The organism is Candidatus Lernaella stagnicola, assembly GCA_030765525.1.
In the GTDB taxonomy this organism is placed as follows: domain Bacteria; phylum Lernaellota; class Lernaellaia; order Lernaellales; family Lernaellaceae; genus Lernaella; species Lernaella stagnicola.
The window spans coordinates 1-115,343 of the sequence record JAVCCK010000005.1; the positions used below are offsets into that span (position 1 = coordinate 1).

The 115,343-nt window shown below is 60.0% G+C and carries 93 protein-coding genes and 2 tRNA genes; 62 read left to right on the forward strand and 33 right to left on the reverse strand.

Annotated elements, in window-relative coordinates; genetic code table 11:
* The 3 genes from P9L99_01930 to P9L99_01940 form a co-directional block, all read right to left on the reverse strand.
* On the reverse strand, window positions 1-1,507 hold a 1,507-nt coding region (locus P9L99_01930; protein MDP8222095.1), incomplete at its 3' end, for a glycosyltransferase.
* Window positions 1,507-2,259 carry a hypothetical protein gene (locus P9L99_01935; GenBank protein ID MDP8222096.1) on the reverse strand — a complete coding sequence of 251 codons (753 nt, stop codon included), beginning with the start codon at window positions 2,257-2,259 and terminating at the stop codon, window positions 1,507-1,509. The genes P9L99_01930 and P9L99_01935, both read right to left, overlap by 1 nt.
* A 15-nt stretch (window positions 2,260-2,274) precedes the next feature.
* Window positions 2,275-3,399 (reverse strand): methyltransferase domain-containing protein, encoded by a 1,125-nt coding sequence (locus P9L99_01940; GenBank protein ID MDP8222097.1) that lies wholly within the window; start codon window positions 3,397-3,399, stop codon window positions 2,275-2,277.
* Between the two features lie 195 nt (window positions 3,400-3,594).
* Between P9L99_01940 and P9L99_01945 the strand changes: the two genes are divergently transcribed.
* The gene (locus tag P9L99_01945) at window positions 3,595-5,319 is read left to right on the forward strand and encodes a radical SAM protein (protein ID MDP8222098.1); all 1,725 of its coding nucleotides are present in this window, start codon (window positions 3,595-3,597) and stop codon (window positions 5,317-5,319) included.
* Window positions 5,320-5,323: 4 nt separating this feature from the next.
* Here the strand turns inward: P9L99_01945 and P9L99_01950 are convergent, their stop codons facing one another.
* Window positions 5,324-8,944, reverse strand: a complete 3,621-nt coding sequence (locus tag P9L99_01950) for a glycosyltransferase (GenBank protein ID MDP8222099.1) — start codon at window positions 8,942-8,944, stop codon at window positions 5,324-5,326.
* 68 nt (window positions 8,945-9,012) lie between these two features.
* Entirely contained in the window at window positions 9,013-9,702 is a 690-nt protein-coding gene (locus P9L99_01955) for a hypothetical protein (GenBank protein ID MDP8222100.1), read from the reverse strand.
* A gap of 192 nt (window positions 9,703-9,894) precedes the next feature.
* Here P9L99_01955 and P9L99_01960 point away from each other — a divergent pair, with 192 nt between their 5' ends.
* The 4 genes from P9L99_01960 (at window position 9,895) to P9L99_01975 (ending at window position 13,552) form a co-directional block, all read left to right on the forward strand.
* Window positions 9,895-11,154 carry an OFA family MFS transporter gene (locus tag P9L99_01960; GenBank protein ID MDP8222101.1) on the forward strand — a complete coding sequence of 420 codons (1,260 nt, stop codon included), beginning with the start codon at window positions 9,895-9,897 and terminating at the stop codon, window positions 11,152-11,154.
* 135 nt (window positions 11,155-11,289) lie between these two features.
* Window positions 11,290-12,483, forward strand: a complete 1,194-nt coding sequence (locus P9L99_01965; protein ID MDP8222102.1) for an MFS transporter — start codon at window positions 11,290-11,292, stop codon at window positions 12,481-12,483.
* Window positions 12,484-12,547: 64 nt separating this feature from the next.
* Window positions 12,548-12,982, forward strand: a complete 435-nt coding sequence (locus tag P9L99_01970; GenBank protein ID MDP8222103.1) for a hypothetical protein — start codon at window positions 12,548-12,550, stop codon at window positions 12,980-12,982.
* Window positions 12,983-13,174: 192 nt separating this feature from the next.
* Entirely contained in the window at window positions 13,175-13,552 is a 378-nt protein-coding gene (locus P9L99_01975; GenBank protein MDP8222104.1) for a cytidine deaminase, read from the forward strand.
* 132 nt (window positions 13,553-13,684) lie between these two features.
* On the opposite strand, the gene P9L99_01980 is transcribed toward P9L99_01975, so the two are convergent.
* On the reverse strand, window positions 13,685-14,218 hold the full coding sequence (locus tag P9L99_01980; protein ID MDP8222105.1) for a DUF5610 domain-containing protein: 534 nt from the start codon (window positions 14,216-14,218) through the stop codon (window positions 13,685-13,687).
* Between the two features lie 117 nt (window positions 14,219-14,335).
* Here P9L99_01980 and P9L99_01985 point away from each other — a divergent pair, with 117 nt between their 5' ends.
* Window positions 14,336-17,035, forward strand: coding sequence for a 1-acyl-sn-glycerol-3-phosphate acyltransferase (locus tag P9L99_01985; protein MDP8222106.1), 2,700 nt, complete (start codon window positions 14,336-14,338; stop codon window positions 17,033-17,035).
* A 45-nt stretch (window positions 17,036-17,080) separates the two neighbouring features.
* Here P9L99_01985 and P9L99_01990 read toward each other — a convergent pair whose 3' ends face one another.
* Window positions 17,081-18,031: an RNA polymerase factor sigma-32 gene (locus P9L99_01990; protein ID MDP8222107.1), complete on the reverse strand. Its 951-nt coding sequence runs from the start codon at window positions 18,029-18,031 to the stop codon at window positions 17,081-17,083.
* A 588-nt stretch (window positions 18,032-18,619) separates the two neighbouring features.
* On the opposite strand from P9L99_01990, the gene P9L99_01995 reads away from it, so the two are divergent.
* On the forward strand, window positions 18,620-19,564 hold the full coding sequence (locus P9L99_01995; protein ID MDP8222108.1) for an aldo/keto reductase: 945 nt from the start codon (window positions 18,620-18,622) through the stop codon (window positions 19,562-19,564).
* A 66-nt stretch (window positions 19,565-19,630) separates the two neighbouring features.
* Window positions 19,631-20,050: a nickel-responsive transcriptional regulator NikR gene (nikR, locus tag P9L99_02000; GenBank protein MDP8222109.1), complete on the forward strand. Its 420-nt coding sequence runs from the start codon at window positions 19,631-19,633 to the stop codon at window positions 20,048-20,050.
* On the opposite strand, the gene P9L99_02005 is transcribed toward nikR, so the two are convergent.
* Window positions 20,047-21,165 carry a GDSL-type esterase/lipase family protein gene (locus tag P9L99_02005; protein MDP8222110.1) on the reverse strand — a complete coding sequence of 373 codons (1,119 nt, stop codon included), beginning with the start codon at window positions 21,163-21,165 and terminating at the stop codon, window positions 20,047-20,049. The two genes, nikR and P9L99_02005, sit on opposite strands and share 4 nt — an antisense overlap.
* Window positions 21,166-21,335: 170 nt before the next feature.
* On the opposite strand from P9L99_02005, the gene P9L99_02010 reads away from it, so the two are divergent.
* From P9L99_02010 to P9L99_02025, 4 genes are all read left to right on the forward strand, one after another.
* Entirely contained in the window at window positions 21,336-21,965 is a 630-nt protein-coding gene (locus P9L99_02010) for a hypothetical protein (GenBank protein MDP8222111.1), read from the forward strand.
* 144 nt (window positions 21,966-22,109) lie between these two features.
* Window positions 22,110-22,616: a PH domain-containing protein gene (locus P9L99_02015; protein MDP8222112.1), complete on the forward strand. Its 507-nt coding sequence runs from the start codon at window positions 22,110-22,112 to the stop codon at window positions 22,614-22,616.
* A gap of 63 nt (window positions 22,617-22,679) precedes the next feature.
* On the forward strand, window positions 22,680-24,866 hold the full coding sequence (locus tag P9L99_02020) for a C1 family peptidase (protein ID MDP8222113.1): 2,187 nt from the start codon (window positions 22,680-22,682) through the stop codon (window positions 24,864-24,866).
* Window positions 24,867-24,878: 12 nt separating this feature from the next.
* Window positions 24,879-25,208 carry a zinc ribbon domain-containing protein gene (locus tag P9L99_02025; GenBank protein MDP8222114.1) on the forward strand — a complete coding sequence of 110 codons (330 nt, stop codon included), beginning with the start codon at window positions 24,879-24,881 and terminating at the stop codon, window positions 25,206-25,208.
* 58 nt (window positions 25,209-25,266) lie between these two features.
* On the opposite strand, the gene P9L99_02030 is transcribed toward P9L99_02025, so the two are convergent.
* Window positions 25,267-27,552, reverse strand: a complete 2,286-nt coding sequence (locus P9L99_02030) for a beta-propeller domain-containing protein (GenBank protein ID MDP8222115.1) — start codon at window positions 27,550-27,552, stop codon at window positions 25,267-25,269.
* Window positions 27,553-27,842: 290 nt separating this feature from the next.
* Between P9L99_02030 and speB the strand changes: the two genes are divergently transcribed.
* The 3 genes from speB (at window position 27,843) to P9L99_02045 (ending at window position 30,534) form a co-directional block, all read left to right on the forward strand.
* On the forward strand, window positions 27,843-28,712 hold the full coding sequence (gene speB, locus P9L99_02035; GenBank protein MDP8222116.1) for an agmatinase: 870 nt from the start codon (window positions 27,843-27,845) through the stop codon (window positions 28,710-28,712).
* A 66-nt stretch (window positions 28,713-28,778) separates the two neighbouring features.
* Window positions 28,779-29,756: a CoA-transferase gene (locus P9L99_02040; GenBank protein MDP8222117.1), complete on the forward strand. Its 978-nt coding sequence runs from the start codon at window positions 28,779-28,781 to the stop codon at window positions 29,754-29,756.
* 10 nt (window positions 29,757-29,766) lie between these two features.
* Window positions 29,767-30,534, forward strand: a complete 768-nt coding sequence (locus P9L99_02045) for a CoA-transferase (GenBank protein MDP8222118.1) — start codon at window positions 29,767-29,769, stop codon at window positions 30,532-30,534.
* Between the two features lie 106 nt (window positions 30,535-30,640).
* On the opposite strand, the gene P9L99_02050 is transcribed toward P9L99_02045, so the two are convergent.
* Entirely contained in the window at window positions 30,641-32,134 is a 1,494-nt protein-coding gene (locus tag P9L99_02050) for an SUMF1/EgtB/PvdO family nonheme iron enzyme (GenBank protein MDP8222119.1), read from the reverse strand.
* Between the two features lie 682 nt (window positions 32,135-32,816).
* Here P9L99_02050 and P9L99_02055 point away from each other — a divergent pair.
* Window positions 32,817-33,140, forward strand: coding sequence for a hypothetical protein (locus tag P9L99_02055; GenBank protein MDP8222120.1), 324 nt, complete (start codon window positions 32,817-32,819; stop codon window positions 33,138-33,140).
* A 7-nt stretch (window positions 33,141-33,147) separates the two neighbouring features.
* Here the strand turns inward: P9L99_02055 and P9L99_02060 are convergent, their stop codons facing one another.
* The 4 genes from P9L99_02060 to P9L99_02075 form a co-directional block, all read right to left on the reverse strand.
* Complete coding sequence (locus tag P9L99_02060; protein MDP8222121.1) at window positions 33,148-35,130, reverse strand: P-loop NTPase fold protein; 1,983 nt, start codon at window positions 35,128-35,130, stop codon at window positions 33,148-33,150.
* A 271-nt stretch (window positions 35,131-35,401) separates the two neighbouring features.
* Window positions 35,402-38,338 (reverse strand): POTRA domain-containing protein, encoded by a 2,937-nt coding sequence (locus P9L99_02065; protein MDP8222122.1) that lies wholly within the window; start codon window positions 38,336-38,338, stop codon window positions 35,402-35,404.
* A gap of 10 nt (window positions 38,339-38,348) precedes the next feature.
* Entirely contained in the window at window positions 38,349-42,842 is a 4,494-nt protein-coding gene (locus tag P9L99_02070) for a translocation/assembly module TamB domain-containing protein (protein ID MDP8222123.1), read from the reverse strand.
* 275 nt (window positions 42,843-43,117) lie between these two features.
* Window positions 43,118-43,190: transfer RNA gene (locus P9L99_02075), tRNA-Gly, on the reverse strand.
* Between the two features lie 230 nt (window positions 43,191-43,420).
* Between P9L99_02075 and P9L99_02080 the strand changes: the two genes are divergently transcribed.
* From P9L99_02080 to P9L99_02100, 5 genes are all read left to right on the forward strand, one after another.
* The gene (locus tag P9L99_02080) at window positions 43,421-44,266 is read left to right on the forward strand and encodes a glycosyltransferase (protein ID MDP8222124.1); all 846 of its coding nucleotides are present in this window, start codon (window positions 43,421-43,423) and stop codon (window positions 44,264-44,266) included.
* A gap of 90 nt (window positions 44,267-44,356) precedes the next feature.
* On the forward strand, window positions 44,357-45,526 hold the full coding sequence (locus P9L99_02085) for a protein phosphatase 2C domain-containing protein (GenBank protein ID MDP8222125.1): 1,170 nt from the start codon (window positions 44,357-44,359) through the stop codon (window positions 45,524-45,526).
* An 86-nt stretch (window positions 45,527-45,612) separates the two neighbouring features.
* Window positions 45,613-46,965, forward strand: coding sequence for a hypothetical protein (locus P9L99_02090; protein MDP8222126.1), 1,353 nt, complete (start codon window positions 45,613-45,615; stop codon window positions 46,963-46,965).
* Window positions 46,962-47,924 carry a carbohydrate kinase family protein gene (locus P9L99_02095; GenBank protein ID MDP8222127.1) on the forward strand — a complete coding sequence of 321 codons (963 nt, stop codon included), beginning with the start codon at window positions 46,962-46,964 and terminating at the stop codon, window positions 47,922-47,924. Before P9L99_02090 ends, P9L99_02095 begins: the two co-directional genes overlap by 4 nt.
* A gap of 206 nt (window positions 47,925-48,130) precedes the next feature.
* Window positions 48,131-48,655 (forward strand): HTH domain-containing protein, encoded by a 525-nt coding sequence (locus P9L99_02100; GenBank protein MDP8222128.1) that lies wholly within the window; start codon window positions 48,131-48,133, stop codon window positions 48,653-48,655.
* 36 nt (window positions 48,656-48,691) lie between these two features.
* Here P9L99_02100 and P9L99_02105 read toward each other — a convergent pair whose 3' ends face one another.
* Window positions 48,692-49,915, reverse strand: coding sequence for a response regulator (locus P9L99_02105; GenBank protein MDP8222129.1), 1,224 nt, complete (start codon window positions 49,913-49,915; stop codon window positions 48,692-48,694).
* Window positions 49,916-50,200: 285 nt separating this feature from the next.
* On the opposite strand from P9L99_02105, the gene P9L99_02110 reads away from it, so the two are divergent.
* From P9L99_02110 to P9L99_02200, 19 genes are all read left to right on the forward strand, one after another.
* Window positions 50,201-50,542 carry an FHA domain-containing protein gene (locus tag P9L99_02110; protein ID MDP8222130.1) on the forward strand — a complete coding sequence of 114 codons (342 nt, stop codon included), beginning with the start codon at window positions 50,201-50,203 and terminating at the stop codon, window positions 50,540-50,542.
* Between the two features lie 39 nt (window positions 50,543-50,581).
* The gene (locus P9L99_02115) at window positions 50,582-50,959 is read left to right on the forward strand and encodes an FHA domain-containing protein (protein ID MDP8222131.1); all 378 of its coding nucleotides are present in this window, start codon (window positions 50,582-50,584) and stop codon (window positions 50,957-50,959) included.
* Window positions 50,952-51,365: a hypothetical protein gene (locus tag P9L99_02120; GenBank protein ID MDP8222132.1), complete on the forward strand. Its 414-nt coding sequence runs from the start codon at window positions 50,952-50,954 to the stop codon at window positions 51,363-51,365. The genes P9L99_02115 and P9L99_02120 overlap by 8 nt, the downstream gene beginning before the upstream one ends.
* A 56-nt stretch (window positions 51,366-51,421) precedes the next feature.
* Window positions 51,422-52,258 carry a 4-(cytidine 5'-diphospho)-2-C-methyl-D-erythritol kinase gene (locus tag P9L99_02125; GenBank protein ID MDP8222133.1) on the forward strand — a complete coding sequence of 279 codons (837 nt, stop codon included), beginning with the start codon at window positions 51,422-51,424 and terminating at the stop codon, window positions 52,256-52,258.
* A gap of 20 nt (window positions 52,259-52,278) precedes the next feature.
* Complete coding sequence (spoVG, locus tag P9L99_02130) at window positions 52,279-52,563, forward strand: septation regulator SpoVG (protein MDP8222134.1); 285 nt, start codon at window positions 52,279-52,281, stop codon at window positions 52,561-52,563.
* 122 nt (window positions 52,564-52,685) lie between these two features.
* Window positions 52,686-52,757, forward strand: a tRNA-Gln gene (locus P9L99_02135).
* Between the two features lie 201 nt (window positions 52,758-52,958).
* Window positions 52,959-53,990: a ribose-phosphate pyrophosphokinase gene (locus P9L99_02140; GenBank protein MDP8222135.1), complete on the forward strand. Its 1,032-nt coding sequence runs from the start codon at window positions 52,959-52,961 to the stop codon at window positions 53,988-53,990.
* A gap of 95 nt (window positions 53,991-54,085) precedes the next feature.
* Window positions 54,086-54,769: a 50S ribosomal protein L25 gene (locus P9L99_02145; GenBank protein ID MDP8222136.1), complete on the forward strand. Its 684-nt coding sequence runs from the start codon at window positions 54,086-54,088 to the stop codon at window positions 54,767-54,769.
* A gap of 19 nt (window positions 54,770-54,788) precedes the next feature.
* Window positions 54,789-55,361, forward strand: coding sequence for an aminoacyl-tRNA hydrolase (gene pth, locus P9L99_02150; protein MDP8222137.1), 573 nt, complete (start codon window positions 54,789-54,791; stop codon window positions 55,359-55,361).
* A 53-nt stretch (window positions 55,362-55,414) separates the two neighbouring features.
* Window positions 55,415-57,481 (forward strand): sodium-translocating pyrophosphatase, encoded by a 2,067-nt coding sequence (locus P9L99_02155; GenBank protein MDP8222138.1) that lies wholly within the window; start codon window positions 55,415-55,417, stop codon window positions 57,479-57,481.
* Window positions 57,482-57,739: 258 nt separating this feature from the next.
* Window positions 57,740-58,525, forward strand: a complete 786-nt coding sequence (gene rpsF, locus P9L99_02160) for a 30S ribosomal protein S6 (protein ID MDP8222139.1) — start codon at window positions 57,740-57,742, stop codon at window positions 58,523-58,525.
* 15 nt (window positions 58,526-58,540) lie between these two features.
* Complete coding sequence (gene ssb, locus P9L99_02165; GenBank protein ID MDP8222140.1) at window positions 58,541-58,963, forward strand: single-stranded DNA-binding protein; 423 nt, start codon at window positions 58,541-58,543, stop codon at window positions 58,961-58,963.
* A gap of 43 nt (window positions 58,964-59,006) precedes the next feature.
* Window positions 59,007-59,246 carry a 30S ribosomal protein S18 gene (gene rpsR / locus P9L99_02170; protein MDP8222141.1) on the forward strand — a complete coding sequence of 80 codons (240 nt, stop codon included), beginning with the start codon at window positions 59,007-59,009 and terminating at the stop codon, window positions 59,244-59,246.
* A gap of 28 nt (window positions 59,247-59,274) precedes the next feature.
* Window positions 59,275-60,270 carry a DUF2232 domain-containing protein gene (locus tag P9L99_02175; protein MDP8222142.1) on the forward strand — a complete coding sequence of 332 codons (996 nt, stop codon included), beginning with the start codon at window positions 59,275-59,277 and terminating at the stop codon, window positions 60,268-60,270.
* A 22-nt stretch (window positions 60,271-60,292) separates the two neighbouring features.
* Window positions 60,293-60,742: a 50S ribosomal protein L9 gene (rplI, locus tag P9L99_02180; GenBank protein ID MDP8222143.1), complete on the forward strand. Its 450-nt coding sequence runs from the start codon at window positions 60,293-60,295 to the stop codon at window positions 60,740-60,742.
* 47 nt (window positions 60,743-60,789) lie between these two features.
* Complete coding sequence (gene dnaB / locus P9L99_02185) at window positions 60,790-62,208, forward strand: replicative DNA helicase (protein MDP8222144.1); 1,419 nt, start codon at window positions 60,790-60,792, stop codon at window positions 62,206-62,208.
* Window positions 62,209-62,254: 46 nt separating this feature from the next.
* Window positions 62,255-63,469, forward strand: a complete 1,215-nt coding sequence (gene lptF / locus P9L99_02190) for an LPS export ABC transporter permease LptF (protein ID MDP8222145.1) — start codon at window positions 62,255-62,257, stop codon at window positions 63,467-63,469.
* Complete coding sequence (gene lptG, locus P9L99_02195; protein MDP8222146.1) at window positions 63,466-64,545, forward strand: LPS export ABC transporter permease LptG; 1,080 nt, start codon at window positions 63,466-63,468, stop codon at window positions 64,543-64,545. Before lptF ends, lptG begins: the two co-directional genes overlap by 4 nt.
* Entirely contained in the window at window positions 64,542-64,856 is a 315-nt protein-coding gene (locus P9L99_02200) for a hypothetical protein (protein MDP8222147.1), read from the forward strand. The genes lptG and P9L99_02200 overlap by 4 nt, the downstream gene beginning before the upstream one ends.
* 9 nt (window positions 64,857-64,865) lie before the next feature.
* Here the strand turns inward: P9L99_02200 and P9L99_02205 are convergent, their stop codons facing one another.
* The 3 genes from P9L99_02205 to P9L99_02215 form a co-directional block, all read right to left on the reverse strand.
* Window positions 64,866-65,327, reverse strand: coding sequence for a DUF1285 domain-containing protein (locus P9L99_02205; GenBank protein MDP8222148.1), 462 nt, complete (start codon window positions 65,325-65,327; stop codon window positions 64,866-64,868).
* Window positions 65,327-66,529: a phosphoribosylaminoimidazolesuccinocarboxamide synthase gene (locus P9L99_02210; protein MDP8222149.1), complete on the reverse strand. Its 1,203-nt coding sequence runs from the start codon at window positions 66,527-66,529 to the stop codon at window positions 65,327-65,329. The genes P9L99_02205 and P9L99_02210 overlap by 1 nt, the downstream gene beginning before the upstream one ends.
* Before the next feature lie 85 nt (window positions 66,530-66,614).
* Window positions 66,615-68,108 carry a hypothetical protein gene (locus tag P9L99_02215; protein ID MDP8222150.1) on the reverse strand — a complete coding sequence of 498 codons (1,494 nt, stop codon included), beginning with the start codon at window positions 68,106-68,108 and terminating at the stop codon, window positions 66,615-66,617.
* A gap of 143 nt (window positions 68,109-68,251) precedes the next feature.
* Between P9L99_02215 and P9L99_02220 the strand changes: the two genes are divergently transcribed.
* Complete coding sequence (locus tag P9L99_02220) at window positions 68,252-69,160, forward strand: lysylphosphatidylglycerol synthase transmembrane domain-containing protein (protein MDP8222151.1); 909 nt, start codon at window positions 68,252-68,254, stop codon at window positions 69,158-69,160.
* Here the strand turns inward: P9L99_02220 and P9L99_02225 are convergent, their stop codons facing one another.
* Entirely contained in the window at window positions 69,161-70,648 is a 1,488-nt protein-coding gene (locus tag P9L99_02225; GenBank protein ID MDP8222152.1) for an AAA family ATPase, read from the reverse strand.
* Window positions 70,649-70,802: 154 nt separating this feature from the next.
* Here P9L99_02225 and P9L99_02230 point away from each other — a divergent pair, with 154 nt between their 5' ends.
* The gene (locus P9L99_02230; protein ID MDP8222153.1) at window positions 70,803-72,161 is read left to right on the forward strand and encodes a radical SAM protein; all 1,359 of its coding nucleotides are present in this window, start codon (window positions 70,803-70,805) and stop codon (window positions 72,159-72,161) included.
* Here the strand turns inward: P9L99_02230 and P9L99_02235 are convergent.
* The 4 genes from P9L99_02235 to P9L99_02250 form a co-directional block, all read right to left on the reverse strand.
* The gene (locus P9L99_02235) at window positions 72,150-73,310 is read right to left on the reverse strand and encodes a hypothetical protein (protein ID MDP8222154.1); all 1,161 of its coding nucleotides are present in this window, start codon (window positions 73,308-73,310) and stop codon (window positions 72,150-72,152) included. The two genes, P9L99_02230 and P9L99_02235, sit on opposite strands and share 12 nt — an antisense overlap.
* A 9-nt stretch (window positions 73,311-73,319) precedes the next feature.
* Window positions 73,320-74,726, reverse strand: a complete 1,407-nt coding sequence (locus tag P9L99_02240) for an MBOAT family O-acyltransferase (protein ID MDP8222155.1) — start codon at window positions 74,724-74,726, stop codon at window positions 73,320-73,322.
* A gap of 6 nt (window positions 74,727-74,732) precedes the next feature.
* Complete coding sequence (locus tag P9L99_02245) at window positions 74,733-76,652, reverse strand: sulfatase-like hydrolase/transferase (protein MDP8222156.1); 1,920 nt, start codon at window positions 76,650-76,652, stop codon at window positions 74,733-74,735.
* An 80-nt stretch (window positions 76,653-76,732) separates the two neighbouring features.
* Complete coding sequence (locus P9L99_02250; protein ID MDP8222157.1) at window positions 76,733-78,919, reverse strand: C25 family cysteine peptidase; 2,187 nt, start codon at window positions 78,917-78,919, stop codon at window positions 76,733-76,735.
* 232 nt (window positions 78,920-79,151) lie between these two features.
* Here P9L99_02250 and P9L99_02255 point away from each other — a divergent pair, with 232 nt between their 5' ends.
* The 6 genes from P9L99_02255 to P9L99_02280 all read left to right on the forward strand — a co-directional run bounded on the left by P9L99_02255 (window position 79,152) and on the right by P9L99_02280 (window position 87,331).
* Window positions 79,152-80,432: a membrane dipeptidase gene (locus P9L99_02255; protein ID MDP8222158.1), complete on the forward strand. Its 1,281-nt coding sequence runs from the start codon at window positions 79,152-79,154 to the stop codon at window positions 80,430-80,432.
* 26 nt (window positions 80,433-80,458) lie between these two features.
* Window positions 80,459-80,875, forward strand: coding sequence for a MarR family transcriptional regulator (locus P9L99_02260; protein ID MDP8222159.1), 417 nt, complete (start codon window positions 80,459-80,461; stop codon window positions 80,873-80,875).
* Window positions 80,876-80,886: 11 nt separating this feature from the next.
* Window positions 80,887-82,629 carry an amidohydrolase family protein gene (locus P9L99_02265; GenBank protein ID MDP8222160.1) on the forward strand — a complete coding sequence of 581 codons (1,743 nt, stop codon included), beginning with the start codon at window positions 80,887-80,889 and terminating at the stop codon, window positions 82,627-82,629.
* Between the two features lie 74 nt (window positions 82,630-82,703).
* Complete coding sequence (locus tag P9L99_02270; GenBank protein ID MDP8222161.1) at window positions 82,704-83,225, forward strand: hypothetical protein; 522 nt, start codon at window positions 82,704-82,706, stop codon at window positions 83,223-83,225.
* 121 nt (window positions 83,226-83,346) lie between these two features.
* Window positions 83,347-85,404 carry a TonB-dependent receptor gene (locus P9L99_02275; GenBank protein MDP8222162.1) on the forward strand — a complete coding sequence of 686 codons (2,058 nt, stop codon included), beginning with the start codon at window positions 83,347-83,349 and terminating at the stop codon, window positions 85,402-85,404.
* A 244-nt stretch (window positions 85,405-85,648) separates the two neighbouring features.
* Window positions 85,649-87,331 carry a hypothetical protein gene (locus tag P9L99_02280; GenBank protein ID MDP8222163.1) on the forward strand — a complete coding sequence of 561 codons (1,683 nt, stop codon included), beginning with the start codon at window positions 85,649-85,651 and terminating at the stop codon, window positions 87,329-87,331.
* 16 nt (window positions 87,332-87,347) lie between these two features.
* Here the strand turns inward: P9L99_02280 and P9L99_02285 are convergent, their stop codons facing one another.
* Window positions 87,348-88,265, reverse strand: coding sequence for a ribonuclease Z (locus P9L99_02285; GenBank protein MDP8222164.1), 918 nt, complete (start codon window positions 88,263-88,265; stop codon window positions 87,348-87,350).
* Between the two features lie 214 nt (window positions 88,266-88,479).
* Between P9L99_02285 and gspF the strand changes: the two genes are divergently transcribed.
* The 8 genes from gspF (at window position 88,480) to P9L99_02325 (ending at window position 96,499) form a co-directional block, all read left to right on the forward strand.
* Window positions 88,480-89,715: a type II secretion system inner membrane protein GspF gene (gspF, locus tag P9L99_02290; GenBank protein ID MDP8222165.1), complete on the forward strand. Its 1,236-nt coding sequence runs from the start codon at window positions 88,480-88,482 to the stop codon at window positions 89,713-89,715.
* A 21-nt stretch (window positions 89,716-89,736) separates the two neighbouring features.
* The gene (gene gspG, locus P9L99_02295; GenBank protein MDP8222166.1) at window positions 89,737-90,159 is read left to right on the forward strand and encodes a type II secretion system major pseudopilin GspG; all 423 of its coding nucleotides are present in this window, start codon (window positions 89,737-89,739) and stop codon (window positions 90,157-90,159) included.
* Between the two features lie 8 nt (window positions 90,160-90,167).
* A complete protein-coding gene (locus P9L99_02300; GenBank protein MDP8222167.1) occupies window positions 90,168-90,737 on the forward strand; it encodes a prepilin-type N-terminal cleavage/methylation domain-containing protein in 570 nt (189 codons plus the stop codon).
* Window positions 90,738-90,741: 4 nt separating this feature from the next.
* Entirely contained in the window at window positions 90,742-91,236 is a 495-nt protein-coding gene (locus P9L99_02305) for a type II secretion system protein (GenBank protein ID MDP8222168.1), read from the forward strand.
* On the forward strand, window positions 91,236-92,045 hold the full coding sequence (locus P9L99_02310; protein ID MDP8222169.1) for a type II secretion system protein GspJ: 810 nt from the start codon (window positions 91,236-91,238) through the stop codon (window positions 92,043-92,045). Before P9L99_02305 ends, P9L99_02310 begins: the two co-directional genes overlap by 1 nt.
* Window positions 92,046-92,049: 4 nt before the next feature.
* Entirely contained in the window at window positions 92,050-93,204 is a 1,155-nt protein-coding gene (gene gspK, locus P9L99_02315) for a type II secretion system minor pseudopilin GspK (GenBank protein ID MDP8222170.1), read from the forward strand.
* A gap of 82 nt (window positions 93,205-93,286) precedes the next feature.
* On the forward strand, window positions 93,287-95,608 hold the full coding sequence (locus P9L99_02320; GenBank protein MDP8222171.1) for a LysM peptidoglycan-binding domain-containing protein: 2,322 nt from the start codon (window positions 93,287-93,289) through the stop codon (window positions 95,606-95,608).
* Window positions 95,609-95,656: 48 nt separating this feature from the next.
* On the forward strand, window positions 95,657-96,499 hold the full coding sequence (locus P9L99_02325; GenBank protein ID MDP8222172.1) for a site-specific DNA-methyltransferase: 843 nt from the start codon (window positions 95,657-95,659) through the stop codon (window positions 96,497-96,499).
* 12 nt (window positions 96,500-96,511) lie between these two features.
* On the opposite strand, the gene P9L99_02330 is transcribed toward P9L99_02325, so the two are convergent.
* Window positions 96,512-97,675: a trypsin-like peptidase domain-containing protein gene (locus P9L99_02330; GenBank protein MDP8222173.1), complete on the reverse strand. Its 1,164-nt coding sequence runs from the start codon at window positions 97,673-97,675 to the stop codon at window positions 96,512-96,514.
* A gap of 189 nt (window positions 97,676-97,864) precedes the next feature.
* On the opposite strand from P9L99_02330, the gene P9L99_02335 reads away from it, so the two are divergent.
* The 3 genes from P9L99_02335 (at window position 97,865) to P9L99_02345 (ending at window position 102,824) form a co-directional block, all read left to right on the forward strand.
* Complete coding sequence (locus P9L99_02335) at window positions 97,865-98,596, forward strand: hypothetical protein (protein ID MDP8222174.1); 732 nt, start codon at window positions 97,865-97,867, stop codon at window positions 98,594-98,596.
* Between the two features lie 14 nt (window positions 98,597-98,610).
* Complete coding sequence (locus tag P9L99_02340) at window positions 98,611-100,503, forward strand: OPT family oligopeptide transporter (GenBank protein ID MDP8222175.1); 1,893 nt, start codon at window positions 98,611-98,613, stop codon at window positions 100,501-100,503.
* A gap of 80 nt (window positions 100,504-100,583) precedes the next feature.
* Entirely contained in the window at window positions 100,584-102,824 is a 2,241-nt protein-coding gene (locus P9L99_02345) for a hypothetical protein (protein ID MDP8222176.1), read from the forward strand.
* Here P9L99_02345 and P9L99_02350 read toward each other — a convergent pair.
* The 6 genes from P9L99_02350 to P9L99_02375 all read right to left on the reverse strand — a co-directional run bounded on the left by P9L99_02350 (window position 102,821) and on the right by P9L99_02375 (window position 107,622).
* The gene (locus tag P9L99_02350) at window positions 102,821-103,651 is read right to left on the reverse strand and encodes a hypothetical protein (GenBank protein MDP8222177.1); all 831 of its coding nucleotides are present in this window, start codon (window positions 103,649-103,651) and stop codon (window positions 102,821-102,823) included. The genes P9L99_02345 and P9L99_02350 overlap by 4 nt on opposite strands.
* Window positions 103,648-105,054 carry an SUMF1/EgtB/PvdO family nonheme iron enzyme gene (locus P9L99_02355; GenBank protein ID MDP8222178.1) on the reverse strand — a complete coding sequence of 469 codons (1,407 nt, stop codon included), beginning with the start codon at window positions 105,052-105,054 and terminating at the stop codon, window positions 103,648-103,650. Before P9L99_02355 ends, P9L99_02350 begins: the two co-directional genes overlap by 4 nt.
* Window positions 105,055-105,130: 76 nt before the next feature.
* Window positions 105,131-105,520, reverse strand: coding sequence for an exosortase system-associated protein, TIGR04073 family (locus P9L99_02360; GenBank protein ID MDP8222179.1), 390 nt, complete (start codon window positions 105,518-105,520; stop codon window positions 105,131-105,133).
* A gap of 11 nt (window positions 105,521-105,531) precedes the next feature.
* The gene (locus P9L99_02365; protein MDP8222180.1) at window positions 105,532-106,230 is read right to left on the reverse strand and encodes an outer membrane beta-barrel protein; all 699 of its coding nucleotides are present in this window, start codon (window positions 106,228-106,230) and stop codon (window positions 105,532-105,534) included.
* 131 nt (window positions 106,231-106,361) lie between these two features.
* Complete coding sequence (gene pgsA / locus P9L99_02370; GenBank protein ID MDP8222181.1) at window positions 106,362-107,027, reverse strand: CDP-diacylglycerol--glycerol-3-phosphate 3-phosphatidyltransferase; 666 nt, start codon at window positions 107,025-107,027, stop codon at window positions 106,362-106,364.
* A 1-nt stretch (window position 107,028) separates the two neighbouring features.
* Window positions 107,029-107,622 (reverse strand): lytic transglycosylase domain-containing protein, encoded by a 594-nt coding sequence (locus P9L99_02375; protein MDP8222182.1) that lies wholly within the window; start codon window positions 107,620-107,622, stop codon window positions 107,029-107,031.
* Window positions 107,623-107,788: 166 nt separating this feature from the next.
* On the opposite strand from P9L99_02375, the gene nadB reads away from it, so the two are divergent.
* Window positions 107,789-109,390, forward strand: coding sequence for an L-aspartate oxidase (nadB, locus tag P9L99_02380; GenBank protein MDP8222183.1), 1,602 nt, complete (start codon window positions 107,789-107,791; stop codon window positions 109,388-109,390).
* A 6-nt stretch (window positions 109,391-109,396) separates the two neighbouring features.
* Here nadB and P9L99_02385 read toward each other — a convergent pair whose 3' ends face one another.
* Both P9L99_02385 and P9L99_02390 read right to left on the reverse strand, forming a co-directional pair.
* Window positions 109,397-110,422, reverse strand: coding sequence for a hypothetical protein (locus P9L99_02385; GenBank protein ID MDP8222184.1), 1,026 nt, complete (start codon window positions 110,420-110,422; stop codon window positions 109,397-109,399).
* 91 nt (window positions 110,423-110,513) lie between these two features.
* Entirely contained in the window at window positions 110,514-111,749 is a 1,236-nt protein-coding gene (locus P9L99_02390; GenBank protein MDP8222185.1) for a glycosyltransferase family 39 protein, read from the reverse strand.
* A 152-nt stretch (window positions 111,750-111,901) separates the two neighbouring features.
* On the opposite strand from P9L99_02390, the gene P9L99_02395 reads away from it, so the two are divergent.
* Window positions 111,902-114,397 (forward strand): pyruvate formate lyase family protein, encoded by a 2,496-nt coding sequence (locus P9L99_02395; protein ID MDP8222186.1) that lies wholly within the window; start codon window positions 111,902-111,904, stop codon window positions 114,395-114,397.
* A gap of 123 nt (window positions 114,398-114,520) precedes the next feature.
* Window positions 114,521-114,901, forward strand: coding sequence for a hypothetical protein (locus P9L99_02400; protein MDP8222187.1), 381 nt, complete (start codon window positions 114,521-114,523; stop codon window positions 114,899-114,901).
* The last annotated feature ends 442 nt before the right edge of the window (window positions 114,902-115,343 follow it).

Sequence of the window (115,343 nt, forward strand, 5' to 3'; positions counted from 1 at the left end):
GCGGCCGCACCGGCACGCGCAAAATGCGGCTGCCGATCGCATCGGGGCTTTCATCCAGAATCGCCACGATGTCCACGCCGACGATGTCCACGCTGCCCAGCAGTTTGAGGGTGTGCCGGCCGGCGCCGAACAGCGCGATGCGGTAAAGACCACGATCGGCGAGCTGCTGGAACACACGTTGCACGCGCCGCACGAGCGTGCTTTCCAGGTACACCTCCTCGGTGAACAGAAGGGTCTCGACCAGGTCCCGCGCCTCGAGCCGCCACACCTCATCGACCTGCGCCGACGCTTCCCGGTACACGGCCTCGAAACGCTCGGCATCCTGGGAAATCGTTCGCAGGTTATGCGCTCCGGCGGTGACGCGCTCGCGCAGTTCCGGTGAGGTGGCCAGTTCGATGATTTTCGCGGTCAGGTCGGCCACGTTGCGCGATTGGAACACGAGGCCGTTTTGGCCGTGGGTGATCAGATTCGTCATGCCCTCGCCGTCGGCGCAGATCACGGGCGTACCCAGCGTCAGCGCCTCCAGGATGCTCACCGGCGAGTTTTCCGGCCAGATCGACGGCACGACCATCGCGTCGATTTCGGCATGCACCGTCCCGACCTGCTCCGGCGAGAAGCGGCCGCGTACGACCACGTTGGGCAGGCGTTCGGCTTGGGCGGCGATTTCCTGCCCGTAGATATCCTCGTTCCACACTTCCTGCTCGCCGTAGAGGTGCAGTTCCACGGGTAGTGTGGGGTCCAGTTGCTCCATCGCGTCCAGCAGCACGTCGATGCCCTTGATGCGGTTCCAGCGACCGACGAAGGCCAGGCGCAGCACGTCGCTTGCCGTCTTGGGCCGCCGCTCCTGCACGAGGCCGTCGGGAACGCCGTAGGGAAAAACCTCGACACTCTTCGGCGACGCGCCGAGCGATTCGATCTGCCGGCCGAGCAGCGGGCACGGGCAATGGTGAAAGGCATAGCCGCGCGCCAGCAGGGAATACATCTTGCGGCGCAAGCGTTCGACCATGCGCCATTGCTCGTCGGTCAGGTCCCAGTAACACTCGGTGCACACCGCGGCGGGCGGGCCCTGGCACGAAGCGTTATCGGTCTTGCGCAGCAGGTGGCCTTCCCGGCACGTCCAGATGAAATCGACGTGCGTGCCCACGACGGGAATGCCCAGTTCCAGCGCCGCGAAGGCAAAGGGCATCATGAACCACGCGTTGGTCACGTGGATCACATCCGGTTTTTCTTTCGCCAGAAATTCCCGCGCCAGGTTGTGCAACGACGAATAGAACTGCAGCGCGTAAAAAGGCGGCGGGCGAAAGTCGAAGGTGTGGCTTAGCCGATGCACTTTGACGCCCTGGTACGTGTCGACGGCGTCCGCCCCGGATCGCTGCTTCATGTCGAGCGCCGCGACCGACACGTCGTGACCGCGGGCGATCAGTTCCTGGGCCAGGTTTTGGGTGTACACTTCAGCCCCGCCGAACAGATCCGGCAGGTAGCCGGTGATCACGAATTGGATTTTCATCAGCCGCCGTCCTCGGAAAGAAACTTTTCAAAACGCGTGCCGCGAAAACGCGCCTCGATTTCGTCGTAATTGGTCAGGGCGCTTTTCAGGTCGTCATCGATGATTTTCACTTGTTCCGTGGCGATTTTTTCCAGCGGCGGCACGCCCATAAAATCCAGCGCGCGGTTCACCGTGCCCAGCGTGTCGCGCAGCATTTCCTCGTAGGTGATGGGGAACACCGGCGCGTCGAGCGAGGCGATGAATTCGGCCAACTCGGCGGTTTCGCGTTCGCCGTCGAGCACGAAGTGCCACAAGGTCTCGGGTTTCACGGCCGTCGGGCCGGGCCGTGTTTTTTTGTCGGTGAGGTGATGCGCGGTTTTGTCGCGCACTTTCATCAGGTGATCGGCCATCCACATCGACAGCCCTTTTTTGATCAGGTTCGAGCGGTAAATGTGCAACACCCGCACGTTCATTTCGCTGATGAACCGCCGCAACAACGCCTTGTCCTGCACGTGGATGATGCGCGAGGTGTACCCGCCGACTTTCTTCGCCGGCTGCCGCACGACCCAACCGTCCAGGCGCACCGGCAGCGTCCCGAGAAACATGAGCATCCGCTGCGTGTACTCGTCGTGCGTTTCCATGTTGTCCGGATTGAACATGATCTCCGTGTTCAACAACACGTCCGGATGCCGGTTGACGATCGAATTGAACCACGCGCTGCCGCAACGCCCCGTCATCAGCGAAATCACCTTCGTCCAACCCTCAAATTTCATCCGATCGTCCTTTGTTCAAGAAATTTTTCGTACGAAAAACTGACCCACCATGATTACGACTTCGTCACGATGATAGCCGCGCGCGGCCAGCTTCGCGCCGATCTCCGGCGTCCACTGTTCGGCCCCGAGTTCGACGCGAAGAAGGTGCAGGATCTCAAAATGCTCCGCGAGCGCCCGGCGGAAATCGGCCTCACGCCAACCGTTCAAGTCTTGGGGCGGCGCGGCGTCGTCCAACAAGTGAGCCCACGGTTCGTCCCCCGGTGGCAGTTCGACCGGGTCGGCGTAGTACCCCGCGTCTGCCGGATGGAAGCCGTTGATGGAAGTCCAATAGTGGACGCTGTGCCACGCGCATCCTCCCGGCGCCGTAACCCGATGCAATTCGGCAAGTACGCCGGACATGTCACTGACGTGTTCCAGCACGGAGTTGGAGACAATCAGGTCAAAGACGCCGTCGGCGAAGGGCAGTTGCCGACCGTCGTATTGCATGGCTTCGACTTGCTCCACCGGTACCGGTTGTCCGAGCAATTCAGCGGCAGCCGCGAGCCACCAGCGATGGCGGTCGCTCATCCATCGCGGATCTTTCACGAGCGCAATAGTGTCCACGGCCGCGGCCCGCATGCCCCGCGCCGCCGCCATCGATGCGAAGGGAAAATGCTCGCCGCAACCGAAATCCAATATCGCTTCAAATTTGTCCCGGCCGAGAATTCGGTGCGCCATGTCGGCGATCTGATCAAGCCCGCGCTGCGTCATCCAAGGTTTGTGGGTGGCCGTCCAGTGGCGAAACAAATCTTCGTCGCGAATCGCCGGCACCCGCGCGATCTCCACCGTCGGCGCGAGTTCCCCGGCTTGCTGGGCCTGGGTGACGTTATACAGAAGCTGCTCTTGGAAGGAATCGGTCGCGATGACCAGGTGCGTGAAATCCCATGCGGCGGCTTCGCGCAGCGGCGCCAGCGGTTTGCCCGGCCAGGGAGATTGCGCAACGGCGTTGTCGTCGGCAAACCCCACGCAGCGGCGGTCCCGGGTTTCGAACTCGACGAGATCGGCTGCGGCGAGGCGCCTTCGCGTATACTGCCCCGCGCCGTAGAGCACATAGCGCGCTCCAACCGGCAGTTTGTCGATGGTTTCCAGCAATTCGTTCACGCGTCACACGCCTTGGTTGTGCCTGCGTTATCGGTCGATTCCTGTTGAAACATGAGGCCGACCCGCAATCGGCTGTCTGCCGTTATCCGGTCACGAAAAATCGTCGGCACCACGTTAAAAGCTTCGGCGGTTGTGGTAACCCATTTGCTTGATGATTGCGTCCGGTTGGCCGATACTACAAAAAAACGAGGGGCCATGCGAGTAACCCTGATCAATCCGACAATTCGCGCCGAAGAACGGCCGTTCTTTTTCCCATACGGTCTCGGCGTGATCGCCGCCTGCCTCCGCGACGCCGGGCATCACGTCACGGTGTACGACCAAAACGTGTTTCGCACGTCCAACGAACAGGTCGTCGCAACGTTGCGGGAAAGCCCGCCACCGGATGTGCTGGCCGTCGGCGGCCTGATTTCCACCTACGGCCATTTGCGGCAGTTGCTGCCGTTGATCCGTGAAGCCTTCCCCGATGTGCCGCTGGTGTTGGGTGGCGGTGTGACGGTGCGCCCGGATGTCGTGTTCGCGCGCCTGCCGGTGGATGTATGTGTTGTGGTTGAAGGCGAGCACACGATGCTGGAATTGTGCGCCGCGTTCGCTGAAGGTGGTCGCACCTTCGAAAAAGTGCCGGGCATTGTTTTTCGACGCGACGGCAAGCTGGTGTGGTCCGAGCCGCGCCCGCTGGAGCGCAACCTCGATGTCTTTCCATTTCCGGCCTACGAATTGTTCCCAACCGAGACGTACTTGGAAGCCAACGCCCTCAGCGGTTTCACGGGCCTGGATGTCGGCCAGAAGCGCTGCGCCACGTTGGCGTGGAGCCGCGGCTGTGTGAACGAATGCACGTTCTGTTGGCGCATGTGCGGTCGTACGATTCGTTTTCGCTCGCTCGACTTGCTGATGGACGAACTCGTTTTCCTGCGCCGCGAATATGGCGCCGACAGTTATTTTTTTACTGACGAATGCATCAACGCCAGCCCGCGCCTAGCGCGCGATTTGGCGCGCATGTTGATCGAACGTGACCTGGTTGCCCCGTGGTACAGTTGCGCCCGCGTCACGAATTTCGATGATGACCTCGCCGCCGAGTTGGCTCGTTCCGGCTGTGTGGGGTTAACCTTCGGCATGGAAAGCGGCAGCCCGAAAATCCTTGCCGAAATGAAAAAAAACGCGACGCCACAACACGCGACCCAGGCGCTGGCCGCCTGCCACCGGCACGGCATTATTCCCCTGTGTCCGTTCATCATCGGCATGCCGAGCGAAACGGAAGAAACCCTCCGGGAGACCATCCACTTCATCAAAGAAAACCGCATCGAGTTCTTCACCTTCTACTTCGCGACTCCGTTTCCGGGTTCCGAACTCTTCGATTGGCCCGACACCCAGCGACGGATTCGCGAGAAATTCGGTACCGTCGAAAGCTTTTTCGAAGCGGTTGGTTGTTTGGAGACTTTGACCCTCAACCTCACGAAATTCACCGATGAAGAATTGATACAGTGGCAAAACGACGCCACGCTGTGGGCGCAGCCGGTCTATGACCGGCCCTACGTCGCCATTCCCGAGGCGCTCACGCCGCGTCGAGCGTTGCAGCCGGTCCTGGCCCGCGCCGCCGAGGAAGGTTGGCGGCAGGTGGCGCTGTACGGGGCCGGTCTACACACACAGCGTGTTTTGGAGGAAGTCGATTTCGGCGCGCTGAACGTGGCGGCGATCATCGAGGACAACGAGACGCGCTGGGGCGAGTCGCTCTGCGGCGTGCCGATCATCAGCCCGGCGGATGCGCTCGCGATGCAACTCGACGCGGTGATCTTGAGTTCGGACCGCTTCGAATCGATCTTGGAGAAAAAAGCCGCGCCGCTGCAGCAGGCCGGTGTGCCCGTGCTGCGTTTGTACGGCCAACATGCGCCGTCCGAAGCCGTCGACGCGCTGATCGACGACTGAGCCCCTACTCTTTCACCCGCAAACCAAGCAAACAGCCGTGCCGATCGTCCGCCGTGTAGATCGTCCCGCCCAGCGCGGCCACGCCCGCCAAGTGCCACGGCACGAAATCGCCGAACACCGCCGCCTCCCAAGTGGGTCGCCCCGCCGAATCGTACTGCGCGATTCGATATGGCCCGGCGTGCAGACACAGCAAACCATCTTGCCCCGGCGCGACGTCAAGGACGGGCCCCACAAGCTTACCGGCTTGCCCCGCCTCGCCCGCTTCGGTAACGCGCACGACTTCATCTCCCGTCGCCAGCAAAAAATCTTCACCCGTCCAGCGGATCAGTGCGGATTCGGCGGAAGACACCGGGTGTGACAAGCGCCGCCAATCGCCCTCCGGCGAGCGATGCCACAGGCAGCCGTGAAAGGAATCGGCGATGACCACGGCACCGGCCGGGCTCACCGCGAAATTAGCCGCGACGCCGAAGCCTTCCGGTAACGACCAGTGCTCGGCTGCGCCGCCCTCCCGGTCCAACACGATGACCTCCCGGCTGCTCCACGAAGCCGCCACCGCTTGTGAGCCGGTCGACGCCAACGCGAACTCCGGGTGCCACGAGCTTGTCGCCGCCGCGTCGGGTAACTCCCACCGCCGCGTCGCCGGATCAAAAAACGCCAAACCCGCCGGAGCCGCCGGGCAGGAAAACGCTAGATAGTCGCCGCACGTCACCAGTTGCCGCACGCGCATCACGCCGCGCGGCAGCGACGGCAGCGGAATCTGTTCCACCGTGAAACGCGCCTCGCCGTTCCACTTGCGCCACGTCGCGCCGTTTTCCAGCGCGGCCTCGGCCAACGCGCGATAACCGGTCGCCGCTTCGTGAAGCCGCGGATTGTCAAACGCCGCCTCATGCGCCGTCCATTCGACGACGCTCTTCCACTCGCGGGCCGCCGCATGACCGCGCGCCCGCAGCGTGGCCGCAACCTGCCAGGCCGAAGAATCCGGCCCGAGTTCCGGCAAGCCGCCCAACGCGCCTTCGATATCACCGCGCGACGATTGCGACCAGGCGCGAAGCACCTGCGCGTACCGCAACTCTGCCGGCGGGGCGCTCTCGGAAACGAATCGCGTCAACAGCGCCTCGGCGTGATCCAAGTCGCCGCTCAAGATCGCATGGCTCGCCGCCGCAATCACCGGCCACGGATTTTGCGCCGCCACCCTTTGCACGGCTTTCTCCAAGGCCTGCCCGGCGGCCATCGGATACCGCAGCCGACCCAATTCCGCCGCGTCGGTAAAGGCGATGTGGTCCTCGTGCGACCAGCGTTTGGTGTGCGCGCCGCGCAATCGGCAGCGAGCGTCGATGTCATCCTCGTGCAGCCTGTGGCGCAACAATGGAAGACTGCATGCGTGCTCGGCCCGCAGTTGCGCAGCCTCGTCGGTGTGACCCGCCGGCGGCGTCAACCCGGCAAGGGCGAGACGGTGGGCCAGCTCGTAGGCCGTATCGCGCTGCCGCCACGCGAGAAGTAGTTCGTGAACGACCGCCGCCGTTTCCGGCTTTGCGGCAAGCGCTTTTCCCAGGTTCGCGGCGAGTTTCTCCACATCACCCGGCGCGAGGAGATCCTCCCACGCGTCCGAGCCCCATTGACGACCGTACTCGTCCCACGATTCCAAGGCGTCCCCGGCGCCCTCGGGCAGGTGACCGGCCGCGATCGCCGACTCGATCAGCACGTGCAGGCCGAAGCGCACCGGATCCAGGGCGAAGCGTTCGACGAGCTTCGCGGTAGCGTTTTCCGTCGCCGCGCTCGGCAGTGTTTCGTCGCGGATGGTTTCCATCAGGCGCAGCAACGCGAAATGCGTAAACGACACCCGCAAGCCTTTTTCGTACGTCGCCCACCGGCGGATGCGTTGCCGGTTTCGTGCGACGACTTCCCGCCGCGTTTCCGGTCGATCGCGGAACGCTGCGATCTTCTCCAGCAACTGTTCCCGCGTCGCGAAAAAGCACTCGTCCAATTCCAGCAACCCGAGGCTCCGCGTCTCGCGCACGAGAAAAAACGCCCCGGCCAGTAAGCCGTCGACGATGCGCGGGTGCTCCAGGTTGTACTGGTTGACGTGCAGGTGAATCGGCGCGGCGCGGTAGATCGCGGCCAGCTCCGGGCCGTTGTCCGCCACTCCCTTGGCGAAGCGGGCCAGCCGCGGATGCTTCTCCCAACCGCGCCCGTACAACGCGAGCTTGTACCCGGCCGCCGCGGCCCATTCCAAGGGTTGATGCCGCAACATGAGGTTGATCAAGCGGTCGTACACATCGATGGTGAACACCAACGGTCGCGCCAACGTCACACCGGCCTCGGCCAGAATTTTTTCCGTCCATTGCCGAAACGCGAAGGAGTCGGCGAACATCCGGCCGTCGCGGTCCAGTTCCAGCGCCCGTGCGTAGATGCGGTCGATCACCGGCCCGAGCCGCGGTTCCAACGCGATCCATTTGCCGCGCAACGAGGTGTACGCCGCCTCGTGCGACTGCGAAAGATTGCTGACGAAACACACGTCGCAGGCGAAATCTCGACCTTCCTCGTCCGACTCCGGCGCATAGGTTTCCGGGCTGCTCCAGGCGGGCAACAACACGCACTGCCGCTTCTCATGCCGCACCAGGTTGGCCACGCAGCCCACGAACAGATCGCGCGGCACGGCCTGCGCCGCCGCCTCCGGCGTCATCAAATCCTGCATGTAATCCTGCAAAAACGCGAAAAAGGGCAGCGCGGCGGGGTACAGGCCCGGCGACTCATGCCGCGTGTGGTCGATCATCATCACGCCGTGCGGCTGGAACTCCGCGAGGGCGCGAAGCTGCAGCGGGCCGGTCATGCGGTCGACAACCGATTGCTCTTCCAGCACGAGCACCGAGGCGCCCATCGTTTCCAGCGCCCGGCGAAGGTCGCGAATCGAATGCTGGACGAAGTACGACAACTTGTTGCTCACGAGGATAAATCGCAGCTTCTCGGGCGTGAAATAAACTTGCGCCAGCTTCTCCGGCGTCAACTCATCGAGGTAGGCTTGGATTTGCCGCTTCCACTCGCCCACGCGGTTCGACAATTCCTGCACGATCGTCTGCAGCACGGCCAGAACGCGGCGGGCCTGTTCCTGCGATCCCAACGGAACGACTTGCTGCGGCGGCGGCTTGCCCAGATCTTCCGTGAAAAACGTCACAGCGCGTGCGGGAGCGTCGGGCCCGACGAAGAAAAAGAGATTGCCGGCCTCGATTAACTCGCGCCAATCATGCGCCGCCAGGGCCAGGCGAAAAATATCGAAACTTTCTTCGAAGACGTACACGCCCCGCGCCGCCTCGTAGTCCGTCCGACGCAGGCGTGAGATCATCTCGCGCACTTCATACCCGGCCCGCAGGCCGGAAAAACAAAGCGGTTCTTTGCCCGCCACGAGCGCCTCGCGCTGATCGGCGAATTGCGCCGCCAGCGCCGCCGCCTGTTTCGGCTGGCTGAGCGCGACGGGCTGCGCGCCGCCGGTCCGCAACACGACGAGGCTGCCGTCGGAAGTCTGCGCCAATTGGTAGGAGGGGTCGCGCGGCGCGGCCAGCAGGCGTTTGACAAGTTCGCCCTGATGCCGCTGCAAAGCAGTCAAATTGCGCTCGAGGTGCTCGCTCACCATCACGCCTTTCGTCGGGGAAACAACGGGCAGAATATCACAGGATGTCGCATTCGGCGGACGCTTCTTTAGTCGAAGGCTCGTTTGCCGGGGCCGAAAATCCGCCCTTCGGCCGCCAGATTCGCCAACACGCGCAGATAACACCACACGACCGCAGCCAGCGCCGGAATCGTGATCCACCACCGCGGCCCCAAACCGCCGACCATCGCCAGCCATACGAGACACAAGAAGCCGGGCATCACGAACATGCCGATGATCGTCACCGGTATCATCCTTGGGTATTCCGGGTCGCTCAGGAGAAGCCGCCCGGCGCGGTTCCAATGCAGCTTGCTTTCGCCCGGCGGCGCTTGCGGGTCCCTCGCCCCGAGCTTGCCCGCGGTGAAAAATAGAATCCACACCGCCACTTCCAACCCCAGCAGCAACAGCAAGCCGGTCGACGCCAACCAAGCGTGAAAGCCGCCGCCCCACGACGCGACCAAGCCGGCCAATGGCGCCACGAGCACGAGACCGCCGACCGTGCGCGCTCGCTCGGGGAAATATTCCAGATGCAGCACGATGGCGAAAACCAGGTAGCCCAGATACGTCGCGCCGAACAGCACCCATGCCGCAAAACGCATGCCGCCGCTGGTCGAGGCTTCGCTCAAGGCCCGCGACACCCAGGGGATGGCGGCCAGCGGCAGCAACACGTGCATCGCCGCGCTGAGGGTGTCGGCGCGCGAAATCCACGGGTTCGGTTCGTATTTCGTATATCCGGCCATGCGGAAATAATGAACATCCTTGGACAAATGAGCAATGGGGGCGGAAAAGCAAAATAACTGAATGAGGCGCCATTCATTGGCTTGACGTGCGGCCTCGTCCTCTGCTAGGATTTGCCGATTTCCAAACAGGGTTGAAATGTGAAATTGACTCACATGCTATAAATACAAGCTTTTCTTGGGAGGTTCTCGTCCATGAGCGAAAAAGTCCAAAACCGCTGGTTAGTCGTTGTCGGAGCGATCTTGATCCAGCTCTGCCTCGGCGCAATTTACGCCTGGTCCGTGTTTACCAAGCCGCTGGTCGAGGCGGGCTGGTCCAAAACCCAAACGCAACTCGTTTTCTCGGCCGGTCTGGCGCTGTTCGCGGTCGTGATGGTGGCGGCCGGGCGCGCGATGCCTAAGGTCGGCCCACAAAAACTCACCTTCGCCAGCGCCATCGTGCTCGGCTTGGGTTATGTGCTGGCCGGTTTGTTCGGCGGCACGAGTTTTTGGGCGATTTTCCTACTCGTGGGCGTCGTGGGCGGCGCGGGCATCGGCCTGGGCTACGTCGTGCCGATCGCCGTGGGCATGCGCTGGTTCCCGGACAAAAAAGGAATGATCACGGGTCTGGCCGTGGCCGGTTTCGGTTTCGGCGCCATGTTGTGGGTCAAACTGGCCGGCGCGTGGGGCCACTTGATTGAGACCATGGGCCTGTCCACGACCTTCCTGATCTACGGCATCATCTTCGCCGCCGCCGTTTTCCTCGGCGGTATCTGGATGAAATTCCCGCCCGAAGGCTGGCTGCCGGAAGGTTACGAGCCGCCCAAAGCCACCGGCGGCGCCGCGCCTGCCGCGGGTACGGTCGATTTCACCGCGGGCCAAATGCTCTCTACGCCGCAGTTCTACATGATTCTTTTGACCTTCGCCTTCGGCGCCAGCGCCGGCCTGATGAGCATCGGCCTGATGAAACTTTGGCCGACGCAAGCACTCATGGCGGGCGGCATGGACGAAGTCGCTGCCAGCGCCATCGCGGGTACGGCCATGGCCGTGTTTTTCTCGCTGGCCAACGGCATCGGCCGCATCGCTTGGGGTACGGTCAGCGACAAGCTCGGCGCGAAATTGTCGATCATCCTGATGACCGCCACCCAGGGCGTGTTCGTCATTCTGTTCCAGTGGATGGCCGGAAACGAATACTCGCTCTACCTGTTCGCCACGCTGATCGGCTTCAATTTCGGCGGCAACTTCGCTCTGTTCCCGATGATCACCGCGGGCACCTTCGGCGTCAAAAACGTCGGCCAGAACTACGGTTGGGTGTTCCTCGCCTACGGCGTGGGCGGTATCTTCGGACCCATCTTGGGCGGCAAACTCGGCGACCTGGACAAGTTCCCCCTCGCCTTCACCATCTGCGGCATCCTTTGCCTCGTGGCCGCGGGCATCATTGCCCTGGTCAAAGCGCCGTCGAAGGCCCCTGCATAACCGTTACGTAACCGGATATCACCCAAGGCCGCCTGAACGGGCGGCCTTTTTTTTGTCGTTTTGCGGCGTGGCGGCGGTTTCAGTTGCCGGGAGACAACCGGTGTCTTATACTCACACTCTGAATTTGGAGACATGGTGGATAATCCCATTCGCGAAAAAACGAAAGTATTGATTGGCGTTTGCGCCGTGCAAGCGGCGGTCGGCGCGATTCACGCGTGGCCTGTTTTCGCGACGCTTTTACGCCAAGCCGGGGCGACGCCGGCGGGTACCCGGGCCGTCGGCACCGCGATGAATGTAATGTGGTTGGCCGGGTTGTTCGTGGCCGCTTACGCGATTAAGAAACACAACGCCCAGCGTCTGCTGATGGTCGGCGGCGGGCTGGCGGCGGCGGGATACGTTCTGGCCGGCGTCTTCGGCGCGCGCGTGTTGATGAACCTGCTTTTCGTCGGCTTTTTTGCCGGCGCGGGTCTGGGAATCGCGTTCGGCGTCAGTCTCGACCGCGGCATCCGCTGGTTTTCGGATCGTCCCGGTTTGCTGCTCGGCGCGGCGTTCGCGTCGGCGGGATTCAGCGGTATGCTTTTTTCCCGGCTCGGCGGCAGCCTGCAATCGCTCGGACCTTTCTCGACGCGTCTCACGTACTTCGTTTTCGGCGGCTTGATCCTCGTGTTGCACATCGCGGGCGCTTATTTGCTGCGTTCTCCCGCAGAAGAGGAAGATGTGCCGCCCTTTTCGACCGGCGAGCTTTGGCGTTCGGCTGATTTCTTCCGGGTGGTCGTCGTGGCGGTTCTCGCCTTGGGCGCTACGGGGCTGGTGATGAAGCTGCTCAAAACGTATCCGGCGGAACAGCTAATCGCCCACGGGGACCTGCGCGATAACCAAGCGCGCATGGTGGCCGTGATCGCCATGGGGTTTTTCTTTTCCTTCGCCAACGGCATCGGCCGGTTGGTGTGGGGTCTGCTTGCCGACGCTTGGGGAGCGCGACGCGTTTTCGCCGTGTTGCTTTTCGCCCAGGCGGTCTTCACGGTGCTGTTCCTGGGCATGACGCAGAATATCTGGCTCGTCTACCTGGGCTGCGCCGTTCTTGGTTGGAACTACGGCGGCATGTATTCGTTACTTGGCACGTTCGCGGCAACACGTTTCGGCACGGCGCATTTCGCGCGCTTGTTCGCCTGGATCTTCCTCGCGTACGCGGTGCTGGACACTTTCATCGAAGCGACTCTGCTGCAGTCGATGGCGGCAGTACCGGCGCCGGCGCTGTTTACGGCCGCGGCGGTTCTCACGTTGGCGGCAGCCGGTTTGATGGCGACAGCCAAGCCGCGTCAAGCTTGACAGATATTCCCCTTTTGCCCATTGTCCCAGGTCGGTAACCTGCAAACGAGGAAAGGACCTTGTTATGAGTCACCTTTGCGAGGCGGCGGTCCTCACATGTGAAGATTTTCGGCTTCATCAACGTCGAGGCGGCGGTAATTTCATCGGCGAATTCGTCGCCGGGTTGAACGTTGATTGCGACATCATCACCCGCGCCGGCTGCGTGCAGGATTTGGTGCGGCCCCAAGCGGGATCCGATGCCTCGTTGCTGCGAGATTTGGTCGTTTCGGTCGACCTACACAAGGTCAAAACGATCTACTTCGTGGCGCACGAAAATTGTGGCGCATACGGCCATTTCGGCTTTGAAAACCGTATGTTGGAACTCGACCAACACCGCGCGGACTTGCTGGCCGCCCGCGAGGTCGTCGCCGCCCGTTTCCCGGGGGTCGAGATTCAGTTGCGGATCGCCGAACTCGAGCCCGGAACGACGGACAAATGGCGCTTGGTAATTGTGCATTGAGTGCCACAGTTTTTTCTTCGGACGCGAAAAAAATAGTGGCAAACCGGTCCAACAATCGTTATAATACTTCCAGGTATTGGCATGAAATCAGCCGTGGGGCTCGGGTTATGTTAGTGTCCTCCCCAATCCTCCCATACCGAGCCCCGCGGTTTGTTGTTTAACACCATGACACACCCCCTACCCGATTCCGAAATGCGCTCTTTGCTCTCGGCGGCTCGTCGCGCCATGAGTCATGCTCTGCCCCATGTCAGCGGATACCGCGTCGGCGCCGCCTTGCGCACGGCAACCGGCGAGGTCTTCACCGGCGTCAACGTGGAAAGCCCCAGTCTTCTACAGGTTTTTTGCGCCGAGCGCGTCGCCTTGCTCAAGGCGCTGAGCGAGGGACAAACCGCGTTCACCCACATCGCCGTGGTGGCGGAACAAAGCACCCCGGCTACGCCCTGCGGCCTGTGTCGCCAGATGCTGCATGAGTTCGCGGCGGGTATTGTGGTGGTCACCGAAGATCAGGACGGAACGCCGCTCGCCAAGCCTCTTGCCGACTACCTGCCCGAAGCCTTCGACGGCCCCTGAACCGGCTCAGTCAACGCAGACCTCGGCAGCGCCAATTAGTGACTTTGGGTGCATTTGGTCATAAAATGCGACGTTGATTAGCGGATTTGGACATGAAATCAGCGACCGTTCGGACACAAAAAGCGGCGCGTGTCACAAAATTACGTCCGCTTTGTCGCTGTTTTGCTGCGCGACGAGGTCTCTTTGTTCGGTAAAGAAGCGGTCGAGCTTCTCGAAAATCAGGTTGTGGGTTTGTTGGATCTGGCCCATCGTGTTCTCGTCGTTGATGTCCATTCCCTGCAGGATCGCCAGCGCCTCGTTGTACCCTTTGTTGACCGCATTGCCGATGAGCTTTTCGTATTTGTTGATCGCTTCGTCGTCGGAGAGCTCCGGGTGCTGTTCGCGATACGCGCCGAACATGCCGACCGCGAAACCGGCGATGGTATCGGAGACAGCATCGGGCGAGGGGTCGAATTCGTCCAGGTTGAATCCGTCCGAGACTGATTGGACGAGCGAACGCAGTTGGTCCAGCGTGTGCTTGGCGTACACGGCGAAGGGGAATCTTTCATCCCGCTGCGCCACTTTGTCGCCGGCCTGCAGCTTGGCGGGTGCTGCCAGGTCCGTTTTTTTCGCGTTGGCCGGTTGATTCGGGGCGACAGCGCCAGGGGTAATGGGATCGATCGGCATGGGACACCTCTCCAAAGAGTTGTATATGAATCATCGGCTTTTTGCCCGGTGAGCTTTAGCGTGCTTCGGGCCAAAAAAGGCCTTTGCCGCAACCCCGGGACGGGTATATGTTAAGCTATGCTTTTCAAGCGGAAACGAAAGTCCGGCGATCGCGCCACAAAACCCAGTGAGCCTCGCCACTTACGGCGTTTTTTACAGGGTTCGTTTCACCACTACAGCACCATCTTTTTCGGGCGTTTCAGCCTGTTTTTTGACCGTTTGTTTCAATTTCTTTTCGGCAAAGCGACGATCTCCGCCGCCGACCGCGAGGAAATTAGGCAAGCGGCGAGACTGGGCACGGTGGTATTCGTGCTACGCAGTCCCAGTCGGCTGGAGTACCTGCGCATGGCGTACATCCTTCGCCGCGACGGTCTGCCCTACCCGCAATTTGCGCACTACATCTCACTTTATTTATGGCAGCCGTGGCTGACGGCCTTGCGGCGCGTGGTGGGCACGGTGGTCAGTATCCTTGAGCGCCAGGGTTACCCGAACCCTTACCGCAACGGGTATGTCGAGACCTTGGTGACCGGCCACATCCCCACGCTGCTGCCCTTGCACCAGTTTCGGGGCGTGCCGCGCCGGTTTGCCCCGGGCAAGGAACGGCTCGATCCATTGCTGGAGATATCGCGCATCAGCCGAGAGAAAGGGGTGCCGATCGTCGTCGTGCCGTTGGTGTTGATTTACGGTCGCGCGCCGGATCGGGACATCAAATCGGTGGTCGACATGATCGTGGGCCCGTCGGACAACCCCGGGAGCCTGCGTCGTATTTGGCTGGGTTTGCGACACCGGCGGGCGACGTTCATCAAGGTGGCGCGGCCGCAGACTCTCGAGGATTTGGAAGAAGATGTAGCGATGAAGGTGCCTTCCCTGTTTGTCGGTCAACCGGAGGCCGACCGCGCGTATCACATACGGCAATACCTGCTCGACCGCATCGAGACCGAGCGCCGGGTTGTGCTGGGGCCGGCACGCAAGAGTCGGGACGAGATGATCGAAGCGGTGCTGCACGAACCGGATTTCGTCGCCAAATTGATGCGCTACTGCAAAGAGAACGACGAGCCCTTCATCGAAACGCGCCGTCGAGCACGGCGGTATTTGGAGGAAATGGCCGCCGACCTGAGGCCGGGCGTCGTGCGGTCTGTCGTGTTCATTCTCGATCGCATACTGGGGCGCGTGTATCCGCGTGTCGAAGTGGACATGCGGGGCCTGGAAAAGGTGCGGCGCATCACGCGTGAAATGCCGGTGGTGTTCGTGCCGTCGCACAAGAGCCACATCGACTACATCATCTTGAACTACATTTTCTACAAGAACCATATGTCGCTGCCGTTGACGGTAACCGGAGTCAATCTGAATTTCTGGCCGATCAGTTCGCTGTTTCGTGGGGCTGGCGCGCTGTACATGCGCCGGTCGTTTCGCGGCAAGCGAATTTACACGCTGTGCTTCGTGAAATATCTCGCGGCGGTGTTGCGCGAGGATTTGAGCTTGACCTTCTTCGTCGAGGGCGGTCGCAGCCGTATCGGCAAGTTGCTCCCGCCCAAGACCGGCTTCATTCAGTACCTGCTGGAGGCCGCCGCGGAGGTAGTCGACAAACCACTGGCGGTCGTGCCCGTATCGATCGGTTACGAACGGATTTTCGAAGAACGCTTCTACACCGACGAAGCGGCCGGGCGGCCCCAGGAAGGTGAAAACCTGCAGACGATGTTACGGCACCGGCGGCTGCTGACCAAGTCGCGCGGTCGCGTGTGGATCGATTTCGCGGAGCCGATCACGATGTGGGATTGGGCCGGGAAAACCCGCGGTGACGCGCCGCTGGGGGAATCGGAGGAAATTCGGCGAACGGCCAAGTCGGTCGCCCATCGGGTTGTACACGACATCAACCGACTGCAGCCGGTCACGGAGTACGCGATCGTGGCCGAAGCGCTGCTGGCCGGGGCGCGGCGCGGCATTCCCGCCGACGCCGTGAAGCGCCGCTACGATTTGATTTCCGAGCACTTGCGCGAAGAAGGGGCGCCGTTACCGACCAAACACGTCGGCGTCGAGACGATTTTGACGGCGATGGTCGCCGAAAAAGTGCTGGGCGTGGAAGAGGACGAAGAAAGCGAAGAGCCGCCCTTCTACCTGCTCGAGGAAGACCGTCGTCTGGCGCTGTCCATTTACGCGAACACGGTCGTGCCGCATCACCACTGGATTAGCCTGGTGGCGGCCACCTTGTTATCGGAAAACGACCCGCTGCCTACCGGCCGCCTGTTTGAGCGCTTTTGCTTTTTGGTCAGCTTGTTGCGCCGCGAGTTCGTGTTCGGAGCGACCCCCGAACGCACCAAGGCGGAAAACGACGCCGACTTCGACCGCACCTTGGGCGTATTCGAGGCTCGCGGCTGGGTCGGCAAGCACTCCGGCGGATACCTGCTCACCGGTGAGGGGCGTTTTGCGGCCGAGACCTTCGCGGCGGTGGTCTCGGGTTACGTGGAGAGCTACGACTTGGCGGCGCGTTCGCTGCTCAAACGCAAGAGCGAAGTGGATACGGACAAGGATTTGATCAAGTTCGTATTAAAGAAAGGCCATCGCTTATTGAGCATGGGTGAGCTGCAACACCCGGAAGCGGTTCATAAAATCATCGTGGAAACCGCGCTGCGGCATTACTCGGATCTTGGCCTGCTGCGCTCGGAATACCAGGTCGGCGAAAAGACCAAGGCCGGCACTCGGACTTACCAAGTGGCCGATTTCGTCCGTTTGCGGGAAATGGAAGACACTATGCGGATGTTCATGGGTCGCCGCAGTTAACCGACTTCACGGCAAACTCCCTCCGACTTCAATGTGAGGATTCGCTCAGACCGGCCGCAGCCCGCGTTCTTCCAGAAAAACCCTCATTTTCTGCAACAAGCGCGCTTCGAGTTGGCGTACGCGCTCCCGCGTGACACCCAGGTGGTCGCCGATTTCCTGCAGGGTCAGCGGTTCCTCGGCCAGAAGCCGGTGGTGCAGAATGAAAGCGTCCTTGTCCGAGATATCGATTTCGAACTCGGCCAAAGCTTCGCGGAAACGTTGGATTTCCTGGTGGTTACCCAGTACTTCATCCTGCCGGGTGTAGCCGCCGGGGATAAGATCGCCGACCGTGCCCTTGCCGTCTTCACCGGCCGGTGCGTCGATGGATAGATCGGGTCGGCCGAGTCGTTGTTCCATTTCGACGACGGTTTCGGCGGGCACGTCGAGACGCTCGGCGATGAGCTGCGGCGTCGGCGTATAGCCTTGAGCTTCCAGCCGTTCCTTCTCTTTTTGGAGGTTGAAAAAGAGTTTTCGCTGAGCCTGTGTCGTGCCGATCTTCACCATGCGCCAATTGTTGAGTATATAGCGCAGGATGTACGCCTTGATCCACCACGCGGCGTAGCTGGAAAGCTTGACACCCTTGTAAGGGTTGAATTTTTTGACGGCTTGCATCAAGCCGATGTTGCCTTCCTGGATCAGGTCCATCACTTGGATGAAGGCTCGCTGATACTCCATGGCGATCTTGACCACGAGGCGCAGATTGCCGGTCACGAGGTTGTAAGCCGCTTTCGGGTCGGCGTTTTCGTAATAATTGACGGCGTGCTCCAATTCCTCATCGCGCGTCAACAAGGGATATTGTCGAAGTTCGGCGAGATAGCGCTGCAACGCGCCGGCATAGACGAGACTTGCGTCTTTCGTGCTGCCCGTGGAACGCTTTTTTGCTTTGCCGGCAGCGGTTTTGCTGCTCGATTTCTCGTCGACAATTTTCGCTTCTACAGGTGCGCCGTTTCCACTCATGTTTTCTACTATCTCCATTTGGGTCTTGTTATTTTATGTTTGCCCAACCACCATTTGGCATTTCTTTTTGCTATATTTCGCACACTTAGCAACCCCGAAATCAAAACAGTGCGCGACTAGATTAGTTATTAGTACCATTGTCTAGACTATTTGTCGATCCTTTTGCGAATTACTTACGCTCTTTTTTGCGTGCCCGTATCGATTAAGAGGCCTTCCTTTTCGCGCTTTATGGTTGACTGTGCATAAATAATCCCTATCGTTCTGGTTGAGAACGAAAATGGACACAATCTCTCGCGAAAAGCATGACACGACAAAGACACTACCCTTTATCGCGGGCCCCAAAGGCCCGCGACTTTTTTATGGTCGACACGGAAAAGTGAAGGAAGTTCCCCGGTAGTTGTTGAAACCCGATCTCTATTGTACACCATTAGCTTCGAAAACAGGTTCCTTTTTTTCTTTTTTTTCTCTAACGGGTTCATATTATGCGCATTTTTACCGATAGACATTAAGATTAATGTTGACGGTGTCATCGGATGGTGGAGCCTTACTGCAGCGCGGCACTTCGCTACCGGGAGAAAAAACAGAGTTATGAAGACCAACCGAATCGGCGACACCGATCTTGTAGTTTCCGAGATCGCGCTGGGGACGACAGGAATCGGCGGACACAACCTGTTCGTGAATATCGACGAAGTGGACTCGGCGACGACCGTGCGCCGGGCATGGGAATCGGGCGTTAGTTTTTTCGATACGGCTGATTATTACGGGCTGGGTCGGGCGGAGACGCTGCTGGGCAAGATTTTGCCGCGGGAAGCCGTGATCGCCTCGAAAGGCGGGCTGCGGTGGAACCAGGAAGGCAAATTCGCCGGCCGGGACATCAGCCCGGCGCATCTGCGCAACGCGGTGACGGCGAGCCTACGACGATTGGGTCGGGACGTGATCGACCTGTATTATCTGCATGCGCCGGACGGCAAGACCGATATTGCCGACGCCTTCGGCGAACTGGTGAAGATGCGCGATGAGGGCAAGATACGCTATTTGGGTGTCTCCAACGTTACGTTGGAGGAGTTGGAGGACGTCATGGAAGTCGGGTCGGTCGCCGCGGTGCAGAGTCAGTTCAGCCTGTTTGATCGCCGGCCCGCGCGCAGCGGCATGCTGGCGTACTGTCAGGCGCACGGCATCGCGTTTATTCCTTATGGAGTGCTGGCTTTCGGCATTCTGGGAGGAAAATACCGGCGCGATTTTCGCTTGGCGGAACACGATTGGCGCAACAATCAGGCGATTTTCGACCGACGAAACTACCCCTACGTGATCGCCGCCGCGCATCGGTTGCGGGATAAGGCGGCGCGCATGGGCGTGCCCCTGACCCACGTTGCGATCCGCTGGGTGCTGCAACAGCCGGCGGTGCCCACGGCGCTGGTCGGCGCGAAGCACCCGGAGCAAATCGAAGACAACGCGATGGTAACGGACTTTTCGCTTTCCTCTCAGGAAATGGAAGACATCGAACAAATTGTGGGCGACCTACGGATTTTTTAGGCGCTCGTTGACCCTCGATCCACACCCGGCTATTCTCCACGAGACTCACACCTGGGAGATGTAATCATGCCGAAAGACCCTGTTTCTCGTATCGGTGTGTCCTTACCGCCGGACCTGCTTGAGCGCTTCGATCACTATATCGAGGAAAAGGGTTACGAAACGCGCTCGAAAGCCATCGCGGATCTCATGCGCGAGGCGTTGCTGCGCGAGGAATGGGGAGAGGCCCATGCCGAAGTCGTCGGCGCGGTTACGCTGGTCTACGATCATCACACCCGCGGGCTTTCCGAAAAGCTGACGTCCATTCAGCACGATCATCACGACATCGTAGTGGCCACCACGCACGTACACATCGATCACGCCCGGTGTTTGGAGATTACCGTGTTGCGAGGTCGAGTGGAGGATGTCCGGGAGATCGGCGAGCGGATGATCAGCTCCCGGGGTGTGTTGCACGGCAAGATCGTTTTCGCCGCCACCGAGTCCCGCTAGGGAACCAGCGCACTTTTTCCCCTCAGCCATGACGCCGCCAACGCGGCCAGTTTCTCGCCCGCCAAACGGTGGCCGAGCGCGGCCGGATGGCAGTCGTCCCGGTGCGCGTAGAGTTCGGGATGGTTGCGATACACACGGAAAGTCTCCGCGAGGTTGAGGTGGGTGATGCCCTCGTCGGCCAGCAGCTTGGTCACCTCGTCGATGATCCAGGGCCTCGTTTCGTGCAGCATGTGCCGGTAGGGAAAGACGACGACGAGGAAGCGCGCGCCGAGTTTCTCTTCGGTGAAGCGGCGCATGGCGGTCAAGTGTTTTCGGAGGCGCGGCAGGCCGGTGCCGTCGGCGTAGATCTTCTCCAACTGGCGGCGGGTTTTTTGGGCGTAACGATCGGCCATGCGCGGGGCGGCGCCGGGGATTTTCCATGCCCATTCCTGGGCGCCGCGGATGATCAGATTGACGAAATAGCTTTTGTCGAAATCGAGGCGGTATGTCTTCAGGCGTTCCTTGGCGCGTTGGAGCGTGCCACGTTTCTCGGCTTCCTTGGCGGCCTGTATGCGGGCGTCGTCAGCCGGGCTGAGCGGCTCGGCGTCGTTGAGACACAGGCCGACCACGACGATCTCGGGCGCGAGTTGCGGACCCACCTCACGCAGGAGTAGGTCGTATTGCGCGACGGCGAAACCGTTGACGCCGCAGTTGCACATATCGAGCGGCGAATCTTGTTGGGCGAGGGTGGTCTCGGCGACGTTGTCGAAGCGTTGGTCTATCGGCAAGGGGCTGCCGAAGGTGATCGAATCGCCCAGGACGATCGCCCGCGGCACGTCGGGGGACGGTGTCGGGTTCCACTCGGTATCGCGGAAGCCGGCGGCATTGATGTTGATTTCGACGTCGCGGTAACGAGGCGACATGAAGCGCCCGCGAAAGCCGGGGTGGTAGCGGTGGCCGATGGTTTCGTCGGGTATGATCAGGCCCTCGGGGTATCCGTAGTAAGCCGGGCGGGCGGTCATGGGATTGATGATGCGCACGGTCGCCTCGGCCGCCAGGAACACGATGGCGTAGGCGAGCAGCAAAAAGAGGACGCGGCGCCGCGTCCACCGCGGTTTCGATCGCTTAGGAGGCATGCATTTGTGTACCAGAAAGAGCGGCGGGCCTCAATCGTTTTTGGCCGGTTTGGTACTCGGCGCTGAGGCTATCGCCCCCGGGCAAGGCCGAATGAAGCTTGATCTTTGCTCTCGCGCTTGCTAAAAATTCGTCAATCCGTTTCCAGATCCGAAGAATCAATGAGGAAGCCATGAAAAAATTCAGCCTTATTCTAGTTATCGTGGTCTTGGCGCTTCTGTGGGGCGGCGGCCAAGCTCTGTACACCGTCATCAAAAACCCCGAGCCGCTGACGATGACCTGCGAGGAGTACGCCAAGCAGCGACCGGACCGGGAATGGGTGAAACTTACGGATTGCGCGTTGGTTATACCCGAAGCCGCTTTTATCGGGCACAGTTCGATTACCCAGGTTTACGTTCCGGTCGTGCCCGGGGCTGTCAATTTTTACGAGGACAATCCGAAAGTCAGCCTGGTGCTTAACTCCCGCGACGAGGGCTTGCGTCAGACCGTGCGAAAATTGATCGATTTGGACAAGGTCACCGACGAAGCAAAAATCGAAGAATTCATGGTAGATCACTACGACGACTTGTTTCCCCGCCGGAACATCGAGGGCACGGTGAAGTTCGGCATTGAACTCGACAGCGACGAACGCAAACAGTTGTCGGGGTTAAGCGGCTACTTGGCAAAAAACTTCGTCATCGTGGCCGACGGCGAAGCGCCCGATCTGAAGCTCGCTCTGATCATGTTCGGCGCTGGTATTGCCCTGGCGTTGTTGTTGGCGTGGTTGTGGCTGCGTCCCGGACGGCATCGGGAGTCGGCCTGAATTCGATGACTCTGTGACGCTGACCTGTTTTTTTCCAGAAACATCTGATCAACGGTGGCGTTTATCCGGGTGGCCGCCGCGCGCAGGTTCGGCTTGCGCGGGTAGAAACGTGTGCGGTATGTTCGGCCCGGGGAGGAGCACATCATGGGCGTCAAGTGCGATGAGTTCCGTATGTCGTTTACCGCTTGCTACCGCGGTCTCGCGGTAGTCCTTTTCACTTTTCTTTTCGTCCTGCTGGCGGCTCGCGTTATCAAGGAAGTCGTGTTTTACGATGTTTCGGATTTCGATGCCGCCATGCTGGTCTTGCGGCTGGCTGCCGGTACGGGTTTCGGCCTTGTTGTCCTGCTGCCTTTCGCGTACGCCCTGGTAGGCCGCTGCCGGGTCACGGTAACAGCGGAGGGAATCGCCGGGCGAAGCTTTTTCGGACGCCTGCGCCGGATCGAGTGGGCGGACCTCGCGTCGGTGAAGTCGGCGAATTTTCTCACCATGAAATATGCGGAACTTCACGCCAAGAACGGCAAAAGCCTAGTGGTACCGCTGTTTCTGGAGGACATGGCCGCGTTTTGCGCGGCGGTTGACAGCGTGGCCCCGCCCGAGAGCCCGCTGATCCCCTTCTTGGAAGAGCGTTCAGCCGGCCGGAAAATCGCCTAGTCGCCCTTGTCTATCACCATGAATTACTTGTAGAAAGAATAGGATTTGCAGAGGGAGATTACCATGAAACGTTTTATTGTTTTGTTTGCTTTATGTTTGGTTCTGACCTGGGCCGTGACCGCCACGGCCGATCCCTCGGCGCCCGGCGCGTCGCAAGAACGACTGGAAGCGAGCGGCCTGTCGTGGGCAAGCGGCAAGACGCCGCTTTCGAAACTTTCGGTCGAACAAAAGAAAGCGATGCTTGGTTGGCGGCCGAATCCGACGATTAACGACCTGCCGCGTTTCAAGTCGAAGCTCTCGATGGCGGACGTGCCGCATCACTTGGATTGGCGGGAATACGGCGGCGACTTCATCACGCCGATCCGGGATCAGAGCGACTGCGGATCGTGCTACGCATTTTCGGGCGTCGGCGCGATCGAAGCGGCTTGGGCAATCAAGATGGGTCTTAACGACCCGCAATTGAATTTATCCGAACAGTACATCGTCAGTTGCCAAAGTATCTTTGGTTGCGACGGCGGCTGGATGACCGACGTGTTGGTCGCGGCACGCGACGCGGGTATTCCCGACGAGGATTGCTTCACGTACGGCGCGCGTGATTATGAGTGCAACCGTAAATGCGAAGACTGGGCGCGGCGCACGTTGATGCTGGAAGACTTCGAAGTGGTGCTCAACGAAGAAGCCGACACGCCGGAAGAATACGAGGCCATCGTCATGGCTCTGCAAGAGGGGCCGGTCACGGTGGGCTTTGATGTGTACGAAAACTTTTTCGAGTACGAACACGGCGTCTACGGCTACACGTCGGGGATGCTCCTGGGTGGTCACGGCGTGGTGATCATCGGTTACGACATCGATGCGCAGTACTGGATCTGCAAAAACTCGTGGGGTTCGAGCTTTGGCGAAAGCGGCATGTTCCGCATCGAGTGGGGCATCTCGGGATTCGGCCGCGAGGTGATGCTGCCCATCACGCCGCCGTGCACCCAAAATGATTTGTACCTGCATCCGGTGGATCCCGGCGTCGATTTCATTCGCTACGAGCAAGGCCCGCTGCCGGTGGCGCTGCGCGTAACCGACGACTGCGGCCGCGGCGCCCAATACGCCGAAGTGACCGCGCGCTACAACGGACAATCCTTCATGCTGTTCGACGACGGCGCGCACAATGACGGCATCGCCGGCGACGGTATTTTCTGGGGCGCGGTGCCCGCGGCGATGGTAACGCTCGGTCCGGTGGAGATCGCCATCGAAGCCACGTCTCCGGGCATGACCGGCGCGAGCATGACCGTCTACGGCGAAGTGAAGAAGCCGGCCGAAGTGTTGTTGATCGCCGATGAAGGCGAAGAAGACGGCTACCTGTTCTACGGGCGGATGCTCGACGACATCGGCGTTGATTACGACCTGTGGAGGGTGGTCGACCAGAAGCGGTTCCCGCGCGATTTGTTGGCGCAGGCACACGCGGTGATCTGGTTCACGGGCCCGGCGTTGGGCACGTTCTTCGATGCGGAGGAGGTGGCTCTGGCGGCGTTCCTGGATCGGGGCGGCAAGCTGATGATGGTTGGGCAGGATCTAATGCAGAACCTGCACGATCGCTATTACCGCTTTGCGCGCGATTACCTGAAAGTGAAAACGTACTTCAACGATACCGGTTCAAAAGCGGCCGGCGGTGTGCCGGGCGAGCCCTTGACCGAAGGCATTGCCTGTCCGCTTACCTACCCCTTCACCGATTATTCGGACACGATCAAAGTGATGGAAGGCGCGACGCCGATCTGGCGTAACGAGGATTTGCGCAACATGGGCCTGCGCTTCCCGATGCACGACGCGGCGGACGAGCCGTATCGTTTTGCGTTCGCCGCCTTCCCGCTGCAGGCGATGCCGATGTTTGAAGCGAAGAAATTCACGGCGCGGGTGATGGATTGGTTCTTCGGCGATGTGTGCCTGGACACCGACGGCGACGGCTTCGGTTACGGCGGCTCGTGCACGGATCCCTATCAGGATTGCGAAAACGACGACGCGGAAGTCTTCCCGGGCGCCGAGGAGATCTGCGACGACGGCAAAGATAACGACTGCAACGGCCTGGTTGATCTGGACGATCCGGCCTGCGAGGACTTCCTCGACGACGACACCACCGGCGACGACGATACCACCGGCGACGACGATACCGCGCCGGTTGACGATGATGATGACGACGACAATGACGACGACCAGGTGGCAGGTGATGACGACGACGATGGCGACGACAGCGGTTGCGGCCTATAAGTCGAGGGCTCGATGCCGATTTATGAGTACGAACACGAAGGCGAGGCCTGCGAAAAAGGCGCGCGCTTCGAGGTGATGCACAAGGCGGGCGAGTCGCCGCTCACGAAGTGCCCGCAATGCGGCGGCTTGGTGCGGCGTCTTGTGTCCCGGCCGAATATCGCTTCGCCGACCTCCGACCGCGAATTACGGGATCAAGGTTTCACGAAACTGGTCAAGCGCGACGACGGTTTGTATGAGAACGTCACGGCGCGTGACGGCGATCCAAAAATCGTCGACAAGCGCGACATGTCGCCTGAGCCCGAGGCAAAGAAAAAGCCCAAGGTCTGGGATCTGGACGATTGAACCGAAAAAAGCCCCGAGGTGATCGCCCCGGGGCTTTTGTTCTTCGTCAACGCGGCGATTAGATATCGTCGCCACCGGAACTGTCGGAACCTTCGCCGTCGGTACCTTCCGGCGGCACGTCGCCACCGTCTTCCCAACCGTCATCCCAGCCGTAGTATTCCTCTTCCCAGGGCAGGCTGATTTCCTGCTCGTTGTCCCAGGTGCCGATTTCGGTAACAACCAGCCCGAAGGTGCTGATCGTGAACAAGTAGTCGCCGATGCGCACGGAGCGCCGCGGTTCGGGAAGTCCCCAATAGTCGTCGCTACCGGCTTCCGGTTCGATTAGGCTGTGATCGATCCGTGCCAACTCGGCAAAGCCGTCGGCTACGGTGACATCCATCACGACCACGCCGGCAAATGCGTCGCCGCTGCCGGGTTCGTCGTCATCGTCGGTGACCGGTTCGTCGTCATCGGCGCCCGGTTCGTCGTCATCGGCAACGGGGTCGTCACCAGGCACGGTTTCATCCTCGTCACCCCAGTCGTCGCCGTACCCCCAATCAATGATCGGGATCGCCAACAGGTCGCGGCTGGGATCGTAGAGGAAGGCGTGATGGTCGTACGCCGCGGCCGACCCCACCCAACCGAAGTTGTGTCCCCACAGTTTCTGCGGATTGGCGAAGTCGCTCACGTCAAACAGCGAAAGCGCCAAAGTGCCGTCGCTGCCCCACTCATCGCCGCCCTGCCCGACGGCCAGCAGGTAATCCTCGCCCATCGGGTGCAGGTAGGTGGAGAAGCCGGGAATTTCGAGTTCGCCGACGAGGGTTGGGTTTTCCGGGTCGGACAAGTCGATGGTGAACAGCGGGTCGGTTTGCTCAAAGGTGACCAGGTAACCGCGCGGGCCCATCATGCGGGCGGCGTAGATTTGCTCGTCGAGGGCCAGGTTTTCCAGCGAACCGGCGGGCACGAGGCCCTGCTGGTCATCCAGACTGAAGCAGAAAACGCCGTTGCGCTCCGGCGTACCGGTGCGCCAGCCGCCGTATGAAGTCGCCACGCGCAGGTGACCCTGCCACTCGCTCATGGAGAATTGGTTGAGCATCCAACCCCGCACTTCCGCGCTACCCTTGTAGACGGCCTCTTCCGGATTGGAGGCGATGTCGAAGCGGTGGATGGGGCTCAAGTCGTCAAACTGCTCGGGTTCCACCCAACCCCAGGCGGTGTCGATGGTGCCGCTGACGTAGAGGTTCTCTTGGCTGGCGTAGACCATGTACCCATCGGCAATAATCGAGATGTCGAGTTGCCGGGCCGTGGGGTCGTCCATGCGCACGGTCAACACGGAGAGAATGGCCGTGCCCATCGGATCTTCCGGCCGGTAATGGTCGGGACACTCCGACAGCAGGCCGGTTTCGGTTTCCATGCCGCCCGCGGTGTGAATGACGTTGTAGTAGCGGGGCAGCCAATCTTCGAGAGTGCTTTCTTCGATGATCGCCCGGTTTTGCGCCTTGAGTTCTTCCAGCGCGACCTCGAGTTCTTCAGGCGTGTAGTCGTAGCCGTCGAGGTAGTACTCCAGACCGGCGAGCGTCTTATGCACCGTGGTGACGATGCGCACGCCCGCGTCGATCATGCGGCTGCTGACCAATTCGCCCTCGACGTACATTTCGCGCTCGACGAAGGGATCGGTTTTGTCGGAGTGGTCGACGATCGAGACTTTCACTACGTTCCAGTAACGCTCATCCTCGGGCACGTCGGGCCAAAGTTCGGCGGGCGCTTGGTCGCGGGTCACGCGCGAAAAGACCAGCGCCTTGTCGCCGTAGAGGTACATGTCGCTGACGTATCCCTCGATATCGACGCGAGAGATTTCCTCGGTGCTGACCTGCGGATTGGCGTCGAAAAGAATGAAGTAGCCGCCGGTGACCAGGTAGAGGTAGTTGCCGTCGGTTTTGACCATGTCGGCCTCATCCACGCCCTCTTCCTGCACGTTGGTGTCGGTATAATCGTCGCCGCGCGCGTCACCGTCGCCGGTGCCGCCGTCATCGTCTCCCATTTCGCCGCCGGCCTGATCATCGTCGGCGGCGAAATCGTCGTCGTCGCCACCGGGAGCGGCGGTGTCGTCTTCGTTGCTCCAGTCGTCTTCAGGAACCTCGTACCAGTCTTCGCTGTAGATGGCGTCGATCGCTCGTTCCATTTCCATCGTCGCGTTTTGCTGTAACCAGGTAATGACGTCGCCGCAATCGCGGCATCGATAAAGACCGGCCTTGTCGGTATATATGTCGCTGTCGCCGTCGCCGGTGGCGCAGGCCGCCAACCTAAACGAGGCAACCAGCGCGAAGGCCAGCCAGCCGTACATAATCCATTTTCCAAACTTCATGACTGTATCTCCCCAAAAAGCGCGTCATCAGCGCGGAATTTTACCACGTGGCAAAGACCAAGCTTTTACTATCGCAAATCCTATGCCAGCCTCTCAGTTCCGCTAAAATACTGATTTTCCGCATGAATTATCGCACGGCGATAGCAAAAAGCAACGAAAAAACTGACGCCTTGCCCTTTTCGGGCTCAGAAAACTGAGGACCGGCGTTTTCCGTTTTGTACGGCCGTGCGGTTCTCGACGGACGTCGGCCGGTGTTCTACACTGACGGCTCTAACCGGCAAGGAGCGCGTATGGCCGAGCACTTTTTCGATATCCCCGCCTCGTTCGCCGAGCGGGAAAAAGCGGGCGCGGCGATTGTCTCGATTCCCTTCGAAAAAACCGTTTCCTACGGCGGCGGCACGGCACGCGGCCCGGCGGCGATCTTCGAGGCGAGTTGTCAGGTGGAATACTTCGACGAAGTGCTGCAGCGCGAACCGTATCGCGCGGGCATCTTCAGCGAGGCGATTCCCGATTCGGCGGAGGTGTCGGCCCTGTCGCCGGAGGCCATGATTGAACGCTTTTCCGGCATCGTCGGCGGGCATCTGGACGAAGGCCGGTTCCCGGTGGTGCTCGGAGGCGAACATACGGTGACGCTGGCCCCCTTCGACGCGGCGGTGCGGCGGCATCCGGATTTGCACGTGCTGCACCTGGACGCTCACGCCGACCTGCGCGACACCTACGAGGACGACCCGTTTTCGCACGCCTGCGTGGCGCGGCGCATGGTGGAAAAGGCGCCGATCGTGCAAATCGGCATCCGATCCTACGACAAAGAGCAGGCCGATGCGTTGAAGGATTTACCGGTTCACATGCTGCACGCGCACGAAATCCGCGCGGGGCGCGACATGGCCGCGTTTGCCGATGAGCACCTGGGTGAAACGGTGTATTTGACCATCGATCTGGACGCGTTCGATCCGTCGATCATGCCCGCCACCGGCACGCCCGAGCCCGGCGGTCTGCTGTGGAATGAAGTGGACGCGCTGCTGGCGTGGCTGTTCGCCCACCGGCGCGTCGTGGCGATGGACGTGGTGGAACTCGCGCCGATCGACGGCCTGCGCGCGCCGGACTTCCTGGCCGCGCGGCTGGTGTATCGCTGCATCGGGCGGCGGGCGGCGCGCAAATAACGTCTTGACGGACGGCGCAGGTTTTCTATTCTCGTAAGCGATCATCACAGGAAAGGTCGAAACCCCATGAGCGACACGCAGTTTGAGTTTCCGCGACAAGGCTGCCGGACGCTGATCAAAGCGCCCGACCCCGCCGCGTTGCGCGCGGTGAATCGGGAACGGAACAAGGCGCTGGTGGACAAGCGCGTGAGCGAGGACGAGGCCATCGAGCGCTTCGTGAACGAGGGCGATTACCTCGGCTTCGAACTCTACGGCACGGTGCGCTGCCCGATGTCGCTGACGCGGGCGCTGATCCGCAGCGGCAAGACGGGTTTCGACCTGGCCGGGCAAGGCGTGCACGAGGCCGATCTGCTGCTGGCGGCGAGCCTCATCAAGCGCATCGATTGCACGTACATCGGGCAGGAAGTGTACGGCGTGAGCCCGCTGCTGCGGCGCGAGGTGGAATCGGGCCGCGTCGAGGAAGTGGTCGAGTGGTCCAACGGCGCGATCACCTGGCGCTTCAAGGCCGCCGCGATGGGCCTGCCCTTTTTGCCGACCTACTCGATGCTCGGCTCCGACACCTTCAACTACAGCGCGGCCAAGGTGATCGACTGCCCCTTCACCGGTAAGCCGGTGGCGCTGCTGCCCGCGTTGGTGCTGAACGTGGGTTTCATTCACGTCAGCCGGGCCGACAAGTTCGGCAACTGCCAGGTGGACGGCGTGAGCGGGTTTGCCGCGGAGATGGCGCGGGCGTCCAAGAAGCTGATCATCTCGACCGAGGAAATCGTCGACACCGAGGTGTTCCGGCGCGAGCCCGAGCGGACGATCATCCCCTGGTACAACGTGGACGCCGTGGTGCACGCGCCCTACGGCTCATGGCCCGGCGAAATGACCGGCGTCTACGAACGCGACGAAGAGCACTACCGCATGTTCCTGGAACTGGTCAAAACGCCCGAGGGCACCGAGCAATACATGCGCCAATGGGTGCGCGATCTTCCCAACCACCAGGCGTTGATCGAGAAGATCGGCGCGGACCGCCTCGCGGCGATCCGAATCGACACGTGAGGGGGCGGCCATGAGCGAGACGACTTACAACTCCAGCGAACTGCTGATTTGCCTGGCCGGCCGCCTGGTGGAAGACGGCGCGATGGCCTTTATCGGCACGGGCATTCCGATGCTCGCCGCCTCCCTGGCGCAACGGCGGCAGGCGCCGAACATGGTGCCGATTTTCGAATTCGGCGGCCTGGGCGCGAAGCTCGAGAAGCTGCCGCTGGCGGTGGGCGACATGCGCACGTTCAACAAGGCGATGGTGGCCTCGAGCATCTGCGAGGTGATGGAGACGGCGCAGCGCGGTTTCATCGAGTACGGCTTCATCGGCGGGGCGCAGATCGACATGTACGGCAACCTGAACTCGACGCTGATCGGCACGCCGGACGCGGTGAAGGTGCGGCTGCCGGGCTCGGGCGGGGCGAACGACATCGGCTCGCTGATCTGGCGGACGATCGCCATCATGCGGCACGACAAGCGGCGCTTTGTCGAGAAGCTCGACTTCCTGACCACGCCGGGCTACCTGCACGGCCCCGGCTCGCGCGAGGCGGCGGGGCTGCCGCCGGGCACCGGCCCGTACCGAGTGGTAAGCAACCTGGGCATCATGGGTTTTGACGAGCAGAGCAAGCGGATGACGCTGCTGTCGGTCAACCCGGGCGTCACGATCGCGCAGGTGGTGGAGAATACGGGCTTTGAGTTGCTGGTGGCCGACGAGGTCACCGAGAACGCGCCGCCCACCGCCGAGGAACTGCGCATCCTGCGCGAGGATGTCGACCCCGACGGGCTTTATCGGTAGGCGGGTAATCGCGACCAGGGCTTTGCCCTGGACCCACCAAAGAGGGCAAGCCCCCTTTGGAAACCCCCGAAAAGGGTAAAAGAGAAAAAGAGCCCAAGGGTAACTCTTAACAGTCCCGGGAAATACGAAACCCAATGTCGCCGATACGGTAGTCTGGATCGCCCCCGACCCGAACCGACGCGCGCACAACGTCTGCACTATTGACCCAGCAACCGCCGCGGACAACACGGTCCGTCGGGTACTTGCCGACCAAGACCCAACACCACTCCCAGACGTTGCCGAGCATGTCATAGAGGTCCCAGGCGTTTGGTTTCTTTTCGCCAACGGGATGCGTCGATCCCTCTGAGTTCTCGCCGTACCAAGCGATCTCTTCCAGCGGCCCGTAGGGGTCTTTCGTGCCTCCGGCCAAACAGGCGTATACCCATTCTTCCTCAGTGGGTAAACGTATTCCTTTTGCGCCTTCGATTGGCGTCGCCGTATCGTTCTCTTCGTCCACAGCGTAGACTTCTTTCATACCCAGTTTCTTGGAAAGCGTATTGCAGAATTTTACCGAATCAAACCAAGAAACCATTTCCACCGGATAATCTTCGGTTCCCTCCCCGGCGATGCGACTGGGATTCGTTCCCATCACCTCCTCGTAAAGGCTTTGCGTTACAGGGTAGGCGAGCATTTCGAAATCTTTTCCCGGAATCTTTTTCCAAGGCAACCGGTGAACGGACATTTTCGCCGGCCGGGTTGTTTTCGACTCTTCAGGACTCTCTTCGATGCGCGTGGCGGCAGCCATCTCGATGATCGTACGGATTGCTTCTTCGTCTTCAGGAAAATCGGTGAGTCTTTCGCCTTCGCTTTGATCCTTTCTCAGAATTACCTTGATAATATCGTCGTCGATTCCCGGTGTGTTTTTGACCCACTCGTCAAGCGAGTATGGCTCCTGAGCTGCATCTTGCTCTGGTTGTCTATGGGAATAGTACTCTTGAAGATGGTAGAGAAGCAGCGGCCATTTCTCCGCGGTCGCTATTAGTTCGCGGTGGGCGTGGAACTGAAGCAACGTCCATTTTGCCAACAGGTCCGGCTGATAATCGAAGCTCGCATCCGCCTTCTTTCTGGCCTCGGCCAATGCGAGGTTAACCGATATGAGGTTGACGGCCATTTTGCACGCGCGTGGTTTTCGTTCCATCACTTCCGCGATCATTTCGCAGTATCGGGCCAGACGCGAATCTTCGGCGGCGTGTGAACGAATCAACTCCAACATGCGCGATATTTCCGGCGGTGGTAGCCGAATGGGAATTTGAATGATCTTTTCGAGATACTCTCTGGGATTAACCGGTATCTCCGACTTCTCGTCAAAAGCGAAGTCCTTGTACCGCACCAATATGCCGGCACGTATTACGCGCTCGTCCACGCCGATAATGAAGTAGAAACCCGGCAGGTCCAGGAAGACCTTGATGCCTTCGAGTAGTTCGATGGCTCGTTCCGGCAGGCAGCGATCCAGGTCGTCGATACAAACCACGATACGAAGGTCTTTGGCATTGCCCTTGGCGTTCCGCAATTCTTCCGTGAGGCGATAATAGAGACTCTGATAAGCCTTCATCGCTTGCATGTACGGTCGCCTTTCCTCCTCCGCTTTTTGCTCTTCCTCTTGAACGGCCTCCCCCGAGTTTAACCATTGACTTTTCGCCATCGATACTAATTTTGGCCACGCCGAGCGCTGAAATTTCGCCCGACATTCCATGTGCGATGGCGGCGGGCACATTCTTGACTATCCTTAACAGCCCTTCTGCTACTTCAAGCGCTTTTCCCTTCAATGTTTTCTCTGTTTTGATCTCATCATCCAACGCGGCGACTAAGGTGTGGAAGAAAGGAACGATGAGGTGCTCTTCGCGGGTAAATCGCCAAGGATTGAACCAGACGGTGAGTACGTCTGACTTCTCCCCCAAGTGGTCGAAAACCCACCGCAGAACCGTTGACTTCCCCGATCCGTATTGTCCGTACAAGCCGATGGAAAAGCAGTTATCGACATCGGAGTCGAGAACAATTTTCGAGATCACATCTCGGAAGATGACGTAGCCCAGGGCGTCCTTGCCATCGGCCGGCAACATTGCGGGGCCGTCGGATAGAATGCAGATTTTGTCGTCAGCCATTCTTCACGCTCCAACTAGTAGAAAATGCCCCGACAAACCTCCCGGCAGTCGCCGGGATGCGGGTTCGTCGGCTGGTCCGCTTTTTCACGAGAGCAAACGCAGGGGGTCACCCATCGCGGTGCTGGAAATCATTGGTGTAGAATGCGTGTGCCGCCCAAGGCTGCACAGATACGGATAGTCCGTCAAGGGGACGCGCGGGCGAGCGTAGCTAATCGTCGTTTCGGGAAAATCGCAAAGCGACCCGCGCGCGCGGCGGGCAGTGTAATCTTTCGCGATTTGGCAACGGAGAATCCATTTAACGAGGGGCAGGACACCCTGCCGTACAATCAGCAGATCGCGCAGGTGGTGGAGAATACGGGCTTTGAGTTGCCGGTGGCCGACGAGGTCACCGAGAACGCGCCGCCCACCGCCGAGGAGCTGCGCATCCTGCGCGAGGATGTCGACCCCGACGGGTTTTACCGGTAGGGCGGAATTAGACGTCTTCTTCTTTGTTTTCGATGTCTCGGACGCAGCGAAAGCCGCGGTCGCGGATTTTGCCTGTTGGGCTACCGCCACGCAGATTCGATGCGCGTGTGTCTCGGGAATCGTTGCGCCAGCTACTACTCCGCAGCACGCGGTGCGGGCTATTTACAAGGCGGAGGTCCCAGCACCATTCCCGGACGTTGCCGAGCATGTCATAGAGGTCCCAGGCGTTTCGTTTCTTTTCGCCAACGGGATGCGTCGATTCGCCGGCGTTCTCGTCGTACCAAGCGATCTCATCCAGCGGTCCGTAGGGGTCTTCCGTGCCTCCGGCCAAGCAGGCGTAAACCCATTCTTCCTCTTTGGGCAGCCGGATGCCCTTTTTGTCTTGATTCCACGAAACCTTGTCGGAATTCCCGCCAAACTCATAGACCTCGTCCATGCCCATCCTCTTGGAAAGCGCATTGCAGAATTCTACGGCATCAAACCAAGAGACGCTTTCCACCGGATGATCCTCGGTTCCCTCCCCGGCGAAGCGACTGGGGTTCGTTCCCGTCACTTCCTTGTAAAGGCCTTGTGTTACGGGGTAGGCAAGCATTTCGAAGTTACTGCCCGGGATTCGCATCCAAGTGAGCGGATTGATTCTTCGCCCCGACGCCGCGGGCGTCGTGGGTTCGGCCAACCTTTCACGAAATTCCACGATGATACCCAGGTTCTCCATTGGATTATTTCCGGGGTCGAGCAGCCAGTCGATGAGGGACTTTAGCCTTCCGGACTCGGTGAGGTGAAAGTCGAAATCGTCCTCCCCCCCGGGTTCTTCATTCGCCCTATCCTTAAGAAGGCGCAGCCAATTAAGCAGACTCTCTGCCGATCCCGCCTTCGCGTTCCAACGGGACCGATCCCGTTTTTGAACTTCATGAGAAAAAAGGAGGTAGCGGGCGGCATAAGGCATTAAGTAACCGCGTTCACTGTCGTCGAGTCGACTGTTGATTTTACCGAAAACCGAAAACCAAACCGCGAGATCGTTTAGGTATCGTTTGACCGCCCTGGGGTTGGAGGGAAGATTCGCGACAAGAATTTCGCGGTCTTCCTCCGGAATATACTCGCCCATGGGGTGCCCTTCCAGTTGGCTTTTGACGTAGTCGTGGAAATCCTGTTTCGGCGGGGCGGGAATGTTGAAAATCACCTGCACGAATTTATCGAGGGCGTCTTTCGACCGTCCTTTGAAAACCGCCTTGAGATAGTGATCGAGTTGGTGTTGATCCATGGCGAGATAAAAACAGACACCGGGGAAATCGAGGAACAGCTTGATCGCTTCGAGTACGGCCTTGATTTGGGCTTCGTCGCAACGGTCCAAGTCGTCGATGAATACAGCGAGACAGTATTCTTTGTCGTCGATTTCAGTTTTCGACGTATCGCGCCACTTGTTCATCACCCACGCGGCGGCGACTTCAAGGAAGGCCTGCTGGAAAATGTCGATTTCGGAACATTTCGATAGAATCTCATCGACATTACTCGAACATTCTTCGATTTCTTTCCTAATTAAGCCGTCGGTAAGGAATTTGTCCAGCATAGCTGGGAAGGCGTAAATGATGGCTTTGGCGATTCGCCCTCGGTTTTTTAGGAATTGCTCTTGGAATTCCCTTTTCAGGCCGCCCTTGCCTATTTCTTTAAGCAACGCGCCAAGCAAGCCCGCCATGACGGGTGCGGCGTCTTTGTATTTCCAGGCGTTGAACCATACGGCTTTCACCGTACGTTTTCCGTCTCCCTTTTTTCGGTCTTGCTCGTCTAGAATTCTTTTTATCGTTTCCATGAGGGTAGACTTACCCACGCCCCATTCGGCCTGAACCAAAACGCATAACGGCGTCTTGTTGTATGGATTCAACGCGACTTCGGCCAATGTGGAACCATACTCTTCGAAATGAAACTCGAGGGCGGTCTTCGCTTTCCACGGCTGGTCGCCGATGATGCGGATAAGTTTCTTGCCGTCCGACATCTTTACCTCCCAAGCGATCAAGAAAAGCTAACGATATATCCGACATCACTCTCCCGGCAGTCGCCGGGTTGCGGGTTCGTCGGCTGGTCCGCTTTTTCACGAGAGCATACGCAGGGGGTCACCCGTCGCGGTGCTGGAAATCGTTGGTGTAGAATGCGTGTGCCGCCCAAGGCTGCACGGATACGGATAGTCCGTCAAGGGGACGATCGGGCGAGCGTAGCTAATCGTCGTTTCGGGAAAGTCGCAAAGCGACCCGCGCGCGCGGCGGGTTTTAGAACGCGTTGCCGATGGTGATGTAGAACTCGCCCGGCGTTTCGTTTGTGCGCCGGTTGAGCTTGAAGCCGTAGTCGGCGCTGATCGGCCCGATCGGCGTGACGTAGCGGAAGCCGAGCCCGGCGGTGGTGCGGATTTCTTCGATGATGTAGGTGTTGCTGCCGCCGGTGACGTCGCCGGCGTCGAAGAAGCCCAGGATGCCGAAATTGGAGGGCAGCGGAATGCGCAGTTCGGTGTTCTGGTAGGCCATGAAGTAACCGCCGACCGGGGTTTCGCCGTCTTCGCCGAAGGGGCTGATCTGGTTTTGGCCGAAGCCGCGCATGGTGGTCGAGCCACCCAGGAAGAGGCGGCGGCTGACGGGGATGGAGTCGGTATCGCGCAGGGCCTGCAGGTGGCTGACGATGACGTTCTCGGCAAAGACCCAGCCGTCGAGGAAAGAGAGCGCCTCGAAGATGGGCAGGTACCAGGAGGTTTGGCCAGTGACGCGCAGGTAGTGGATCTGGCTGAGGAACCACGGCGGGCCGTAGTCGAAACGGATCGTGTTGCGGGTCCAACGTGTCGGGTTGAACTGGTGGTCGCGCAGGTCGTGGATGAGCATCGGGCTAAGCGTGGAGATGGTGATCTCGCCCTGCTCCTGGTCTTCGACGGCGGGGTCGATGTTGAAGATGAAGTCGCGCGCGTATTCCCAGTCGAGTTTGGTGGTGAAGGGGTCGAAGAAGCCGTGGTTGCGCGCGGCGGCGTCGCGCATGGCCGGGTTTTCGTGGGTGGCTTCAAGGAAGTTGATCAGCTTGCGCCAGATCAAGGTCGAGCCGATGGTCACCGAGAAGCTGCGCACGTCGTAGGCGATTTCCTGGAGGTCGGCGTCGCGCACAATAAGCGTGCCGTCGACGGGAACGCGGCCGATCCACGGCCAGGTGAAGCCGACGGAGGTGATGCGGCGATCGAGGCGGAAGCTGGGGTCTTTGACGGCGATGTCGTTGCGGTAACTGATGCGCCGCCCGTGCCCGGCGAGGTTTTTGTGGCCGATTTCAAACGCGCCGCTGTAACCGGTGAAGGAGTTGTACCCGACGCCGCCGATGATGTAGCCGCTCTTGCGTTCGTCGACGGTGATCATCGTGTCGACCACGGTGCTGTCCAGATCGGGGTCGACCGGGCTGATATCGACGCTGTTGAAAAAGCCGAGCTGAATCAGCGACTGCTCAGAGCGGAAGATCTTTTCGAAGTTGTAGGGATCGCCTTCGACAATGACGGTTTCGCGGCGGATGACGTGGTTTTTCGTAAGCTTGTTGCCGCGCATGTAAACGACGCCGAAGAAATACTGAATGCCCTCGGCGAAGGTGAAGACGATATCGACCTGCTTGCCGTCTTCGGACAGCGTCACCGAATCGCGCACCCGCGCCTTGGCGTAGCCGCGCTTGAAGTATTCGGATAGCAGCACGGCCTTGGTTTGCTGAATGAGGAAGGGATTGAGCGGCTCGCCCACCACCAGCCCTTCGTCCATCTTGGCGATGGCGATCTGGAATTTGCGGTCCGAGAGCTTTTCGTTGTCCTTGAAAGAGATCGACCGCAGGGTGGTCTGCGGGCCCTCTTCGATCACGACCATGATATCGATGCGCTTTTTGCGTTCGTCGAACGTGACCACCTTCTGCGCGACCTTCGCCCTCAGGAAGCCGTTGGCGTTGTAGTGGTTGATGACGTTTTGCAGGTCTTTGGTGAAATCTTCCTCGACGTAAATCTTGTCGTTCTTGAGCAGGTTCTGTAGCGTCTTATCGGGGAAGGCGTCGTTTTCCTTGAAATCGACGTTGCGGATGGTAACTTTCGGCCCTTTGTCCGAAGTCAAGTTGATGCGCTTGACCTGGAGGCCACTGGGTTCCTCGAATTCTTGGTATTCGTAGTCGACCTCGGCCAGATAGTATCCCTGCCGCTGGAAATACAGCTTGATGCGTTTGGCGAAGTCGCGGGCGATCCACTCGTTGAAGCGGCGCTGGTTTTTCAGGCCCAGCACGTCGGTGAATTTCCATTTCATCTCGGCGCAGGTGAAGCACTCGTTGTCGTACCAGATATCGACGCGCGGCCCGATCTTGATCGGGAATTTGGCGATCATGTGCGACTTTTCGTAGTTGATGTCGAAGGTGTCTTCGTCGGCGAGGTCGAGTTCCGGAACGCGCGCTTCGCGATGCCCTTCGGTGTACAACCACTTCTTAAGGCGTTCGAGGCCGCTTTCGATGCGGTCCTGGTCGAAATCCATGCCGTCTTTCCACTTGGCGCGCTTGAGGATTTCCTCACGCGTGTAGATCGACAGCTCCGAGCCGGTGAAGTCGAACCGGATGATTTTGAAGGTCTGGCGTTCGGCGGGTTTGATTTTCAGGTCGACTTTGTTGTCGTCCTGGCGGTCGGTTTTGGTGACGTCGATCTTCACCGTCGCCTTGAGCTTGCCGCGACGGGCCAGCGCGGCGGTTAGTTTATCCTGATAGCGCTTCTTGTTTTCATCGTGCCAATCGTCGCCGGGCTCGAGATGCAGGATGTCCAGGAGGAGTTCCTGGGCGCTGTACGAGTAGCTGTTGACCACGCGCACGTCGCGCACGATGTAGCGCGGATAAATTTTGATTTGCACATCGACGCCTTGGCCGTCGGCGGCGTCGCGGGCCATGATCGCGGCGTTGGATACGTCGCCAAGTAAGTAGAAGTTACGCAGCGTTTCACGCAGGCGCCACCGATCGAAGGGCTTGCCTTTCCCGAGTTTGGACACGCCCTTGATGTCCGGGGCATCCATGTACTTGGGAATTTCCCACTTGATATCGCCGCTGATGGGCCGTCCGAAATAGCGGGCCAGTTCCGCGCAGAAGATCTGTTCGTCTACATCGTCCTGCGCGGCCGCCATCGCCGGGACGACCAGCACGAGAAGAAGCAGAATTGGGATCAGCCACCGTGGCACGCGTACTCTCCTACCGGTACTCGATTTTGATGCGAATGCCGGCCCCGAAGCCGCCGCTGGGCGGGGGATCATCTTCGCCGGCGAAGTTGCTCCAGTCGGTATATACCGCCAAATAGCGGATAAATCCGTATTCCATTTCGGCCGCCAGGGTTTCATCCGAGAGCGCTTGGAAGACGGACGCGGTCAAGTCTTTTTCCAATTCGGTGGAGGCCTTGAGCATCGGCACGCCGCGCGAACTGTCCAGGCCGATATCCAGCCCGGTGTAGCGCGACACGCGGTTGCCCAGGAGGGATTGAGCGGCGATCGCCAAGGCTTGTTCGCTGCCCAGGCCGGAGCCGCTTTCCTGAAATTCCTCGTAGGAAACGCCGACGGTCAGCAAGGCCACGATGTCCCGTTCGGTTTTGGGCGGATCGGAGCTTAGCGTGACGTGGAAGCGGTCGGGCGTACCGGCGACGTTGACGAACACGATGATCTCGCCGCCGCGCACTTCGGTTTTGGCGTTGATGTCGAAGGCGGGCACGATGCGGGTTTCGTCGACGAACTGCACGGTGGCGTTGGTGACTTTGTAGTCGTTGTTCCACACCAGCGCGTGACCCTTGAGGATATCGACGGTGCCGATCATGCCGGTATCGATATTCGAGCCGGTCAGCAATAGATCGAGCCTGAGTTCGAGGTGCGCCAGGTTGTTTTCGAATACGACGTTGCGCTCGGCCCGGACACCGATGTTGAAAAACACGCTTTCTTCTTTTTTCTCGTAGATGGCCGATCCGGACACGCCGCCCTTGGGCGTCTGCAGAGTTTTCAGAATGCTGATCAGGTCGATTTCATACGTGGCGAACGCGCGCGCCAGTTCCACGTCGCCCGAGATGTCGAGCTTGCCGTCGGATCGGTTGGTGATGATCAAGTCGACTTTTTTGATCGCCAGTTCGACGTACGGGTCGACGCCGGTTTTCACGTCGGTGAGTTTGACGAATAGATCAAGCTTGGCCGTCGGTTGGGCTTTTTTCTCGGCGTCCGTTGTAACGGCGGCCGTCTGCGCCACAGGCAGCGTATAGGTACCGCCGCCGATGAGTTTGCCGCCGCCGATATCGGCGCTGAGTTGCTCGATCGTCGCCTGGCCGTTGCGGAAAGTGACTTGCAGATTGAAGTTCTCGATGGCCGTCGGCACGTTCTGGATCACGAAGTTCGCGCCGGGCATCGAAACGTCGGCGAGCACCTTTTGGATGTCGAACGCGACCGGTATCTCCGCCTTGAGTATGACGTGGCCCGTCGCTTCGGCGATGGCTTCGGTGAAGTTGCTGGCGATGCCCATATCAATATCGCCGTCGAGCACCAAGAAGGTCTCGCCGCGCAACTGCCGGCTATCGAGGGTTAACTTGACGCCCTCGCCGCCCAGCGCGAAGGACGGCACGGTCAGGCGGCCGTTCTCGTATTGGATGTGCAGGGGCACGATGTTGCCGCGCTCGTCCTGGTTGCGCAGCACGAAGCGGTTCTGCTGGAAGCTGAGTTCGTCGAAACGGATATCGACCGCGACGTTCGGCTTGGTCAGCGCTGTGCCGTCCTCGGCGAACTGCCCGTCCTGCACCGCGGCGAGCGCTCCGGCGGCGACGACGCTGCCGTGGATCATGCCACCGAAGACTTTCTGTTTCTCCTCGCGTTCGCTGAGGGACGCCGACTTTTTGCGGCCGCTCTTGACCTGTTGTTTAACGAGTTCGCGCGACTTGAGGAAGTTGGAGTAATCGAGGTGGTCAAAGTCGATGCGGGCGTCGAGCGGCATGTCGTCCAGCAACCCCAACGACGCGCGGATCTTAATGGCTCCCAGGTTCTTGGCGGGCGGTTTTTCCTCGACCGGCGGCGGCGGCGCGCCAAAATCGGGATCGTCGTCGTCGTCACCCTGCCCGGCCGCGGCGAGATCGAAAGCGCGGTCGGCCCCGCGCGCGGTGTCGTCCTGTCGGTTCAGATCGATATCCCGCCGATTGGCCAGCAGTTCGCCCTCAATATTAACTCGTTGCTCTTTGATGCGAATTTTCAGCCAGGAGTCGCCGAGGTCCAGGTGGTCGAAACGGCCGCTGGTGATGGCCAAGTCGATTTCGGCGCCCGGGTTGTCGAAGGTGCCGACCAGGTCGGCGTTGAGACCGACGTCGGCCATGGCCAGGATGCGGTCGCGGCGCACGGTGTCGCTGGCCATCTCGGTCAGGTTGTGGGTGCGCAGCCGGATGTCGAAGGTTTTATCAAAGGGGTGCACCTGCCCGGTCAGAACGATGCGAGCCGGTTGGCGTTCCTGCTCGGTCAAGTCTTTTTCGGATTTGGGCCGCCAAAGGCCACGATGGAAGACCGGGCGGATGCCGCGATTTTTCACGATCGAGAGGTCGTCGATGATCACGACGCCGTTTTCGAGCTTGGCGTCGAGATTGATCCTTTCGACCTTCTCCCCGAAGGCGGCCAGGTTCGTGCCCTTGAGAACGATCGCGCCGTTCATTTCCTCCAGGGGACCGTCGATGTCGACATCGAGGCTTGTGGCGCCCTTGATGTCCAGGTCGCTCAGGCCGGCGATTTTCAGCAGTTCGGGGATTTGGGTTTCCGGCATGTGCAGCTTGGCTTTGATCTTCGGCTGCTTTTCGCTCATGTCGTAAGCGGCGTCGAGCTTAATCGTGGCGGCACCGGCCTCGACGAGCAGATTCGTCACGGTGGCTCGTTGATGCACGAAGCCGAGGTCGGCCGACACGGATTGAATTTTCGTCTTATCGAAAACGATGTGGTCGAACTTGAGCGCGCCTTCGACATCGGGCTTGGCGGCGGTGCCGCTTACCTTGGCGTCGAGGACCCCCCGCCCGGCCAGTTTCTTGCCGCCGACGAAACCCTGGAATTCGGAGAGGTCGTCGAGCTTGACCAGGGCGTCGAGATTCAACGCGCCGGCGGGATTGGCCGTGCCGCTGACTTCCACGCTCGTGTGCGCGGTTTTGATCTGCAACATCTTGATGACGTTGTTTTTCGGTCCGACGTTACCGACAAGTTGCACGGTGGCTTGCGGAATGATCGACCCGCCCGCGGCGATCTGCTCGGCGGTGATGCGCAGGTCGCGCACCTGGTTGGAGTCGCCCCGCGCGGTCGCATCCAGGTTGATGTTGACGCTCTTGACGGCCACCGCGTCGCCGTAAGCGACGTCGGCGATGTCTATCGTTCCCTTGGTGTCCACCACCAACGGGCTCAACCTGCCGCCGGCGCTGAGATCGGCGTCGAGCACGGCCTTAACCGGCAGGTCGCGCAACCCGAATTGCTGCAGGGCGGAGCCGACGTTCAGCGCAGCGATTTTTACATTCGAGGACAGCGGCATCGAGCCGCCCATGCCTACTTTCGCCTGCAGGTCCACGCGCCCGCCGGCCGTTTCGAGGTGCAGGGCTTTGACCCGCGCTTGGTCCTGGTCGGCGGCGAACACGGCGTTGAAATTGCGCAAGGCAAGCTGATTGACGTGGGCCTGCGGCATCGCGATCGTGCCGTCGGCGCTGTAGGTCATTTTGTCTTTGCCGAGCTTCAAGCCGGCTTTGGTTTGGAGATTAAGGCCGCCGCGCAGTTGCATGTCCTCGGGTTTGGTGAGGACGAGTTGGTTGACCTTTTTCAGGTCCACGTCGAGGTTCAGATTCGCGGCCAGTTCGAGTTCGCCCAACAGATCCGTGGCGGTAACGTCGCCGCTGAGTTGGAGATCGGGCATGGCGATGCGCAGGGTCGGAACGCGGGCGCCCCAGGATTGCAGGTTCGCCTCGGCGTCGATGGCGATCTCATCGATCTTGTCGTACATCGTGCCGATCATGAACGAGGCGTCGGCGAGGCGCAGTTCAGCTTGCACGTCACCTTGGCCGCCGCGCAAATCGGCCGTCGCGTCGAGGGTCAACCCGTTGACGGTGACATTGATGGGCTGCCCGGGCTCGGGGTTGGGATTCTCAGGCGTCGGGGCCGGTGGCGGCGGCACCATGTCGAAGCGAACCTTGCCGTCGATATGGAGGCGTTCGATGATGATGGGCAGCGCCAGCTTGAAGGGCTCGTCGCTTTTGGGTTCTTCGGGTTTTTCCGGTTCGGGTTTCGAGGGGCACAGCGGCAGATTGACCAGACCGTCTTCGAGGCGCGTGTATTGTTCGACGCCCTCGAGGCTGAGGTCGGAGACGACGACTTGGCCGCTGAGCAGCGGCGCGGTTTTGACCGTGAGCAGCAGGCGGTCGAAACGGGCAAAGGGATAAACGAACTTGCCTTGCGGGTCGGTATATTTGGCGCCTTTGATTTCCAGTTTGAAGGGCACGAGGCGCAGGGTGAAACTTTCCACCTCGATGTCGGCGCAGATGGCTTCTTCCACGCCGGGCAAGACCTGCGCAAGGATCACGCCGGTCAGCGATTCGCTTTGCAGGAGAAAGTTGATGGTGACCAGGACCACGGCCACAAAGCCGAGCACACCGGCGAGGGTGTACCCGACGATCTTCAAAACCAGCTTTGCGATTTTCGCGGCCGCGTTCATCGCTCAGGGTCCCCGGCGGTTTGGCCCGCCTCGTTTGGCTCCACGGTTTCGCCGTCGATTTCCGGTAAACGCCTCGTTTCGTCGGCCCAGGCAGCTAAATCAAAGGTGCAGCAACGATCGCTGCAGAAAGGGCCACGCGGTTCGGACGCCCAGCGCGTGGCTCGACCGCATGTTGGACATCGTATTTCACACGTCCCCGGCAACGAATCTCCTGTCATTTTACAGGGAAGGCCCCGATCCGTCGCCCCGGACCGAGGCCCCCCTAAAACCGGCAAAGCGGGCAACGGGATTCGAACCCGCGACTCCGAGCTTGGGAAGCTCGTACTCTACCAACTGAGTTACGCCCGCTCACATTGCTTGTCGGCGCTTCCGCCGCACTACCTCTCGGTCGCCGGCCCCAACCCTCGACCGCAAACCACCGCCTGACACCTTTTTTAAAGGTTGTAGATATTCCTATCTTAAGGGAGGGAAATGTCAAGACGAAAGCCGTGCCGTTGACACCCAAGCGACGCCGTGGTCTCGTATCGCCCATGCGAATTCGTGTCTTTACAGGGCTGGACGGCCGGTCCGGCGAGCGTTTGGCACGCTTGACCCGCTTGCCGGGTTTTGAGTTCCACAAGACGCCGCAGGGAGCGATCGATCTGGCGGTGACCGACGACCCGGCCATGGTCGGCGAGTTGGCGGCGGGCTTCGTGGGCAAACTGCCGCTTTGGCTGGACCTGGACGGCCACCCGAATACCGTGCTGCGAATGAAGTCTCGTCATTGGCGGGAGTTGAGCCGGGCGACGATGATCACCGTGGCGACCCGCGGGATGTGGGAAGCGGTCCGAGAGTTTCACCACGACGTATATCTCGTGCCGGACCCCGTGGAGGAAACGCCCCCGGCTCGGGTTGCCGAACTGCCTTTGCTGCGCCCGGCGATCGGCTTTGCGGGCGAGTACAACCCGTGGTGCAACATCGATTTTCTTCCGGAGATGGCGGCGCTGCGACGGGATCAACAGATCTATGTCGCGGGAGAAGCGGGTCGGCAGCGGCGTTCACGGGAAGCCGCGGCGAGGCTGCCGAATTTTCACATATTGGCCGAGGCCGAGGCCGCGTTGTGGCGTCGGTTCTCGGTGGCGGTATTTCCCTACGCGGTCGATAAACCGACCGAATACTGGCTGCCCTACGAATTGCCCGCGGCGTTGTCAGCGGGGGCGTTGGTCGTGGCCACACCGTTGACCGAATTGGCCCGCGGCGATTTGCCGATTTCGCTGGCATCACGGCCGGCGGGTTTCGCGGCCCGCGTCGCCGAATTGTTGGCCGATGCGGCGGCGGCAGCCGCGTTGCGACGGCGCGGTCGGGAGGCGGCGGCGGCCGAACATGCCCCGTCGGTAGTCGCCGAGCGCCTGCGGGCGGCGATGGCCTCAACGGGTCTGGACTGACGCGGCGCGGCGAAGAACGAGGTTTTGTTCGGTTGCGAAACGGCCGATAAGATTCTAAGGTAACCAAACGAAATTTGACGTGATGCAACCATGAATTTGATGCCCGCTAGTTCGACCCACCCAGGTCGACGCAAGTATAATCAGGATACCGTCATCGTCACCGAGGTTGAATCGCCTGCCGGTTCCTTGCGCTTGGTGGCCGTGTTGGACGGAATGGGTGGGATGCGCGCCGGCGACCGCGCCAGTCAGTTGGCCCGCGAGGTGTTCGAAGAGTCCATCGTCAACGGCTTGGCCGAACACACCCCCACCGAAAGCTATCTACGCGAACTGTTGGTTGCAGCCTGCAATCGAGCTCATCACACCGTGTACGACGAAGGTCAAAACGATCCCGAAAAAAAAGGCATGGGCACCACGTTGGTCGCGGTCGTAGAGAAGGACGGCAAATTCCTGGTGCTCAACGTCGGGGACAGTCGCGCCTACCTGTGGACACCGGAAAACGACGACCTGTCCCGCCTGACACGCGATCATTCGCTGGTGGAAGAAGCGGTGCGCATGGGGCGGCTCAGCCAGGAAGAAGCCGAGCGCAGTCCCTACGCCCACGCTTTGACCCGCGCGGTGGGCTCGGGCCCGACGCCGCAGCCCGACTTGTACCCGGAATCGGACGGATGGTTCGATTTTCCCGCCGGCGGGATGTTGTTGTTGTGCAGCGACGGCTTGACCGGCGGTCTCGGAGACGACGACATCCGCCACTACGTCGCCGGGTGCGCCGATCCCATTCGCGTCGCCGAGTGCCTGACGCGGGCCGCCTATCACGGGGGCAGCACGGACAATATCAGCACGGTGATTCTGGCGCACGAGGACTACCACGCCGTGGGTCCGCAGGTCGAGATGCCACCGCCGATCGAGTTGGACGCGCCGAAACCGACGTCGAAGAGCAGCGAAGTATTGACACCGCCGGAAACGGACGCGGTGCCGGACAAAGCGGCGCCGTTGTGGTTGAAAATCATCGTCGTTTTGTTGATCGGCGGATTGTTCGTTTTGATTTTCTGGCGGTTCAGCGCCCGCGTAGACATGGGCACAACTGTGGAGCCCCCTCCCGCTCCCACGCCGGCCCTCCAGGCTCCCGACGCGCCGCCTTCGCCGCAAACACTGCCGGCCCAAGACCTGCCTGCGGAGCCGAATCCGCCGGCCGAATCGAATGACCCAGCGCCCGCGCCGGCACCGTCGGAATCCCCCTTCGCGCCCGCCCCGACCGACTGAGCCGGATTCACTGCCTACCTTTTCTTTGTCGCCGTCGCTCATTACAATCGGCCCGCTTTGTTGAATTCGAACGCCGGGAGCGCATTATGAAATTGACCGTTGTTGGAGCCGGTGGTATTCGCATGCCGCTATTTGTTCGCAGTCTGCTGCGCCGCATTAAGCGGGGCACGCGGGTCGACACGTTGGCGATGTTCGATATCCGCCCCGATCGCCTGGAATTTATGGGGCCCCTGGCGCGCTTTTTGGCCGAAGAAGCCGGGGTCGATTTGCGCGTGGACGTGTCGCCGGACCTGGACACGGCGCTGGCGGGAGCCGACGCCGTGGTCACGACGATTCGGCCCGGCTTCGAAGAAGGGCGCATCGCCGACGAGCGCATTTGCACGGAGGCCGGGATCCTCGGGCAGGAGACGGTGGGGGCCGGCGGCTTTGCGATGGCCGTGCGGGCCATCCCGGAATTGCTGGCGATTTGCCGGCGCGCCAAGGCGGTCTGTCCCGCGGCGGTCGTCTTGAATTTCACGAATCCGGCGGGCATCGTCACCCAGGCCTTGCAGGACGCCGGGTACGCTAACGTCATCGGCATTTGCGACAGCGCCGACAACGTCAAGGATTTCGTGGCGCTGAGCTATGACATTGACCCGACACGCATCGCCACGCGCGTTTTTGGATTGAATCACCTTTCCGCCACGACGCACGTGAGCGTCGACGGGGAGGACATCACCGCAAAATTGATGGCCGACGACGCGTTCCTGAACAAATGGTTTGGGATATTCGGCGTTGATCTCGTGAGGGAGTTGGGCGCGTTTCCCAACGAATATCTTTATTATTACCTACTGCCCGAACAGGCGGTACCCAACGTGTTGGCCGAAACCGAAACCCGCGGGCAAAAAGTGAAGCGCATTACCGATCGCTTTTTCGCCGGCGCCCGCGAAGGTCGGATCGCCGAGGACCCGGCCGCGCTATTGGCGCTGCACACCCAGTGCATGTCGGATCGGGAATCGAGTTACATGGAATATGCCTGGAAAGAAACCGACGCCGGGCAGCGACCCGATCATCATCTCGCCGAGGGCGAAGGGTATGCGGGAGTGGCCCTTGATGTCATCGACGCCAAATGGACCACGCCGAAGGAAATTGCGTTAATTGTACCCAGTCGCGGTGCGGTGGATTGGCTGGCCCATTATGATATCGTCGAAATTACGTGTCGGGTCGACGCGAACGGCGCCACGCCGATCGCCCCGGATGCGGTGCCGCCGCGGTTGCGGGAGTTGGTATCTGAAATTCGCGTTTTCGAGACATTGACGGTGTTGACGGCGCGTCATCGCAGCACGCGCTTGGCCAAATGGGCGTTGGCCGCTCATCCGCTGGTAGCGATGCGCAGCGTGGCCGAGCGGGTGTTGGAGGAATTTGCCGCGACGCACCCCGCAGTCGGAGAATTGCGATGATCGACGTTCTCGTACCGGCGACCGGTTCGCCTTTCCTGGACGTGGTCTTCACCGGCCTGCCGCGGGTGCCGGTCCCGGGCGAAGAAGTGGTGGCGGACGACGTGGCCTTCGTGCCGGGCGGTAGCCTGACCGCAGCGATCGTCCTGACCCGATTGGGATACAAGGTTCTCTACGAAGCACGCCTGGGGCGCGATTTCGCCAGTTCCTTTTTGTTGGCGGCCATGGAAACCGAGGGGATGTCGACCGAGGCCGTGGTGATCGACGACGACGCCCGCGCGTGCGTGACCGTGGCGTACAATCACGGTGGCGACCGCAGTTTTTTAACCTACGCCCACCCTTCCCCGCCGCCCGATCCCCTTTTGGTGGATACTTATCAGCCGCGCGCGGTGCTCGTGGACGGTCTGCGGGTCGGTGAGTCTTGCGTGGAGGTTTTACGGCGCGCGAAGAAAATAGGCGCATTGCGCCTCGCGGACGTTCAGGACACCGCGCCGACCCTGGCTGAAACCGGGACCCGTGAACTGTTATCGGAAATCGATGTGATCAATTTGAACGAACGGGAAGCCAAGCGTTTGACCGGCGCGGCCGAGCTGGAAACGGCGCTGGCGGTTTTGGCCGATATCATTCCGACCGTGGTCTTGAAAAAAGGCGCGGCCGGTTCGGCGGCGCTGTGGGCTTGGGGTCATTCGGAATTGCCGGCGATTCCCACCGATGTGCTGGATCTAACGGGCTGCGGCGATAACTACTTCGGCGCGCTCACCGCCGCGTTACTGGATGGTTGCGTGATGGAAGAATGCCTGGCATGGGGCAACTGCGCCGGGCATCTCGCCGCACAGCATCCGGGTGGAACGGCCGGGCGTTATGACAAAGCTACGTTGACGAAATTGGTCGAGCGGCATTATGGAGACCTCATCATTCCCGACCCCTTGCGAAACGTCCAACTGGAACCCACCGAGCGCTGAAGTGTAGCGGCCGCCCTCACCGCGCGGCGGTTATCATGACAATAAATATTACGACAAGGGCTCCCGGATACCGCATCGAAAACCACGCCAAAACCTCGCGCTTCTCAGAAAAATAAAAAAAAAGATTGACATAGGGCTTAGCGTTACCAATATACGAATATACATACGTGTACAATACAACTAGAATAAGATCACAGGAGGAATTGATGAAGGACGTGGTAGCGCTCGCTAAGAAGCAAGTGGTCCAGTTGGAAAAAGAGATTGTTGAGCAGGAAAAGGAGATCGCGGAGAAGAAGAAAATCCTTGAGAAACTGCATGAGTTGTTGGTCGTAGCGGGAGCGAAGGCTCCGCAAAAACGCGGCCCCAAACCCAAGGGCGCCAAACGCGGCCCGAAACCCAAGGGCGCCAAGCGCGGCCCGAAACCCAAGGGCGCCAAGCGCGGCCCGAAACCCAAGGGCGCCAAGCGCGGCCCGAAACCCAAGGCCGATTCCGCCCCGAAAAAGCGTGGGCGCAAGGCTGCGGCGGCCGGGACTTTGCCGGCAATGATTATCGACGTGCTGGCTAAGGCCGGTAAACCGCTCAACGCCAAAGAGATCACGGCGCGTCTGGAAAAGAAGGGTTGGACGACCAAGTCGGGCGACCCGCAGGCGATGGTGTACAAGACCTTGCATCGCATCGAGAGATCCGGGGTAGTCGCAAAAGCGTCCCGGGGTTTGTTTACCGTGAATTAGACACGGATTTGAAGATCGTACGTAGAAGCCTCCGCCTCAGCGGGGGCTTTTTTGTTTCTCGACGAAGGTGAGAAGATCCAGCACGTACAAAGCGTAGGCGTATTGCAGTACCTGAAGTTCGTCCATCCCGGCCACGAGTATTGCTTGTTTGAGGCTATGGCCGGTCCGGATGGCGTCAATCACGTTCTGCAAATCCTCGCTGCTCATTTGACCCAATATTTCCGAGGCATCGGTCACGGCGAGTTTCACCGGCGCTGACAGCCGGTGGTTCTTGCCGAACACCATCATCAGACGTTCGCGGTCGTAGCAGGAACGGATGCCTTCGATCACGGCGGGTTCGACTCGAAGGCGAAACTCCTGCGCGGGTTCGACCAGGTTCGGGTCGCGCTCGAAACGAAACGTGCCGGAGCGCCAATGCCAATCGAAAAGGGAGATGACTTTTTTTAGCCGTTGTTCCAATAGGGTTTTGTGTAAGACAGATTCTTTTACCAGTTGCATGGAAAGCAGGATTTGCCCGAACAGGCCGCCGGTTCGCTGCCAGCGCTTACGCGCCCCGGAAAGTTCGTTGGGTGCTATCTCGCCCTTTTTCGCCATCATAATGCCGAGTGATAAATCGGGAATGTAGTTGCTGGAAACGTTGACGATGATCCCGTTCTCTAGGTGCACCTGCACGCGCCGAGGCGGATGGTTCAGGGTGAGTACCCCGGTATCGTGCCGACCGGCCAAGTGGCGTAGCAACCGCGCCACGGGCGTGCGGGTTAAGTTGCCGATAACTTCGGCCGGACCCGGCTTCGGATGGTCGATAGGTTTGGACGCCTGCGGTTTGGGCGGCCGCGGTTTTCTCGTGGAGGGTTTGGCCTCGCCGGCCACCGAAAGCTGATCGGGGTCAACGGTTTTCCCCAACCATTCGCTGACCTTGTTGTAGAGGTCCATGTTTTCGATCGGCCATCGGATCCAATCCTGTACGGTTTTGGCTTCGGGTTTTCGGCGATAGAAGTCAATTTCTTTGGCACTAGCCATGACAATCACGGGCGCTTCACTGTCGTAGAATTCTCGGATATCGGTGGCCATGGTCAGCGCGTCGCCGTCCGGGAGTTGCAGACGAGTGATAATCAAGCCCGGATTGAAGGCTTTGATTTTACCGAGACATTCTTTGCGCAAAGGGGCGATTTGAACCAAATAGCCAAAGTCTTCTAAGAACGTGGCCATTTTGCCCAGTAGGTCGAGGTTTTCATCAACGAGCAGCACAGTACGGTTCACAGAGGACCCCTTTTGCCGGGGGAAACTGCTTATTTCACCACGGCGACGTTGCACAAGGCTTCGGCCCGCTACCAAACGTCGGTTATCGTTATCCTATTAGATTTACAACTTGGGCATTAGAATGTCTTGGCGAATTTTCGTCAAGTCGCCTGTTTACAGGAAACAGGATGCCCCATTGGCGCACGGCGAGGAAATCGGTATACTTGGAGAGTGGTATTGAATCTTCATTTGACGCACTAACATTGCACGAGCGAAATGGTTTGGGCTATCGGTAGGGGGGTTGCCATGTACCGTCTTGAAATGACCGATGATTTAGGGCGGATATTATCGTATCCACTCAAAGAGCAAGGTGCGGTTTCGGTGGGTCGTCAAGAATCCAACGACATCGTGTTGTTGGACAAAAGCGTCAGCCGGCAGCATTGCATTTTCCATGTCGATGGTGACAGCGTCGCGATCGAGGATTCGGCGAGCGTCAACGGAGTCCTCGTTGGCGGTCAACGTATTTCGACCCGCACTCCGCTGCATCGCGGCGACGAAATCATCATTGGCGAATATCGCTTCTTTTTGCGCGTCGGCGGTAATGTCGACGACGATACGAAACAGACTTTCGTCGGCAACCTGCCCTAGACGCGCGGCGCGTTTGCAGAGACGCGAAGGAGTCCCGAGATGTCGAAAGACAAAACCGGCGGTGATACGGTGGTCATGGATGAGCATGATTTGATGGTATCGCTGTACACGAAGCAGAGCGGCCAGCAACAGCACCCGTTTTTAGAATGTGTGGAAGGTGAGGATGTGGGCAAAAGGTTTTTGATTGGCGAAGGCCGACAAGTGGTTGGCCGCAGCAAGCAGTGCCACATTCGTTTGAACGACAAGCACGTTTCGTCCCGCCATGCCGAAGTGCGACGCGGCGGCGTCGGGCTGTTGATCGAGGATCTGGAATCGGCCAACGGCACGTTTGTCAACGAACGGCGGGTGAAAAGAGCGGTGCTGGCCAACAACGATGAAATTCGCCTTGGGCAATCAACGCTCAAGGTGATTGTCTAATTACGCGCCTTTTGGCGGAAAGCATCTCGAATTGTCAGCACCGGCGCCGAATAAAAATACAGGCCCGACCGAATCCGATGCGGAATTTGGCGGCGTCTTGCCGACCGTATTGCTCGCCATCGCGATTCTTGGCTTCATTACCTTTGTCGATTACCTTCTGCGTTTGCTGACCGAGCCGCGTTTATCGGTTGTTATCTTCGCGGCCCTTTCCGGCGCGGTTCTTATTTTTTCGATGGCAATCTGGAAGCAGAAAAAAATTGGCGTTTACGGTTACGTGATTTCAATCTTAATAAGTTTCTCCTTAAAAGTGGCACTCGGGGAAGCAATTGGCTTTTCTTTATGGGAGCCTTTGAGCCTCCCGGTGCTCGCGGCTATTTTGCGCGAGAGGTGGTCGAATATGACCTGATAATATTTTCTATGTACCCCTTTGACCCCAGAAAATTATTAAGGTAAACATATAGTATGCATCAAGATGCTCCAGCTAAGATTAATCTACGTCTTGAGATTGTCGGAAGACGAGCGGACGGATACCATCTGCTGCGGTCCATTATGGTACCGATTTCCCTGGCAGATCGTTTAAGCCTCCACCTTACAAAGACTCGAGATATCGAGTTTTCCTGCGACAGCCCCAACATTCCGACCGACGGCACGAACTTGGTCGTGCGCGCGGCCAAGGCGTTGCAGCAGGCGGCCGGCGTGGATCTCGGAGCAAAGATACATTTAGAGAAGCGAATTCCGGCGTCCGCCGGGTTAGGTGGCGGTTCGTCGGATGCGGCAGCGACCCTGATGGGTTTGCGTCAGTTGTGGAAAGTGGAGATAGACGATGCGCGATTGTCGGCGTTGGCTTTGGAATTGGGCGCGGATGTGCCTTTTTTTCTGGCCGAGTCGGCGTGTCTCGCGGAGGGGGTCGGTGAGCGTTTGAATCCATATCATGTGAAAGCCGGCATCGCACTTGCGCTGGTGAAACCGGAGCGTGGATTGTCCACGCCGGAAGTTTACCGCGCGCTCAACTGGCCCTTGACACAAAAGGTGAAGCTAAATAAGCTACCGCCTTCCATCGGGGACCAGGATGCGGCTTGTGCTTTGTTGCGCAACGACCTGGAAGACCCTGCGACGCGGCTTATGCCGCAAGTGTCTGAATGCAAAGCTTTTTTGCGCGAGCAGGGAGCTGTCGGTGTGTTGATGACCGGCAGCGGTCCGACGGTCTTTGGCATTTACAACGAGCGCAAACAAGCGGAGCGTGCGTGTGAGGTTGCCAGGCAGCGAAACTGGTGGGCTTTTGCATGTGACACAGCGTAAAAGAACGTCGGGAGGGCCCCATGGAAGTCACGAATGTCCGCGTATTTCTCCGAGACGAAGATCGTCTCAAAGCCTTCGTAACCGTGACCTTCGACAACTGTTTCATCGTCCGCGACATGAAGATCATTCGAGGCCATAAGGGTCTGTTCGTGGCGATGCCCAGTAAGAAAAAGAAAGACGGCACGTTTGGAGAGGTCGCCCATCCGCTTAATGCAGAGATGCGGATGAAAATCGAGACCGCGGTGCTCGATGAGTACAATCGAGCGCTGGCGGAGGGCGATTACGCTGTCGGTGAGGAAGTGTAACCAAGCCGACGTTGGACCTCTGTCTTTCCTTTAAGATCGGCCGAGAAACCGCCCGAACGTGACAGTTCCGACCGAAAGCACAGCGTTCCGCTAAAAGAAGCGCCGAAAGAAAAACCGATTGGTGGGGCGTGGGCTAATGGTAAGCCACGGGTCTTTGGAACCCGGCATTGTAGGTTCGAGTCCTACCGCCCCAGTCAATAATGTGCGACGTTCGAACGCGCCCGACAGTTACGGTAGCATGACCGCACCGAGCGTGGTGGTTAAGGATATAGAAACAGTTATTTACATCTCGTGATTTTGCGGCATTCAAGGTGTCCCGTTTGCCATGACGGCGTAGTGGCTATCTGGCGGCGGGCGTTACGTGCGACACCCAATACGAAGGACCTTTTAGACCCATGAAAAAGGAAGCTCTTCTCGACTCTAGTTTGATTCGACTTTTCACGGGAACGGCGCACCCGCAGTTGGCCAGGGACATCGCCGCGCATTTGGCGGTGCCGGTCTCCCCGGCGACGATACGTCGATTTCGGGACGGCGAAATCGAAGTGAAGATCGGCGTCAGTGTGCGCGGGATGGATGTGTATCTCGTGCAGTCCACCTGTCCCGACGTCAATCAAACCATCATGGAACTGTTGATCATGATTGACGCGTGCAAGCGCGCCAGCGCCGAGCGAATTACGGCGATTGTGCCCTATTATGGGTACGCACGTCAGGACCGGAAGGTCGCGGCTCGTTCGCCGATCACGGCGAAGCTGGTAGCGAACCTGCTCACGACCGCCGGCGCTGATCGAGTCGTGACGGTCGATTTACACGCCGGACAGATTCAGGGGTTCTTCGATGTGCCCGTGGATAATTTGTACGCGGCCGAAACGTTGATCACTGCATTCAACGCTTGTACCGATTGTACGGTGGATGACATCGTGGTGGTCAGCCCCGACGCGGGCGGCGTGCGGCGGGCGCGTTACCTGGCTCACATGCTGGATCGCGACAGCGACAAGGAAGCGAGTTTGGCGATCATCGACAAACGGCGGACACAGCCGGGTCATGTGGCGGAAGTCAACCTCGTGGGTAACGTCGAGGGCAAGACGGCGGTGTTGGTCGACGACATTGTCGACTCGGCCGGCACGTTGTCCAAGGCGGCGGACAAACTGCGCGAAGAAGGCGCAACGCAGGTATTCGCGTGCATCACGCATCCGATTCTCAGCCCGCCCGCGGTGGAAAACCTGATGAAGAAGAGCACCGTGAATCCGAACGTGGATCGCATCGACGCGCTGATTGTCACCGACACGGTGCCGCTTCGCGAAGATGCGCGGGCATGCGGCAAAATAACGGTCGCGTCGGTCAGCGGTTTGCTGGCCCAGGCGATCATGAATGTACACTCGCGGGGCAGCGTATCGAGCTTGTTCCCCGATGTGGAATCTTACAGTTAACAACGGGCGGCGGATGGCCGTCCGATTGATTTAATCGACTCCGGGAACCTGCGGACGCGACGCGCGCTGCGGAAACCGGCTGGAAGGAATGAATTATGGACCAAGTTAAATGGACAGTGGAAAGACGTGTCGACACGGGCAAAGGCGCTAATCGCAAGCTCCGTGCCGCCGGAAAAATCCCCGGCAACGTCTACGGGAAGGATTTGCCGAACGAATCGATCACCGTCGACTATTCGTTGGTCGAGGACTTGATTCGGCGCGGCAATTGGAACCACGCCTTGATCAACCTTGACGGTGAGGGTCTTGAAGGGTTGAGCGGCAAGGTGTTCATCATCAAGGAAATGCAACGTCACCACCTCTCCGGTCGCGCCATGACCCTCGATCTGACCTCGGTGCGCTTGGACCGCAAGATTACCGTCGACGTGCCGCTGGTCATTCACGGCGCCGAGGAAATCAAGAAGACCGGCGCTCTGCTGGATGTGCAGCATCGTTCGCTGGCCGTGCAATGCCTGCCGACGCAGATCCCCTCGGAGATCGAAGTCGACGCCAGTCATTTGGAACTCGGCCAAACGCTGCACTTGCGGAATATCACGTTACCCGAAGGCGTCGAAACCGAGCTGCCGGATGATTACCCGCTGTGCACCGCGCAAAGCACGCACGGCCTGGATCTGCCGGAAGAGACGGTCGCAGCCGAAGGTGAAGAAGCCGAAGGCGAAGAGGCCGAAGGTGAAGAAGCCGAAGGCGAAGAGGCCGCCGGCGATAAAAAATCGGAAGAATAGGGAAAACAAGAGGCATGCCATGAGAATCGTCTGCGGTCTCGGTAATCCCGGCGCGCGCTATCGCCACACCCGGCACAATGTCGGGTTCGAGATTTGCGCACGTCTTGCCGAACGCATGGGCGTCTCATTTTCCCAAACGAAGTTTTCTTCGGACATCGCACAGGGCCGCGTCGGTGACGGCGCGGTCCTTTTAATGAAGCCGCAGACGTACATGAACAAATCCGGGCGCGCGGTTGCGCCGGTCCTGAATTACTACAAGCTGAGCCCGGCCGATTTGCTCGTGATCCACGACGACGCCGATTTGGATCCCGGTAGGATTCTCATCAAAAAAGGTGGTGGAACGGCCGGACACAAAGGACTAAACTCCATACGCAACTTGCTAGGTAATTCCGACTTTGATCGCTTGCGGTATGGAGTGGGACGTCCAGACGACGCACGGATGGACTTGTCCGACTACGTGTTGGCGCAAGTGTCCGAAGAAGAAAAGCGGTTTCACGAAACAAGGTTTGAAATCGCCGCCGACGCGGCTTGGCATTGGATTGTCGAAGGACCCGACGCGGCGATGAACGTATTCAACAGTATCAGCCAGTGAAACGGCGCCGAGGTACGGCGTCAGACTACGCTAGGTAAAGGAGGAGCCACGTTATGTACAATTGGGACTTTCTACCCGACTTATTGGCCTTCTTTGCTCCCCTCTTGGGAGTATACGGCCTCTACTACTCGTGGACGGTGTATCAGCGCATTCAAGCCGCTGATCCCGGCGACGAGAAAATGACCGCCTTGGCGGAAAAAATCCACGCCGGTGCGATGGTTTTCCTGAAACGGGAATACCGCATTTTGGCGATCTTCATCGCCGTCGTATTCGTCCTGCTGTGGTTGTTTATGGAATACCACTGGACGGCCGTCGCCTTCTTGTGCGGCGCCGGTGCCTCGATGGCGGCCGGTTGGTTCGGCATGGCCGCGGCGACCAGCGCCAACGTGCGCACCAGTTGGGCAGCGGCGACAAAGGGGCAAGGCGAGGCCTTGGCCATGGCGTTTGCCGGCGGCAACGTAATGGGTATGGCGATCGCGGCCCTGGGCTTGATCGGCCTGGGTCTGTTCTTCCTCTATCCGGTATTCGCTGCTGACGTACCGGCCACGTTCACAAAATTCGCCAGCATCATCAGCGGTTTCGCGATGGGCGCCAGTTCGATCGCGCTGTTTGCTCGTGTGGGTGGCGGCATCTTCACAAAAGCAGCCGATGTCGGCGCCGACCTAGTCGGCAAATTGGAAGCCGGAATTCCTGAAGACGATCCGCGCAACCCCGCTGTCATCGCCGACAACGTGGGCGATAACGTCGGCGACGTGGCCGGCATGGGCGCCGACTTGTTCGAGTCCTACGTCGGGTCGATCGTCGGTACCGTCGCCATCGCAGCGTCGATGGATATCAGTGCCAAAGGCACGCAGTTGGCCGAACACGTACGGCTCAACTTCATCGCCTTCCCGCTCTTCCTTATCATGTTCGGACTTCTCGCGTCGAAGTACGGCTCGTCGCAGATTGAGAAGCTGAAGGACCAGGATCCGTCGGCAGCGTTGAACAAGGCTACCTGGTACGCAGGCGGCGTGTTCATCGTAGCTTCCTTCGTGTTGGCGATGGTTTTCTTCGGCGGCACCGGCTGGGCGTGGGGCGCCTTCCTGGCAACGGTCTTCGGCCTGCTCGCCGGTGTGGCGATCGGCCTGCTTACCGAGTACTACACTTCCAGCAAGCCGATTGTGAAAATCGCCGAAGCCGCCCAAACAGGTGCCGCGACGACGATCATCCACGGCTTCGCCACCGGCATGGAATCGACTGCGGCGCCGGTGTTCGTCATCGCGTTGGCAATCGGCATCTCCCACTACTTCGCAGGCCTGTACGGCATTGGCCTCGCGGCGGTGGCGATGCTGGCCACGATCGGCGTGACGATGTCGGTTGATGCGTACGGTCCGGTAGCCGATAACGCCGGCGGCATCACTGAAATGGCCGGCCTGGGCGACGACGTGCGCAAGATCACCGACCGCTTGGATTCGCTGGGCAACACGACCGCCGCGATCGGCAAAGGCTTTGCGATCGGCTCGGCGGCCTTGACCGCGATTACGCTGTTCGCCGCCTTCATGACGGTGACGAAACTGGATCCGGTGGCTCTGTCGTTGAGCAACAACCTGGTTATCGTGGGCATGTTCCTTGGCGGCATCATGCCGTTCTTGCTGGCCGCAATGACGATGCGGGCTGTGGGCCGCACCGCGGGCCAGATGGTCGAAGAAGTACGGCGGCAGTTCCGTGAAATCCCCGGCATTATGGAAGGCACCGGCGAACCTGATTCGGAAACCTGTGTAGCCATCGCCACCGACGGCGCGTTGAAGGAAATGGTCCTGCCGGGTATCGCGGCGGTGATCGCTCCGATCCTCGTCGGCTTCATTGTCGGTCCGGAAGCGCTAGGTGGTTTCTTGGCCGGCGCGTTGGTCTGCGGCGTGTTCATGGCGCTGATGATGGCCAATGCCGGTGGCGCGTGGGATAACGCCAAGAAGTACATCGAAGAAGGTAACTTCGGCGGCAAGGGCTCCGACGCGCACAAAGCGGCGGTCGTGGGCGACACGGTCGGCGATCCCTTCAAAGACACCAGCGGCCCGGCCATGAACATTCTCATCAAGCTGATGAGTGTTGTAAGCCTGGTGATCGCACCGTTACTCGTGTAATCAACGATATACAAAACGCAAAGGCGGCCCTTCGGGGTCGCCTTTTTTTTGGCCTTGAGCTTCGGCGGCCCGGGCCGCGCGGTTGCTGCTTGGTATTTGTTTGAAAAAGACCGGGACCGGCCTTGCAAAGGCAGAAGAGGTTGTGTATGTTTCCGCCCTCTTGGTTTTGGTTTTTACAGAGCCAAAGCGTAGTCGATGTCTCCTTGCTCCAGGCTGCGTTTGTAATGCTTGGGGCCGCAGTGGCCGAAAGGAGGACCGATGCTGCGAAAATATGAGACCCTCTATATTCTGAAACACGATAGCGCTCCGGAAAAAACCGACGCCGCGCGCGCCAAATTCTGTGACATCATCACGGAAAATGGCGGGTTTGTGGTGAAGGAAGACGTCTGGGGTAAAAAGAAGCTCGCATTCGAGGTCAAGAAGTGCAGTAAGGGCGTCTACGTTCTACTGACTTTTGTCGCCGAGCCGACCTTGATCGCCGAATTGGAGCGTAACCTCAAAATCCACGCCGAAGTCATCCGTTTCTTGACCGTCAAGATCGCCGATAAGATCGACGTTGAGACCGAGCGGAGTGAGCAGGAGCGTTGGATGGCCGATGTCGCCAAACGGGAAGCCGAGCGTCTCGCCAGGGCCGAAGCCGAAGAAGCCGCGGCCACTGCGAGTGCCGAGAAACCTGTGTCTGAGGACAAACCTGTGTCTGAGGACAAACCTGTGTCTGAGGACGAACCTGTGTCTGAGGACAAGCCTGTGCCTGAGGACAAACCTGTCTCTGAGGACAAGCCTGTGCCTGAGGACGAACCTGTCTCTGAGGACAAGCCTGTGCCTGAGGACGAACCTGTGTCTGAGGACAAACCTGTGTCTGAGGACGACGACGATGACAAAGACGACGACGACAAAGATGACGATGATGATGACGACGATGATGACAAAGACGACGACGATGATAAAGACGATGACGATGATAAAGACGACGATGACGACGACGATGATGATGACGACACCGAGGTAACGAAGTCGGAAGACAAAAAAGAAACCGACGATTAATAAAGGAAGTGTGTCGTGGCCAGTTTTAATCGCGTCATTTTGATGGGTAACTTAACCCGCGATCCGGAAATTCGTTATACCGGCGGCGGTACGGCGGTCGTAAAGATTGCGTTGGCCGTAAACCGTCGGGTCAAAAAGGGTGACACCTGGGAAGACGAGGCCCACTTCTTCGACGCCGTGATGTTCGGCAACCGCGCTGAAGCACTGTCGAAATATGTGGGCAAAGGCGACCCTTTGCTCATCGAGGGCGAGTTGGTCCAGAACCGCTGGGAAAACCAACAGGGTGAGAAGCGCAGCAAGGTTGAAGTGCGGATTTCGGACTTCTCCTTCGTCAGCTCCCGCGGTGAAGGGGGTTCCCGGCGCTCGAGTGAACCCTCACGCAGCGCCAATGTCGACGATGCGCCACCCTCGTTTGAAGATGACGATATTCCGTTTTAAGTGACATCAAACGCGGCCCTTTGCGGCCAGTGGAGGAAATACGATGATTCGTGGTCGGAAACGTGGATTCGGTCGACGTCGGGTGTGCCAGTTTTGCGCCGACCCGACTATTGTGATTGACTATAAAGACCCGAAAATGCTCTCGCGCTTTATAACGGAGCGCGGCAAGATTATTCCGCGTCGCATCACGGGAGTTTGTGCCAAGCACCAACGCAAGCTTACGATGGCGATCAAGCAAAGCCGTCACATCGCGTTGATGCCGTACACTAGTTCGACGGTGTAGGCGGGGTTACGCACGGGGGGCGCGGACCGTGGGGACAACGGAGTTGCTCGCGTTTTTGATCGGCAATTTTCTTTTTGCCGGTCTGCTGGTGACTCCGGTGGTCGTCGTAAGTGTGGCGCGTCGCGCGGGGTTCAGGCGCAGCCTGATTCTCGCGGCCGGTTTGGGAGTATTCGTCGGCCTATTGGCGGCGATTGTGCCGGACGCAAGTTGGACGACTGTGGCTGGCGCCGGGTTGGCAATCGGCGTAGGAATCGCCGGACTCGGCATTGTTCTTTGGCATTACGGTAGCAAATCCATCGCGGTGGATCGCTTGTTCATCGGAGCGGCAGCGTTCGCTTTCTTGGGCACGGTGGGACAGTACTTGGCCCTGCAGGTGCTCTCCGGGCACAGCTTGGTGGACGTCGGTTTCACCTGGCTGATTCAGCTCCGGCTCTCCTTCGATCAATACATCGTGATGTTGAGTTCGCAGATCAGCGGCGAGCAACTGGCCGATCTCAATGCTCTCAAGGCTCAGAAACATCTGTTGGTGTGGACGATCTTTCGGGTATTGCCTTCCATGGCAACCTTTGCCATCGTGGGTTTGGTGTTGGTCAACGTGCTGTTGGCGCGGCGGATTTTGCCGGCGTTACGAGATGCGGAGTTTAACCGCTGGCGCGTTCCGGATATCGCCGTCTGGGCGGTACTTTTACCGGCACTTGGTTTGCTGCCATACTTGATCCTGCCCATGGTAGGTCGTGATACGGATGCAGTGGCGCCATTGTTCTACGTCTGTTTGAACTTGGTGCTCATCTCGCTGGTCCCGTACGTTTTGCAGGGACTGGGTGTGATGTCGTTTTTCATGAAGCGGTGGCGTTTCCCGCGCTTGTTGCGGGGGTTGACCTACTTCATGGTCTTGACCCAAGGTTTGCCGGCAGTCGTGCCGGTCCTGGGATTGATGGAATTTTGGACCGACTGGCGGGGCCGGTCGGTGGCGCGCGACGCCGCGCAGCGGGATCAAGACGAAAAGGAAAACAACGGGACTTAGCTTCGGATACGGAGGCAATACGATGAAGGTCATCTTGAGTGCGGACGTAATCGATTTAGGAAACATCGGCGAAGTCGTCAATGTGAAGGATGGGTACGCCCGCAATTTCTTGATCCCCAAAGGACTCGCGGTGGAGGCCACGACGCGCAACGTCGCTCGGCTGCAGCACGAGCACACGCGGATCGAAGCCAAAATGAAACGCGTCATGGCCGACGCGGAAACGCTGGCCAAGCGCATCGAACAAGCACAAGTGCGCATCACCGCCAAAGTCGGCGAAGAGGAACGTCTCTTCGGCTCGGTAACCAGCGCGATGATCGCTGAAAAGTTAGCCGAGGCCGGCTTGGATATCGATCGCCGGAAAATCCAATTGGCCGAGCCGATTCGCACCACCGGCGTGTTTACCGTCACAGTCAAAGTGCACCGCGACGTTAATGCCGAAGTCAAAGTGTGGGTTACCGCCAAGGAAGCGTGATTCCCGCCGCTTGCGGCTGACCGCACCGAAAGGAGCAGGAGCACGCGATGGCAGGTCCGCCGCTCAGACGCAACGTCACCCCCATTGAACGACGCGTTCCTCCCAACAGCGAGACGGCCGAAGTGGCCGTGCTCGGCGGCATCCTATTTCAACAAGACAAAATCGACGTCGTCCGTGACTTCGTAAGTCCGGGCGATTTCTACTCGCCCCGCCATCAGAAGATATTCGATGTGCAATGCACGCTGCGCGAAAAAAACCTGCCCATCGATCCGGTGACGCTCAAGAACGCCCTCGCCGAGCGAGGCATGCTCGATGAAATCGGCGGCGTGGAGTACATCGACCGGATCGAAGAAGAAGTCTACACCGCCGCCAACATCGCCCATTACGCCACGATCGTCGCCGAAAAGGCGCTGCTACGCCGCTTGTTGGCGGTGACGCAATCCATTCAAGGCACAATTTTCGAGGGCCGTAGCGAGGACGAGGAAACCCTCGACACGCTGCAGATCGTCGATCAGGCGCAGCGGCTGGTTTTCGACGTCACGCGCGAACGGGTTGGCTCGCCCTACGAGTCGCTGGAACACGTTATCAGCGACGCCCTGCGCTACGTCGACGAACGCGCGGAGCACGGTGGCGGATTGGCCGGACTGGCCAGCGGCTTCGCCGACCTGGACCGTCTGACCAACGGTTTCAAGCCCGGCGAATTGGTGATCGTCGCCGCCCGCCCGGCGATGGGTAAAACGAGCCTGGCGCTAAACGTGGCGCTCAACATGGCCGTTGCGGAACGGAAACCGGTGCTGTTTTTCTCACTGGAAATGAGCGCCATTCAACTCGGGCTGCGCCTGCTGACCAGTTGGGCCCGCATCCCCGCCGACAGAGTGCACAAGTCCAAGTTGTCCGATCAGGATTACACGCAAATCGCCAATGCCGCGGGGGAACTGGGCGAATTGCCGCTCTTCGTCGATGACAGCGCGGGCACCAACGTGAACACAATCAAGGCCAAGGCCCGCCGGTTGCGCGCCGACAAGGGCGACATCGCCATGATCGTGGTCGATTACCTGCAGATCATGACCAGCGCGCGGCGGATCGACAGCCGCGAGCAGCAGATCGCCGAAATCAGCCGCAGCTTGAAAGCCATCGCCAAGGAGCTGGAGTGCCCGGTGATGGCGCTGGCGCAGCTCAACCGGGCGTTGGAGTCCCGCGACAACAAGCGGCCCCGCCTTTCCGACTTGCGGGAATCCGGAGCGCTGGAGCAGGACGCCGACATCGTCATGTTCCTGTATCGCGAAGCGGTCTATTGGACCAAGGATCAACTGCAGGACGATCGCGCCAAGCCCGGCAACGACCAGAAGGAAAACGTGACCGAATTGATCATCGGCAAAAACCGCATGGGGCAGACCGGCCTGCTCGGTCTCTATTTCCACCGGGAATATACCCGTTTCGAAAGCTACGAGCTGGAAGACTTCTAATTCAGGAATTTGTCATCCCTTCGGCAAGCCGCTACACTCTCAAACCATGAGCCGCACCCTTTTTCGCTACCTCGTCTTCGAGGTGCTCGGGCCGTTTGTCATCGGCTTGGTGATCCTCAGCTTCGTGCTGCTGATGTTTCAGTTGCTGAAGCTCACCGAGTTGATCGTTTCCTATGGTGTCGCGCTGGCCGACATCGGCCTGCTGCTCGCTTATATTTTCCCGCCCTTTTTCACGTTTACGATTCCGATGAGTTTCTTGTTGGCGGTGCTGCTGGCCGTCAGCCGGCTGTCCTCGGAAAGTGAAATCACGGCGATGAAGGCCGGCGGCATCGGCCTGGTGCAACTCTATCCACCGATCCTTTTTCTCAGCATCGTGATGGCCGTCGCGACGGCTTTCCTTGCGCTTTACGCCGACCCGTGGGGTAAGGCGGGTTTCAAAAACATGCTCATCGAATTGGGACGCCAAAAGGCGACGGTGGCCATCGTCGAGCATGTGTTCAACGACTCGCTGGAGGACATGACGCTCTACGTGCATCACCTGGTGCCCGAGGAAGACAAGATGGAGGGCATCTTCCTGGCCGACCAACGGCAGCAAGACGCGCCGATCATCGTCACCGCCGCGCTCGGTCGCCTGCTCGACAGCGGCCGCGAGGATACGCTGCTGCTGGAGTTGGAGGACGGCGTCGTTCACCGCACCGACCCGGGGGAACCGGGCGTTTATGAAACGGTCCAGTTTCGCACTTATCGCATTCAGGTCGACCTGGGCGAGGTGATGGGCGGCGGGGACAAGCTTCGCCACACCTACCTGGAAATGGATATGGGGGAATTGGCGGCGTACGTCGCGAGCTTGGAGGGCACGGACAAAGATTACGAACGGCGCCGCGCGTGGACCGAGTACCATCGGCGCATCGCCATGCCTTTCGTGTGCCTGGCCTTCGGTTTGATCGCCCTGCCGTTGGGTATCAGCCCGCCGCGTTCCGGGCGCAGCCGCGGCTTTTCGACCAGCATCGTGGTGCTGTGCGTTTACTACCTGCTGTTTCGCGCCGGGGAGAACATGGGTTGGAAGGGCCTCGTGCACCCGGCGGTTGCGATGTGGGTTCCCAACGTCTTGATGGTTGCGTTCGGGGCGTACCTGCTGCAGCGCAAGGCGAACGAGCGGCCGATCTGGCTGCTGGAAAAAGCGTCGAAATGGTCCGCCGCGACGGGAGCCTGGTTCCGCGCGAAATTCGGCGTTCGTCGCGACGGGGAAAGCGACTCATGAGCGTGCTGGCCCGCTACGTGTCGCGCGAATTTCTCAGGCTCTTCGGGCTATGCCTGGGCGCACTGATCGTCATTTACCTGGTGTTCGACTTCATCGACCGCGCGGGCAACTTCTTCCGCAGCGACCCGGCTTTCGTGCACGTGCTGCTCTACTTCCTGTACAAGATACCGACTATCGTTTTCCAACTCCTGCCGGTATCGGTGTTGCTTTCGACGCTGCTGGTGCTGGCGATCATGTCGCGCAACAGCGAGATCACGGCGATGAAGGCCGGCGGCGTATCGGTGCCGACGATTGTGCTGCCGATTCTGCTGTGGTCGCTGGTGCTCGCCGGCGGCGCGTTTGCGATCAACGAGTTCGTCGTCCCGGCGGCCACCACGAAAATGAAGTACGTGAAGAAGGTCTACATCAAAAAGCAGGAATGGCGCGTCAAAATCCGTGACAAGGATTTCTGGTACAAAAGCCCCGGCGCCATTTATCGCATCGGTCGTTTTCGCCCGGAGGAAAACTCGTTGCATCGCCTGCAGATCTACCGTTTCGACGAGGGCTTCTCGCTGCGGGAGCGCATCGACGCCGAGCGCGCCGTGTGGGCCGATGACCAATGGCGGGCCGTCTCCGGCGTGGTCCGGAAATTCGATCGCGGCCGGTTGCTGTCCGAAAGCGCTTTCGAGGAACAAGCCATCGACCTGCCGGAAACCCCCGAGGATCTGTTGATATACCGCAAGGACCCGGAGCAAATGGGCGTGCGCGACTTGCTGGCCTATATCAACGACCTGAAATCCGAAGGTTTCGACGTGCGCAAGTATCGCGTGGACCTGCACGGCAAGATCAGCTTCTCATTGGTCACGGCGATCATGGCGCTGCTGGGCATTCCGTGGGCGATTCGCAGCGGCCGCCAGGGAGGCGTCGCGTTCGGTATCGGCTTGGCGGTGATCATCGGCGTGGTCTATTGGATCGTACTGGGATTCGCGCTCGCCCTGGGTCGTTCGGGCGCCCTGCCCGTTTTGGTGGCGGCGTGGGGACCGCACGTGCTCTTCGGCGTGGCGGGAATCGTGGCGCTGATACGGACACGATCATGATGGTTCGTTTTCTCAAGCGGGTGATCCTCTCGGCGATCATCACGGCGGCGATTGTCGCGGCGCTGATGGCCGTGGCGCTGCAGTTTCAAGGCGGTCGCGATTTCTTCTCGTCGGGAAGCGGCCGCATTGCGGATCTATGGAAGAATCTGGTTGAGGGCGGCGATATGACGCTCGAGGACTTGGGGGATGATTCGCCGGACGATTCGTTTTTACACAACGCAAGAAAAAACACGGAAGCTTTTCAAGACAAGATCGATAAAAACTACCAAGACGCGATCGACGCGGTGGCAACCAGCCCAACGCCGCAATAGACGCGGCAACTACCCAACCAGTGTGACGGGAACTTTCCGATCGCCGACGCGCAAGACAAAGCCGCCGTCGCCGGTGTCCTCGATTGCCTCGGCGAGTTGCGACCACGCGGCGCGCGAGAAACGCGCCGTCACGCCCGTGGCGTCGATCGTGCAGCGCGGCACGCTGTCAGCGTCGATGGTTAAACCGGCCGGGTCGAGCGCCACGTGGCGACCGTTGGTGAGCAGCAGGGTGATCTGCTCGGGCTCGTGCCGCACCGCGAGCACGACGTAGGGGCAGTCGGCCACGCGCACCGGCAGGCAGAGCCCTTCGGTGCAGACGAAATAGCCGTCACCCATTTTTTGCAGCGCGAGGTAGAGCATCGCCAGCACGCGCTCGTGAGTGATGACGATGTCCTGGTGCTGCCAGTTGCCGTCGACGTCGATGGACAACTCCAAGGAGGCGAAGTCGTATCCGCCGTCGCCGGACGCCATTACGCCACTCCGAACTTTTTGAAAGTTTTCATCACGTCGGTTAGCGAAGGCGCGCTGCCGAACAAGCCGGTTTGGCAGACCGCTTCGGTGAGGCCGATATACATGTCGCGCACGGCGGCGTGAAACTCGGCGTTCATTTTCGGCGGCGCCTTTTTGAGGTCGTCGTTGACGATTTTCGCCAGCGACTTATCCACTTTTTGGGCAATGGCGACGGCGCGGCCCATGGCGTCGACGAAACCCGGCTCGTATTTGCGGTAGTACTGGCGGATCGGCTCTTTGGAAAGCTGCACGCCGCGCAGTGTCAAGCGCAATTCGTCGGGCGTGATCGCATCGCCCAGCGCCAAATCGTCGATGTGCACGAATTCGAATTTGCCGTCCCACAGCTTCACCTGTGCCTTGGCGAACTCCCACCGAAGGAAGAGCGCCAGCAGCATCGTGTAATGCGACAGAACGAGAAAATCGTCGTTGCGCAGGCCCGAGACATTCAGCGCCAATTCGGCGTCAAGCAGGCGATCGGACGGCTCTAGCTTGCTGAAATATTCGACGATCGGCCGCGACAACATGCTGCCCGCCTTGGGTGCTTTGCTCAGGCCCAGTTCCAGGTGGTAGTCGGGCCGACTAGCCAAACGGCGCAGCAGGCTGCTGCCCTCGGGCAGGCCGAAACGGAATACGCACTCGAGCGGCACAAGGAAATTGCTCATTTCGTCGTGGATGTGGTTGTAGTTCCAGATGCGTCGTCCGCCGAAAAACGTGGGCCGCGGATGTACGATGTTCACCGCGTGTACTTCAATCACGTTGCTGGGCGTCTTGAGCTTGTCGAGCGAAACCGTTTTGCCGTCGACGTCCACGATGCCCCGGTAGTGCGTGGGCATGCCGCTTTTCTTGAGCCGCCGCAACGCCTTGCTGCCGAGCAACTCGTCGCGCAGGGCCTTGTTCCGAACGCTTTTCCACACGTCGGATTCGGCCATCCGCCGCCAGGCCGCCGCCGAGGCGACACGCTCGAAGAAATACGCGGAACTCACCGCCGCGGTCGCGCCTTTGCCGGGAATCGTGTCGGGCATTTTGCCGTAATCGAAAATCGAGTAGTCATCGGTGTACTCGAATAAGAAGACCCCGGGCCGGGTTCGCGTCGGGCGAACGCGGCTGCGAAGGTTTTTGACGGAACCGGCGTAAATAATTTTGTATCGACCGACTTGTGTCATAACGATCCTCTCGCTGTGAGTCGGGTTTCCGCGGTTTGTACCCCGCGACCCGCGACGCGTCAAGCGACCGGCCGCGGCCGGCCGATTATTGCTGCAGGCGACCGAAAGCCCAGCGACCGTGACGTTGCAGGTCACCCATCCGCAGTCCGGCGTCGGTGAGCCGCCGCTCCACTTCCTCCCTCTCGACAACCGGGTACAAAACCGCGTCGAGACGCCCCCCGGCCGCCAGGTAACCCGGCAACCGGTAGAGCGGCTGGTATTTCTGCTCGCCCGCCGTGTAGCTCATTGCCCGCCGCCCGGTCACAACATACAGAGCAAAGGGGTCGCGGGTCAGTACGACATCCTCGGCGGTGGTGAGCGATTTCGCCCACTGATAGGCGGCGGCTTCGGGGTTTTCCTTTTGACTCCACCGGTCCACGAAATCATAGGTCAGCGCGGTGGCCATGGCCGCGGCGGCAATGACGACGGCAGCGGCGCAACCGGCGATCCACGCGCGTCGCTTGTCGCGCAGCAGCCCGCCGGCGATCCACTCAACGGCCAGTATCAAGTAGAGGGCGAGCCACGGCATCAGAACCGTGTAGAAGCGCGTCTCGACAAGCCAGGGCGTGACGAGCAACAGCGCGGTGTAGAACAGCACGTAGAATTCGGCGGCCGTCGGCCCGCGAATCCATTGCCGGACATAGCCGATGATAAGTAGCAGCGTCAGGATCACGAGCGCCGCGCGAGCGGCGGTGCGCTGTGGTGGGAAATCCATGGCGAAGAACGCCCCCGAGGCCAACTGGGTGCTGACTTGGATGTTGCTTTTCACGCGGCCGGCAAACTCGCGGGAAAGCATCGACATCTGGCCCTGCCCGGGGTCCCACCCGTTGCGGCGCAGCACGCTGCTTTTTTCCGGCGAGAATTGGCCGGGTTGCGTCACCGCGTACAACACGACGGACGGCAAGGCGCCCACGACCGCGAACAACACGGCCAAAACCGCGCCGCGCCGCAGTCGCGCCCGGTCCCACACGAGGTACGCCGCCGCACCCAAGGCCAGCATCAAACCGATCTGCCGCGTGAGTCCGGCGAGGATCACCAGCGTCAGGGCCAGTGGTCCCCAGCGGCCGCCGAAAGGGCGGTCGTCGCGTTTGAGTCGTTCCACCGCATAAAGCGCCGCGACGGTGACGAGCAGGTAAGGCACTTCGCTTTGGATACGGCCGACGTACAGCCAAATGGAGCTGAAGCCGGCCAGCAGAAGCACGCCGGGCAGCCGACTCCCGCGCCAATCGCGCTGCCAGTGCCACGCCAGCAGAAGCATGGCCGCCAGCCAGCAGAGCGCCATGGTCAGGCGCATCGCCACGTCGCTGCCATCGGTTAAGAGATACGCGGGCGTTAGCAACAGCATCGTCACCGGGGGATAAGTGGCCGGAGGCTGCATGGGGTGTGAAAGCACCCTGGGCGCATGCCCGTCGGCGAGACTCGCCGCGCCCATCACGTAGGCGCCGGAGTCGACACGCGGGAAGTAATCGTAGAACCAGGTCGGAGCCGTTAGTAGGGCAAGGAGAATCACGATCGCCAAAATCGTTATACGCCGGTTCATCCCGTTACCCGCTCCGCGTTCGGTCGGTGGTGTCATGTAAATGTGATACCATATGCGCCGCAAAACGTAGCAACAAAGGAGACACTCTGGCAACGCCGCCGCCAACACCCCGCCGCGCCCCTTGGCGTTGGTTACTGCTGCTGGTGGGCGCCGGCCTGTTGGCGTTGTTGGTTGTGCGGATCGGGCCGGCCGACATGCTGCGCGCCTGGCGGGTGGCGCCAAAGGGACCGCTTGCCCTCGCAGCGGCAGTGTTCGCGGCGATGATCAGCCTGCGAGCCGTGAAATGGTACGTGTTTTTGCGCGGCGCGGCGCGTCCGGCAAGTTACCTTGCCTGCCTTCGGGCCTACAGCCTCAACGCCTTTTTCGCCAATTTGACGCCCGCCCGCACCGGCGAAATGCTGGCCCCGGTTTGGTTGGCCAAGCATGACGTGCCGGTCGCGACCGGTTTCGCAGTGCTGATCGTCGACCGCGTCATCGACATGCTCGTGGTACTGGCATTTTTCAGCTTGGCCGCCTGGAACTTGGCGCGCCTCGCTCCCGCCGAATCGGAAGTCTACCGCACCGCGGGCGCGTTTGCCGGCTCGTTCGTCGGCGTGGGCTTGGCAGTGCTCATCGTCGCGCTGTGGCGGCTGGACGTGACGATGGCTCTAGTCGGCCGCCTGCCCGGCCGCTGGCCGGCCCGTCTGCACAAAGGCCTCGCCGCTTTTCGCGATGCGCTTATTCCCTTCGGCAACCGGAACACGCTGGCGGCCAACAGTTTGCTGACGGTGGCCGGTTGGCTGCTGGATATGACGGCCAGCTTCATTTTGGTGCGAACATTTCTGCCCGGTCTTGGCTTTTTAGAAAGCGCGACGGCGTCGATGTTCGCCTGCCTCGCCTCTATTCTCAGCTTCGTCCCGGGCGGCATCGGCATCGGCGCGGCGGGTTATACGGTCATCCTCGCCCTGTTGGGATACGACGTAACTCTCGTGGGTTCGGCCGCCGTGTTGTGGACCGTCATTGCGCACGGCGTGCGGGCGACGATGGCCGGCGTGATGAGTCGCGTGGCTTGATTAGTTGGCGCGCACGGCGCGGTTGTCGGCCCACCGCTTGGTCTTGGTGATTTCCTCTTTCATCGTCACCGACAGCGGCACCATGGCGTTGAGCGCGCGATAAATGTCGGAGATTTCCAGTTCGCGGTGCTCGCTGAACGCTGCGTACAAACCGGAGATAATCGCCGTTTCGATTTCCGCGCCCGTGTAGCCTCCGGCGCTCTTGGCCAAACCCTCGATGCTCACGGTGCTTGCTTTCTTACCGCGCTTTTCCAAATGGATGCGGAAGATTTCGGCCCGCTCGGCGTAGTCGGGCAGATCGACGAAAAAGATTTCATCGAAGCGGCCCTTACGAATCATCTCCGGCGGCAGGCGATCGATGTCGTTGGCGGTCGCGGCGGTGAACACGGGTGCTTTTTTCTCCTGCATCCACGTCAGGAACGAAGCAAAGATGCGGCTGGTGGATCCCGATTCCACCGAGTCGGAAAAGACGCTGATGCCCATTTCGATTTCGTCGATCCAAAGCACCGCCGGCGCCACGGCCTCGACGGTCAAGATGGCGCGACGCAGGCTTTCTTCCGGCGAGCCGCCGAAGTCGGAGAAAATGCGGCCCATGTCCAGGCGCATCAGCGGCAGACGCCAATGGGCGGCCAGCGCCTGAATCACCAAGCTTTTGCCGCAGCCGGAAATGCCGGTGATCAAAATGCCCTTTGGAACCGGCAGGCCGAAATCGCGCGCTTCTTTCGTGAAGCCGCGGGCACGAATCTTGGCCCATTTCTTAAAATTATTCAGGCCGCCGACGTGACGCATGCGGATTGTGTTGGGCACAAATTCGACGATTTCGGATTTGCGCAGCAGTTGTCGCTTCTCTTCGATCACTTCCTCAATGGCCGAGATTTCGAAGGTGCCGCGCGTGGCCAATATTTTCCCGGCCACGGCGGATGTTTCCTCGGCGGTCAAGCCCAGGAAGGAGCGAATCAGCGCCTCGCTGTCTTGGGCGTTGAGATTGTCGAGCGCATGCATGTTTCTTGTTTCGACGGTGTCGGCGAGGATTTCCCCGATCTCGACCATGTCGGGCAGCGGGTAGTCGACGATGGTGATTTGCTTTTCCATTTCGGGTGGGATCGTCAGAATCGGCGCGAGGATTAAAATTGTTTTGCCGGTTCCCTTGAGCAGGCTGTGAGCGTCGCGCAGACGGCGAACCACGTCGGGGCGGGCTTTGAGATAGGCGTGGAAATCCTTGAGGATAAAGAGGCCCGCATCGACCGTTTCAATCGCCAGGTCGATGGCGGCGACGGGATCGCCCAAAGCATATCCGGGGCCGTCGGGGCCGTCATTGTATCCTTCGGTGGTCGACCAGATATAGATATTGCGCGCCGGCTGCAACGTCGCCGCAAGCATTGTGAGGTGTGCCTGCACGCGGGATTCTTCGTAGGTCAAGATGTACATCAGCGGGTAGTCCGCTTCCACGTGAATGCGTACGCTTTCCATTGGACTGGGCAGCAACATGCCGATCTCCCTGCAATTCGGGCTAGGCCCCGACAATTCACACGATCGCCGGGGCGCTTTTTGTAACGTTTAATTTTACCATGATTTCCGTAAACTTGCCCAACCTGGGGGGCCGTGTTAACGTGACGCCCCAAAGTGAAAGAAGGAAGAGGAATTGGCACGCGTCGCGTTCGTTTTTCCAAGCACGGAAGCCGTAACCGTCATGCCGCCCTTGGGGCTGGGCATATTGGCGGCGGTACTGCGCGACGCAGGCCATGAGGTACTTGTTTACGACTTGGCGCGGCGGCACATTTCCACCCGCAAAATGATCGCCGAACTCGACGTCTGGCGCGCCGACTACGTCGGCTTGTCGGTCATGACGCCGAACTTCAGCAACGCCTTGGAGGTCAGCCGGGCTATCCGCACGCTGTCCCCCCGGCCGCTGCTGCTAATTGGCGGGCCGCACGTATCGGTTCATCCGCAGCGCAGCCTGACGGATTTCCAGGCGGATTACGCTTTCGTGCGCGAGGGTGAGGAAAGCCTGCCCGCCTTCCTCGCGACGTTGGAATCAGGGCGCGACCCGAGTGAAGTGCAGGGCCTCGTTTTTTCCCGGGACGGCGAAGTAATTGACACCGGCCCGGCTGAGGCCATCAGCGATTTGAACGCCTTGCCTTGGGTGGCGTGGGATTTGCTCGAACCGGAGCACTACCCGCCGATACCGCACCAGCTTTTTGTGCGGGAGTTGCCCGTGGCGCCGATTATGACGACGCGCGGCTGTCCTTTCAACTGTTCGTTTTGCGCCACGACATGGCTTTTCGGCAGCGACATTCGACGCCGGGACCCGCTGGACGTCATCGCCGAGATGGAGATGCTTGCCGACCGGCACGGCATTCGGGAATTTCATATCGAAGACGACAATCCCACTTTGGTGCGCGAGCATATCGTGACTTTTTGCGAAGCTCTAATCGCCAACAGTCGCCGTTGGACGTGGAAGTTCCCGAACGGAGTCATGGTCAACACGCTGGATGAAGAACTGATCGACTTGTTCACGCGAGCCGGGTGCTACCAGATCAGCCTGGGCATCGAAACACTGTCGGAAACGACCCACTTCGGCAAAACCGTGGAATTCGAACGCCTGGACAAAATCATCGCCTGGTCGAAGGCGCGGGGCCTGCAAACCCAGGGGCTGTTTGTCATCGGCTTGCCCGGCGAAGACGAGGCGACAATTAAGCGCTCCATTCACCACAGCACCAAGCTCGGTCTCGATTTTGCCCACTACGGCAATTTCGTGCCCCTACCCGGCAGCAAGTGGGGCGACCAGATGCACCAGGCCGGGGCCGACTTTGCGCACATCAACTTTTTCACGGCGCACAACGGCGCGCCGCTGCTTCCGAAAACGGCCAAGCGAATTCAGCGCTTCGCCATTCTGCGTTTCTACCTACGACCGCGCGTGCTGTGGAATCTGCTGAAAATGCTCAAGCTGCGGCAACTGGGCGGCGTCCTGTACACCGCGCGCCGCTACTTACTGGGTTAGCTCGGCGAGCACCGACCGCAATTCATTGAAGACAATTCGCGTACCCAAAGCGGTGAGGTGTGTGTCGTCGGGGAAATAAAGGAGGTCGTCGGAGTGGGTGGCGCGGCGGTCCGCCAACGCCCAATGAACCTCCGCGACGCGCGCGCCCCGGCGGCGCGATTGTTTCACAAAATCGTCCAGCACCTCGTACACGGCGCGGTCGGCCAAATCCGGAATCAAATCGTGGTAGACGGTTTCCTTATCCGGCGCGATGACGGTAACCAATTCGATATTGCGGCGGGCGAGTTTCGCGCGCGCTTCCACCAGCGCCGTGACGGCCGCGTTTGCTCGCTTGCGTTGCGCGGCAGGCGACCGTTTAACCCAAGAGCCTTCGGCATAAAAGAGAAAACCGGTCGTCGGGTCGAAATGCGCAATCTGCGGCGGGAAGTCGTACAGCCGGGCCGACCACAGCGCGCCTTGCCGCAACCGTTCGGCCGCCCACGTCACCAAGCTGCGCCGCGACGCCAAGTGCGTTCGCTCGCGCCACAATGCGCGCGGGCCGCGGCGGTGGGTGCGGCGATATTCGTTCTGATCGGCGTAGGCGCGCGGACGGAAGGTTTCGGCTTCGGGAATCGTGAACAGGTCGGCGTTCAGTTCGCGTTCCACGTGAAAGGCGACGACGACGCGCGGGGTCGCGTCGCGGAAACGTTCGTCGTAAAAGAAGCCGCGCAAAGGCATCGTCGCGTAGTTGTAGGTTACCAACCCGAGCTCGCTTTCGATGAGCGCGGCGAGGGTTTCATGGTCGGAAAGCTGCGAGCCCGCGGCAAAGGAATCGCCGACCACCACGACCTGCGGGCGGCGGTCGGCCCAACCGACCGGGTTGCGGAAGCCGTATTCGTCGACGGTGAAGACTTGCCTGTGCCGGTGTTTCAACTGCGGCACGCCCGCGATATTGCCCAAGTCGCCGGAAGCCTGCCCGGCGTAGCGCGCGTGCGGATGGAAGGGCAGATCGGGCGCCGCCACGACTTCCCAGGCGCGAAACGCGGTCCAGCTAAGCGGTGCGACATGCGACACCCACTGCACGAGGGCCAGGGCGAACCACACGCCGGCCACAACGGCTATGTGCCGCCACGGCTTCGCGGTTGATGTTTGGCGTTCGGGCGTCTTCACCTTTCTCCCTTAGAACTGGAAGTACAAAAACGGATGCACGACCGACCCGAACAGGGCGATCGCGCTCAACAAAAACAAAAGCGCCAAGCCGGCGGATTTCATCCACGTGGGGCGCTCGCTTATTTCCCATGAATTGCGGAAGCCGAATGCGACGACCAAGCCGATCACTCCGACCACCAACGGCAGGCGGAACGACTGGCCCAGCAATTGCGACCCGGTTAGGTCGAAGGCCACCAGGCGGCCGAATATCTTGCCGGACGCGGTCAAATCGGCGGCGCGGAACAGAAGCCACCCCAAGCTCCACACGACGTGAAGCCAAACGACCTGCACGATACGAGGCGCGCGGTGGAACACCGAACGGCCGCCCAGCGGGCGTTCAATCATCAGCCATAGGCCTTGCCACGCTCCCCACAGGACATAGGTCCAGTTCGCGCCGTGCCACAAACCGCCCAGCAGCATCGTAAGGCCGAGGTTGCGATAGACCGCCCAGCGCGGGCCGCGCGAGCCGCCGAGAGGAATGTAGAGGTAGTCGCGCAGCCATTCCGACAGCGTGATGTGCCAACGGCGCCAGAGTTCGCTGATCGACGCCGACTTGTAGGGCGACGCGAAATTCTGCGGAAACTTGTAACCGAGGAAATACCCCAGCCCCACGGCCATATCCGAGTAACCCGAGAAGTCGAAATAGATCTGCAGACTGTAGGCGATCGTTGCCGTCACCACATCCAGCGAGGAAAAGACCGCAAAACTTTCGGCGTCGTAAAAGGCTTCGGCGAGCGGAGCGAGGTTGTCGGCCAACAGTACTTTCTTAGCCAAGCCGATCACGAAAAACTGCAACCCGAGATAGAAGCGCGCGGTGTTGAACACCGGTCGGCGCAATTGGTCGGCAATGGCCGAATAGCGCACGATCGGCCCGGCGATCAACTGCGGAAACATGGCGATGTAACAGGCGAAGTCAATGAGATTCGCGGCCGGGCGCACCTTGCCGCGGTAGATGTCGATCGTGTAGCTCATGCTCTGAAACGTGAAGAAACTGATGCCGATCGGCAGCACGACCTGCGCCGAAAGCAGGGCATCCGGATAGGCTACGCCCGCCACCGCAAACAGCGAGCCCAGGCTCCGATTGGCGAACATGAAGTATTTGAAGAAGCCGAGCAAGCCGAGGTTGATCAGGATCGAGAGCGTCAGAAAACGCTTCTTGCGCCGCGGGTCGTTCGTTGCGTGAATGCGTCCGCCACAGAGGTAATCGACAACGGTCGACACCAGCAGCAGGCTGACCATGCGCGGGTCAAACCAGCCGTAGAAAAAGTAACTGCCCACGACCAGCAACAGGCGGCGCGACCGATCGGGCACGGCGTAATATACCGCCAGCAAAAGCGGCAAAAAGTAAAACAGAAACTCGTGGCTCGGAAACAGCATCGTGCTTTAGCTCAGGTAGCCCAGGTTGCGCAAATACTGCAGGGTTTCGCGGTCCAACTCGATTCGGTTGTCTTGGCCCGACCGCACCTTTTCACGCAACGCGGGCGTCCGCGCCGACCAGGTTTCAAACATCGACTGCAAATACTCAACCACATCCTCCCGTTCGCTCGCCAGGTTATTCGTCTGCCGCGGATCGGCTGCAGCGTCATAAAGCTCCGCGCCGCGGTTTTTCATATCGAGAATCAGGTCCCACCGGCGCGTGTGCACGCCGCGCAACGTCTTACCCCATTTGTCCAACATCGAGAACACCGGCGGGTCGTCGGCCTTCGGCCCCTCGTCAAACAACCAGGGACGCAGATCCTTACCCACGAAATTCAGCGGCGGCGCGGCACCGGCTATGCTTGCCAGGGTCGGCGCAATATCGATTGTACCGCACGCCACATCCGAGCGGCGCCCAGGCGTCACGCGGCCCGGCCAGGCGACCAAAAGCGGCACGCGCACAGTTTCCTGATAGAGGGTGAACCCGTGGAACCAATACTCGTGGTCGTAGAACTCCTCGCCGTGGTCGGCGGTGAATACGAAAAGCGTGTTGCGGTCGAGGCCGAGTTCGGCCAGTCCGTCCCGCAACCGTCCGATTTGTTTGTCAAGATACAGGATTTCCGCGTCGTAGGCGGCGTTGAGGTTCAGCAGATCATCAGCGGTCGGCTTTTTTCGCCGTTCGAGGAAGGGATCGATATTGTTCACCTGCGCTCTACCGCTCGGCAAGTGTTTGGTCGCGTATGCGGGCGTTTGATTGATGTACCACGCGCCATAGGGAATGTGCGGGTCGATGTAGTGTATCCACAAGAATAACCGGCGGTCGCGATGGCGGCGCAGGAAATCCACGGCGTCGCCGGCGACGTTCTCGGCCGCATGCCGCACAGCCAGCATCGGCATTAGAAAGCGCGTCAGGCTGAAACCGGCGAAGACCGGGTCGCTGCGGTGGTTTTTCGCGTGCGCGTGGGCGTCGAAGCCCTGATCAAATCCGAACTTGCGCACTAGGTAGGCGTTGGTTAGATACGCCGCGGTCAGGTAGCCGCGTTCGCGCAGGACTTCGGCGGTGGTCGCGAAGCCCGAGTCGAGCCGCAAGGTCGGCAGAAACTGGTCGTGCACGTCGGGATACACCCCGGAATGAAGCGAAGCGATTGACGGCAGCGTCCAACTCGTGGCGGCGATGTGGCGGTCAAAAGCGATACCGTCGGCAGCCAGGCGGTCCATATTCGGCGTGCGGATTTTGTCGTAGCCGTAACACGACAAGTGATCGGCGCGCAGCGTGTCGACCGTCACCAAAACGATATTCGGCGCGTCCGGCGTCGCTACCGGCCGATCGGGAAAGGTCGGATCGTGAGTCAGGCTGAGCCCAACCAGCGTCGCGAGCGCCACCAGTTCTACCACCCCCGCGGCCCACAGGATTCGCCGGCGGGCCAAACGCGGCCCGAGCGACGGGGTCAGCATCCGCACGAGGACGAGGACAAGCATCAACGCCCCGGCCAGCAGCACCGCATTGCCTACGACGCTTTGCCACGAACGAATGCCCAGCGCCCAAGCATTGACGGCGATCGCCGCGTACAATCCCCCACCCGCCATCATCGTCACCGCAAGACCGAGAGTGTCGAGAGTTGCCGGGTCGTCTTTGCGGCGCGGCCAAAGGGAAAGGAAGAGGAAGAACACCGCTGCCAAGATGAGCGCAACGGCGAAGACTTGGCTGTACATGGCCGCGCCGGTCAGCGCCGTCACGACGACGTTGAGCGCGTCGGACTCGCTCCACACTTTCACAAGACTCTCGCGGGCCAGCCAGGTATCGGCCAGCCCCACGAAGACGCCGCCAAGCACGCCCCAAGCGCCGAAACGAAACACATTGTGTCCGGTTGACCTCGCTTTTAGCAACTTTGCCTCCCATGGCAAACGAAAAACGGTCCCTAACCGGGACCGTTGTACTTAGGATGGTTGCCTATCAACAAGCCGACTCAGCCGCCACAGCCGCCGCTGTTATCGTCATCATCGCCGCCGCCCTTGTCGTCGTCCGTGGCGTCATCGTCGTCGTCGCCAGTGTCGTCGTCACCGCTACCGGTATCGTCGTCGTCAAGACCGCCGGGCGTATCGTCGTCATCGTCGCCGCCCGGCGTATCGTCGTCATCGGCCGAGGCCGCCGGCACGACTTCAATCACGCCTTCATACGGCAGGCCGTTTCGCCCGGTGACCATCACTTGCAGCGTTCCTTCGGTGAGCGGTTCATCCAGGATGAAGTCGGCCACGCCCTGCGCGTCCGTGCGACCGGCGAGGTCGATTTCCTCGTCGCGCCACACATGAACCAGCGCGGCGGCCAGCGGCGCATCTTGCAGGGTCACGGTGAAGGTCAGCGTATCCTTGGCGTCAACTTCGATTTCCGCCAGGTATTCGACGCCCAGGGGCTTGGGTGTGTCCGACCAGACGTTCAATTCGGGGTCGCCGAAAATGAGATAGTGCTGCATGACCTCTTCGGTCGTCCTGCCGGCTTGCTCCGGATAGAAGTGGTACATGTAGATTTTGCCGAAATACGCGGCTGCGCCGAAGGTCAGGTAGTTTTGACGGAAATGGCCGACGGCCACGCCGCGCCCTAGTTTGTCGGTATAGCCGAAGGGTGTGTTACGGCTGGCGGCGAAGATGCCCGCGGCGCCGGCGTCGGCGTTGCTTTCGATCCACACCTCGGCGAAGCACTCAGCGGCGGCGTCGAAGTGGGCGTTGTCGCAGGCAATGTCGGTGATAACCGGCAGCATGCCCTGGTTGTTGAGCGCGACGACGTCGTTATTGGTAAACGCCGGGAAAGGGCTCGACCAATTCGAGGCCGAACCGTGCCCGAAGTACGACACCCAACTGCGGCCCAAGTTGATTTTTTCGGTGATAACGTCCGCGCTGAAGTTATGCCGGCTGGTAAACAGGTAGTCGACGTGTCCGAAGCCGCCCTCGTTTTCGAGGATCTCGCCTACGAAGGTGGCGTTCTGGTCATCGACCGAATCGGAGCCGGACATCACCAGGCCGCGGCGGAACCACGCCGGAGTATCCACGGCCGGGGTCATTTCGTAGGCGATGCTCTTTTGCACGCTATTGGCGATTTGCCGACGGTTGCCGGCCGGGAAGCGCCCGATGATCACGTCGGGGAAGTAGTCGTCGCCGTCGAGCGTCACGTATTTGGAATCGGCGGCACAACCGTAGAGGCCGACCATCGTCTTGATGTGTTGATTGTCGCCGACGAGCAAAATGTAATCGAGCGGCGGCAGGTCGGGATTGTTGTAGCGCTGGTAAAAGAACTGCTTGAGAAGCTGCGGATCCTGTCCGGCGCCGGGCAGTTCGCTGACCATGTGAACTTCGACCGGCAGGCCCTTCTTGCGTTTCCAGTCCACGTAAGGAGACATAATGTCGGCAAATTCGTCGTAGACAACCACGAGCAACGTGCCGTCCTGCGTCGCCCAGTTGTCTTGCACGCCCTTACGATCGAACTGCAATGCTAGGTCGTTGACGATCGGCGAGAAAACCGTGCTCGGCGGCAGACTCCGCATCAGCGGATTGCGCCCGTCGCGTTGACCGCCTTCGATCGACAGCGCCGCCGAACGCAACACGCGCAATTCCGCTGCGGCCGGGTTATAGGAGAGCGGATAGAAGTGCACCGGCACGAAGCGACGGCCGTGAATGATGACCGGCTTTCCCGTCGTGACGGGCGAAACCGGGAACACGGCGCCGCTGGCGTAGGCCGCGTCGTCGATCTCAAACGGCGGCAGGGTCGTCGCGTTGCGGTCGACGGGGGGCTGCGCCGGCAATAGGTTTACATCGTGAAAAGTCTCGGCGTCCGCCTCGAGGAGTCGCACGGCGATTCCTTCGGTGGCGTCGACCTCAACCAGCCGCGTATATACGGGCAGCAATGGACGACCGACGTCCGAAGTCCAGCCCAGGTCCTCGACGGCCACAACGTCCCACAGGACGCCTTCAGCATCTAACCGCGCCCACTGCAATTCGGGCACGTCGACGCGCAGTTCGAGGCGGTCGGCCGTGCGGGAGGTAATCGTAACCTGCGCCGGTGCCGCCGGGGCGAATTCCACACCCGCCACGAAGGCGTGCGCGACCACGGGAAGCAGTAGGCAGAAAACCAGGGCCACCATGCCGATTCGACGCGGATTCATCAACGCGCTCCTTTCAAGCCGACCAAATAAGGCGGGTTAGTGTACCCTGATTCGCCACGGTGGGGAAGCGCGCCGAACGCAGGATTTTTCGGTCACACGGCCGTGTCGAATTGACAACCGGGCGGGGACTATCTAAGGTTTGGAAAGTTCAATGGTTAGACCGACTCCGGTTCCATCCGCCCGGTTGGTCATGCTGGCGAGGCGGCACGCCGTCGCGTAGAAAGGCCCTTTGATGACCCGCTTCTTTGAGTTACACGCGCACCCGTACATAAAAATTCACAACCTGCCGTACCTGGCCAACGCTTTTCAGGCCTACACATACAACGGGCCGCACTGGAATCCGCTCGCGTTTCGGTACCAGTATCGCAACCTTCGACGCAGCCCCGTGAAAGTGTTGACGAACACCCACTACGTCATCGAACGGGATTTCGCCCGTCATGGTGTCAAGCTGCCGCTGCAACTCTTGTTGGGGCTGGTGTCGCCCCGGCGCGGCCTGAGATTGCTGACCATCGATCCGTGGAAAAGTCTGCTGCAACAGATCGACGGCCTCGAGCAGGCGATCATCAACACGAACCGGCTGAATGTTCTGGGCGGCCCCCGGTTGAAGCTGGTAACGAAGTTCGCCGATATCGCAACCTTGGCCGAGGATGAAATCGCGGTGCTGCACGCGGTCGAGGGTCCGCACGTGCTGGGGTCCGAGTCCGATAACGAGCCGGACGTCGAGCAGCTTTGGGAGCGGGCGAAAAAGCGCCTGCATTATCTAAGCGAGCGCGGTGTGTACATGCTGACCCTCGCCCATTTTTGGGATCAACCCTTCGCACCGCAGACCGACTCATGCGAATTGGTTCCCAAAGTGGAAAACGGGCGTGTCGTGCGGGGCCGCGACGACACGATGGCGACCATGAAGCGCGCCACGTGGAAATGGGGACAACACAACGATTTGGGCGAAAGACTGCTGCGCGAGATGTTCGACATCGGCATGATCGCCGACTTGTCGCACGTGCAGGAGCACGCCCGCTTCGCGATGTACGAGATCGCCCAGGAATGCCGGCGTCCCGTTGTCCTATCGCACGTGGGTCTGAAGCATTTCTACGAGCATGAGTACAACGTGTCCGATGACGAACTGCGCCGACTTCACGCGCTGGGCGGCGTAGTCGGGCTGATCATCAGCAAGCGTCTGCTCATGGAGCCGATCAAGCTTTACGAAGACGACGGCAACGGAATTCCCTTGCTCGTGGACAATATGAGGCACGCCGCGGACGTGACCGGTGACGTCTCGGTCCTGGGCATCGGTACCGATTTCGACGGGCTGACGCACCCGTTTCGCGATTGCTACAATCCCTCCCACCTGCCCCGAATCGCCGAGGCCATGACCAAGTATTTTTCCGACGACGAAATCGACGCCATTTTCTACGGCAACGCGATGCGGGTGACTGAAGCGGGTTGGGGAGCGCAACCGGCGCGCGCGGCGAAGGCTAAAACACGCCGGGCGCGAGCGAGCGCGGCAAGTTGACCGATATGAGGAGAAAGGACGACAAGATGGAGCCAAAACAAGCTGCGGCACTTGCACAAGCGCTGCGGGCGATTTACCGCCACGTCGACGTGTTTCACGACGAGATGTTGCAGGTGACGCCCAAGGAGTTGGGGCTTTTGTTGGTTATCGACGAAAACGGCCCGACCCGGGTTAAGAATCTGGCGCAGCGGGTTAAGCTGCCGCTTTCGACGGTGAGTTGGACGGCGGATAAGATGTTCGGTCGCAAGCTACTGGCCCGTAGAACCGACCCGAACGACCGCCGCGCCATTCTGCTTACGTTGACCCGCACCGGGCGGTCGGTCATCAAGGCTCACTATTCCATTTTCGACAGCGTGGCGCAGGCGGCGCTGTCGGTGTTGGCAGATAAAGAACGCGACGTCGTGCTGGATGCTATCCAAAAAGTCGCTTCCCATCTTTCGTGAAAGGACACCCCATGTACGACTTGTTGTTTCGCCGCGCCACGATTGTTGATGGGTCGGGGAGTCTCCGTTTTGTGGGCGACTTGGCCGTGCAAGGCGAAAAAATCGCCGCCATCGGCCGCTTGGACGACGCCCAAGCCGCGCGGGTGATCGACGCCGACGGCTTGGTACTGTGCCCCGGCTTCATCGACATCCACTCCCATGCCGATACCGTCATTTTCCGCGAAAACGCCGCCGATTTGTTCGCCCCGCTGCTCAAACAAGGCATCACGACTTTTGTCGGCGGCAATTGCGGCATGGGCATGGCGCCCCTGCCCGCGACACGTTTCGACGAGTTCATCGACAGCTACCACGAGGCGTTTCTCGCCGAAAACGTGCGGGACAAGATCACCTGGTCCTCCATGGGCGAGTTCATGGAGAGGCTCGATACACTGGGCGTGCCGTGCAACACCGGCTTGCTCGTGCCGCACGGCATGATTCGCCTGTCGGCCGTAGGCCCCGAAACGCGCCACGCGCGCCACGACGAAATCGCCCAAATGTGTCGCTGGTTGGAAGAATCCATGGACGAGGGTGCTCTGGGCATGTCGACGGGTCTGCAGTATTTCCCGGGCAGTCAGTCCGAAACCGGCGAGTTGATCGACCTGGCGCGGGTGCTGGCCCGTTACGACGGCCGCTACGCGAGCCACCTGCGTTCCTACTCGGCCACGTTGTCGCAAGCGATCGACGAGGCGGTGTTAATTGCGCAGGAGGCCGGCGTGCACGCGCAAGTCAGCCACCTGTTCTGGTTGCCGGATTTTGGCCCCTTACTGAACAAAGCCTTCCGCGGCATCGTGAAGGCAGGCAGCAAGATTTACGAACACGTGAAATTCCCGGTCCCCTCGGATTCGGCGGCGGCGCAGGTACTCGAAAACATCGACCGCCTCCGGCAAAGCGGCGCGGCGCGCATCGCCGTGGACGCTATGCCAACCAGCGCGGGATTTACGCACTTGATGGCTTTTTTCCCGCCCTGGGTTTTCGCGGAAGCCAATCGGCAGGAGATCGTCGGCAACTTGCGCGATAAAAACGTGCGCAAGCGGATTCGGCGGGATATCGAACACGGTGACACCCGGGCTTGGCCGCACGACACAGACGACACGTGGTCGATGAATTTCTTCAAGATGATGGGCTGGGCGAGCGTGTCGATCATGAGCGTGCCCAGCGAGAAGAACAAGCACCTCGAAGGCCTAAACCTTGTGGAAATCGGCAAAATGTGGGGCATGCATCCCTTCGATGTCGCCTGCGAATTGCTGTTGCAGGAAGACGGCAAAGTGCTGGTGTTTGAAACCCTGACCTATCCCGGTGACGACTTCATCGAGACGAGCCTCGCCGCGCCGATGGTGGACCCGAACACGTCGATCGTCACTGATTCGATCCTGATGTCCTTCGGCTTGCCGAGCCATTTATTCTATGATTGTTATCCGAAATTCATCGGCCAATACGTACGCGAGAACCGGGCGCTTTCGCTGGAAGACGGCATTCGCAAGTGCACCGGGCTGTCGGCCGATTCGCTGGGCATCAAAGCCCGCGGTTATCTTCGCGAAGGCAATTTCGCGGATCTGGTACTGTTCGACCTGGCTACAATCAAGTCGAATTCCACGTTCCGCGATCCGCGCCACGACCCGGATGGGATACGCATGGTCGTCGTCAACGGCACGGTGGTCGTGGAAGAGAATACGTATTATAAAGATACCCTCGCGGGACACGTGCTGCGGCGGTGACCGAACCTTTCGGCGCACGGCGGTGTCCACCACATAGCGTGGAACCATAAGGTGAGGTATGTATGAGCCCCCAAATGAGAAAATTATCGATCATCATCGGCGTCGTCGGCGTCGTATTCGGGGCGTGGTTGTATCTGCAAATGCCCTCCCCGAAGCTCAATAATCTCGATCGCCCGAAACTTGCGCTTTCCACAGGCGGCGAAGTTGCGCCGGCGGCTGCCGGGCCGGCGGCCGCGCGTCGGAAACCCGCTACACCCAAGACCCGCAAACCGGCGGTTAAACAAAACCGCCGCACGCCGCAGGATCGCCGTGACGCAGCCCGCAAACGTCGTGAAGCGCGCTTGAAGCGCCGTTCCGAAGCCCGTAAACGGCGGCTGGAACAAAACGGCGGCGCGCCGCCGGCTAAGGCGGCGCGGCCGGGTGCCGTAGGCCGTCGCAAACCGGCCGGTGCGGCTACGACCGATCCTGGCGCTGTGCCCGATGATGCGCTGGACGAAGAGCTTGCCGAGGATATGCTCAACGAATTGGAGCAACTCGGAGATGATCCGTACCCCGGCGAGATTCCCGCCGATGGCGACGAAGTCGTTATCGAGTAACGACGATTTTTCGTAGACCGGCGATTCGGCCGCCAAACGTGTCACGCTTGACCGGGTCAGTCGCTTCTCCTACCGTGTCGGAAAATCGGCCAAAAAATAATGTGACCCCGGGAGCCCCGCCATGTGTACCTACCAGCATCGTGTCGCTTTGGTGCTCTTCCTCATCGCATTACTGCTCACAGCGCCCGCCCTCGCCGCCGATGACGCCGAACTGGAGGAAATCGTCGTCACCGCCGAGCGCTCGCAGCAGGATGTGGCCGACACCGCGCGCGCTGTGGAAATTGTTACCGAGAAGCAGTTGCTCGACAGTATCGGTCGCACGGTACCCGAATCGCTACGGCGGGCGGCCGGTGTGTCGGTTCAGCGTACGAACTTGGGCGGCGGCGCACCCTTCATTCGCGGACTCGTGGGCAATCAGGTGCTCTACCTGGTCGACGGCGTCCGGGTGAATAATTCGACGTTCCGTGGCGGCCCAAATCAATACCTGAGCACGATCGACCCCTTTTTCATCGAGCGGATTGAATTGGTGCGGGGCCCCGGTTCGGTGTTGTACGGCTCGGACGCCTTGGGTGGCACGATTAACGTGATCACCAAGCGGCGCAAGGACTTCGGCGACTACTTCGGCCTGGACGGGCGACTCATGCAACGGGCCACAACCGCGGAGAAGGAAGTCACCAGCCATTTGGGCTTCGATTCCAACATCAGCGGGCTGTTTGGGATGTCTTTTTCCGGCAATTTCCGCCAATTCGGCGACATCGATCCGGGCGGCAGCAACGAGGTACAGACGCCTTCCGGCTACGAAGAGCAGGATTTCGCAGGCAACGCAGACTTCCACATGGGCGACAAAGTGGTCTGGGAGTTCTCCGCGCAGCACGTCAATTTCGACCGCGTGCCGAATTACGATCCCGGCAATCCGAAAAACCGCTTCGAGCCGCAACGCCGCAATCTCTACTACACGCGTTTGTCGGTGATCGACCTGACACCGGGGTTGGACAACATCACGGCATTCACGTCCTACCAGGAACAGACGGAAGGTCGCGAGCGGATCAAGGCCGACGACCTCGACCACGAGCAACGCGATCTCGACCGGGTCGACACGGCCGGCGCCGGTCTGCAGTTGGAATCGGCGGTCGGTCGCTGGGCAAGGTTTATTTACGGCGGCGAGTTTTACCACGACATGATTTCCTCCGAGCGGGAAATTCGCGAGCGCTTCGGGCCGGGCGTGGAGGACGTCGATCCGCAGTTCCCTGATAACTCCACATTCACGACCGCGGCAGGGTATCTGGAGGTTCGCGTCACGCCCTGGGAATGGATGAAGTTGGTGCCGGGTGTGCGATATAGCCACTTCGCGCCGAACGCGAAGCTGGACGATCCGAACCTGGGACAGGTGACCATCGACGAGGGCATCGGCGACGTTACCTGGGCTGTACACAGCCTATGGAAGCCGCACAACGCCCACGGCATCATCTTAGGCGTCGCTCGCGGATTTCGTGCTCCGAGCCTGGAAGAACTAACCAAGCTCGGCAGTGAAGACGGCCGTTTCGACGTGCCCAATCCCGACCTCGAGCCGGAAACGCTGATTCAGTACGAGTTGGGTTATCGGGTTTCGTACCCCCGCCTGCGCGGGTCGTTTTTCGCGTACTACTCCGATATCGCGGATTTGATTACGCGCAAGCCGACCACGTACAACGGGCAGGATTTCATCGGCGAGGATGAAGTAAGCCGCAATGAAAACGTCGGCGAGGCGTACATATACGGCTATGAAGCCCAACTGAGCGGTATCATCCTCAAAGACTTGCTTCACGCGGGCGGCGCGTTCGCTTACACCTTCGGCGAAAACAAAACCGACGAAGAGCCGATTCGACGTATCCCGCCCCCCACCGGGAACGCTTATGTGCGGGCCCTGTGGAACTCGCAGAACGCTTGGTTTGAAATCGCGAGTGATTTCGCGGGAAAGCAGGAGCGGCTGTCGGACGCGGACAAAAAAGACTCGCGCATCGGCCCCGAAGGCACCGACGGCTTTGCTGTCATGCACCTGCGCAGCGGATTTACGGTCGGCCAATATTTCGAGATTACAATGGCGGTCGAAAACCTCTTCGACGAACCGTACAAATACCACGGTTCCGGTCCGCTGGAAGCCGGTCGCAACTTCAAAGGACAACTCAGCTTCCTGTTCTAGCGTAACAACGCCGTCGCTCCTCGACGCCCGCGTTATCCGGGCCACAGTCGCATCGTCCTGCACCGCCGCAGGACGTTTGACACGATCTCCCAAATCGCAAGGAAGCACGATGGCCACCGACTACTGGAAGAAATTTAAGGCCGACCTCCACGCCGTCCGCCCTTCGGCCCCGCCGAACGGGTCGTGATCCAAGCCCTGCAATCTGCTACTATCCGCGCCGGGGAGACGAAAAAGGAGTTTCAGCATGAAGTCCCGCAGCTTTCTTTTCTTGGCGGCCCTGTTGTCGCTGCTGTTGGTTTTTTCCGCCGTCGGCTGCGGCGGCGACGACGATGACGACAACAACGCGTCCGACGACGACGATGATGATACCTACCTCGGCGACGATGACGATAATGACGATAATGACGATCTCACCCCGCCCCCGGGCGATTGGGACGGCGTGTCGGTTACCGATGTGGAGGCGCCGGACCAATACACGGTCGAAGTGCAGCTTTCCGCCAGCCCCGGCGCCGCCGCCGCCGCGAATGCGAATATCTACACGATCACATCCGATTACGGCAGCCTGAATGTCCAGGATGCGACTTTCGCCAAGGCGAACGTCGTCACGCTGACCACCGGCAAACAAAAACTGGGCGTTGAGTACACCCTGACGATCGAGCCGACCGAGTACGCGGGCGAACCGCTGACCGGCGCCTTTCCCGCCGCCGATACGGCCCGTTTCTGGACCTGGGATTTCGCCACCGGCGACCAGTACCAAATCACCGCTTATCGCGGCGGCATCGGCGAAACGTGCGTTGTCTACGTAGAAAGCGGGCAATCGGTGGCCGACGTGGCGCATACGATCGAAGTGTTCGACGATCAGGTATATCCCATCGAGACCGAACTTTTCACCGAAGCGCCGGACGTGGATGGCAACGGGCGGATATTGATCCTTGGGTTGGACGGCGGCGAGTACTTCGGCGGCTATTTTAGCGGCGTCAATCAGTATTCCGACGATGAATCGATGTCGTGGTGGGGGTTGCATTCCAACGAAGCGGACATGGTTCATGTCAACTCGTTGTACGGCTCCCTGATGGTTGAAAACGTCGTGCCGCACGAGTTTCAGCATCTGCTTTACAATGCGGAGCACGGCAACAACTACGAATACTGGGAATACCACGACGAAGGGTTGGCCGAAGCGGCCGTGCACGCGGTGTTCGGTATTCATCAAGGAGCGCTGGATTACTATCTCGCCGATCCCGAACAGGAAATCGGTAACGGGCTCTCTCTCGTGCATTGGGTTTACGCCAACTACGACAACTACGTGCAGGCATACCTGTGGTGGATCTACCTGGCCGGACGGCTCGACGGCATCGATTCGCTTGCCGATATCTTCCATCTCGAGAACGGAAATCCCAACGAAGTGGATGATTTCATCGCCACGGAACTGGGTTCGACGATGGTCGACGAGGTCATTCATTACGAACTCGCCGCCTGGTTGCAGGAAGAGTCCGGCGCCTACGGCTTCAACGGCATGCTTTCATGGACGCCGGGCGCGGCCCCAACCGTGGCCGTCGATACCACGTCGGTCGACCTGGAACCGTTCGGCGGCACCCTGTTCCGCCTGGCGCAAACCAGCGTCGAATACCCCGGCACCCAGGGGACGCACATCGTGTATTACGGCGTGGATGGCGACGGCAATATCGACGACAGCGAACCGTTCGACGTCGACGGCGGGGCGCTGCTGGTCTACAACTCCAGCGACCGGCACATCACATTTCCGTCGGAGCATTCCGGTCCGGATTTGCCCGCGTTGGGCTCGGCAAGGGCGAAGGGCGCGCCGATCAACCCGGCTTGGCTCGACCCCCCGCCGATTCATCCCGAGCGCTTGGATCGACTGGCGGCGTGGCGTTATCGCACGCTTGAGCGCATCCGCCGCAGTCAATAAGAAAACGGGAAATCGCTCAGTCGGGTAGCGGCACGGCGTATCGTTCCAGGGGCTTTCCCAGTTCGATGGCGTCGCAGTCTTCGCGGGCCTGCGTTTCCAGGGTTTGCAGATCTTCCCAGCGATAGCGTGGACTGACATGGGCGATGACCGCGCGGCGGCAGCCGCTTTCGCGCACGATGCGGCCGGCCTGTTTAGCGGTTAGGTGCCTTTTTTCGGCCGCGTCCTGTTCCTCTTCGTTGAGAAACATGGCTTCGATCACGGCGAAGTCCGCATCTTTTAACAATCGATAGACGTTTTTGCACGGGGCGGTATCGGTGGCGTAGGCGATCTTTCGCCCGCGCCGCGCCGGGCCCAGGACATCCTCGGGTTTGATTTCGCGGTCGCCGACCCGGACGGATTCCCCGCGCTGCAACGCGCCGAACAGGGGCCCTTCGGGCACGCCCAATTCTCTTGCTTTGGCGAGGCTGAATTTGCCCGGTCGCTCGTTTTCGATCAGAGCAAAGCCATATGTCGTCGTGGAATGCTTGAGCGGCAGATATTGAAGCGTAAACGAGTCGGTTTTGATTTCGCCGCCGTCGGCTTCCAAATCGGTGTATCGCAGCGAATAGTTCAGGTAGAAGCGTAACAAATCACGGTTGCCGCGCGCCCAGCGGGTGACATCCGGCGGTCCGACGATTTCCACTTCCTGCTCGATTTCGGCTTGGGTCATCAACATCAACATGCCGGGCAGGCCCAGCAGATGGTCGCCGTGCAGATGCGACATGACGAAGCGCTCGATGCGCCCAACGCCGAATCCGCTCTTTTTCAGCGCCACTTGCGTGCCTTCGCCGCAGTCAAACATTGTAGCCCGACCTTCCAGAAGCACGACGGCGCTGGTCAACCAACGTCCGGGCATGGGCATCATGCCGCCGATTCCCAAGAGCAATACTTCCACGCGACCTCCTTACAAGTGTGCTCTTTGTTTACCGGTATCACGCCGCCTGTCAAGCACGTTGCGCTTGCCGCCGGCTGGAGCGGCGGTTATTATCGCCGGGCGCCCATGTGGGGCGGCAAAGGAAAAGTGTGTTCGATCGGCTTGCGACCGGCGGGCTTTTAACGTTTAAAGGCGCGGCGGGGTCCATGAGACGAAAGCGAGCGAAGGGGTAACGGTGCCGGTTTACAGTTACGTAGCACTCAACGCCAAAGGCAAACAGGTCAAGGGCATCATCGATTCGGATACTGCCAAGGCTGCGCGGGCCAAACTGCGCGCCAAGGGCATTTTCCCGACCGATATTAACGAGGTCGAAGCGGAAAAGGGTCTGCGCGGCAAGGGTCTGTCGATGGAAATCGACATCAAGGCCCTGCGCGGTAAGGTGTCGCTGCGTGACCTGGCCATGACCACGCGACAATTGGCCACGTTGGCCGGCGCGGGGATTCCGCTCGTCGAATCGATCGGCGCCCTGGCCAACCAGACCGAGGACGTGGTGCTGAAAAAGACGCTGAGCCAGGTGCGTGAGAAGGTCAACGAAGGTTCCAGCTTCGCCAACGCCCTCAAAGATTTTCCGAAGATCTTTTCGCCGCTGTTTATCAACATGGTCAACGCGGGGGAGAACTCCGGCACGTTGGACCTGGTGCTGGCCCGCCTGGCTGATTTCGTGGAATCGCAAGTCGAGCTACGACAAAAAGTGCGCTCGGCGATGATTTACCCGATTCTCATGGCGGTGATCGGCACGGGCATCGTGTCCTACCTGGTCGGTTTCGTCATCCCGAAAATCAGCGTCATTTTCGAAGGGATGGACAAAACCTTGCCGGCGGTCACCGTGGCGCTTTTAGGCGTCAGCCATATTCTGGGCGGCTACTGGTACATCATCGTGGCGCTCATCGCGCTCGGGGTTTATCTGTTCCGGCGCTGGCGCAATACCAAGGACGGCCGGCTGGCTTCCGATAAATACCTGTTGCGCCTGCCCATTTTCGGCGGATTGACGCTGAAGATCGCCGTCAGTCGCTTTGCCCGCACGCTGGCCACGTTACTCAAATCCGGCGTGCCGATCATTATGGCGATGGATATCGTCAAGAGCGTCGTGCAAAACCGCGTGCTGGAAGACGCCATCGAAGACGCTCGCGAGCATGTAAAAGAGGGGCAGAGTATCGGCCGGCCGCTGCAGCAAAGCGGCGTTTTTCCGCCGGTGGTGATTCACATGATCAACGTCGGCGAGTCGACCGGCGAGTTGGAAGACATGCTTTTCCGGGTGGCGGACGCCTACGAATCGGAAGTGGACGCGACGATCAACGGGCTGACTTCCATTCTCGAACCTGTCATGCTGCTGATTATGGCCGGCTTCGTCGGCTTTACGGTGTTGGCGATCATGCTGCCGATCATGGATATGACGTCGGTGTTGCAGTAGCAAAACAAGGAGACTTTCGATATGAAACTCGTATCCCGAACCGATGCCCGCCGCGAGCAATGGAGCGCGTTGGCACAGAACAGTCGCGGCTTCACGCTGCTTGAGGTCATGGTGGTGATCGTGATCATCGGCATCATGGCCAGCCTCGTGGGAATCAACGTGATCAAACGGCTGGAAGAAAGCAGGATCGAGGCGACGCAGATTCAATTGGCGACCTTCCGCGATGCGCTGGACATGTTCAAAATCGACAACGGCACGTATCCCGACTCCGGCATAGGCCTGGAAGCGGTGGCGGCCGGCGGCTATCTGCGCGACAACCGGATGCCTCCCGACCCGTGGAATCACCCGTACCTGTACGTTTCGGAAGACGGCTGGACGTACACCGTTTGGTCGACCGGTCCTGACGGCCGACCCGGGACGGATGACGACGTCTTTGCGAAATAGGGTTGAGTATGCGGAGACGACGCGCCGGCTTTACGCTTCTTGAGATCATGATTGTCATCGTGATCATGGGAATGATCGCCGGCATCGCCATCCCACAGATGAACAACCTGTTCCAGGTGAACCTAAAAAGCTCATTGCGCAAGCTATCGGGCGCGGTTCTTTTTTCCTTCAACCAAGCGGTCATCAAGCAGACGCCGATCCGCCTCAATTTCGATTTGCTCACCGGCGAATATTGGTTGAGTTACTTGGTCGTCAACGGCCAAACCGGCGAGTTCGTCGCCGTACCCAACGATGTTTTCCAAGGCGATCAACTACCTCCCGGCGTGTCTTTCAAAGACATCCTTACCCCGCACAGCTTCGAGAAAAAAACCACAGGCGAAGAGTACATCATGTTCTACCCGACCGGCTTCGCCGAACGGACCGTGATTCACGTGGGCACCGAGCGGGGCGAAGTGTACACGATGGTCATCAAACCACTGACCGGTAAAACCATAGTGTACGACCGGGAAGTCGATTTCATGGATCTCGGCCCCCAATACAGCGGGAACAACCAGGACTCTGGGGGTTTCGGCCAATAGGCTCATGAAACAACCACGCCGCCGAACGGGTTTTACCCTTCTGGAAGTCATGGTCGCCATCGCCATTTTGGCCACGGTGTTGGTTGTGCTGTTGGAAAACCACGGTTCCTCGATGCGCCTTTCACAACGCAGTCGGCAAGTATCGGTCGCCATCAACCTCGCCAAGGATGTCATGACCGAAATCGAGATTCAGAGTTGGCCCGAACTCGGTGCGGAGACGGGGAATTTCGAGGAAATGTACCCCGGCCTTTACCCCGACTACTGGTGGGAATCGGTGGTCGAGGAAAACGCGTGGTGGACCTACGTACGCGAGGTGACCGTCCGCGTGCTCTGGCGAAACGGCCTGCAAACGCACAACGTTGAGATTATCCAGTTTGTCGCCGCGATGGACGTCGAGCAGCAGAACCTCGCCGAGGAAGAATCCTCCGGCGGCGACGACGACACCTCCGGAGACGCCTCCTCCACGGGCGGGGCGACCGCCACCGGAGGAGAAGAATGATGGCCGCGCGGCGCGCCGGCTTCACGTTGCTCGAGGTGCTGATCGCCATCGCGATTTTGGGGATGATTGTCGGCCTGATTTACGGTTCCTTCGCGGCGACGGTGGACTCGAAAGAAAAAATCGAGACGGGTAACGAAATCTACCACGAGGCGCGCTGGGCGATGAGCAAGCTCGAGGACGACCTGGGCGCCGCGTTCGTCAGCAAAAACCGCAACTCGAAGTCGGTTTTTCTCGGCTTAACCAGTGACGGCCCGGGTGGCATGCCGATGGACGAGCTGCATTTTGCCAGCTTCAACCACGTGAAATTTAATCCGCAGGCGCGAGAATCCGACCAGGCGGAAGTCAGTTACTTCGTCGCCGAGAACCCCGAAACCGGCACGCTGACGCTGTATCGGCGCGAAGACGCCACGCCCGACGAAGACAACACGGCGGGCGGCGAGTTCTACGAATTGTGCGAGCACGTGCTGGCCTTCGACCTGGCGTACTATGACGGCTTCGAATGGATCGAGGAATGGGATTCGCGTCGTTTCGACGATTCCGCCGAGGGCGACGAGCAGCAAATCGACAACCAATCCGACGAGATGGTCAATACGCTGCCCATGGCCGTCGAGGTTCGCTTGTTGGTCGACGGCCCGCTCGATCCAAACGGAAATCCGACGCAGGTTCCCTTCCACACGAAAATCCGCCTAGTGCTCTCGACTCTCGACCTTTCGTTGATCGACGCGGGCGAAGATGAGGAAGGCGGCAGCGGCGCCAAGGAAACCGGCGGTACCAGCGCGACCGGCGGCACCAGCGACACGGGAGGTTGAGGGCGTGCGAAAACTGATCGCCGGCATGCGGGATAATCGGGGCATCGCGTTGATTATCGTGTTGATGGTCATCTCGGTACTGACCATCCTCGTGCTCGATCTGCACCAATCGGTGCGTATCAATTTTTACATCGCCAGCAATTTGATCGAAGGGATTAAGGCCTCCTACCTGGCGCGCAGCGGCATTCAGGTCGCCGCCGGCGCGCTGCTTAAGGACGTGCAGGAAAACAACGTCGATAGTTGGCACGAAGACTGGTACGACTTCCTGGCCAAGGCGGGCATGCCCGGCATTCCCATTGCCGAAGGCGAGATGGTCTTGATGGAGATCCACGACGAATCCGGCCGCTTCAACCTTAATGGCCTGGTGAACAAACGGGGATCGGTGAATCAGCGAAATCTCGACGTGTTCAAGCAATTGCTGATCGCCGAGGAAATCGAGATCGAGGTCGCCAACGCCGTGGTTGATTGGATCGACGAGAATAACGAGGCCCTCGGCGGCGGCGGAGTGGAGGACCAGGCGTACGGTTACGGCTCGAACGTCGATGACATGATGTCCAAGAACTCCCGTTTTGAATCGCTGCAGGAAGTGCGGCTGGTGCACGGCGTCACCGATGAAGTGTGGAGCAAGCTGGAACCGCTGGTTACGATTTACGGCGATGCCGCGCTGAACCTCAACACAACGAATACCAAGGTGATCAAGGCCGTCATGAAGGCCATCGATGAGAACGCCGACACCACCGTGGCCGATAAGATCGAGGAATGGCGCCGGCAATCCGGCGGTGAGGAAGGCGAAGGCGGCGAGGACGAAAGCGGTTTCGGTTTCCAGAGCGGCGAAGGCAACGTGTTCAAAGGCAAGAACATGGCCACGCGCCTGATGGAACTGGGCATGCCGCGCGCCACGGCCCGGAAATTCGTGCGTTACTTCGGTTCGTCCAGCCACTTTTTCCGGGTTACGGTCACCGCGCTGGTACACGGCGTGCAGAAGAACGCCGTGGGCATTATCTTCCGGCACAAGAAGAAAGTCCGCATCATTTACTACCGCGTCGCGCCGGGGGTTTCATCGGAGCACATGCGGAAATACAATGAACAAGCTCAATCCGGCAACACGCCCCAACCAGACGCGGGCGGTGGTATGATGAATGCATTGGGGTTTCAGTAAGCGGCACGTCGTAGGGCAAAGGGGGTAAAAGAAGAACTCGCAGCCGCCGGGCGCATTGAAGGCGTCCCGGAAGAGGATCACGATGCGCCGACTGCCTTTTGCCCTGCTGATCGTCCTGCTCGTCACGCTGGCCGCATGCGCCCCGCGCCACCAAGATTACGACCCCCTCGCCGACTTGTTCAACGAAGGACGCCCGGACGCCGCGCCGCAGGACTTCGACGCGCTACGCGCCGCCATCCATCAACTCGCCAACGAGGCGGTGCAATTCAGTAAGGAAGATCAAGAAGAAGAAGCCCAGGATAAAATCGACCGGGCGAAGGTTCTTATCCTCACTTTTGAGGGCTCCGAGGAGCAGCGCGAGCAACTGGCGGCGGAATACGATTTGCTGCTGGCCTTGCTCGACGAAATGATCGACCCCGACAGCCGCGCAGGCACCGATGTCTTCCAACTCGTCTTGCCGCCGGAGCCAACCGCCGAGGAAATGGCGCAAGTGGAGGCGGCGCGCTCGATTCCCAACATGCAGCGCTATCTTCGTTCGTTGCCCAAAAGCGCCCGGCGCCGGGTCGCTCAGCAACTGGCTTATTTCACGCGCACCAAAAGCGGTCGGCAGTGGTTCCAACGCTCGCTGAACCGCAGCGCCGCATATCGCGCGCATATCAGCGAAGTGCTGGCCCGCTACGAACTGCCCGCCGAACTGATGGGCGTCGCGCTGATCGAGTCGGGTTTTTCCGAACGCGCCATCAGTCACGCGGGCGCGGCAGGCATGTGGCAGTTCATGCCCGCCACGGCGCGCTATTACGGCATGACCCTCGACGGCTGGATCGACCAACGCTACGACTGGACCACCGCCACCGACGCCGCCGCCCGTTACCTACGCGACTCCATGAAAACCTTCAACGGCGACATCGAGCTGTCCGTGGCCAGCTACAACACCGGCGCGGGCAACGTAAACAAAGCGATTCGGCGGGCGCGGTCGCAGGACTATTGGAAACTGCGCCTGCACAGCGAGACCATGGCCTACGTGCCCAAATGGATCGCGGCGATGATCGTCTACTACAACCCCAAGAAGTATGGCTTTCACGTACCGCCCGACGCCCCGCAGCAGGTCGACACAATCCGCATTCGCGGCGCCATCGAGTTGGGTTCGATCGCCGGCGCGATCGGCGAGCATCCCAAGCAGATTTTTGCACTCAATCGCGCGTTGATTCGCAAAGCCACGCCGCCGGACCGTCCGTGGGATGTGCGTCTGCCGAAAGGTTCGCGAGAGCAATTGCTGGCCAACCTCGACTCGTTGATGCAGAAGGAATCTGTCGTGTGGGTCGCCCACCGGCTGCGCGCGAACGAGTCACTCGGTACGCTAAGCAAGATGTACGGCGTGTCGGTCGAACGCTTGATGAACGTCAACACCTGGCTCAATGAAAGCCTGCCGAAAGCCGGCGAAGTCATCATGGTGCCGGTGCAGACCGACGACGAAAAAGTGCTGGCCAAGGTCGCCGAACGGGAACGAGCGGCCACGGCGGCCGCCAAGCGGGCCGCGCCACCCGCGAAACAGGGCACGGTCAAGACCTACAAACCCAAAGCGCGCTCGCTTGCCTACAAGGTGCGCCGCCGCGACACGCTTTGGTCGATTTCGCAACGCTACGGCGTGTCCGTCAAAGACCTGCGCGCCTGGAACAAGGGAAAAATCGGGCCGCGGGACCGCATCACCATCGGTCAGACGTTGACGGTGCGCGTACCTCCCAACGCACCGCAAAGCCCGCCCCGCCGGTATACCGTGCGGCGCGGCGACACCCTCGGTGAAATCGCCAGGCGACACAAAGTGACCACGAAGCAACTCGCGACCCTCAACGACTTGAGCACGCGCTCGACAATCTACCCCGGCACCGTACTGCAAATCCCCGGCAGCGGCAGCGCGCAGCCGTCGACTTACAAAGTGCGAAGCGGCGACACACTTAGCGGCATCGCGGGCAAATTCGGGCTCGGCACCGGCTTGCTGGCGAAACACAACGGCATGAAAAGCAACGCGACCCTGTACGCGGGGAAAGTGTTGAAAATCCCCGGCGGCGGGAGCCCGGCGGCGGCGCCGCGTATCCACGTGGTGAAAAAGGGTGACACCTTTTCCAGCATCGCGAGCCGCCAGGGCGTGAACTACCGCTCGTTGGCTGCGTACAACGGCATGAAAACGTCCTCGACGCTGCATCCGGGTATGAAGTTGAAGATTCCGCCGAAGTCGTGGAAGCCGACCGCCAAGAAAAAGAGTGTTCGCTATAAGGTACGGCCCGGCGATAGCCTGACGAAAGTCGCCCGCCGCTTCGGGTGCTCGGTGGCCGACTTGGAACGCTGGAACAACATCAAGCGCACGTCGTCGCTGCGCGTCGGCCACGTGCTGGTGATCTACAAATGAAGCGCGGCGATTGACAAAGGCGCCCGGTTCCCGCATATCGAAAAGCTCATGAAAGACCGAATTTACTTTGGCGACAATCTGCCGCTGCTGAAAAAGATGCCGAGCGGGTCGGTGAACCTGATCTATATCGATCCGCCTTTCAACACCGGCAAGCAACGAAGTCGTGAAGTGCTCGCCACCGTGCGCGACGAAAACGGAGACCGCACAGGGTTCGGCGGCCGGCGTTACGCCACGCGTAAGCTGGGTGAAACGAACTTCGGCGACGAGTTCCAAAATTTCGGGACTTTCATCGCGCCCCGCTTGGAAGAAGCCTACCGCGTGCTGGCCGACAACGGCACGCTGTATTTCCATATCGACTACCGCGAAGTGCACTACTGCAAGGTGCAACTCGACGAGATCTTCGGCCGTCGCTGCTTCCTCAACGAGATCATCTGGGCCTACGACTACGGCGGGCGACCCAAAAGACGCTGGCCTCCCAAGCACGACAACATCCTGGTCTACGTCAAGGATGCGCGGAACTACACGTTCAACACCGAGGACATCGACCGCATTCCCTACATGGCGCCCGGTCTGGTCGGCGAGGAGAAAGCGAAAAAAGGCAAGCTGCCCACCGATACCTGGTGGCACACGATTGTCGGCACCAACAGCCGCGAAAAAACCGGCTACCCGACCCAAAAACCACAGGGCGTGCTTCGCCGCATCGTGGCGGCCAGTTCGAATCCGGGCGATCTGGTGATGGATTTCTTCGCCGGCTCGGGGACGACCGGCGCTGTGGCGCAGGAACTTCACCGCCACTTTCTGCTTATCGACAACAATCCGCAGGCCATCGAGACCATGCGCCGCCGCTTCGCGGACTTCAGCGACATCGAATGGATCGACGCCGAATCCTAGCGCGACTCCCGCCTACTGGCTCGCGGCCACTTTCGGAATCACTCTGATTTGCGTACGCCGGTCGTTGCGAACTACCGTCAACGTAGCCGGTTCGCCGACGCGGAGCAGCGCGATCATGCGGCCGAGAGCCGTGGCATCGCGCACGGGTTTGCCGTTGACGGCCACCACTACGTCGCCCTTGGCCAGGCCGCCTTTTGCCGCGGGGCTGCCGGGTTCGACAATATCAACCAGCGCGCCGGTCGCTTCGTCCAGTTGCAGGCGGCGCGCCAGATCGGGCGTGATTTCGTCGATGCCCACGCCGATATAAGCCGGTATTACCCGCCCGTGGCGCATCAGATGCGGTACGACGCCTTTGATGAGGTTCGACGGCACGGCAAAGCCGATGCCCTGCCCGCCGGCCACAATGGCCGTGTTGACGCCCACGACTTCGCCGTTCAGGTTCAGCAGAGGGCCACCGGAATTGCCGGGATTGATTTGTGCGCTGGTCTGCAGGAAATCCTCGTAACGTGCTTGCGTTCCTTTGTGCAGCCGGCGGTGCTTGGCGCTGATGAGGCCGTCGGTCAGCGAATGCTGGAGGCCGAAGGGGTTGCCCACGGCCACGACGATCTCGCCCACGCGCACCCGATCGCTATCGGCCAGGGGTAGATACGGCAGGGGTTGGTCGTGTTGGATTTTGAGTAGCGCCAGGTCGGCGGCACGGTTCAACCCGATCACGCTGGCGGATTTGACTTCGCTGGTCTGCCACAGAAAAACCTTAATTTCGTCGGCCATGTTCACCACGTGGGCGTTGGTGATCAGGAAGCCGTCGGCGCTGATTAGGAAACCGGTGCCCAGCGCCGTGGCCGAGAAGTCCAGATTGGGCGTGCGCATGGTGAACGGGCCCAGCGGCGCGCCGAAGCGGGTTTTGACTCGCGTTTTCGTAAAGATATTGACGACCGCCGGGTTGACCGATTTCGCGAGCACGATATAGGTCTCGCTGGTCAGCGGAGTGGGTCTCGTCGACCGGCCGGCGGCGTCGGTCCAAATGTCTTCCGCGTGTCCCGGCAAGCCCTTGGGCTGCGCGGCGACGGCCTCGGGCGAGCCTGGTTCCGGCCCGATGGATCCCATAAAACAAGCGCTCGAGCCTGCGAACAAGAGGATCGATGCCAACAGAATAACGTAACGTAGACGGTTCATAGTTGCTCCGGTTGGGCGGCCAAAGTTGCCCGAATATAGCACAGCCGGCGCCGTTGACCAGCCGACCTCATCCGCCTCTCCCCCTCCGTGCCGACTTTCCTTTGTTTTTGACCGCTTGCGGTCTTTTTCTGACTTGACGACACTCGCGCTTTCGCGGAATATGAGCCGCTGTCGAACGTCGTTGTGGGGATGCTTTTTGCGGGCGTTCGGTGGTCCCCAGCCATCCGAAGACACGAAGGATCATCGCAGAATGGCGATCCTTTTGATACATTTCGTAACAGCCAAACACCAGCAAGCGCGGTACACATGAGCGAGGCTGCCGTCAAAAAATCGGCCGGCATTCAGGTTAACGAGTTGGCCAACCAGATCGGCGTCGCCGAAATCGGCGCCAAGGCGACCGCGATGGGCGTGGACATTCCGGCGGTCGCGGCGCAGTCGACGGTGGCGGAACGAACCAACCAGGTTTCGACTCTGGGCTATGACACCGCGAAGATTCTCGACGGTGCGCCGGCCAAAAATCTCCTGTTGCACCTGGAGCATCTGGGCCTGAACATCGAACACGTCGCCCAATCATTCGGCACGACGGTTGACCAACTCGCCACGGTGCTCAATCCGAACTCGCCGGCACTGCAAGTGCCGTTATTCGCCCATAAGATCGCCGAACTCGTTTTGCAGGACGGCGGCGTTTTCCGGGACGTGTCGGTCAACCTGCAATTGCCACTCAAGTGTGGAAGATCGACCACTCGAAGGACCCCAGCGAGGCGTTTAAGAGCGAGGACGAATAACCGCTCACATCGTGACAAAAGAAAGAGGCTCGCCGGCCTTGCAAAATGGTCGGCGAGCCGTTTTTATGGGCGCAACTATCTGCTCCAAGCCAACCGGGACGGATCCACCGGATACGGAACCGCTCCCCCCGTGTGAGGAAAGGCGACGGCATGATCAAGCAATTGGACGAAGAACAACTCCGTACGATGACGTTAGAGGAAAAGGACCGCTGGTGGCTGGCCAACTGTTGGAAAGGCGACATGCCGCAGTTGACCCTGCGTTCGGCCCTGACGGGCATGTTCCTGGGCGGCATTCTTTCTCTTACCAATCTCTACGTCGGCATCAAGACGGGTTGGACGCTCGGCGTGGGCATCACGTCGGTCATCTTGGCCTTTGCGATGTTCAAAGTGTTCACCAAGCTGCACCTGGCCAAGACGGATATCACGCTGCTGGAAAACAACGCCATGCAGTCCATCGCCACGGCCGCGGGCTACATGACCGGTCCGCTGATTTCCAGTCTTACGGCCTATATGATGGTGACCGGACGCATCGTGCCGCTCTATCAAACCATGACGTGGATGGTTGCCGTCTCGCTGTTGGGCGTGCTATTTGCGTTCCCGCTTAAGAAACGTTTCATCAACGACGAGCAACTTCCTTTCCCCGAGGGCAAAGCCTGCGGGTACGTCATGGACGGCCTACACTCCGACGACAAGGCCGAAGGGGATCTGAAAACGAAAATTCTCGCCATTACCAGCAGCGCGAGTTTCGTTTACGCCATCTGGCGGTCGGAAGCAATTCTAGGCTTGATCAAGCTGAAAATCCTGGCCATTCCGGGATTTGTCGACGACTTCATTTACAATCTCGGCCTCGTACCCACCCTCATGGGCACGAAGTTGTCGGACCTGACCATCCGCATGGAAACCGACGTGGTCATGGTCGCCGCCGGCGGCCTGATGGGTATCCGCGTCGGCGTCAGCTTGCTGATCGGCGCCGTCGTCAACTACTTCATCCTCGCGCCGGTTCTCATCAAGCACGGCATCATCCTGCCCAACGACGCCGGAGTGATCGGTTTCCGGCAAATCTCCATGTGGTCGTTGTGGGGCGGCGTGGCGATGATGACCAGCGCTTCGCTGTTCTCGTTCTTCTCCAAGCCAAAGATGATCCTTGCGTCCTTCGCCGGGCTGCTCAAGCGCGGGAAATCGGTCGACGTGCTCAAAGACATCGAGCTGCCGATGAAAGTATTCGTCATCGGCATTCCGCTGATGGGTTTCACGACGGTTGTATTGACCCACTACTACTTCGGCGTGCACTGGGTGATGGGCGCTATCGCTATTCCGCTGATTTTCGTCTTCACGCTGATCGCGGTGACTTCCACGGGCCTCACGTCGATTACCCCCACCGGCGCGCTGGGTAAGCTCACGCAGCTCACTTACGCCGTGCTGGAACCGGGCAACATCTCGACCAACATCATGACCGCCGGCATCAACGGCGAGGTGGCGGGTAACGCCTCCAATCTTCTGATGGATATCAAACCCGGCTACATGCTGGGCGCCAAGCCGCGGCACCAGGCCATGGGTCACGTGCTGGGTATCATCGCCGGATCGCTGGTCGCACCGCCGGTTTTCTACGCCCTGTTCAAGGGCGATTTGGGGAACCTGGGCACCGAGCAACTGCCGATGATCGCCGCGCAAATTTGGGTGGGCGTGGCCAAGATCTTGACCAAGGGCCTGTCCTTCCTGGACGTCACCGCGCGCTGGGCCATCCTCATCGGGTTGATCCTGGGTGTCGGCGGCGAAGTCGCGCGCAGCGCGTCGAAGGGCAAGTTCTGGATTTCGCCGGTCGGCATCGGCCTGGCGTTCATTCTGCCCTTCTTTACGAGCCTCTCGATGTTCCTGGGCGGGCTGATTTTCTGGATCGCCGGCAAAAGCATCAACAAGGAAAGCAAGTGGCACAAATACATCGTTGAGAATTCCGAGACGATATGTGCCGGAGTGATCGCCGGCGGCGCTATTGCGGGCATTATCGTCATCCTGGTCGAGCAAGCCATCGGCGGCGGTGGCTGAGGCCATTGAGCGCCTAGCGCGAGGCAAATCGAAGGTCTTTGTTGCCGCGGGGCGCGCGGCTGCGTAGGATAGTGGTTCACATGTCTGCGCCAACCGCCGAATCTTCATGGGACTTACCGCGCTGGACCGCCGCGCTGCTGCTGGTCGTGGTGGCCGTGGGGTTTTATCCCTACCATTTCCGCGCCACCGGCAAGTGGCATAGCGACGGCGGCGACGGCAACCTGCATCGCGCGATTATCCGGCACGTCGCTGAGGCGTACCGCGACGGGCGCTTCGCCGACGTACTCGACGTGCCCTGGCACGCGCCGTACACCAAGGCGATCTACTTTACCGAGACCTTCCAGTTACCCGGGTTGCTCACCGCCCCGGTGACCGCGCTCAGCGATAATCCGGTCCTACCCCACGATTTGATCACCATCATGGTGTGGGCGCTTTCGGTGTTGGCGGCGTATCTGCTGGCGCGGCGCTTCGGCCTGTCTCGGCTGGCGTCGCTGGCGGCGGTGCTGGTGATTTCGGCCAATGCCATCCGATTGCGGCACATCTACTTTGTAGCGATCCACGCCGTGGCGGCGTTTCTTTTCGCGCTGTGGTTCTTGCGCGGTTACGAAAAAGAAAAGCGCCCGATGCAATTGTTCCTGGCGCTGCTCGTGTTGCTGCTGCCGGCGTTCACCTCGGGATACCTGTTCCCCACCGGAGCGCTGCTTTTCGCGCCCTTCGTCGTGTGGGTCGCCAGCCCCGAAAAGCTCTGGCGGCGGGCCGTGTTTTGGGGGCCGGTGGCCGCCGCGGCGGTGATTTGGGCCGCGCTCTATTTACCTCAGGCCTATTTGTACGCCGACCATTTGGACCGTTTCGGCTATGGCGAAGAGAAACTCTTTTGGAATTCCGGCGTGCTGCTGACCGACTTTTTCTGGAGCAAGCTGCATCTGCTGGCGGGGCAGTGGTCGCAGCGACCGATCTTGTTCGATCACGACATTTACCTCGGCTTCGTCGCCGTCGCGCTCGCTGTTTGGGCGCTTTTCGGGCTTGCCGCACCGCGCGAGTTGCCGCGCCCCTCCTTCGCGTTAACCGTCGCACGGCGGTTGTGGTTTTACCTTTTGCTTGTCGGCATCGCCTTGGCCGCCGCGGTCTATTTTGGCTACTTGTTTCTCGGCGGGGCGTTGCGGGTCGACGAAGTTCAGGCGCTGATTGTTAGTTTCGTTGTTTGGCCCATCTTGTTTCGCCTGCTGTTGACCGACAGCGCGCGCCGAATTTGGGCCGTGCGTTACGACCCGCGCTTCTGGTTCGCCATGTTGTTTGTGTTGGCGCTGTTGGTCGTAGCCGGGCCGTTTTTCAAAATCGAAACGGCAAAATTCGCCACCCTGCGCGGCCGGGCGATACTGGGCAATCCGGTGGGCCTGGTGATGTCGCAACTCCCCGGCTTCGCGCACATGCGCAGCCTGCCGCGCGTTTTCGTGTTCGGCTTCGTCGCGCTGGGCATGTTGGCCGGTTTCGGATTGGATCGCCTGCGCACGCGACGCCACGGCCATTGGTGGGTGATAGGCGCGGCGGTGCTGTTGTTTCTCGACACGCTGCCCGTGTTTTTTGTGGGCGAGTGGTTTTCGCCGGTACCGAGCGAAGAGCCCGCGCCGGTCTACGATTACCTCGCCGCGCTGCCGCCGGGCGGAACTCTGGTGGAATTACCGCTGGGTCGGTTGGCCGATGTCGAGACGGATATCCCGGCAACCTTCGCCACGGTGTGGCACAAGCAGCGACTACTAGCAGGCTATTCCGGACGCGTGGCGCGTCATCGCCACCGTCTTGCCGCGCTGTACGAGGGCGGCTTCTTCCGGGAACTGTACGAGGTGTTGAGCGTTTCGGGAGTGAGCACGATCCTCATTCATCCACCTGCTGCAAACAACAAGCGCCGAACGCCGCCGGAGCCACCGCCGCCCTGGCGCAAAATCTACGACGACGGCCGCGACCGCGTGTATCGTCGTCCGCCGCCACCGGTGGTATGGCGTGACGGCCGCGAACTCGAGAACGCCCACGCGGCGCTCAAAGGGAATGGGGATTTGCGTCTGTATTTGCCCGGCGTCCGACCGGGATGGTTCTACACGCGGCGCGCCGTACCGCTTTGCCTGAAAGTGATTGCCGCGTTTCAAGACGGTTCCAGCGAAACGGAATACGTGCGCTTGAATCTGGCCGCGTCGCTGTATCATTCGCAGGACATCGAATGCATCTCGCCCTGCGTCGCCAAGAAACGAGGCGTGTGGAAAGTGAAAGTACTGACATGCGAGGGCAACGATCTGCGCGGTCTATTCGACTACCCGCCGCGTGATTAGCGCTCCAGGCGGGCATCCAATCCGGCCATTTCCAGAAGCGCGTTAACCCGCGGTCGAATGCGTTTAGCCTCGTTCTTTGCGTCTTTGAGGGAGAGCCCCGGCAGCTTTTTCTGTAAATATGCCGCGTAACCCTCGCCGTTCATGCCGCTGGCCAAGCCCACGATCACCGACGCCTCAATCACGGGTTTCTCGATGTACGGTCGCGGTTTTTCGCCGCTGAATTCCCACACGACGATAGCCAGATAGGGTTCGACCTTGTCGCGGTATTCGGGCTTGTATTCAATCGATTGCCCGACGAATTCCACGAGCTGCAACATCTCCTCCACCGCCAGGTCCACACGTTCGATTGCGGCGGCAAGGGTCTTGACGGTCGGACTGGCGATCTCGGTGGTCAATTCGTATTCCGGCATGCCCTCGTAATCGACAATCAAATGTCGGGCGGGCGGCTTGTCGGGGTCCAGCGGCACGGCGCGCACTTGCAGCGTGCGCACTTCGCCGGGCTTGATCTCAAAGGTTTGCGTTTCGACCACGAGCATCGACTGAGTCTGCGCGGTCTTGTCCCGCATGATGGTCCAACGTTTGATTGTCCAGGGAGCGACGTCGACGCCGGTCCATTCCACGCGCGCGGCAAACAGCGTGGCGTTACCCGAGCCCGAGACTTTGTGCACGATCATGCGCGGCGGTTCGGGGGGCGGAGCCGTATCCGCGACCGGTGGGGGTTGAATTCCTGAGCCCGTACCGGGGGCGCGCTTAATGAAGCAACCGGTGGCCGCCATCATGACAATCCACGCCGCGAACAACACACAGAAGATATGTCGCCGATTCATTCTTTTTCCTTCGTCTCACTTTGCAGCTTCTCCGCCGGCACGAAACCCTCATCCCCGTTCGGCAGGCGGATCCACAAAAAGTCGTCGCTACGGCCTGCGACAATCACCACGGTCCCGGCCGCGACACGCGCGACCACCGCAGCCTGTAAGGATGGCCCGGCATAAAGGTTCACGTCAACCGCGGTTTTCCAGACCGGCCCGGCGGGCGGCGCGGGCGCCGCAGGTGATGAGGCCGGCTTGTCCACGCGTGGCGTCGGCGCTGAAGGCGCACCACCGTAGGCGCAGCGAAAACCGAGGTGTCCATGACTTTCATCGGGCCGCAGGGCGAAGCGATAGGAGCCGGCGCGTACGACTCGTTTCGTACCGGAGGCCGGACCACCGGGGTCCATGCCGCCGGAGCGGAAGGTGGCGCCGCTGTACCAGTCAGCCGTCCACTCTGCCAATCGTTTGCCGTTGCAGCGAACACCAAAGTCGCTTTCCGGCCACGCTTCGGAGTCGAACAACGACGGGATTTCCCCATCCGGCGCCGCGGTTCCGGCGGTCACCGCCGGGGCGCCGCCGTAGTACCGAGCTCCCCAGGCCGGGCCGCGGGTCGCCAATTCCAACTCGGCTTCGGTGGGCAGGCGGCCGCCGTGCCCGGCGCAATAGGCCTGCGCCTCGGGCCACGTCACGCGAACGACGGGCTTGGACCCCTCCAATCCGTAGCTCTCGGCTGAAATCGGCAACGCATCGATGGCGAATGCCGACACGGTCACGACATGGGGCGGGATTTGCGACAAGTCCACCCCGCCCGGCCCTTCCACGCCGTCTCCGGGCCACACGTCGCCCATGAGGAATGTCGTCGTGGGCATATTCACCCGACCGTCGGTGGCGGAGGGCGCCGGCGTCTTTTGCGCGGCGTATTGCTCCATCAAGTCATAGAAGGTTTGATTGGCGAAGCTGCTTTGCGGCGTCAGGTCGTTGCCGTAGTGTTCGGTAAACCACTGGCGATCGCGGAAGAAATCGTCGGTGAGATACACATTGCGACTAAGCGGCGAAACGACGACCACGCCCACGTAGGACACACAGCCGGGAACCACTTCAAAGGAATAAGGCCGCGCCAGCGTGACGATGTTTACGCCGGTTTGGTCCCGGTACTGGAATTCACTCAATTCCAGCAGGCCGGACGACGCCTTGGCGAGGAAATAGCCGTCGGCATCAAGACCGGTCTTGAAAGTGCCGCCACTTGGCTGACGGAATTTCGCCCACCCTTCTTCCACGTCGCGCACCGGGGCGACACGGCCGAAGAACAGCCCCTTGGCGTCGTTGCTTTTCAGGTACACGGATTCGGGCAGTTGCTTGACGCAACCGCACGCCAAACCTGCCAGGGCTAGACTCAACAGCAGCGCGATAACGCGATTCACCGGAATAGCCTCCAAAACAAACGAACCCGCCCCTCGAGGGACAGGTTCGTGATGGTGAACTTTAGTTTGTCGTCGGTCAGAATATATATTCGGGATTGATCGCCGGGTCCAGACTCGGCAGATAGAACGTCGTCACTTCGTAGATCCCGTCCAGTTCGCGGTAGAAAGTCCACGCCACACCGGCAAAAACACCGTAGGTCAAACCCGTGAGGAATTCGCCGACGCTTTCGCCTTTTTCCGCTTCGATGACCGGCTGCTTGAGCAACTCAATGGGCCCGGTACCGATGTTCACCAGCCCGCGACCGAGTTTCTTAGTCGCGTCGAAGAAGGGGCTCGGATAAGGGCCCACGATCTTGCTGTAGCTGGAAATGATATGGCCACCGATATAATCGTCGGCCTGAGCCATGCCGGCGAAGGCTAAGCTGAGAAGGAGCGAAACCGCGATAAGCAAACCGATCCGTTTCATCGATTTTCTCCCTACCATTGGAATGTGAGATTCAAGCCGCCGGAGTACGTCAGTGAGCTTTCAAGATCTTCCTTGAAGAGCATCACGTCGTCGGCCGCGAATCCCGCGATGGTGTCGCCGATAACGAAGTTTTTCCAGATACGAAGGTCCACGCCGATACTGAACCACGGAGCGAGCATGAAATCCACGCCGCCGCCGAGGTTCATATAAACGGTATTGTAACCGTCGTAATCTTCACCGTCGAACGCCCGTTGAACGTCGGGGTAGTCTTGGATGACCCACATCAGCGGCATCCAACCCATACCCATGCGGTAGTAGGGTTGGACGAGCACGAAGTCGGCATCCCGGAAACGATCGCGCGGGTACAGTTTACCGGACACGCCGATACCGCCCATGCCGCCCGTTTCCTGCCCAATACCACCCCAAGTGGCGGATTCCAAAATGGTCTCCACGTCATCGCCGGATGGATTGGTGGTAATCAGCGGCGTGAAATCAAGCTGAATGGAAAAATTGTTGGTGATGCCGTACCCGAAAAACAGCGTTCCGCCGAATCCCGGATCAAAGTTGTCGGCCATCCACCCCGTGTAGCCGTGGTAACCGCCATCGACACCGATGATAAAAACGTTGTCGACTTTTTCGGCGGCCGTAGCGAACGAAGCGGATGCCAAAAACACGAGTAGAATGACGGCTGCTAAGCTCTTGCGGCTCATACTTCCCTCCGAAGCCTTAGCCAAGAAAGTCCTGGATAATTCACCTGATTGTCTTTTGGATACTTGGTTGCGAAAGAAAAGTCAAGGAACTTCTCTTTTTTTCGCCTATCAACAGAGTTATGGTACACGCCTTAAGAAGGCGCTTGATGTTTATTTCCATCGGCGTTTTCGGCGGCTTTTTTGTGGGCCGCTGTCTCCGAGTCCACAAATTTCTTGATGTAGTCGTAGCCGGAATACATCGTGTAGAAAACCGCCACGTACATCGAGATTGTTCCCACGTTGTGGTAGGTCAACCAGTCGAGCCAAGTCGGCACTAAGCCTAAGCCGAAATCGAGCGAACCGTGCAAAAGCAAGCATACGATGGCGATATCCTGCCAAACGGTTTTGCTCTTTCCCAGATTGCTCGCGGCGATCACGGTGCCACGCGTACTGGCCACGCCCCGCAGGCCGGTAATTACCATCTCTCTTAGGATGATGATCAGCCCGATCCAGGCTGGCAAGCGGTCCAGATTGATCAATAATATCAAGGCAGTGGTTACCATCACCTTGTCGGCCAGCGGATCGAGGAACTTACCGATATCGGTAACCTGACCTGTTTTGCGCGCCAAGTAGCCGTCGAGGATGTCGCTGAGCGCGGCAATCAAGAACACCGCTCCCGCCGCCACGCCGTAGAAAATCGTACCGCCGTCGGTGTTCAGGTATTTCTCCAGATAGAGAAATAGGAACAGAAACGGCGCCATTCCGAGTCGCCCCAGGGAAACCATGTTCGGGGTGGTCAGGAAGTCTTCTTGCTTCATGTTATTGGTTCCGATAGTAGTCGCGCATCGCCAAAACCGATTGCACGAAGTGAGCCGTTTCCGCAATTGTCGGGATCTCACCCGCTTTGGGCACGGCACCGGGACCCGCATTGTAGGCCGCCAACGCCAAGGACACGTTGCCGTCATATTCGGCCAACAAATAGCGCATATAACGAGCGCCGCCCGCCGCCGATTCGACAGGATTCATCGAATTGCGAACACCGAACTTGCGCCCTGTGGCGGGCATGAATTGCAGGAGCCCCTGCGCGCCCATCGGGGAGACCACGTAGGGCCGAAATCGCGACTCGGTCCAAGCGATCGCGCACAACAGTTCGGGTTCCACACCGTGTCGCAACGCCGCGCCGGAGACAATCGCCATCAGTTCCTTTTGGCGGAAGGGACGCCGTAGCGCCGCGCGTTGCTCCGCTTCCCGCCGTGTTTCTTCCAACAGCATTCGCTCGCGTCCGTCGGGCGGCAAATTCGTATAACTCCACACGGTTTGCGGGTCGTTAATGACGATCACCCCGCTTCCCGCGCTGGAAACCCACGTTGTGACGAGTAGCAGGGCTAACCCCGCGACCAATGCAATCCGCATGATTCTTCGGCCTTCCCCCTTTGTTCGAGCCTCCAAAGATAGGCGGGTCGCATTCGCCATGTCAAGCGATACCCGCCCTCCCCGGCGTCGACTTGGAAGCCCAAAGCCTTGACAAATCGGCGAAAAAGCGCAGAAACTCGCCTTCGACCTCAAGAAGGAACTCGCTATGCCTCATGTGTCGGACGTTCTGGTCCTGGGAAGCGGTGTGGCCGGATTGATTACCGCGCTTCAGCTTGCTGATTCCATGGACGTAACTTTGGTCACTAAGTCCTCCATCGATGAATCGAACACCAAATATGCCCAGGGAGGCGTAGCCGCCGTCACCTCACTGGAAGATAGTCTCGAATTGCACGTGGCCGACACACTCGATGCCGGGGCCGGCTTGTGCAATGAGGATGTCGTGCGGATGGTCGTATCCGAGGGCCCGGCGCGTATTCGCGAATTGATCGACCTTGGGGTGACCTTCGACCGGCGCAATGAAGATCCCGCCAAGTTCGACCTGCACCGCGAGGGCGGTCACTCCAAGCGGCGGATATTGCATGTCGGCGATTTAACCGGCGCGGAAATCGAGCGGGTGTTGGTCCAGCGCGTACAGGACCACGATCGTATTCACGTTTTCGAGAATCACTTCGCCATTGACTTGATCACGACCTCGAAATTCTACCACAACCGGGTCGCCGATCAGTGTCTCGGCGCGTACGTACTCGATAAGCAATCCGGCGAAGTGCTAACGATTCTGGCCACCTATACCGTCATGGCGACCGGCGGGGCGGGAAAAGTGTATTTGATCACCAGCAATCCCGATGTCGCCACCGGGGACGGCCTGGCCATCGCCTGGCGCGCCGGCGCGGCGATCGGTGCCATGGAATTCTATCAATTTCACCCGACGTGCCTCTATCACCCCTACGCCAGCAACTTCCTGATCAGTGAGGCCGTACGCGGTGAGGGCGGCATGCTCATCAACGCCCGGGGCGGGCGCTTTATGGACAAGGTTGATCCCCGCGGCTGCCTGGCCCCGCGTGATATCGTCGCCCGCGCCATCGACGCGGAAATCAAACGTACGGGCACCAACTGCGTGTACCTGGACATCAGCCATCTGGGCGACCAAGCCGCCGAGAAATTCCCCCACATTTACAGCAAGTGCCTCACGTTAAGTATCGACATCACGAAAGAACCGATTCCCGTCGCGCCCGCTGCGCACTACATGTGCGGCGGCGTCGTCACCAACCGCTTGGGCGAGTCCACATTGCCGAATCTTTTCGTAATCGGTGAAGCCTCCTATACCGGCTTGCACGGCGCCAACCGGTTGGCTTCCAACAGCCTGCTCGAGGCGTTGGTATTCGGTCATAACGCCGCGGAGGAGATCGTGCGGCGCGGCAAGCAAACGGAAGAGCGCATTCCGGTGCCCGATTGGGACGCCAGCGGCACGACCGATCCCAATGAAGCGATCATGGTGACGCATAACTGGGAGGAAGTGCGCCGGACCATGACCAACTATGTCGGCATCGTGCGCAGTGACAGCCGCCTCAAGCGTGCCAAGCGGCGGATTAAGATGATCATTAACGAAATCGACGAGTACTACTGGGACTTCACGGTGACGCCCGATTTGCTCGAATTGCGCAACCTGGCGCTGGTGGCGCAGTTGATCATTCGGGCGGCGCGCAAACGACGTGAAAGCCGGGGTCTGCACTACAGTCTCGACTATCCCGACACCCTGTCCGAACCGCAGGAATTTACCGATCGCCGTCGTTTGTCCTGGTTCGATTAATCTCGCTTAGGGACCTACCAAAGCTTCGGCCCGCAGGAATTTCGCGATTTCGTGCCCGTACCACCGCATCACGCGGGGCGGCGGGTGGATTGCGGCGAATTCCTCGGTCATACCCTCCGCGCTCAAATGAAACACCGGCACGCCCAAACCCGCCGTGTACCGGGCTTTGACCGAGGCCGGCCGTCCGGGAAACAGGAAAAAACACACGCCCACGTCGGCCTGCCGGGCCGCTCGGGCGAGGCGGTGAATCGCGGCGACGTTAGTGTTTTCGAATTCCTTGTTCTTCGTCCAATCCAGACCCCGGCGACTCATCATGCCGGCGTAGTAGAAGCGGTAAAAGCGGGATTTCCGCAAGAGAGTGCGGCGCAGCTTCGGCAGGTCCGCAAAGCCCAAGAAAGACGCCGGCTCGAAGAACAGGAGATCCCAAAACTCCGGGTACTTCTCAAAAAACGGCGCAAAGGGCGCCCCATGCAAAAAGGCCGGGGCACCGGTGTTGGTTAGCGCCAAGATCAATAGGTCGGGCTCGAATGTCTCGAGGGCGATTTCCGCTTGGCGGGCCGACTGGCTGCCTACGTAGGCCGGGACGCCGCCGTTCCATACTTCGAAACCGCCCTGCCCCTCGTTCAACTCCCGCTCGAGTTGGGCGGGCCAACTCTGCTCGTCGGTCACGTTGACACCGTATACGTTCGATCCGCCCAGCACGATGATGCGAAAAGTGTCGGCCGGCTTCTCGACGGCGACCTCATGGCCTCGATACCCCAGGGAATTGACGTGCACGCGGCCGTCCGGGGTTTGGCTGCCGGGTCGCAAGCGAAACAGCAGGCGTGGATCGTCCACCACTTCATGCACCGACGGATCGATAACCTGATAGTAAAGCAGCCCCCCGATCAGCTTCCAATCCTTGTCGGCGTGTCCGATATTCGCCTCGCCGATGATCAACGCCCCGAGAATCGAGACGATCACGACCACGACCACAAAAACGACGGGCCGTCGACCGGCTTTCCGCGTAGAGGTTGTCACACCATCGGGCATTCCCATGTTCCCTATCTCTCGCCGGCTGATTGTCCGCGGGACGCGGCAACCCACACCGACGTTCGGTTGCGTCGTTACGAACCCCTGGGGCTCAGAAGCTTTCGATGTAGCGCGCGCAAAACTCCGCAAAGGCCGGGGCGTCCGACGCGCACTTGATTCCATAGCGGTAATATTCGCCCAGCGCCATAGCATTGAGCGCGAAAAGCACGATCAGAAAAGCCGCCGGCACCAGCCACGGCCGTCGTCGCAAAACCGCCCGACGATTTGCCGACGCGATGGTGATCTCGACGATTCCCCACCCCGCCAACAATTGATGCATCGGGAAAATGAATATCAGGTAGCGCGGGTGGAAAAACTGGCCGAAGCCGCTCGCCGCCAGGTACATCACCGGCACCGCGTAATGCGCTGCGATCAATAACGCGCCCAAGCGCTCCCGCCGCCAGACCCCGACAAAGCCGAATACTGCCAAGGGCGCGTAAAATACCAAGGAGGCTGTGCTGCCGCAGCCGACATGCAACAACGCCGCCCCCAGCATTCGCCAAGCGGCTGGGACATCGCCGCCCGCTTCGGAAATGTGGGGCTGAAACAACTCCGGCCGGACGGCGAGGTTCAGCGTCTGTCCCAACCAAGGCAGATACAACGCCGCGCCCAAGGCGAGGCCGACCCAGGCCCAGGTTCGCCCTTTCCATTCGTGCCCCTCGCTTCGCGGCAGAAGGTACGACGCGGCCAGAACCAACAAGTGCGCCGCGAGCACCATCGCCGCGACGTAGTGCAGGTACGCCGTGAGCGCCAGGCAAACCGCATACGCCGGGACCAGGCGGCGGTCGGCGCTTTCAACCAATCGCAGCAGCAACCACGCCGAAACCACGGCCGTCAGGGCGACGGCGGCATACGGCCGGTTCTCCTGACTGTAATACACGCCGTAAAAGCTGAAGGCGACGAGCAGCGCCGGTAGCCACGCGCGATCGCGTTCGCCCAATTGTCGCACCAACAGCAGCACGGCACCGACCAAGGCGATACCTGACAACGCCGATAGCAGGCGCAGGAAAAACCGCCCCGTAGCGGTGAACATCGCCTTCGCGGGGTCGGCCAGCAAGGGGTGAAACCAGCGATTGAGCAGGTGATATCCGGGCGGATCGATGGGCGCTTTTATGGAATCACGATTGCGCAATTCGTCGAAGAGCGAGTCGAGAGACAGGTATTGCGCACCGGCTGCCAGGGTCTCATCGCCCCACAGCGGCGGCCCGCCCAAATTGGACAGGCGAAAAAACGTCGCCAGTGCAAGGGCAAACAGAAAAAGCACGCGCTGCTTTCGAGACGGTTGCATATCGCTTTCCGTAAACCGGATTTGACCGATTCTAAACGCCCGGCCGATGAAAGGCGAATCGGCGGCGGTGATTTGTTGTTCGACGCAATGGGCTTGTTTTGAGCTTTTCCATATTCGAAACTTTATTTGTCGTAACCTAAAAGGAAACAGCGATGACGATTCACCCGCGCAACCAAGCGCTCAAGGACGAAATCCTATCCGCGCCGTATGTCATTTGCGTAGAGCGCGCGCGTTTCGTCACCGAAGCCTACCGCGCCACCGAGGGGCAGCCTCCGGCCCTGCGCGCCGCGCACGCTTTGGCGCACACGTTGGCGAATGTGACGGTGGAAATCGGGCCTCATGACGCAGTCGCCGGGTGGCGGGCGAGTCGACCGGTCGCGGCGGTACTACCGGTGGAGCGCGGCGACATCAATACGGTGCTCGAACTGGAAATGGATTTTCTCACGAATCGCGAGAGCCAACCTTTCCACATTTCCGCGAGCGATCGCGCATTGCTGATCGACGATATTCTGCCCTACTGGCGCGGCAAATCCGTGCGCGATCACAAAAAACGGTTGTGGAAGAAAAACGGCCTGCATCTGCGACCGTCCTTCGGACCGCGCAGCCTGCTACGGCGCTTTCGCGGGCTCGATTTGGGAAAGCTCAAGGAAGTGACGAAAGTTCCCAAATTGAGCATCTCCTATGTCCACCGTGGATTGGATGAAATCGCGTTCAACAACCCTGGTTTCGTCATGAACGTGTTCGACGTGCAGGGGCACATGATCCTGGGCCATAAGAACGTCCTGCGCGAGGGCTTTATCGGCGTCGAGGCGCGGGCCCAAGCCGAATTGGCCGACGCCCGCCGCGCCGGTGATCGCAACGGTGTTGCCTGGCTTGAAGCGGTGATTCTAAGTTGCCGGGCCGTGCGTGATTTCGCCCGCCGTTACGCGGTGCGGGCCGCCAACCTCGCCGTGGAATGCAACGATCCGGAACGGCGCGAAGTTCTGCAGCGCATCGCCGCGGCGTGCCGACGCGTTCCGTACCAGCCGCCCGAGTCGTTCTTCGAAGCGGTGCAGGCGGTTTGGCTGACGCAAGTGGCCGCGATGATCGCCTACGGCATGACCAGCATTTTCGCCGTGGGCCGCGTCGATCAGTATCTGTATCCCTATTTTGCCGCCGACGTGGAGGCGGGAAACATCACGCGGGCCGAGGCGACGGTCTTGATGGAAGAGTTACTCCTCAAACTCAGTTGCGGCTTGTTACTGCTGCCTTACGTGGGCAAACGTACCAGTAGCGAGCTGGGCAGCGACAGCGCCTCGGTGACCATCGGCGGTGTGGACCGCGACGGGAACGACGCCGTGAACGAGCTGTCGCGCGTCATTCTCGACGCCTTTGTCAACGTCAAGTCCACGGGCAACAGCTTCACCATTCGGCTCTCGGAAAAGAGCCCGCCGGAATTCTGGCGCCGGGCTATGGAAACCTACCGAACGACTTCGGGCGCCGCGTTGTTTTACGACGAGGCCGCCGTTCCGGCGCTGGAACAATGCGGCGTCGCGCCCGCCGACGCCCGCGACTACGGCGTGATCGGCTGCGTCGAGCCCACGGGAGACGGCGACACCTTCGGATGCACGTCCGGCAACGACATCAGCCTCGTGGGAGCGCTGGAAATGGCGCTGTTCAACGGCGAGTTGCGGATGATGGGCAAGACCGTCGGGCCGCGCACCGGCGATCCACGCGGCTTTCGCTCTTTTGACGATTTCATGGCCGCGTTCAAAAGCCAGATGTGCTTTATGATCGACACCGTCGCCAAGGCGGTAAACCTGAAGGACGAAGTCTACCGGGAGCATTACCCCAATCCCCTGGTGTCATCCACGTTGAAGGGGTGCGTCGAAGCGCGGCGCGACATGACCGACGGCGGAGCGCACTACAATTTCGGCTCGATCAGCGCGCGCGGTTTGGGCACCGTGGCGAACTCATTGGCCGCGATCAAGCATTTCGTCTTCGACCGGGGCACGATCTCGATGAGCCACCTGCTCACGATGCTCGACCACAATTTCGACGGTTACGACAAGGTGCACGCCATGTTGGCCTATCGCGGGCCGAAGTACGGTTGCGACGACGCCGAAGCCGACGCTATCGCCAAGGAAGTCGCCGAGTTTTTCTGCCGCGAGGTGGCCGCGCGCCAGACGCAGCGGGGCGGTCCGTTCCGGCCGGGCTTCTTCTCCTACGGGATGCACGTATTGGAAGGGTTGTTTCTCGGCGCGACGCCCGACGGACGCCGGGCGGGCGAACCCATTAGCAACAGCTTCTCGCCCGCCAACGGCTCGGAGCGGCAGGGTCCCACGGCGATGCTTCGCTCGATCGCCAAGATCGACCACCGGCTGATTTCCAACGGATGCGCGGTGAATGTGAAGTTCCTGCCGGCGCTTTTCGCTACCGACGAGCGTCTGGACAAGATGACGGCGTTGGTGCGGGCGTTTTTCGCCGAAGGCGGGATGGAACTGCAACCGAACGTCATCGACAACGAAACCCTCCGCGACGCTCAGAAGCACCCCGACAAGTACCGCGATCTGGTTATTCGGGTATCCGGTTATTCCGCTTATTTCACGGATTTGGGAAGGCCGCTCCAGGACGAGATTATTTCCCGCACGTCATTTGGAAACCTTTAGCCGCAGATCTTGTCGAAAGAAAAAGAAGTGACATTCGCGTTGCTACTGATTATCTTTTGACCCGGCGCGGGGGAAGCTCACGCCGGAAAAATGACACGAACTGGGTCTGTAAGGAGAACATGAATGAGAAGCAAGAACGTGATCTGGTTCACGGTGATGTCTTTGTTGATGCTGGGAATCGCTGTGTTCTTTTTTACCGCGTGCGGTGACGACGACGATGATGACGACGACACGGTCGGCGACGATGACACGGCCGGCGCGGTCTTCGATGCCACTGAATGCTTCAACGCATGCGAAGCCGGTGAACTCGACTCGGTGGTTTACACGCTACCCGACGATTTCGCCGAATGGGATTGCCCCGATTTAAACCTGTACTTCGATGACGCCGAAGAGCCCGACGAGTTCGACGCCAACGACATCGATTGCAGTGATTTCTGCGGCGTTTGCGCGTTTTGTTACTCCGACGCGGGCGACACGCCCGTCCCCGAGTGCATCGCGCCGTAACACCGCAAGCCTGACCGAACCAACCGGCGCGCGGGAGTGTTGAGAAGGCTCTCTCGCGCGCTTTCTATATTCCGGCCGTTGCGTTTCGAAGTCGGCGGCATTTCTCGCAGCATCACACCGAGTATTGTGTGGAATACCGTATCTCGCCACACCGATTACACTTGGGGTGTGTCGCCGCGTTCAACCACGAATACGTAACGCCCCGAAGCAACTTTTCCGACATTATTCAATTTGCCTCTCGGCCCGAGGATACTTCACCAGGCGATACGTCCGTGAGTTGAAAAATGAAAAAGGCTGGTTCGCGCTCGGCAAGCGGAAATCGTCTGCCATCGGTCCCTGTGCGGGCCGGCTCGCGTCAACGCCCCACCGACCCACGGTGGCCGGCATGTCATTGGAAGGTACAAAACCGCGCATCTGGAATCGGTGGCTTTGTCTTGTGAAA

Coding starts and splice junctions, on each gene's coding strand:
- P9L99_01935 (MDP8222096.1), bottom strand. CDS start 2,259: ATGAAATTTGAGGGTTGGACGAAGGTGATTTCGCTGATGACGGGGCGT.
- P9L99_01945 (MDP8222098.1), top strand. CDS start 3,595: ATGCGAGTAACCCTGATCAATCCGACAATTCGCGCCGAAGAACGGCCG.
- P9L99_01955 (MDP8222100.1), bottom strand. CDS start 9,702: ATGGCCGGATATACGAAATACGAACCGAACCCGTGGATTTCGCGCGCC.
- P9L99_01960 (MDP8222101.1), top strand. CDS start 9,895: ATGAGCGAAAAAGTCCAAAACCGCTGGTTAGTCGTTGTCGGAGCGATC.
- P9L99_01970 (MDP8222103.1), top strand. CDS start 12,548: ATGAGTCACCTTTGCGAGGCGGCGGTCCTCACATGTGAAGATTTTCGG.
- P9L99_01975 (MDP8222104.1), top strand. CDS start 13,175: ATGCGCTCTTTGCTCTCGGCGGCTCGTCGCGCCATGAGTCATGCTCTG.
- P9L99_01980 (MDP8222105.1), bottom strand. CDS start 14,218: ATGCCGATCGATCCCATTACCCCTGGCGCTGTCGCCCCGAATCAACCG.
- P9L99_01985 (MDP8222106.1), top strand. CDS start 14,336: ATGCTTTTCAAGCGGAAACGAAAGTCCGGCGATCGCGCCACAAAACCC.
- P9L99_01990 (MDP8222107.1), bottom strand. CDS start 18,031: ATGAGTGGAAACGGCGCACCTGTAGAAGCGAAAATTGTCGACGAGAAA.
- P9L99_01995 (MDP8222108.1), top strand. CDS start 18,620: ATGAAGACCAACCGAATCGGCGACACCGATCTTGTAGTTTCCGAGATC.
- nikR (MDP8222109.1), top strand. CDS start 19,631: ATGCCGAAAGACCCTGTTTCTCGTATCGGTGTGTCCTTACCGCCGGAC.
- P9L99_02005 (MDP8222110.1), bottom strand. CDS start 21,165: ATGCCTCCTAAGCGATCGAAACCGCGGTGGACGCGGCGCCGCGTCCTC.
- P9L99_02010 (MDP8222111.1), top strand. CDS start 21,336: ATGAAAAAATTCAGCCTTATTCTAGTTATCGTGGTCTTGGCGCTTCTG.
- P9L99_02015 (MDP8222112.1), top strand. CDS start 22,110: ATGGGCGTCAAGTGCGATGAGTTCCGTATGTCGTTTACCGCTTGCTAC.
- P9L99_02020 (MDP8222113.1), top strand. CDS start 22,680: ATGAAACGTTTTATTGTTTTGTTTGCTTTATGTTTGGTTCTGACCTGG.
- P9L99_02025 (MDP8222114.1), top strand. CDS start 24,879: ATGCCGATTTATGAGTACGAACACGAAGGCGAGGCCTGCGAAAAAGGC.
- P9L99_02030 (MDP8222115.1), bottom strand. CDS start 27,552: ATGAAGTTTGGAAAATGGATTATGTACGGCTGGCTGGCCTTCGCGCTG.
- speB (MDP8222116.1), top strand. CDS start 27,843: ATGGCCGAGCACTTTTTCGATATCCCCGCCTCGTTCGCCGAGCGGGAA.
- P9L99_02040 (MDP8222117.1), top strand. CDS start 28,779: ATGAGCGACACGCAGTTTGAGTTTCCGCGACAAGGCTGCCGGACGCTG.
- P9L99_02045 (MDP8222118.1), top strand. CDS start 29,767: ATGAGCGAGACGACTTACAACTCCAGCGAACTGCTGATTTGCCTGGCC.
- P9L99_02050 (MDP8222119.1), bottom strand. CDS start 32,134: ATGCAAGCGATGAAGGCTTATCAGAGTCTCTATTATCGCCTCACGGAA.
- P9L99_02055 (MDP8222120.1), top strand. CDS start 32,817: ATGCGTGTGCCGCCCAAGGCTGCACAGATACGGATAGTCCGTCAAGGG.
- P9L99_02060 (MDP8222121.1), bottom strand. CDS start 35,130: ATGTCGGACGGCAAGAAACTTATCCGCATCATCGGCGACCAGCCGTGG.
- P9L99_02070 (MDP8222123.1), bottom strand. CDS start 42,842: ATGAACGCGGCCGCGAAAATCGCAAAGCTGGTTTTGAAGATCGTCGGG.
- P9L99_02085 (MDP8222125.1), top strand. CDS start 44,357: ATGAATTTGATGCCCGCTAGTTCGACCCACCCAGGTCGACGCAAGTAT.
- P9L99_02090 (MDP8222126.1), top strand. CDS start 45,613: ATGAAATTGACCGTTGTTGGAGCCGGTGGTATTCGCATGCCGCTATTT.
- P9L99_02095 (MDP8222127.1), top strand. CDS start 46,962: ATGATCGACGTTCTCGTACCGGCGACCGGTTCGCCTTTCCTGGACGTG.
- P9L99_02100 (MDP8222128.1), top strand. CDS start 48,131: ATGAAGGACGTGGTAGCGCTCGCTAAGAAGCAAGTGGTCCAGTTGGAA.
- P9L99_02110 (MDP8222130.1), top strand. CDS start 50,201: ATGTACCGTCTTGAAATGACCGATGATTTAGGGCGGATATTATCGTAT.
- P9L99_02115 (MDP8222131.1), top strand. CDS start 50,582: ATGTCGAAAGACAAAACCGGCGGTGATACGGTGGTCATGGATGAGCAT.
- P9L99_02125 (MDP8222133.1), top strand. CDS start 51,422: ATGCATCAAGATGCTCCAGCTAAGATTAATCTACGTCTTGAGATTGTC.
- spoVG (MDP8222134.1), top strand. CDS start 52,279: ATGGAAGTCACGAATGTCCGCGTATTTCTCCGAGACGAAGATCGTCTC.
- P9L99_02140 (MDP8222135.1), top strand. CDS start 52,959: ATGAAAAAGGAAGCTCTTCTCGACTCTAGTTTGATTCGACTTTTCACG.
- P9L99_02145 (MDP8222136.1), top strand. CDS start 54,086: ATGGACCAAGTTAAATGGACAGTGGAAAGACGTGTCGACACGGGCAAA.
- pth (MDP8222137.1), top strand. CDS start 54,789: ATGAGAATCGTCTGCGGTCTCGGTAATCCCGGCGCGCGCTATCGCCAC.
- P9L99_02155 (MDP8222138.1), top strand. CDS start 55,415: ATGTACAATTGGGACTTTCTACCCGACTTATTGGCCTTCTTTGCTCCC.
- rpsF (MDP8222139.1), top strand. CDS start 57,740: ATGCTGCGAAAATATGAGACCCTCTATATTCTGAAACACGATAGCGCT.
- rpsR (MDP8222141.1), top strand. CDS start 59,007: ATGATTCGTGGTCGGAAACGTGGATTCGGTCGACGTCGGGTGTGCCAG.
- rplI (MDP8222143.1), top strand. CDS start 60,293: ATGAAGGTCATCTTGAGTGCGGACGTAATCGATTTAGGAAACATCGGC.
- dnaB (MDP8222144.1), top strand. CDS start 60,790: ATGGCAGGTCCGCCGCTCAGACGCAACGTCACCCCCATTGAACGACGC.
- lptF (MDP8222145.1), top strand. CDS start 62,255: ATGAGCCGCACCCTTTTTCGCTACCTCGTCTTCGAGGTGCTCGGGCCG.
- lptG (MDP8222146.1), top strand. CDS start 63,466: ATGAGCGTGCTGGCCCGCTACGTGTCGCGCGAATTTCTCAGGCTCTTC.
- P9L99_02200 (MDP8222147.1), top strand. CDS start 64,542: ATGATGGTTCGTTTTCTCAAGCGGGTGATCCTCTCGGCGATCATCACG.
- P9L99_02205 (MDP8222148.1), bottom strand. CDS start 65,327: ATGGCGTCCGGCGACGGCGGATACGACTTCGCCTCCTTGGAGTTGTCC.
- P9L99_02210 (MDP8222149.1), bottom strand. CDS start 66,529: ATGACACAAGTCGGTCGATACAAAATTATTTACGCCGGTTCCGTCAAA.
- P9L99_02215 (MDP8222150.1), bottom strand. CDS start 68,108: ATGAACCGGCGTATAACGATTTTGGCGATCGTGATTCTCCTTGCCCTA.
- P9L99_02225 (MDP8222152.1), bottom strand. CDS start 70,648: ATGTTGCTGCCCAGTCCAATGGAAAGCGTACGCATTCACGTGGAAGCG.
- P9L99_02240 (MDP8222155.1), bottom strand. CDS start 74,726: ATGCTGTTTCCGAGCCACGAGTTTCTGTTTTACTTTTTGCCGCTTTTG.
- P9L99_02250 (MDP8222157.1), bottom strand. CDS start 78,919: ATGAATCCGCGTCGAATCGGCATGGTGGCCCTGGTTTTCTGCCTACTG.
- P9L99_02255 (MDP8222158.1), top strand. CDS start 79,152: ATGACCCGCTTCTTTGAGTTACACGCGCACCCGTACATAAAAATTCAC.
- P9L99_02260 (MDP8222159.1), top strand. CDS start 80,459: ATGGAGCCAAAACAAGCTGCGGCACTTGCACAAGCGCTGCGGGCGATT.
- P9L99_02265 (MDP8222160.1), top strand. CDS start 80,887: ATGTACGACTTGTTGTTTCGCCGCGCCACGATTGTTGATGGGTCGGGG.
- P9L99_02270 (MDP8222161.1), top strand. CDS start 82,704: ATGAGAAAATTATCGATCATCATCGGCGTCGTCGGCGTCGTATTCGGG.
- P9L99_02275 (MDP8222162.1), top strand. CDS start 83,347: ATGTGTACCTACCAGCATCGTGTCGCTTTGGTGCTCTTCCTCATCGCA.
- P9L99_02280 (MDP8222163.1), top strand. CDS start 85,649: ATGAAGTCCCGCAGCTTTCTTTTCTTGGCGGCCCTGTTGTCGCTGCTG.
- gspG (MDP8222166.1), top strand. CDS start 89,737: ATGAAACTCGTATCCCGAACCGATGCCCGCCGCGAGCAATGGAGCGCG.
- P9L99_02300 (MDP8222167.1), top strand. CDS start 90,168: ATGCGGAGACGACGCGCCGGCTTTACGCTTCTTGAGATCATGATTGTC.
- P9L99_02305 (MDP8222168.1), top strand. CDS start 90,742: ATGAAACAACCACGCCGCCGAACGGGTTTTACCCTTCTGGAAGTCATG.
- P9L99_02310 (MDP8222169.1), top strand. CDS start 91,236: ATGGCCGCGCGGCGCGCCGGCTTCACGTTGCTCGAGGTGCTGATCGCC.
- P9L99_02320 (MDP8222171.1), top strand. CDS start 93,287: ATGCGCCGACTGCCTTTTGCCCTGCTGATCGTCCTGCTCGTCACGCTG.
- P9L99_02325 (MDP8222172.1), top strand. CDS start 95,657: ATGAAAGACCGAATTTACTTTGGCGACAATCTGCCGCTGCTGAAAAAG.
- P9L99_02330 (MDP8222173.1), bottom strand. CDS start 97,675: ATGAACCGTCTACGTTACGTTATTCTGTTGGCATCGATCCTCTTGTTC.
- P9L99_02335 (MDP8222174.1), top strand. CDS start 97,865: ATGCTTTTTGCGGGCGTTCGGTGGTCCCCAGCCATCCGAAGACACGAA.
- P9L99_02340 (MDP8222175.1), top strand. CDS start 98,611: ATGATCAAGCAATTGGACGAAGAACAACTCCGTACGATGACGTTAGAG.
- P9L99_02345 (MDP8222176.1), top strand. CDS start 100,584: ATGTCTGCGCCAACCGCCGAATCTTCATGGGACTTACCGCGCTGGACC.
- P9L99_02350 (MDP8222177.1), bottom strand. CDS start 103,651: ATGAATCGGCGACATATCTTCTGTGTGTTGTTCGCGGCGTGGATTGTC.
- P9L99_02360 (MDP8222179.1), bottom strand. CDS start 105,520: ATGAAACGGATCGGTTTGCTTATCGCGGTTTCGCTCCTTCTCAGCTTA.
- P9L99_02365 (MDP8222180.1), bottom strand. CDS start 106,230: ATGAGCCGCAAGAGCTTAGCAGCCGTCATTCTACTCGTGTTTTTGGCA.
- pgsA (MDP8222181.1), bottom strand. CDS start 107,027: ATGAAGCAAGAAGACTTCCTGACCACCCCGAACATGGTTTCCCTGGGG.
- P9L99_02375 (MDP8222182.1), bottom strand. CDS start 107,622: ATGCGGATTGCATTGGTCGCGGGGTTAGCCCTGCTACTCGTCACAACG.
- nadB (MDP8222183.1), top strand. CDS start 107,789: ATGCCTCATGTGTCGGACGTTCTGGTCCTGGGAAGCGGTGTGGCCGGA.
- P9L99_02385 (MDP8222184.1), bottom strand. CDS start 110,422: ATGCCCGATGGTGTGACAACCTCTACGCGGAAAGCCGGTCGACGGCCC.
- P9L99_02390 (MDP8222185.1), bottom strand. CDS start 111,749: ATGCAACCGTCTCGAAAGCAGCGCGTGCTTTTTCTGTTTGCCCTTGCA.
- P9L99_02395 (MDP8222186.1), top strand. CDS start 111,902: ATGACGATTCACCCGCGCAACCAAGCGCTCAAGGACGAAATCCTATCC.
- P9L99_02400 (MDP8222187.1), top strand. CDS start 114,521: ATGAGAAGCAAGAACGTGATCTGGTTCACGGTGATGTCTTTGTTGATG.